The sequence below is a fragment of the Providencia sp. PROV156 genome (assembly GCF_028480905.1).
GTDB lineage: Bacteria > Pseudomonadota > Gammaproteobacteria > Enterobacterales > Enterobacteriaceae > Providencia > Providencia hangzhouensis.
In genome coordinates this window covers 173014-257784 of the sequence record NZ_JAMPPE010000003.1, presented here as the reverse complement: position 1 = coordinate 257784, position 84771 = coordinate 173014, and the positions used below count along the sequence as shown (strand labels likewise).

Here is an 84771-nt window from a genome sequence, read left to right as displayed (position 1 = left end):
ATGTATGCTCCCCGAGATACCCTCTTTTGTCGCCTTGCCTCAACTCGAATTATTTAGAAAAAATACTTGGTTTCTAATCAAATGAAAGTTCTTTAGGAAAAATACTTAATTTCTAATCAAATGAAAAATATGTATAAAACTAATGATTAAATAATCATCTTTTATTTCTTAAATTAAATTTAGATTAATTGAAAATAATTTGATGGATATATTTATAGAATAAAAAGGATAAGTAAAAATAAAGGTGCTTTCTTGGCTAAATAAAGCACAGAAATTTAAGTTAAATAAGTTTCTTTAATACTCAGTGATATAAATCACAGTTCTTTTTTTCCTACGAAAAATATTCACAACTCCTCAATGGAATAAGTTGAGTTAATTAAGGTGAATTTGTCATCATTAATTCATTTTTGTGAGCTATATAAAAATCAAGCCCAATAAAAAGATGAAAATCGTGATTTAGTCACAAAAAATGGTTACTGTTTGCAGTGTATTATCATTAAAAATTGACGTCATGCACATAGTGTAAAATTTTAACGCTAACTTTGTTGTTTATTTGTTCAATTTTACAGGGTAGGTACTCAGATTTGAGAGGCAATTTTCTCTCAATAATGGCAACTAAGGGGATTACATGAATAAAGTATTAAAACTTTCAACACTTGCTATGTTAGTCGCATTTAATGCGAACGCAGCAACAGTTGATTTACGCGTAATGGAAACATCGGATGTTCACAGCAACCTCATTGATTTTGACTATTATAGAGACAAGCCGACAGAGCAATTTGGTTACGTTCGTACCGCGACATTAATTAAAGCCGCTAAACAAGAAGCGACAAACTCAGTATTAGTGGACAACGGAGATTTAATCCAAGGTAGCCCATTAGCAGACTATATAGTAGGTGAAGGTTTAAAAGACGGTGAATCTCACCCTGCACATAAACTTTTAAATACTATGGGGTACACCGTAGGTAACTTCGGTAACCATGAGTTTAACTTTGGATTAGAATTCTTACATAAAGCTATTGATGGCGCAAAATTCCCATACATTAACGCTAATATTATTGATGCGAAAACGGGTAAAAACTACTTTAACCCATACATTATTGTAGATACACCGGTTAAAGATAGAGACGGTAAAACGCACACTATCAAGATTGGTTACATTGGTTTTGTTCCCCCACAAATTCTTATTTGGGATAAACCAAATTTAGAAGGCAAAGTTTTAGTTAATGACATTACTGAAACTGCGAAAAAATTTGTACCACAAATGAAAAAAGAAGGTGCGGATTTAGTTGTTGCTATTCCTCACTCTGGTTTTTCTCAAGAGCCATATAAAGCAATGGCTGAAAACTCAGTTTATTACCTCAGTGAAGTCCCAGGTATCGACGCTATCATGTTTGGCCACTCACATGGCGTGTTCCCTAGCAAAGATTTCAGCGATATCAAAGGTGTTGATATTGCAAAAGGAACAGTTAATGGTGTACCTGCGGTTATGCCAGGCCAGTGGGGGGATCATTTAGGTGTGGTTGATTTAGTGGTCAATAATGATGATGGTGCTTGGAAAGTGGTTGATGCAACCGCTCATGCACGTCCTGTCTATGACAAACCAAATAAGAAAGCCTTGGTTGAGCGCGATGGCGACCTCGCAAAAATTATTGAACAAGAACACCAAGATACTCGTAAGTTTGTCGGAAAACATATCGGTAAAGCATCCGAAAATATGTACAGCTACTTAGCATTGGTTCAAAGCGACCCAACTGTACAAATCGTGAATGATGCTCAAATTGATTACACCAAAAACTTTATTCAAGGTGACCCTGACCTCGCAGATTTACCAGTTCTTGCAGCCGCAGCGCCATTTAAAGCGGGTGGACGTAAAAATTCACCGACTGAATTTATTGAAGTCGAAAAAGGTGATTTAACTTTCCGTAATGCTGCTGACTTATATTTATATCCAAATACATTAGTTGTAGTTAAAGCCACAGGTGCGGATGTCGTCGAGTGGTTAGAATGTTCAGCCGGGATGTTCAATCAAATCAACCCACAATCAACAGCACCACAAAGCTTATTGAATTGGAATGGTTTCAGAACTTATAATTTCGATACAATTAGTGGTGTAAATTACCAAATCGACCTGACTCAGCCAGCGAAATACGATGTTGATTGCCAAACAGTCAACAAAGATGCTAACCGAATCAAAAACGTAACCTACCAAGGTAAACCGATTGATCCAAAAGCAACTTTCTTAGTGGCAACGAATAACTACCGTGGCTACGGCGGTAAATTTGCTGGAACAGGTGATAATAATGTTGCATTTGCATCACCGGATGAAAACCGTTCTATTTTAGCGGCTTATATTGCTAAAGAGTCTAAAAATAAAGGACAAATTGCGACTAAAGCGGCTAATAATTGGTCATTCACTCCAATTAAAACAGACAAAAAACTGGATATTCGCTTTGAAACTGCACCAAGTGAAAAAGCAGCAAAATTCATCAAAGAGAATGCGCAGTATCCGATGAAACAAGTCGGTACTGATGATATTGGTTTCGCTATTTATCAAATAGATTTAACCGAGAAGTAATCTGAACACATTGATATCATTCAAGCCTACCTACGGGTGGGCTTTTTAGTGGCTAAATAATGTGTTTAAGAGGTACTTTTTAGAGGGGAAAATAGTGCTCGGAATATTAAGACAATTTTTACATTAAATATTCCGAGCAGTTATGATTAAGGTAACCATTATGGAGCTACTCATAAAAGACATTTAACATAGGTAACTTAGTGTGTTTATCATACTCAACTTTCACATATTCAGATTCTACCTTTTGGCCATTTTTTAAAGAACCAGTTATTGAAACATCTTTACCTTTTCGGTAACACGTAATATTCACTCGCTCTTTATGTTCAACCTTAACTGAACATTGTGGCTCATAGATATAACCTGTAAATGTAATTGTACCTCCTGATGAATTATTACTTGCATAGGTGAAAGAACAACTTGAAATGATTATAGCAACAACAGATGTTAGTAAAGATAAACCTTTCATAGTCCACCCCCCCTTAATAACACTTACACGATGGAACGTGTTTTTGTGCTCTCACTTTTAGTGTAGTTCAAATATCTATAATGCAAAACTAAAAATGAAAATATACTTAGAGTTTAGTAGGGTGATTGGCTAATGAATTGATAAATATCAACTTATGTAGTTGTCAAATTTCGCATGTTCAATTAATAGTCAGACGGTAACACGAGTGTAATAATAATAGTATAATTGTAAATATTTCTTTTTATTTCGATAAACTATTTTGAATAAATATGTTTTATTGAGGGTGCGGATTAATTTAGAATAAGTTATAAGTTAAAACTATGATCATCATTGGTGATGACATTGAATTATTCACCTTGATTATATCAAATAAATAAAATCCTCTCGTAAATATATTACGAGAGGATTATTTAAATTCTTAGTATTCTAGTTTATTTGAAAACTTTGAAACGAACATCGTCGTCCATAAAGTCTTTATCACCAGCGGGTGCATTAATCGAACCAAATACCATTTGAGCGCGTAATATCCAGTTAGCTGGTACATTCCATGTTGTTTGAACGTCATTATCAATCAGTGGATTGTAATGTTGCAAAGATGCACCGATATTTTCTTGTGATAATGCTGTCCAGACTGCAAATTGTGCGATACCACTGGCTTGTTCAGACCAAATTGGGAAATTATCCGCATATAAAGGGAATTGTTCTTGTAAACCTTTTACGATGTTTTCGTCTTCAAAAAACAGAATAGAACCAGCCCCTGCAGCAAAGCTATCAATTTTTTGTTCTGTTGAAGCGAAGGCTTGCTCAGGAACAATTTTACGCAGTGCTTCTTTAGTCATATTCCACAATTTTTTGTGTTCAGCACCAAATAAAATTACCACACGAGACGTTTGCGAGTTAAATGATGATGGTGAATGTTTAACTGCTTCTTTAATTAGTTTCGTGACGTGTTCTTCTGATACTGGTAAAGCATCGCCGAGGTTATAAATAGTACGACGATTTTTAATCATTTCGATAAATGCGTTAGACATTTTAGTCTCCTAGCTTTTCATTAGCGCACGGCATTTTATTGAATAAATCTTAGAAGCCGTAGTGTGTTTCAATGGTTATTACTATAACTTGGCGAATGAAAAATCATAGAAAAAAAATTTAACGATAAGGTTCAAATTTTTGCACTAAGTTAAGTTTTGCTTTTAATTTGTTTAAAATCAATATACTAAATATATTTCTGGTGAGGTTTTATGATGGGAGATGACATTAATAGGCACAAATGAATAATATACATATAAAATAATTGAGCATAGAAAAAGAGAGAATAGATGGGTCATTAAAGAGCCTAGCAAGAGGCGTAATCCTGCTAGGCAAGAATGATAACTAGTTTTACTTAATTGAGTTCACTAACATTTTTGGTTATTTCGATTTTAGTTCCACCAAAATTATCAATGATGTACTTTCTTACCGCTTCAGTGTGGTACAGTTCTGCTAATTTGGCAAATTTAGGGTTATCCTTGTTATCTGTTTTAACAACTAATAAATTGATATTATTAATAATAGTCTCATCATTCTCTTCCCTAAATAACGAGTCAGTTAAAACGTTTAACCCGCCTTCTTGTGCAGCGGTATTACCTATGACTGCAATATCAACATCAGGCAATGCTCTTGGGCCATGAGCATATTTTATTTGCCTAAAAACTAAGTCCTTAGGGTTCGAGACAATATCATTAGTAGACCCTGTGGCTTGGTTAAAATTAGGTTTTAATGCAATTAACCCCGACTTTTCAAGTAATTTAAGTGCACGTATATGGTTGGCGGCATCATTGGGAATGGCAACGATAGATTGCTTAGGTAAATCAGCTAATTTTTTATGTTTTACCGAATATATGCCCATTGGCTCAAAGTAGGTGGTTGAGATCGCCGTTAATTGGTTATTATGATTTTTATTAAAATCTTTTAAAAAACCCCAAGATTGAAACGCATTCACATCAACATCTCCGTCAATAGTAGCGACGTTGAGTGTTATTCCATCGTCAATAATTTTGATATCAATATCGAGGTTGGCTTGTTTAGCTTCCGGTGATTGGGCAATAAATTTCCATATATCCGCATCACTACCGTGGCTGCCAATAATAATTTTTTGTGAAGTTGCTTTTTGTGGTGCTGTAATTTCATTGGTGTCTTCTTCTTGGGAGCAAGCCACTAAGGCTGATAACGACAAGGACAATAACACTGCAGGTAGTTTTTTCATTTGATGATCTCTAATTGGTTTTGTTCTCGGTATCTAACCAAATAAAAATAACGCTTTATAAATAATATTTTTTTCGTATTTCTTATTTTCAGTTATATAAGATGTGAACTGTTACAAAAAGTTATATCGATATAGTTTAAAATTATTTTTAGTAATATCAGATGTGGTATTTAATCGAGTGATAAATATATCTTGAATTTTATTCATTATTTAAATAAATATTTTAGAAGGTCGATTAATATGTCTATAACACAATTACCCATTATTGATTTACAAGAACTCGAAAACCCTGAAACACGAGAGAATTTCTACAAAAAATTACGGTTTATTGCTAGAGAAATTGGTTTTTTTTATCTCGTTGGGCACAATATTCCTGTTGGTACACGTGAGCAACTATTAGCCACAACTAAACAATTTTTTGCCTTACCTCAAAGCGAAAAAGAAAGCATTTCGATGGAGCACTCAAAGCATTTTCGTGGGTATACAGCATCCACGGAAGAGAGCACTCGTAGCCAGCCAGATTACCGTGAACAGATTGATATTGGTGAAGAATTACCTGCATTGCAACTTAATCAAGATGACCCTATCTGGTTTAATTTACACGGGCCAAACCAATGGCCGCAATCTTTACCTGAACTTAAATCTCAGGCACTTGCGTGGCAAAGTGAAATGCGAACCATTACAGTAAAATTAATTAAAGCGTTTTTAGTTGCACTAGAATTACCTGAAAATAGTTTTGATAAAATTATTGCCGAGCCGGCACAACATTTATTAAAACTTATTCATTACCCGGCAAGAGAAAATAATAATGAAGGAGAGCAAGGCGTTGGCGCACATAAAGATGCAGGGATTTTAACCTTATTATGGCAGGACAATAGTGGAGGCCTACAAGTTGAAACAGATGCAGGCTGGATAGATGTTGAACCTTTGGAAAATGCATTTGTGGTAAATATTGGAGAAGTATTTGAATTAGCCACTAATGGCTATTTACGTGCGAATGTTCATCAAGTTGTTAGGCGTAAAAATAGTCATTCTCGTTATTCCATTGCTTATTTTATTACGCCAAATATTTTTGCAGAAGAAGTCCCATTATTAAATTTACCCGATTATTTAGCGCAACAAGCGTTAGGGCCTGATAGCGATCCATTGAACCCATTATTTACCAACCTCGGAAAAAATGTCATTAAAGGGCGCTTGCGCTCCCATTTAACGGTCACACGTCGCTTTTATCCTAAGGAATATGAGCAAATAATAAGTAATAATAATATTATCTGAGCAGTCGAGTCGTTAGAGATATGATGATAAACCGTATTGGAGCTAAAAATGTCAGAACAGAGTTATAAAAAGGACTTACAAGGTAAAGAATTATCTCCAGAAACCTTAATGATGAGTTATGGCTATGAACCTAAGCTTTCAGAAGGGTCAATTAAGCCACCTGTTTTTCTGACATCCACATTTGTATTTAAAACCGCTCAGGAAGGGAAAGATTTTTTTAACTTAGTTAGTGGGCGCACACAAACGAGCGAAAACCATAAACAAGGATTGGTGTATTCACGTTTTAACCACCCAAATAGTGAGATTGTCGAAGACAGACTCGCCCTGTATGAGGGGGCAGAAAGCGCAGCGCTATTTTCTTCTGGTATGTCGGCAATTACAACGTGCTTAATGGCAGTATTGCAACCGGGTGATGTGTTACTCCATTCTCAGCCACTTTATGGTGGAACTGAAACCTTATTTTTAAACACGTTAGCCCGTTTTGGAATAACTTCGGTTCCTTTTCAAAATGGTTATGAGCAAGAATCTATTTTAGACGTTGCTAAACGTATCGAAAAAGGTAAAAAAGTCGCGGCTATCTATATTGAAACGCCGTCTAATCCATTGAATACACTTGTTGATATTGAATTAATTAGCCAAGTGGCAAAGCAGATATCGACGAACCAAAATGGACAAATTCCATTAGTCATTTGCGATAATACGTTGCTAGGGCCTGTATTTCAAAAGCCGTTGTCATTAGGCGCAGACTTAAGTGTGTACTCACTAACTAAATATGTGGGAGGGCATTCAGACCTAGTTGCGGGTGCTGTGGTTGGAAGTCAGGAGTTAGTCAAGAAAGTGAAGGCGCAACGTAATGCCATCGGTACACAGCTTGACCCCCATTCTAGCTGGATGTTAGGGCGGTCATTAGAAACATTACAGTTACGTATGGAAAGGGCAAATGAGAGTGCAAAAATATTGGCTGAATATCTCCATCAGCACCCTAAAGTCAGCAAAGTGCATTTTCCTGCTTTTTTTCCGGAAGGGAGTGTGGAGCATCAAGTTTATCAAAAACAATGCACTGGTGCAGGCTCAACCTTCTCTATCAATGTGGGGAGTAATGAAGCGGATGCATTTCGTTTTCTAGACAACTTAGCTATCTTTAAATTAGCAGTTAGCCTAGGAGGGACTGAGTCGCTCGCCAGCCATCCGGCGTCCACAACCCATTCAGGTGTTGCTCAAAAGGTCCGGGAACATATTGGTATTAGTGATAATTTAGTGCGCTTATCAATTGGTATTGAAAATGTGAATGATCTTAAATATGCATTGGAACTAGCATTAGAGGCGATTTAATCATCAGGGTGGGGCTTTCCCACCCTGAATAATCACAAAATTGCGTTAACTGATGCGGTATTGTGCGGGAAGTTCGCTAAAACCAAGTCCATTGCCTTTTTTCACTGCAATTTGTACGGGGATGCGTTCTTTCATTGCTTCCACATGGCTAATTACGCCAATAGTTTTGCCGGATGCATTCAAACTTTCTAATGCATCTAGGGCAATATCTAACGTTTCTGCATCTAAAGTACCAAAACCTTCGTCTAAAAAGAGCGATTCCAATTGTGTACGGTGACTCACCATATCGGATAGCGCTAGGGCCAATGCTAAGCTAACTAAAAAGCTTTCCCCGCCAGAAAGCGTTTTAATGTCTCTAATGCTATCTGCTTGCCAGCCATCAATAACTTGTAACTCAAGGTTTGCTTGGTGGCTACGCTGTAATAAATAACGGCCATGAAGTTTTTCAAGTTGTTGATTGGCTAAAGAAACTAAACAATCCAAAGTTAGACCTTGTGCATAACGTCGGAATTTATCCCCTTCAGCGGAGCCGATAAGTAAACTGAGATAGCTCCAATCGTCATAACTTAATTGGCTTTTCTCTATTTCTTGCAGTAAATCTTGTTGCTGATGGCGCAGTTGCTTATCTGCACTGAGTTGGTTAATTATCTGGCCTTGCTTTTGGTTTATTTGCTTAATTTCTTCATCGAGTTGAGTGACTACTGTTTGTAATTGCGCTTCAGTAAGCGCCGAAAAATCAGCAATACGCTGTTGATTCAGTGCTTCAATCGCCTGTAGCCCCTCTTTATAACGTGTTTCACACTGAATACGAGCTTGGTTTATGCGCTGTTTTAGCTCTTCTAATTGTTGCTTTTCTTCGTGGCTTATTAACGCATCAAGAAAGGCTTGTTGATGGCTAAATGGGCTATCTGTAAGTGATTGAGTGAACAGAATATTAGCTTGTTTTTGTGCCAGTTTTGTTTTTTCACTGGCGTCAATGAGCTCTTGATAGCTTCCATTCATTGAGGCGATAGCTTTATCAATCTCATTGAGTTGTTTACTTAATTGTTCCTGAGTTTGGAAAAGCATGGTTTGTTTATCATTCAATTGCTGAATGAATTGGCTGATAGCTAAACCAGAAAGCAGTGTTTTCCGTTGCGCTATTTTTTGCTCTAAACCTAACTCAATTTGTTTAAGTCGATTTTCTTCTTGTTCAGTTTGTTGAGTGAGAATACGGAGTTGTGCTGACTCAACTTTTAATGTGGCATTATTGACTTCAATTTGTTGGCTAAGTGTTTGCGCCGCCATTTTTTGGTTATTAAAGCGCTCACTTCGCTGAGTAACTTCGCGAAACCATTCATCAAACTTATCTTTATCTGGCGCGCTTAAGTTAAATGGATCTAGGGTGGATTGCCATTGCTCTATTTGTATCTGTTTACGCTGTTTGAGCTGATTATGTTCTTTTTGGAGCTCATCAAGTTGTTGCGTTTGGTTTTTTAAACGCTCTTCGACTAATAACAGTTCTGATTGCAGCTGTGTAAAGCTAGCTTGTTGTTCATGTAAATGATGTTTGGCTTGCTGATATTCACGTTCTAGAGCCGCCATATCCGCCACTATTCTCTGTTGCGTAGCTAATTGATCCGTTAATTGATTAACTAAGAGGGTGACGGCTTGCTCATTTTGGGCTAACTCAGGAGTGAGTGCTTGCTCACATGTCTTTTGCCACTGTTGGTTAAAAGCATCGAATTGTTCATTGGTTTGCTGTTGTTGCTGTAAGTTTTCGTTCTGACGTTGTTTTTGTGTGTGAAGTTGTGATTCTAACTGAGCTTGTTGCTGTTTTAATTGGTCGAGTTTATCTGTTAATTCAATGAGTTGTTGCTGCGTTTCACTGAGATGGATTGATTGATAATCGTTAACTGCAGGGTGCTCTGTTGCACCACATAATGGGCAGGGGTTACCTGCTATGAGTTGCTGGCGCTCATGCTCTAGGCTGACAATTTTTTGTTCTAATTGTAATTTATCATTGGTTAGTTTGACGCGTGGGGCTAACTCATTAATACGTGTCAGGGCAATGCTCAACTCTTTTTGCGTTGCAGTGATACTTTGTGCTAATTCAACATCTTTTTGAATTTCTTTCTGTTTTTGTGTTTGAGTATTAAGGCATTGAGATAATATTAGGGGTAATAACTTGGCATGCTGTAATCGAGCTTGTAGCTGTTCAATGTGTTGATTGATGGTGTTAACATCATGTTTTTCTTGATTTTGTTTGTAGGTTTCTTCTTGTTTTTTGAATGCGACGGTGCTGCGCTCTAACTCGAGACGTTTTTGGGCTAATTTTTCAGTTTGCAGCTGTTGTTGCCGTTGTAACTGTGCGACGCCATTTGAAAGTATTTGTTGTTTATTGTGTAAACTTGCCAGTTTGTCGGCTAATTCGAAAATAAAATGACCTTGTTGTTGCCAACTACCTATTTGGGAACTCAGTTCAGCGTCTTTTGGGTGCGCTTCTAGGAATAGGTTGTGTTTCTTTAACTCAATGTGAGCATTTTGGATCTGACTCTGTGTCTCATTAACTAAGTGTTGTTTTTGCTGAAGAGTTGTGTGTTGTTGTTCAATTTGCTGCGTAATTTCAGACTGTTGCTGTTTCAATTGTGCAATTTGGTTATCCAGAGGCCTGACAGTTTCATCAATCAATTGATGTTGTTGTTTAGCAAAATCAAGGTGTTGTTGATACTCGGATTGTGATTTCAACAACTTCTCTTGCAGTGGGGCACGTTCAGCTTGCTGAGTTTGCAAGCTAAGTTGCAAACGTTGTTGTTTATTCGTGTATTCAGTGAGTTGTAGTTGCTGGCGTTCAACTTCCTGCCACAACGGACGAAGGGATTCTGCCGGAGCGCTGTCCGCCAACCGTTTCAACTGAGGCTGAGCAGCTTGGAACTCAAGCTCGTTTTTTTTAAGCTCATCATCAAGTGATTGCATGCGCTGGGTGAGTTGGTGATATTGTTGCCACCAATTAACCCCTTGTTGGTGGCGAGCCCGCTGTTGCTTGGTTTGAGTCTCTTGTTCAAGTAAATGGCTTTGTTGTGCCAATAACTCTTGATGCTCTGCTTCAGTGAGTAAATTAATGCTTTGTGCTTTCGCTTTTAGCAAATCTAAGTCAATTTTGGCTTGCTTGTGTTGATTAAAAACATAAATTGAAATTTGGCTATAAATTTCAGTGCCTGTAATTTCTTCAAGTAAATCAGCGCGTTCTTTCTCTGAAGCATTTAAAAACGCAGCAAAATCACCTTGAGAGAGTAAAATTGATTTAGTAAAACGCTCATAATCAAGCCCAGTTATTTGTGCTACTAATTCCTTTATCTCTGTGATTTTTACGGTCAATATTTTACCATCAGTAACCGTTGCAAGTTCCGCCTTAGGCTGTTGTAAATTGCCGTCAGGTTTTCCTCCTGCTCGTCTTTGGCTCCAAAAGGCACGATAAGCTTTGCCTTTGACCTCAAACTCCACCTCCGCAAGGCATTCCCCAGTGTGGCGAGTCATCAGTTCATTTTGTGCGTTAGAAATGGTTTTTAAACGCGGTGTTCGGTGATAAAGCGCGAGGCAAATTGCATCCAATAAAGTGGTTTTTCCTGCACCTGTGGCACCTGTAATGGCAAATAGCCCATTGCTAGCAAATGGCTCTTCAGTGAAATCAATTTTCCATTCACCTCTAAGGGAGTTAATATTTTTTAAACGTAAACTTAAAATCTTCATATTAACTTTCCTTGCTCATTTGTAATGCATCATAAGATTGTTGAAATAGCTGCACTAGGCGCTGTTCACGCTCAGGATCTTCTAATGACTCTTGGGCAAGGCGACGTAAAAAAACGTCTTCTACGGTGAGTTCACTTAATGTTTCATTGGTCAAGGTTTGGTTTTGTCCCTGTATTTGCTTGCGTGCACGGCGTAGTATCACGACGTCGACAGGGAGCTCTTGTGTCAATGCTTCAATACGTTGTTGGATATCGGCGAGGTAATCTTGTGAAGCGACTTCAATGTCAAGCCAAACTGGTTTATCACCTTGGTAATCTTTCCATATCTCTAATTGCTGTTCTATTTGGCTTAAGGAACCTTTAATACTTTGTAATGGCTGAATAATGGGGATTTCCAAGGGGGTAATTTGAGTTAATTTACTTCCAGTGAATTCAATAAGGCAGACACTTTTTTGTTGCGCTGTTTCGTCAAAACTTAATGCAATAGGTGAACCGCAGTAGCGAATATTTTCTTGTCCTCCAATCACTTGGGGGCGGTGAATATGGCCAAGGGCAATATAGTCAGCAGGGGGAAAGGCCCCAGAAGGAAACGCATCTAACGTACCAATATAAATGTCTCTCACAGAGTCAGTTAAGGCTGCGCCGACAACGGTTAAATGGCCAGTTGCAATAATTGGAATATCCAACCCTAAAGCGGCTCGTTGTTCTAGTGCGAGTTGGTAGCTGGCTTGGTAATGTTCATGAATAGCGCTTTGTAGTGAGCGTTGTTTCTCTTCAATATCTTGCCCTGCGATACTCAGTTGAATATCCCGAGGACGTAAAAAAGGAATGGCACAAACTAAGCCGATAGGTTGCGCTTGTTTATTCACTAATGTAATAACATGCGGCTCACTTCCAGATGTAATGACTTGTGTATTCAAGTAACGAAGTAGAGCGCTTGACTCATCGAGTACAGAAACAGAGTCGTGATTACCGCTTAAAATAACCAGTTGGCAACCTGTTTTTTGTAAGTCGACAATAAATTTGTTGTACAGCTCACGTGCATAGCTCGGTGGTGAACCTGTATCAAATATATCACCTGCAACGATGACGGCATCAACATGGTGTAGTTCTACTTGCTCAACTAGCCAATTTAAGAAATGTTGGTGCTCAGGCGCACGGCTTTTGGTAAAAAAATACTGACCAAGGTGCCAGTCTGAGGTATGAATAATGCGCATGAGTTATCAATTCCTATCATCAATAATGAGCATGAACGTTCGATAATGAGAGTATACCTGATCCATATAATGGGTGAGGGGTGTTTGTGACTTTATTACCATGTTGCGGAAATATTTCACTTAAATGACATTTAACCGTTAAAATAAAGATTAATATGCGTTTTACCCATTGATATTCATAATTCTGTCATAAAAGTGACGCATAATGCTTTCACATTTTAAATGTCTTCTTAATTTTACAGGAACAATCATGGCAAGACGCATTCTAGTTGTTGAAGATGAAGCGCCCATCCGAGAAATGGTTTGTTTTGTATTAGAACAGAATGGTTTTCAGCCTATTGAAGCTGATGATTATGACAGTGCGATTGCACAACTCGTTGACCCGCTACCCGACCTCGTCCTACTGGATTGGATGATCCCAGGGGGCTCCGGTATTCAAGTAATTAAGCATATGAAGCGTGATAGCGCAACACGTGACGTTCCTGTCATGATGTTAACTGCACGAGGAGAAGAAGAAGACCGCGTAAAAGGTTTGGAAGTTGGCGCGGATGACTATCTTATCAAGCCATTTTCACCTAAGGAATTAATTGCTCGGGTAAAGGCAATTTTACGTCGTATTTCACCAATGGCGACGGAAGATATTATTGAAATGAATGGGTTAACATTAGACCCTACCTCTCATCGTGTGACCAGCAATGACATCCCTATTGATATGGGGCCAACTGAATATAAATTACTACATTTTTTCATGACTCACCCTGAACGCGTATATAGTAGAGAACAGCTACTAAATTATGTCTGGGGAGCCAATGTGTATGTTGAGGATAGAACCGTTGACGTGCATATTCGGCGGTTAAGAAAGGCACTAGAGACGGAAGGTCATGATAAAATGGTACAAACTGTACGTGGTACAGGTTATCGTTTTTCTATCCGTTATTAAAACCCACAAAGGGAGAGGCATGCGTGCTTGAACGTTTATCGATTAAGCAGCTGATTTGGGGGCTGTTTTTATTTATCTTACCCGCCCTTATTTTATCGGTTTTTATTGGCCACCTAGCGTGGCTATTAGTGATATCGCTACTTGCTGCACTGATATGGCATGGGTATAACCTGCTCAAGCTTTCTTACTGGTTATGGCTAGATAAAAGTATGTTGCCCCCTGAAGGGCGAGGTGGGTGGGAACCCATTTTTTATGGTATCTACCAGATGCAGCAACGTAATCGAAAACGCCGCCGTGAATTAGGCCAGTTAATTAAACGGTTTCGTAGTGGTGCAGAATCACTACCTGATGCAGTGGTAATGATGACAACCGAAGGGAATATCTTCTGGTGTAATCGCCATGCGCAGGCTTTACTCGGCTTTCGTTGGCCTGAAGATAATGGTCAACATATTTTTAATTTATTACGTTATCCTGATTTTAGCCGTTACTTCACCATCAAACGTTATGACCAAGCGCTGACTATCGAGCTCAATAGTGGTGAAATCGTTGAGTTTCGTATCTTGCCATATACCGAAGGGCAGTTATTGATGGTTGCGCGAGATGTGACAGAAAAACGTCGTTTGGAAAAGGCGCGTAGGGACTTTTTTGCGAATGTGAGCCATGAATTACGGACTCCCCTCACTGTCATTCAAGGTTACCTAGAGGTTATGGATGACCAAGAAAACGTGACTGCGGTCAATAAAAAAGCACTGCATGTTATGCAAGAGCAAACGCACCGCATGGATAACTTAGTTAAGCAGCTTTTGCAGCTATCACGCATCGAAATTGCCCCTCAAATTAACCTTGATGAGCAAGTGAATATCCCTGTCATTCTCAAAATGATTGAGCAAGAAGCGCTTAGTTTAAGCCAAGGGCGTCATCAATTTGAATTTCATGTTGATGAAAAATTGCGTGTTCATGGTAATGAAGAGCAATTACGTAGTGCAGTGGCGAACTTAGTCTATAACGCGATCAGCCATACGCCTGAAGGCACCAAAATTTGGGTTGATTGGCAGAGAAGCGGGCAAGGGGCGCGTTTTAGTGTGAGAGATAACGGGCAAGGGATACCCGCAGAGCATATCCCTCGTTTAACCGAACGTTTTTATCGAGTAGATAAAGCACGTTCCCGCCAAGGCGGTGGAGGTACTGGCCTTGGGTTAGCTATTGTTAAACATGCATTACAACATCATAGTAGTCAGTTGGTGGTGACGAGCCAGTTAGGTAAAGGGAGTGAGTTTTCATTTACGTTACCAACAGTACTAATTGTTGATGATAAAAAACTTAAAAATGGGTAAATAATTCCACTTTATTAATATAATCAAAATATTAATAAAGTGGATTATTTCTATTCACCAATCCATATGCATATTCAATTCAATATTCATATATTTAATGCTTATAATTGCTGTCACATTAATTATATATTCTGTTAAATAATCAATTCTAATCACTAGAAAAAGATGAGTTGTTCATTTTTCGAACAAAGCATATAACGAGTATTGGGATTTTGCTGAAAGTAATCACTAGTTCTGAAAATTAGTTTAGTTATTTATTCTTGTTTTTAGGTTTGCTATTGCCTTTTTGCCCTATAAAAGTTCTACTTGTTGTCAGTTATTGGCGAATTTTTCTGTTTTTTGACTTTTCATTTCGTGTGATACAGGCAAATATACTTTTTTATATTGTTAACAGTATGTTTATCAGAATTCTATCTCGCTATATATATTTCAAAGGGTTGCTAAGTGTAAACCCATAATTTTCTATTTTGTCACTTAAAAATAACATAATATGGCTCATCGTTTATCATCAAGAGATATCATCGCATTAGGCTTTATGACTTTTGCGTTATTCGTCGGGGCAGGAAACATTATCTTTCCCCCTATGGTTGGTTTGCAGGCAGGGGAACAAGTTTGGACTGCGGCACTAGGGTTTTTGGTTACTGGTGTGGGTTTACCTGTTTTGACGGTTATTGCGCTGGCTAAAGTGGGTGGGGGTATTGAAGCACTCAGTACGCCTGTTGGCAAAACTGCAGGGCTACTATTGGCGGTTGTTGCTTATTTGTCGGTAGGGCCTCTATTCGCAACGCCAAGAACGGCAACTGTATCTTATAAAGTCGGTATCGCACCATTATTCGGTGGTGAGTCCGATATGCTATTACTGATCTACAGCGTGGTTTACTTCGTTCTAGTTATTGGTATTTCATTGTATCCAGGAAAACTGCTCGATAGCGTTGGGCACATTTTAGCGCCTGTAAAAATGCTAGCTTTGGCTATTTTGGGTATTGCGGCTGTCATGTGGCCTGCGGGTGACCCGATTCCGTCAACAATAGAATATCGTGAGATGGCTTTCTCGAACGGCTTTATCAATGGTTATCTGACAATGGATACCCTCGGTGCGATGGTATTTGGTATCGTTATTGTTAATGCGGCGCGTTCAAGGGGTATCGAAAACTCGTCATTATTAACTCGTTATACTATGTGGGCAGGGTTAATTGCAGGGGTATTATTGACGCTGGTCTATTTGTCATTGTTTAAGCTTGGTGAGAATAGTGGTTCGTTAATTCCAAACCCTGCTGATGGCGCTGACATTTTACATACCTATGTCCAATATACTTTTGGTAATTACGGTAGCTTCTTCCTCGCGGTATTAATATTTGTTGCTTGTATGGTAACTGCCGTCGGCTTAACTTGTGCTTGTGCAGAGTTCTTCAGCCGGTATGTACCGATTTCTTACCGTAAACTGGTGTTGATCCTAGGTGTGTTCTCCATGGTGATCTCAAACTTAGGTTTGAGTAAGTTAATCGCCTTCTCATTACCCGTGCTAGTTTCAATTTATCCACCTTGTATTGTCTTAATTTTATTAAGCTTTACTTTGAAGTGGTGGAAAAACCCAACAATAGTGATTGCGCCGACAATGTTAGTCAGCTTTGTGGTCGGTCTAATTGGCGCCGTAAAAGCGTCAGATCATCTGAAAGGTTATATTCCTGAATGGATGACAGCAATGCCACTGTATAAGCAAGATTTAGTCTGGGTATTACCAACTGTTGTTGTGATGGTCGTGGCAATTTTATGCGATAAGTTTGTGTCACCTGCTGCACAGCATAAACAAGTATAGTAATTTCAATTATTGAATCGAAGGGCCGCTAATGTTAGTGGCCTTTTTTTTGTGTAACCAGAGCGGTTACATAACTCGTTTTGAATGGGGCTAATGATATTTTTTTGTTGAAGTTAGTACGGAGTACTAGTAGATTGGATAGGAAATGCGCAAGGAGGTGCAAATGAATTATTTAGAGTTTGTTGAAACTAGAATTTTTAGTCAGCAACGTAAACTAATTATGGAAGATAATGAATTTCAATTATTTCAGGCCTTCTTATTAGAAAACTATGAGTATGGTGACGTAATAAGCCGCTCTGGAGGATGTAGAAAAATACGTTGGAGAGCCTTAAATAAAGGAAAACGTGGTGGTGTTAGGGTTATCTATTATAACAGAACCATGAGCGGTAGGTTGTATTTGCTTACGATTTATACTAAGAACGCAAAGGAATATTTGAATGAACAAGAAAAAGCGATTTTACGAGCAATCATTCAAAAGCTTGCTTAATGGTTAAATATACTCGTAATCTTTCAAGTTGCAGCGGTGTTGATTACGCTCAGATAGCCGAGTCACATAGTTTATCTATGCTTTCCGTCTATCTTCCTTTATCACCTAACTGCCGCTCGAATTATTTAAAATATAGAATTGAATGAGTTATGTAATAAGGATAATGGTATGGGAAAAAAGCTTTTTGACGATTTAGTGAGTAGCTTAGAAGAGATGGTTGCTATCGAGAAAGGTGAATTAGTTCCTGCTAGTGAAAATATTCATCGCTTCGAACTACCAGATGTTAAAGCTATTCGTAAACACTCTGGTATGAAACAACAAGAGTTTGCAGAAGCGATAGGTTCTAGTGTTGATTTGGTCCGTAGCTGGGAACAACAACGTCGGTTTCCATCAGGAATGGCCCTCAAATTGTTGTATCTTTTAGAAAAGAAACCAAGCCTGATTAATGAGTTGAGGGCCATTCATATTTAATCCAACCCCATCAGTGAAGGGGTTGGATCCTTCGACAGCGATTAATCAACCCCAACTGCACTACCTGCTGGACGGCGTACATCGTTAGAGCCATAAATGAAGCCTTCACGAACTTTCCCCGAAACAGCGGAATCATTACCTGAAGATTTGGCACTAACACCAGCGCCTTCAGGGATCGCGACCATAATCAGCTCGGCGGCACCCCATGGTGTTTGTTCAACCATCTGGTAACCCATTTTATCGAGGAGCGCTAAGGTGTCTTTAGAAACGCCTCTTTGCTCATAATAAACCTCATCAGGGAGCCACTGGTGGTGAATACGCGGTGCATTAACGGCTTCTTGTGGCGGCATACCATGGTCGATGATATTTAAAGCGGTTTGCAGCGTAATTGAAATAATCCGTGAGCCTCCCGGTGAACCGAGAACTAAAAATACCTTGCCATTTTTCGTCACGATAGTCGGGCTCATGGATGATAATGGGCGTTTACCCGGTGCAATAGCGTTGCGTTCCCCTTGTACTAAGCCATATAAATTCTTCTCGCCGACTTTCGTGGTGAAATCATCCATTTCATCGTTTAAGAAGAACCCTGTCCCCGGAGGGATAACAACAGAACCGAATCGGCCATTAATCGTATAAGTCGTTGAAACCGCATTTCCTTTTTCATCTACTACAGAGTAATGTGTTGTCTCTGGTTTTTCGTGTGGCCCTATTCCCGGTTGAACTTGGGTTGATGGCGTTGCTTGGTTGGGTTTGATTTCTTTGCGTAACTCTTCTGCATAAGCTTTACTGAGTAATTTTTCGGTTGGATTATCGACAAATTCAGGGTCACCAAGGAAGGTGTTTCTATCCATGTAGGCATGGCGCATTGCTTCTGTAAGAGTATGAATATAGTCCGCAGAGTTAAAGCCCATTTCCTTGAGGTCATACCCTTCTAAGATATTAAGCGTTTGGCAGATAGTTACCCCGCCTGAACTAGGTGGTGGAGCAGAGATAAATTGATACCCTCTATAGGTACAACTGACAGGCGCTGTATCTGTAATTGTAAAATCCGCAAAATCTTTTGCTGTTAAGATACCACCATTTTTTTTCGATGCTTCTTCAACAATTTTGGGGATTTCACCTTCATAAAAAGCGGATGGGCCATTCTGGGCAATTTTTTCTAAGGTATTGGCTAAATCTGTTTGGACTAGTAAGTCTCCCGGTTGGAAGGCACTACCATCAGGCTTTAAGAAGATACGAGCCACTTCAGGGTCTTGTTTAAAACGTTCTGTCGTGGTGTCGAGAACATCGGTATCTGCACGGGTTAGAGTAAAGCCTTCTCTGGCTAATTTTATGGCAGGAGCCATCACCTGTTGGCGGCTCATTGTCCCGTATTTTTCTAAAGCATAGTCTAGGCCTTTAACGGTACCGGGTACACCTGACGCAAGATAGCCATAGAGGCTGGCATCTTTAATCAATTTACCGTCTTTATCTAAATACATATCTGCGCTAGCGGCAGCAGGGGCAGTTTCTCGAAAGTTAATGAATAAGTCTTTCCCATCGGCTAGGTGGATAGTCATAAAGCCGCCACCGCCAATATTACCGCAGCAAGGGTTAACCACGGCTTGTGCATACCCTACCGCAACAGCTGCATCAATGGCATTACCGCCTGATTTTAGAATATCAGCCCCAATTTGTGATGCTAAATGTTGGGAAGAAACGACCATGCCTTTTTTCGCTTCAACCGCAGGTTCGGAGGCGGCATATAGTTGACTGGAAACAAGTAAGGAAAGAAGTAGAACCGCAGGGCGTAATGATGTTTTTATCATTCGTATCTCCCAGTTAAGGTTAGGTGAGGTGTTTTATCGCACAAATATTCAATATGAATAATTTGTTAATTATTTGTGCTTTTAATGTATAGCACACAATAATACAAAACATTGAGTATTTGAGTTAAGAATTGTTAACTGAGTGGAATAATTGCTAGTAGGAAGAGAAAAGATAGACTAGGTTCATAAAAAGTAAAAAGCGGGCTTGATGCCCGCTTTTCTAAAACTCGCGTAACGAATTACAGTTTTGCAGAGTTTTTAGTCAGGTAGTCAGCAACGCCTTTTGGAGAAGCATTCATACCTTCTTGGCCTTTTTCCCACTGAGCTGGGCAAACATCACCGTGCTCTTCGTGGAATTGCAATGCGTCAACCATACGCAGCATTTCGTCAATGTTACGGCCTAATGGCAGGTCATTAACAACTTGGTGACGGACAACGCCGTTTTTGTCAACGAGGAAAGAACCACGCAGTGCAACGCCTGCATCTGGGTGTTCAATACCGTAAGCTTTGATGATTTCGCGTTTGATATCAGCAACCATTGGGTATTTAACTTCACCAATACCGCCGTTATCTACTGGTGTTTTACGCCATGCGTTATGAACAAACTCAGAGTCAAAAGAAACACCAACAACTTCTACGCCACGTTTTTTGAATTCTTCGTAGCGGTGGTCGAATGCGATCAGCTCTGAAGGACAAACGAAAGTAAAGTCCATTGGCCAGAAAAAGATCACAGCTGGACGGCCGTTCAGGTGGGTTTTCAGGTTGAAGTTATCAACGATTTCACCATTACCTAAAACAGCTGCAGCAGTAAAGTCAGGGGCTTGACGTGTTACCAGAACCATAATTTACTCCTATGAGTTTGAATTAAAGTTTTTTGTCCTGTCTATTTAATCACTGATAAATAGTGTGGACATAGACTGCCAAAAGAATAGAAAAATATCTTTTGATAATAAAGACATTTAAACCGATTATTGTGATAGGTTTTGACTATCAATCATACTAGTTTATTAAATTAATATCAATAAGATAGTTTTATTCCATTAAAGTGCAAGCTTTAATTTATTCCTTTGTGTTAATTGTGACATTTTGTACAAAAAAATGTTGCAGCGCATTAGCCATCATTTCTGGATAAAATTGAAAGAAAATATTTTCTAACGCATCATACTGTAATAAAAAGTCGTTAAATGAACCACTTAGCGCTCCAAGCTTGGGGCGCCTTCTCGCCATACCATTCAGTGATTTACCAATATAATTTTTATCCGCATAGCGTATCAGCCACTGCTGAGGCCAAAGGAATTCATTTAACTCCTGAAATTTTTCAGGAGTATGACAAAGTTGTGGCTCAATTATTGTTCGGCAGTCACGTACAAAGCCCGCTAGCGATATTGATGGCTCAATAGTCGACCAGTGCAGCGACAAAAAATGATCCCAGACTAAATCCAAGGTTATGGGCGCAACACGGCGATATTCATCACGAAACAACAACTTAGCTTCTTTGACTAAAGGGTGGGTATCCGTAATGCGGTCGACGGCTCGATGCATAAAGATACCAGAGACAACTTCTGATGAATAAAGGCCCGTAGGGTTTCCGCGGACGTAGTCAGCCATGATGTTGCCGAGTAAGGAGCTGTCAGCGAGGTGGGCCAGGTGGAGGTGCGCTAAATAATTCACTTTAAAATGTCCGTCGTCTTTCAAACCACAGGGGTGTTAGCTTCGTAAAGCCACCCGAATCACATACTCATGTATGCTCATCGGGATATCTTTACTTGCTGCCTACCTGTGATTCGAAATCCATAGGACATGCAGCGCAGCTTAGCTAGCTTTTTGATTGCTCAAACTATAGCAGTAATTATGTTGAATTCGAAACTCACAGGACATTACTTGGCAGAGGAATAAAGCATTCCTCTAATTCGAAATTCATGGGGTATCAGTACTGAGAGAAAAAAATAAAAAAGTCGAAATAAATTTGTCATGAAAGTTTATTGAAATTGAAATAATTCATTCTTTGAATGGACAAATAGCGTACAGAATTTTTTGCTAACAAAATATTTGTTAAATAATGGTGTTTTTCTGTACTATTTTACGCTTATTTCTTGCGCCAAAGTCAGCGCGGCACTAGACTAGTCGCCTGTTTTTTTAGATTGATGTCAATACAATGCGTGTTTCTGATTTTACTTTTGAATTACCTGAAGAACTGATTGCCCACTATCCGCAGGCTGAACGTAGTGCTTGCCGTTTATTAAGCCTCGATGGCGGTTCAGGGCAGCTCACGCATGGTGTTTTTACCGATATTCTAGAAAAATTGGAGCACGGTGACTTGCTAGTGTTCAATAACACTCGCGTGATCCCTGCACGGTTATTTGGGCGCAAAGTTAGCGGTGGTAAAATTGAAGTTCTGATTGAGCGTATGCTGGATGAACACCGCGTATTAGCCCATGTTAGGGCATCAAAAGCGCCAAAAGAAGGGGCTGAATTACTGTTAGGTGAAGATGAAAGCGTGAAGGCGACCATGGTCGCGCGTCATGGTGCATTGTTTGAACTGCGCTTTGATGATGAACGTGATGTATTAAGCATTCTAAACCAAATTGGTCATATGCCTCTGCCGCCTTATATTGATCGCCCTGATGAAGAGTCAGATAAAGAACTTTATCAAACCGTGTATAGTGAAAAACCAGGGGCTGTCGCAGCACCAACGGCAGGTTTACACTTTGATGAGCCGTTACTTGAAGCATTGCGCCAAAAAGGCGTAGAAATGGCGTTTGTGACATTACATGTGGGAGCCGGTACCTTTCAACCAGTACGTGTTGATACTATCGAAGATCACATTATGCATTCTGAATATGCAGAAGTGCCACAAGAGGTCGTGGATGCCGTTTTAGCCTGTAAAGCTCGAGGTAATCGCGTTATCGCTGTTGGAACAACGTCGGTTCGGTCACTAGAAAGTGCCGCAAAAGCAAGCCAAGACGCTTTAATTGCTCCATTTTTTGATGATACCCAAATCTTTATTTACCCTGGGTATGAATATCAGGTGATAGATGCACTAATCACCAACTTCCACTTACCTGAATCTACATTAATTATGTTGGTTTCTGCGTTTGCTGGATATAAAAACACCATGAATGCATACGAAGAAGCCGTTAAACAAAAATACCGTTTCTTTAGTTATGGTGATGCTATGTTTATTACCCCCAATACAAACGCTCGATTTGAGAAAATTGGAGAGTAATCAGTTTTATAAGCGGTGGCATCGGCTGCTTGCTTAGCAAATTAATATTATCGATAGCAACAGACTGTTTTTCTGCTGCTAGGAGGCAAATGTGAAATATGAATTACAAACGACTGACGGCAATGCACGCCGTGGTCGCTTAGTCTTTGAGCGCGGCGTGGTGGAAACCCCTGCATTTATGCCAGTAGGAACCTACGGTACAGTCAAGGGGATGACCCCTGAAGAAGTGAAAGAAACTGGCGCTCAAATCTTATTAGGGAATACTTTCCACCTGTGGTTACGTCCGGGTCAAGAAATCATGAAGTTACATGGTGACCTCCATGACTTTATGCAATGGCAAGGGCCAATTTTAACCGATTCAGGTGGCTTTCAGGTCTTTAGTCTTGGTGCGATGCGCAAAATTAAAGAAGAAGGTGTGCATTTTCGCAACCCTATCAACGGTGAAAAAGTTTTCCTAAGCCCTGAAAAATCGATGGAAATTCAGTATGACCTCGGCTCAGATATTGTCATGATTTTTGACGAGTGCACGCCGTATCCAGCAGATTGGGACTATGCAAAGACATCAATGGAAATGTCGTTGCGTTGGGCTGCACGTAGCCGCCAACGCTTTGACGAACTAAACAATAAAAATGCTTTGTTCGGTATTATTCAAGGTAGTGTTTACGAAGATTTACGTGATATTTCAGTTAAGGGACTGGTGGAAATCGGCTTTGATGGGTACGCTGTAGGCGGCTTAGCCGTAGGCGAACCGAAAGAAGATATGCACCGAATTTTAGAACATGTCTGCCCGCAAATTCCAGCTGACAAACCTCGTTATTTAATGGGAGTTGGCAAACCTGAAGATTTAGTTGAAGGGGTTCGCCGTGGTATCGATATGTTCGATTGTGTGATGCCAACACGAAATGCACGAAATGGGCATTTATTTGTGACAAATGGCGTGGTAAAAATTCGTAATGCTAAGTATAAATCAGACACATCAACACTGGATGCTGATTGTGACTGTTATACTTGTCGTCATTATAGCCGTGCTTATCTGCATCACCTTGATAGATGTAATGAAATCCTTGGTGCAAGGCTCAATACCATCCATAATTTACGTTATTACCAGCGTTTGATGGCCGGTATTCGCCAAGCCATAGAAAATGGGAATTTTGAAGAGTTTGCTAAAGATTTTTACCAAAAGATTGGTAAACCCGAACCTTCATTAAATATCGAGTGAATTTAAGTGCGAAATGCCACTAATCTGTGTAGCATATCAAACTTAGCTTTTTTGTATGTAAAATTGCTTTCAATAAAACAATGAGGAAAGTTGAATGAGTTTTTTTATTTCTGAAGCAGCGGCGTCAGCAGGTGCACCAGCGCAAGGTAGTCCATACACCATGGTTATCATGCTTGTTGTTTTCGCGCTGATCTTCTATTTCATGATTTTGCGTCCACAGCAAAAACGTGCGAAAGAACACCGTAAATTGATGGAATCTATCACTAAAGGTGATGAAGTTTTAACAACTGGCGGTTTAATCGGGCGTGTAACTAAAGTGTCTGAAACCGGTTATGTGGTTCTTGAGTTGAGTGAGAACACAGAAGTAACCATCAAACGTGATTTCGTTGCTGCTGTTTTACCTAAAGGCACAATGAAAGCAATTTAATTCTGATTCTCCCGAAGGGAACTGCCGTGCTAAACCGTTATCCTTTGTGGAAGTATCTGATGTTGATCTTTGCGATCCTCATCGGTTTGCTTTATGCACTTCCAAACCTATATGGTGAGGATCCGGCTGTTCAGATCACTGGCGTGCGGGGAACCGCCGCCAATGAACAAACGCTGATCCAAGTCCAAAAATCGTTAAAAGACGATAAAATTGAGAGTAAATCTATCTCTCTAGAAAATGGGGCAATTTTAGCCCGATTCAACAACTCTGATGTTCAGTTACGTGCGCGTGAAGTGATCATGAATGCACTGGGTGACCAGTATGTTGTTGCATTAAACCTTGCACCTGCAACGCCTAAGTGGCTCGAAGCGATCGGTGGTGAACCGATGAAGCTTGGTCTTGATCTGCGTGGTGGGGTTCACTTCCTGATGGAAGTTGATATGGACACTGCATTAGGTAAATTGCAGGAACAAAACATGGATGGTTTGCGTAATGACCTGCGTCAAGAAGGCATTGCGTACTCTTCTATTCGTAAAGGCAATGATTACAGCGTGGAAGTTCGCTTCCGTAACGCGGACGATCGTAGCCAAGCTGAAAAAGCATTGTCTCGTAAATACCCAGACTTAGTCTTTAGTGATGGCAGCGATAACACCATGATTGCTGTTATGACCGACGAGCGTTTACGTGAAGCACGTAACTATGCAGTTTCTCAGAACATTACTATTATTCGCAACCGTGTAAACCAATTAGGTGTTGCGGAGCCACTCGTTCAACGCCAAGGTGCTGACCGAATTGTGGTTGAATTACCCGGTATCCAAGATACTGCTCGCGCAAAAGAAATTTTAGGTGCGACTGCGACATTAGAATTCCGTTTGGTGAATACTTCAGTCGATTCTTCCGCAGCAGAAAGTGGCCGTGTACCAGGTGATTCAGAAGTTAAATATGACCGTGAAGGCATGCCTTACGTTTTATATAAGCGTGTGATCTTAACGGGTGACCATATTACGGATTCAACCTCTGAAGCGGATGAAAATGGCCAACCACAAGTGAGTATCAGTCTTGATAGTGCTGGTGGTTCTATCATGTCTGACTTTACACGTGATAACCAAGACAAGCTGATGGCAACGCTGTTTGTTGAATACAAAGACAGTGGTAAAAAAGATGCAACTGGCCGTTCAATTTTGGTGAAAGATGAAAAGGTCATCAATGCGGCACGTATTTCTGCGCGTTTTGGTAGCAAATTCCGTATTACGGGTATTACTAACGGTACTGAAGCTCGCCAGCTTTCATTACTGTTACGTGCTGGTGCGTTGATTGCGCCAATCCAAATTGTTGAAGAACGTACCATTGGTCCAACACTGGGTATGCAAAATATCGAGCAAGGGCTAAAAGCGTGTATCGCAGGTCTGTTAGCTTCTATCCTGTTTATGATTATTTATTATCGTAAATTTGGTCTGATTGCGAGTAGTGCGCTGTTAGCAAACTTGGTGTTAATTGTTGGTGTTATGTCCTTATTACCGGGGGCAACGCTGACCATGCCAGGTATTGCGGGTATTGTATTAACCCTTGCAGTTGCAGTCGATGCTAACGTTCTTATTAACGAACGGATTAAAGAAGAGCTCAAGAACGGTCGATCTGTTCAGCAAGCGATTCATGAAGGGTATAAAGGCGCCTTCTCAAGTATTACAGACGCAAACTTAACGACACTTATCACTGCGATTATTCTATATGCAGTGGGTACTGGGTCTATTAAAGGCTTTGCGATTACGACAGCGATTGGTGTCGCAACCTCTATGTTTACAGCTATCGTCGGTACACGTGCTATCGTGAACCTGCTTTACGGCGGTAAACGTATTAACAAGCTGTCAATTTAAGGAGCACGTTGTGGCACAGGATTATACTGTTGAACAATTGAACTATGGTCGTAAAGTTTATGACTTTATGCGCTGGGACAACGTTGCCTTTAGCATTTCTATCGTATTACTGATTGCTTCTTTTGTGATTATCGGCGTCAAGGGTTTTAACTGGGGCTTAGATTTCACAGGTGGTACGGTAATTGAAATCAACTTAAGTCAGCCAGCTGATTTGGATAAAATTCGTGATAGCTTGTCTAACTCGAACCATAAAGATCCACTAATCCAAAACTTTGGTAGCAGCCGCGACATCATGATCCGTATCCCGCCTATTGAAGGCACCGCGGGTCAAGAAGTCGGCAAAGAAATTATCACGATTATCAACCAAAGTGTGGATGATAAAGCAACCGTAAAACGCATTGAATTCGTGGGGCCAAGTGTTGGGGCTGAATTGGCGCAAACAGGGGCTTTGGCTCTGTTAACTGCGTTGATTTGTATCCTAATCTATGTTGGGTTCCGTTTTGAATGGCGCTTGGCTGCGGGTGCCGTGCTATCTCTTGCGCATGACGTGGTGATCACTTTAGGGATTCTGTCTTTGTTCCATATTGAGATAGATATGACTATCGTGGCGTCATTGATGTCGGTTATCGGTTACTCGCTGAACGACAGTATCGTTGTATCAGACCGTATCCGTGAAAACTTCCGTAAAATTCGTCGTGGGACACCGTACGAAATCATGAACGTCTCTTTGACGCAAACATTGAGCCGTACCATTATGACATCAGCAACCACATTATTAGTGGTTCTGATGCTATACCTGTTCGGTGGCGCAATGTTGGAAGGCTTCTCATTGGTTATGTTAATCGGTGTAACTATCGGTACTATCTCATCTATTTACGTGGCTTCTGCATTAGCACTGAAGATGGGTATGAAGCGTGAACACTTGATGCAAGCGAAAGTCGAAAAAGAAGGCGCAGACCAAGAGTCATTACTGCCTTAGTTCTTAAAATAGTTCGTGTGTGAGTAAGCAGCAAGTGAACGACATCCCTAGGAACCATAGTAAACTATGTGACTAGGGTATCGGAGTGCAGCTAATACTCTCACAACGCGAAATATGAAGAGCAACGAGAACACCCTAGGAGGCATCTTCTAGGGTGTTTTTTCTCGCATAGTAGGGTAAACTATCTCCCCCTAAATAGATTCAGGAAACGCTATGCACTGCCCATTCTGCTCAGCTGTAGATACGAAAGTTATTGACTCGCGTCTGGTCGGTGAAGGGTCCCAAGTCCGTAGACGCCGCCAATGCTTACTGTGCCATGAACGCTTCACAACCTTTGAAGTGGCTGAACTTGTCATGCCTAGAGTCATTAAAAGCGACGATATTCGTGAGCCTTTTGATGAAGAAAAGCTTAATCGTGGTATGCAAAAGGCATTAGAAAAACGGCCTGTAAGTTCTGATGATATTGAACAAGCTATTATTTCTATTAAATCCCAGCTTAGGGCTACCGGGGAACGTGAAGTCCCGTCGAAATTAATTGGCAGTTTGGTTATGGATGAGCTGAAAAAGCTCGATAAAGTTGCCTATATCCGTTTTGCTTCTGTTTACCGCAGCTTTGAAGATGTGCGTGAATTTGGCGAAGAAATCGCTAAATTACAGGATTAACGCCAATGATTGAACAAGACAACATGTATATGGCTCGTGCTTTTGAGTTGGCACGAAAAGGGCGTTTTACCACATCACCTAATCCAAATGTCGGGTGTGTGATTGTGCGTGATGGTACTATTGTCGGTGAAGGGTATCATCAAAAAGCGGGGGAACCCCACGCAGAAGTCCATGCACTAAGGATGGCAGGAGATAAAGCGCAAGGGGCAACGGCTTATGTCACCCTTGAGCCTTGCAGTCATCACGGTCGTACCCCACCTTGTGCAGAGGCGCTGATCAAAGCGGGTGTAAGCCGCGTTGTTGCTGCCATGCAAGACCCAAACCCTCAAGTTGCGGGCCGTGGCCTGTATATGTTGTCGCAAGCAGGGATTGAAACGCGCAGTAATGTTTTATTAAACGATGCTGAAGCGGCAAACCGCGGCTTTTTAAAACGTATGCGTACCGGGTTTCCTTATATCCAGTTGAAACTTGCCGCTTCACTCGATGGCAAAACCGCCCTTGAATCAGGGGAAAGTAAATGGATTACCAGCTCGGCAGCTCGCGAAGATGTACAAGCTCTTCGAGCCGAGGCTAGCGCTATCTTAAGTACGAGCAGCACGGTTGTTGCTGATGACCCTTCTTTAACGGTACGTTGGAACGAGCTCCCATCAGACATCCAACAAGTTTATCCAGAAAACCAAGTGCGCCAGCCCATTCGTATTGTGTTGGATAACCACAATCGTGTGACTTCTGGTCATAAAGTCACTCAATTAGATGGTGAATGCTGGTTAGTGCGTTCAAACCCAGATGAAAATGCAGTATGGCAAGGGCAAGTTGAGCAACTCGCTGTTCCTGCTGATGAAAACGGCACCGATCTCGTTATTTTGATGATGCAATTGGCTAAACGTAATGTGAATAGCATTTGGGTTGAGGCAGGGGCAAAACTTGCAGGCTCATTGCTTAAGTTAGGTTTAGTGGATGAGCTGATTGTCTATATTGCGCCTAAATTATTAGGAAATAGCGCTCGAGGCCTGGTGGACTTCCCACCGCTTAATGCCCTTATTGATGCGCCAAAATTTGAATTTACAGAAGTGAAGCAAGTCGGGCCAGACCTACGCGTCAGGCTTCGTCCCGTATGGTAAGTGGTTTTTTTGAAAATCATACGTACGATACACGAAAGAATGTGATAAAATCCGCGCCCCGCGGGTTATAATTAATATTAGAGGAAGGCTATGAACGTAATTAAAGGTGTTGTTGCTGCTCCACAAGCGCGTGTTGCTATCGCTATCGCTCGTTTTAACAACTTTATTAATGATAGTCTGCTGGAAGGTGCTGTTGATGCGTTAGAGCGCATTGGTCAGGTTTCAAATGACAACATCACAATTGTGTGGGTTCCAGGCGCTTATGAGCTACCGTTGACCACAAAAGCATTAGTTGAAACTAATAAATATGATGCAGTAATTGCATTAGGTACCGTTATTCGTGGTGGTACAGCTCACTTTGAATATGTTGCAGGTGAATGTAGCTCCGGCCTATCTCATGTCGCGATGAACAGTGAAGTGCCAGTGACTTTTGGTGTGTTAACCACTGAAAATATCGAACAAGCCATTGAACGTGCGGGTACAAAAGCTGGTAATAAAGGTGCTGAAGCTGCACTGACAGCACTTGAAATGATTAATGTAATTAAGGCCATCAAAGGCAAATAATACACAATTAGCTCTATGTTGCCGTTTTTTCGCCACAATGGTGTAGATAACGCAATGTAACAAGTGTTTTTTGTGTACAGTTTTTAAATTTAAGGGGAATCTTGTGAAACCTGCTGCTCGTCGCCGCGCTCGTGAGTGTGCTGTACAGGCCATTTATTCATGGCAATTATCTGGCAATCCAATTGCTGAAGTGGAATATGAGTTTATTGCTGAACAGGACATGTCAGACGTTGACGTAAACTATTTTCGTGAACTGTTATCAGGTGTTGCGACCAACGCGACAAAACTTGATCAACTGATGGCGCCTTATTTATCTCGTCAGCTCGAAGAGTTAGGGCAGGTAGAAAAAGCGATTTTACGTGTCTCTATGTTTGAATTAAGTTTCCGTGAAGACGTACCTTATAAAGTCGCAATCAACGAAGGTATTGAATTAGCGAAAGTTTTTGGCGCAGAAGATAGCCATAAATTCGTTAACGGTGTATTAGACAAAGCGGCACCTGTGGTTCGTCGTAAAAAATAATAATATCAGGGTTCCCTCCTGTAGCACTACGGTAATAAATAGGTAGGCTGGGTTCCAGTCTACCTTTGTGTTTATATGCTCGCGATATTTCAATGACAGGTGAGCGAAGAATAATTGTAGCCAATTAGATACGCCGTTTAGGTTAGCAATTGTGCGCTATTTACCTATTATTGAATTATTAGGATGTAAATTATTTGCTTCGTCTCAAACGAAAATAGATATAGCGAAAACGGAAAATCTACCATGTCATATGGCGAATTTGACCTCATCGCGCGTTATTTTAACCGTCAAACCACTAACCGACGTGATGTTAATATCGGTATTGGCGATGATTGTGCGTTGATGACCATTCCAGAAAAACAGCAGCTTGCAGTAAGTACTGACACTCTCGTTTCTGGTATTCATTTCTTACCTACCATTTCACCGGCTGACCTTGCTTATAAATCATTAGCATCTAATTTAAGTGACCTTGCAGCGATGGGCGCAGACCCTGCATGGGTTTCCTTAGCTATTACATTGCCTTGTGTTGATTGCGATTGGTTGCAATCTTTCAGTGATAGCTTGTTTGAACAGCTTAATTATTATGGAATGCAATTGATTGGTGGTGATACAACTCGTGGGCCAATGAGTTTAACGTATACGGTTCATGGTTTAGTACCAAATGGTAAGGCGATGTCTCGCGCAGGAGCGCGTAATGGCGATTGGATTTATGTCACTGGCACTCTCGGTGATAGCGCGGCAGGCTTAGCTATTTTGCAAGACAAACTGAATGTTGAAAATGTAGAATATCAAGAATGGCTAATTACGCGCCATTTACGTCCGCAGCCACGGATTTTACAAGGCCAAGCGTTGAGAAACCTAGCTTCTTCTGCAATTGATATTTCGGATGGTTTAGTTTCCGATCTTAACCATATCTTGAAAGCGAGTGGTTGTGGCGCTCGGATTAATTTAGATGCATTGCCTCAATCAGAAGCGTTGAAACAAAGTTGTAGTATTGAGCAAGGGCGTTTATGGTCTTTGAGTGGTGGTGAAGATTACGAACTTTGCTTTACCGTTCCTGAAATTAATCGTGGGGCGTTAGAGATGGCATTAGCGCATACGGGATCAGGCTTTACGTGTATCGGGCAAATTAAGCCGCAGTCTGAAGGGATTAGCTACTTTTGCAATAACCAAGAAGTTGATGTAAACCTAAAAGGTTTCGATCATTTTGTTTCGGAAGGTGCATAGAATGGCAAGTCGCCAAGAAAAAGCAGAAGCAAAAAAACGGCTGAATATGCGTAACCCTTGGCACTTATTGGCCACAGGATTTGGGAGTGGTCTTTCGCCTATTGTGCCTGGCACAATGGGCTCTCTTGCTGCGATACCTTTCTGGTTATTAATGGCAAACATGCCAATTTGGAGTGTGTGGGTACTCATTATCGTGGGTTTTTGGATTGGTTGCCTAATTTGCCAGCGCACTTCCGACGATATGAAAATTCATGACCATGGCAGTATTGTTTGGGATGAATTTATTGGGATGTGGATTACGCTAATGGCGATCCCAGTTGTGGATTATGAGTGGGTTATCACCGCCTTCTTTATTTTCCGCATTTACGACATGTGGAAGCCATGGCCAATACGGTTTTTTGACCGAAAAGTTAGCGGCGGTTTTGGTATTATGATTGATGATATTATTGCCGCCATTTTTTCGTATTTCACTATCTGGTTGTTGGTTTGGTATAATCTCATGCCATTCTCCACCAACTAAATACGCGTCATATTTCAAATTGTAGGGGTGTTGGCTTCGCTCATTCGCCCTAGTCACATACTTTTGTATGCTCCTAGGGTCTTATTCACTTGCCGCCTACCTACAATCCGAACTATTTAGCGTATAAATACGCGTCATATTTTGCGCTGTGGCGTTGTTGGCTGCGTTCGGTTACCCGAATCACATACTTGTGTATGCTCATCGGGATAACCTCGATTGCCGCCTAGCCTCAACCCAAACTATTTAGCGTATTGGTATTTATCGTATTTCAAACTAAATACGCGTCATATTTCAAATTGTAGGGGTGTTGGCTTCGCTTATTCGCCCTAGTCACATACTTGTGTATGCTCCTAGGGTCTTATTCGCTTGCCGCCTAGCCACAACCCAAACTATTAAGCGTATAAATACGTGTATATTTGATGTGATTGCTTATCGTAGTAACTTCTTTTACTTCTTGTTGCGCCGAATACCCATCACTGAGGTTTGTGCTAAGGTTAACCCTTTTGTTTCTGGTGCAAATAGAATCGAAACAATTAGCCCGAGCAAAGAAACACCTGCCCCCATTAACACCACCGAACTGACCCCATATTTAGTGATAAACAGCGGTAAAGCCCACGTTGAAAAAATGGTTCCAATACGGCTGATGGACATTATTACCCCAACGGCAGAGGCTCGAATATCTGTTGGGAACAGTTCATTCGGGTAGAGCCATTGTAAAATACCCGGCCCGCCGGAGAAGAAAGCGTAAATGCCAAACATAATAATCACAAGGCAAATACCGAGGTTTGAGAATAACCCAAGTATGGCAAGAGCAAGGGTCATAATCGCAAAGCTACCAATCAATAGTGGTCGCCGGCCCATTTTATTTAGCCAATACATCGCAGGTAAGCAGCCTAACATAAAGAATAAGCTGATAACCACGTTACCTAGTGCGGCATTTTTCCCTTGATCCCATCCGAGCTGACCAACAATTTGTGGGCCAAAGGTGTAAATTGCAAACATCGGGATCACTTGGCAGGTCCAAATAATGGCAGTGAATAGAACAAAAGAAAAATGGCGCTTAGTAAATAATTGGATAAAATGCGTTTTTTGTTGTTCTTCGGCTTCAAATACCACGGGCTGACCAAACAGCTTTTCCATCATTTTTTCGCATTCTTTAATGCGCCCTTTGCGGATCAGCCAAAGAGGTGATTCAGGTAAATCAAAACGACCAATCAAAATGATAATACAAGGAATCACTGCACTACCAAGCATCCAGCGCCAGCCATCTTCTACGTCATACAACATATAACCGACGAGATTGGCACAGGTTGCACCCACATACCACATTGCCGCAATAAACCCGACAGCAAATGCGCGCTGTTTAGTATTGGAAAATTCAGTGATCATTGACGTTGCAATTGGGTAGTCTGCACCTATTACTATCCCGATTAAGAACCGCATGATAAGCAGCTCCATCGGTGTTGAGACAAACATGGTCGCCACTGAAATAGCACCAATGGCAACAATATCAATTAAAAACATTTTACGACGACCGACTTGGTCGCAAATATAGCCGAATAGAGAGGTACCGATGAATAGACCCGCTAATGTTGCAGCGCCTAATAAGCCAATCCATTCACTACTTAAGCTTAATACGGGTGTGAGTTGTTCTAAGGCAACGCCGATCAGGACTAATACATAACCATCCAGAAAAGGCCCTCCACTGCCCCAAAGCATAATCCGCCGATGAACGGAGGAAAATTGGATATCATCAAAACTTTTTGGTTTCATTATGCATCCCAGTGTCAGCGTAAATAAGCGCTTGAAAACTCTCGAAGTTATTAGCTCCGAGAGTTATGCTAAATAAATCAGCCGTAACGAAATTCAATACCGAAAGTGCCGCGTGGGTATTCCCATTTTTCTAATGCACTATCTAAGCCAAGAATGCGGCAGGTTCCACATTCAAGACAACCGGCATAATCGAAACGTACTGAGCCGTCCTCTTGTTTTTTATATAATCCCGCTGGGCAAGCTTTAGTTAATGTTTCGAGTACATTCATATCTGGATGCTCTTTTATCACAATATGCGGGTTTTCTTCATCGACATTAAATTTATTAATGCCGAGTTTGACATCAACGTTGACTGGATTACTCATATTGCTCTGACTCCTTTAATTCCATCTTTGAGCAAATTCATAAAGCCCACTTTCTTCGCGTGTTGTAACATGGTCTTACGTAAAGGCACAGGCGCTTCATCTGAAATAGTGAAGAGTTTTTTGGCAATACCAACCGCCATTTCTGGGTAAGCAGAAAACATACGAGGGTTATCCAAAAACTCAGGCATTTTTTGGTACATTTTCATGTCCCGTAGTGGGCCTTCATTGAGTAGTGTGAGGTATTGATTTAAATTTTGTTTGCTGAAATCGTCGGTTTTCATTGCGCTAAGTACGGCTTTTGCTGCCGCTTCACCGGAGGCAACAGCTAAGTCCATACCACGAATAGTAAAACCTAAATTCATACACATACCTGCCGCATCACCAGCAATTAATACGCCATCACGTACTAATTCTGACTGCATTTTTAAACCGGCTTCAGGAACAACGTGCGCGGCATATTCGACCATTTTTCCGCCTTCAATCAACGGTGCAACGGCGGGGTGCTGTTTAAAGTCTTCAAGCATTTGTGGAATAGATTTCTTAGCGTCTTTGATGTGGTGTAAGCCGCAGACTAAACCTAAAGAAATAGTATCTTCATTGGTATAAAGGAAGCCTCCGCCCATCAAGCCATCGGTCGGTGAGCCTGCAAATAGCCAAGCAACGCCCTCGTTCTCATTTAAATTAAAGCGGTTGCACAACACATCTTTTGGTAGTTCAATTAATTCTTTAACCCCTACGGCAACATGTTCTGCATTGACGCGTTTTGTCATACCAAGTTGTTCTGCCAGTAGTGAATTGACACCATCTGCTAAAATGACCACTTTAGCTTCAAGTACATCACCATCAGCTTCCACACCGACGACCTTGCCATCGCGTTCAACTAACTTATCAACTCGAATCCCTGTAATACACTGTGCGCCTGCATTTTCGGCTTGTTCAACCAACCATGGGTCCAGTTTTCCCCTAAGTACAGACCAAGAGGTTTCATCTGGGCTTTGTGCTGCACCATTTTGGAAATCAACAGTGACAGCACCGGTTTCGGTCATAAATGACAATTTTTCGCGTGTGATCATGCGCTCAATAGGCGCTTCTTGGGTAAAGCCAGGAATAATTCGTTCTAAGCTATGGGCATACATTCGCCCACCTGTTACGTTTTTACCGCCCGCGTAGTTTCCTCTTTCGATTAGGAGAACTTGCGCACCTTCACGGGCAAGCACCAATGCAGCCACAGAGCCGGCTAGGCCTGCACCTACAATGATTGCATCAAAAATATCATCGGACATAGTTTCTCCAAAGGTCACTAAAACAGTGAGGAAAATGCCTCACTGTTATTGAGTTTATTTCGCCAGTTGTTGCGTTAAAGCAGGTAAGATTTTGAACAGATCGCCTACTATCCCGTAGTCAGCAAATTGGAAAATAGGGGCATTTTTATCTTTGTTGATAGCGACGATAGTTTGTGCGCCATTCGCACCGACCATATGTTGAATCTGCCCTGAAATGCCGACAGCAAGGTAAAGCTCTGGTTTGAGCATTAAGTTGGAAATACCAACGTAGCGCTCATGTTCCATCCATTTTTCATTTTCTGCGACTGGGCGGGAACAAGCGATTTCAGCACCTATTGTGTCGGCAAGCGTTTTGGCAATAGCAATGTTTTCTTGGCTACCAATACCTCGCCCGACACTGACAACTAAGCGTGCTTTATCTAATTCAACTGAGCTACCTGCTTTTTTCTGAATCGAGGTACGTACAATAGATTGTTTTGGTTCGACCCATTGTGTAGCTTGAGCCGTGCCGCTACGTGATGTATCACTTGGGGCTGCTTCAAATGTACCAGAGGTAAGTGTTGCAATTGAAAATGCGCTATCTAGAGTCTCTTGACCGAAGGCAAGGCCACCGTAAACCATATGCTTAATAGCAGGTTTTCCAGACTCGATTGTAACTGCTGTTGCATCGTTAGAGACGACTGCTTGTAGTCTAGCCCCTAAACGTGCTGCGAGTAATTTACCTCTACGGGTATTCGGTAACAGTAATAAGCCTTTATCACCATGCTGTTTGATGGTTGAAACGATAGTGTCTGCATAATCTTCAATAATACGGTCGTCGGGCTTACCTGCTAATTGAAAAACTTGGGTCGCACCAAGTTGGAAAGCTTGTGAGCTTTGCGCTTCATCTAGGGCGAAAACATTGACTTGCTCACCCAGGGTGAGAGCACCGCTGATAAGTTCAGGTAAGCGGGAAGTCATGTCACTAAATACCCAAACGGTTGATAATTTGCTCATAACTCCTCCGATTAAATGATTTTTCTTAAATGTTCTGCAAATTGCGCAATTTGGTCATCTCCATCACCTTCAATAATGATCCGCTGGCGAACTTTTTGTTTCGGTGCGGCGATAGATTGAGACGATAATGCGGCAACGTTATCTAAGCCAATATCTGCCATCGTCCAAGCTTGGACGGGTTTTTTAGCAGCACCTAAAATGGCTTTCATGGATGGAATAACGGGAACGTTAATGTCGGAGGTAACAGCGATAATGGCTGGTAATGGAAGGGATAACGTTTCAATTTCGTCTTCCAGTTCACGCTCTACAATCACTGTATCGGCTGTGATAGAAACAATTTTCTTCACACCATTGATGGCAGGAACTTGCAGGGTTTCACCCAATAAAATACTCACTTGTTGTGCATTGAGATCTGCGGAACCATCACCGCAAATAATCAAATCAAAGCCCACTTTTTGTGCCGCGGCACCAAGGGTAATCGCAGTTTGATGGGGCAGAGCATGCTCAAGTTGGTCATCAATAACAACAACCAGCTCATCTGGGCCACGTGATAGCACATCTTTACGTGCTTTCATATTAGTTAGTGCTTTACCACCAATGCTTAATGCAATCACTTTGCTGTCTGCTTGCTGCGCTTTTATTTGGTTGGCAGTTTCAATTGCATTTAAATCATATTGACTGATTTTGGTATCGGCACGTGAAAAATCTAAAGAACCATCTGAGCTATTTACAATAATATCTTGTTCATCAGGAACAGATTTATAGCATGTAATAATATTCATTACATCTCCTAAAATAATATTAATAAATATGATCCGTTTCGGTTTCGGATTATATAATTATCATGAACTGGATATTTAAAAATAAAACCTAAGTCACCAATATTGAAAACGTTAAATTAAAGAGGGTTTAAATGCTCATACTGATACACTACTCACCAATATTATAAAAATCACCTAGTTATCAATGAAATGTTCAATATTGCTACCTGAATCACCAATACTGAAGGTATTTAATAACATTAACGTTACACAATATTTTATCTCTATGTATTTATTGATATTTAAAGTTATTTTAAATGGAAAAAACAATAACAATTATTTATCACGAATAATATTGTGACCTTAATAACAGAATTGTTAATGGGGACTAGACATGATTTGGATAGGATTTGAATTAATACTTAATTAGGTTTGTTGGGATTTAATAATAAATATAAGTTTTAAATAAATGTAAGTATGAGGTTATTTAGGTATTGAGAATAATATCTATTTTAAAACTTATGTATTAAATAATAAATTGGGATCGAACTATGAGCAAAGAAAATAAAAAAGGTGGAATAGAACCTAAGGTTTTTTTTCCGCCGTTGATCATTGTTGGACTATTGTGTTGGTTAACTGTCCGTGACCTTGATGCTTCAAATGAAGTTATCAACCAAGTTTTCAGCTATGTCACCAATGTGTGGGGCTGGGCATTTGAGTGGTATATGGTCGTCATGTTTGGTGGCTGGTTTTGGTTGATTTTAGGACCATACGCTAAAAAACGTCTAGGGGAAGAGAAGCCTGAATTTAGCCGAGCAAGCTGGATTTTTATGATGTTCGCATCTTGTACTTCAGCCGCCGTGCTGTTTTGGGGGTCGATTGAAATCTATTATTACGTTTCTGCACCGCCTTTTGGCTTTGAACCTTACTCAAATGAGGCTAAAAATATTGGGCTCGCATACAGCCTGTTCCACTGGGGACCTCTCCCATGGGCGACCTATAGCTTCTTATCTGTCGCATTCGGTTATTTCTTCTTTGTTCGCAAAATGGATGTTATTCGTCCAAGTAGTACGCTAGTTCCTCTGGTAGGGGAAAAACGAGTAAACGGGTGGTTTGGTACGCTTGTTGATAACTTCTATCTCGTAGCTTTGATATTAGCAATGGGAACTAGCCTAGGGTTAGCAACACCGTTAGTCACTGAATGTATTCAATATTTATTTGGTATTCCTCATACCTTACAACTTGATGCCATCATTATCTTCTGTTGGATCATCCTAAATGCAATTTGTGTGGCTTTCGGCCTGCAAAAAGGGGTGAAAATTGCGAGTGACGTCCGTAGCTACCTGAGTTTCTTAATGTTGGGATGGGTATTCATTGTTGGTGGCGCTAGCTTCATTGTGAACTATTTCACCGATTCTATCGGTGTCCTAATGATGTATATGCCTCGCATGCTGTTTTATACCGATGCGGTAGGTAAAAGTGGCTTCCCACAAGGCTGGACAGTGTTTTACTGGGCATGGTGGGTTATCTATGCCATTCAAATGTGTATCTTCCTCGCACGTATTTCTAAAGGCCGTACCGTCCGTGAGTTGTGTATCGGGATGGTGGCAGGCTTGACGGCGGGAACAACGTTAATTTGGACTATTTTAGGGAGTAATACACTCCAACTTGTTGACCAAAATATTATTAATGTTCCCAAACTAATTGAAGAGTTCGGCGTTGCGCGCGCCATCATTGAAACATGGGCTGCCTTACCTTTGAGCACTGTAACAATTTGGGGCTTCTTCATCCTCTGCTTTATCGCCACTGTGACACTAATTAATGCCTGTTCCTACACCCTCGCTATGTCGACTTGTCGCGCAGTGAAAGATGGTGATGAGCCGCCATTGTTAGTGCGCATCGGTTGGTCTGTCTTAGTCGGTGTTATCGGCATTGTTTTGCTGGCGCTAGGCGGATTAAAACCTATTCAAACAGCGATAATTGCCGGAGGATGCCCACTTTTTTTCGTCAACATCATGGTAACGCTCTCCTTTATTAAAGATGCCAAAGTGCATTGGAAAAATGACTAATTTACTCAGAAACAACATTTAAGAGGTTATTGATATGGATTTTAGATTGAATGATGAGCAGGAGCTGTTTGTCGCAGGGATCCGTGAACTGATGGCCAGTGAAAACTGGGAAAGCTATTTCGCTGAATGTGACCGCGACAGTAAGTATCCTGAACGCTTTGTAAAAGCCTTAGCGGATATGGAAATCGATAACCTGCTGATCCCAGAAGAACATGGTGGCTTAGATGCAGGGTTTATCACCGTTGCCGCGGTATGGATGGAGCTGGGTCGCCTTGGTGCACCAACTTATGTGCTGTACCAACTACCGGGCGGTTTTAATACAGTGCTAAGAGAAGGAACCCAAGAGCAGATTGATAAAATCATGGCGTTCCGCGGTACGGGTAAACAAATGTGGAACTCGGCGATCACTGAACCAGGGGCGGGCTCTGACGTAGGTAGCCTACAAACCACTTACCAACGCCGTAATGGCAAAGTGTATTTGAACGGTAGCAAATGTTTTATCACCAGTAGTGCTTACACCCCATACATTGTGGTGATGAGCCGTGATGCGGATTCACCAGATAAACCTGTTTTCACCGAATGGTTCTTAGATATGAGCAAACCAGGAATCAAGGTGAACAAACTTGAAAAATTGGGTTTACGTATGGATAGCTGTTGTGAAATCACTTTTGATAATGTCGAACTCGATGAAAAGGACATGTTTGGTCGAGAAGGTAATGGTTTTAACCGTGTAAAAGAAGAGTTCGATCATGAACGTTTCTTAGTGGCTTTAACTAACTATGGTACTGCGATGTGCGCGTTCGAAGATGCGGCTCGTTATGCTAACCAGCGTGTTCAATTTGGTGAAGCCATTGGCCGTTTTCAGTTAATTCAAGAAAAATTTGCACATATGGCGATCAAGCTCAATTCAATGCGCAACATGTTATATGAAACTGCATGGAAGAGTGACAACGGATTGATCACCTCTGGAGATGCAGCAATGTGTAAATACTTCTGTGCAAATGCGGCATTTGAAGTCGTGGACTCTGCGATGCAAGTACTCGGTGGTGTAGGAATTGCAGGTGAGCACCGGATCGCCCGTTTCTGGCGTGATCTGCGTGTGGATCGCGTATCAGGCGGTTCAGATGAAATGCAAATACTGACATTAGGCCGTAGCGTACTAAAACAATACCGCTAATAACTGAACGTAATGGGATGGCTTTCATGAGAAGGCCAACCCTGCTTCACAGGAGATAACAACATGGCAGAGCATCTACCTATGCCAGAATTTGGCCCTCTAGCTGGGGTTAGAGTGGTATTTTCAGGAATTGAAATTGCTGGCCCATTTGCAGGGCAAATGTTTGCAGAATGGGGCGCTGAAGTGATCTGGATAGAAAATGTCGCTTGGGCAGACACTATTCGCGTTCAACCCAATTACCCACAGCTGTCACGACGTAATTTACGTGCGTTATCATTGAATATTTTCAAGGATGAAGGGCGTGACGCATTTTTAAAACTGATGGAAACCACGGATATATTCATTGAAGCGAGTAAAGGCCCCGCATTTGCTCGCCGTGGTATCACGGATGAAGTACTTTGGGAACATAACCCTAAACTAGTTATTGCACATTTATCCGGTTTTGGGCAGTACGGTGACCCACAATATACCAACCTCGCAGCTTATAACACCATCGCTCAAGCTTTCAGCGGCTATCTGATCCAAAACGGTGATAAAGACCAGCCAATGCCTGCTTTCCCGTATACCGCAGATTATTTTTCTGGCATGACCGCCACAACAGCGGCTCTCGCGGCATTGTATAAAGCGCGTGAAACCGGAAAAGGTGAAAGTATTGACGTTGCTATGTATGAAGTGATGTTGCGCATGGGGCAATACTTCATGATGGACTACTTTAATGGCGGAGAAATCTGCCCACGCATGACAAAAGGGAAAGACCCCTATTACGCAGGTTGTGGTCTTTATAGCTGTAAAGATGGTTATATCGTGATGGAAATTGTCGGCATCACGCAAATTCAGGAAATTTTTAAAGATATTGGGTTGGCGCATCTGTTAGGCACACCAGAAATACCGGAAGGCACACAGCTAATTCACCGTGTGGAATGCCCTTATGGGCCTTTAGTGGAAGAAAAACTCGATGAATGGCTTGGCTCTCGTTCGATTGATGAGGTGTTAGCAAGACTCGCGGAATTGAATATTGCGAGTGCCAAAGTCCTGACGATTCCTGAGCTAGAAACCAATCCTCAATACATTGCGCGCGAATCTATTACCAGTTGGCAAACAATGGAAGGAAAAACCTGCCGCGGTCCTAATGTCATGCCTAAATTCAAAAATAATCCCGGACAAATTTGGCGAGGCATGCCATCACACGGTATGGACACGACAGATATCTTAAAAAATATTGGATACAGCGAAACTGATATTCGGGGGTTAGTCGATAAAGGGCTAGCCAAAATAGTTGATTAATTGAATGGGTGCTCAGGGCAATGATGACTATTGAACTGAGTATTCATCAGGGAAATGATGGGTAACAATTAATGGATGTAATCGGTAAACAAAATTTGCGTCAAATGTGGGATGACTTAGCGGTCACCCACGGTAACAGTCAGGCGCTTATCTTTGAATCCTGCGATGGAAAGGTTAGCAAGTTCAGCTATTTAGAAATGAACCAGCAAATTAATCGCACCGCCAATCTCTTTTTAGCTTATGGCATTCAAAAAGGCGATAAAGTGGCTTTACATTTAGATAATTGCCCTGAATTTTTCTTTTGCTGGTTTGGCTTGGCTAAAATTGGGGCGATTATGGTCCCAATTAATGCACGTTATAAATACAGTGAAAGTGCTTGGATCATGCAGAATTGCCAACCCAAAATGGTGGTAACTTGCTCCTCTTTCTTAGATATTTATCAACAAGTATTCGCTGATGAAGCGACCAGCTTAGAACATATTTTTTTGATTACAGAAACGCAAATTGAACCCGTAGAGCATATTTCTGACTTTTGGCTTGAGCAGTCACAACAACATACGCAGTTGACCCAGGTGGTTGAATTGCATGTCGAGGATACGGCCGAAATTTTATTTACTTCTGGTACCACCTCGAAACCTAAAGGGGTGATTATTACTCACTATAACCTCCGCTTTGCAGGTTATTACTCTTCTTGGCAAAACAGCTTACGCTCCGATGATATCTATTTAACGGTCATGCCTGCTTTTCATATTGATTGCCAATGTACGGCTTCTATGGCTGCATTTTCTGTCGGTGCAACGTTTGTTTTATTAGAGAAATACAGCGCACGCCGTTTTTGGCAACAAGTGGTGAAATACAAAGCGACTGTCGTCGAACTTATCCCAATGATGATCCGCACATTATTAAGCCAGCCGCTGGCGGATAACGAAAAAGATCATTGTTTACGAGAAGCCATGTTTTACCTCAATTTAAGTGAAGAAGAACGCGACCAGTTTATGGCCCGTTTTGGGGTGAAGCGGTTTTTAACTTCGTATGGAATGACGGAGACGATTGTTGGTTTGATTGGTGATAGGCCTGGTGACATGCGTCGTTGGCCATCCATTGGTCGCCCTGGTTTTTGTTATCAAGCGCAAATTCGGGATAGAAATAACCAACCCGTAAAAACGGGAGTTATTGGTGAGCTTTGTGTAAAAGGTGAACGTGGTAAAACCCTTTTTAAAGAGTATTACAATAACCCTGAAGCGACAGCAAAAACCTTTGACGAAGCGGGATGGATGCATACGGGTGACTTTGCTTACCAAGACAAAGATGGCTTTTTCTATTTTGTCGATAGAAGTAGCAATATGATCAAGCGCGGTGGAGAAAATGTCTCTTGTAGTGAAATCGAAAATATTATCGCCTCACACCCTGCCATTGTGGATGTGGCGGTGATCGGTGTTGCGGATGATATTCGAGATGAAGCGATTAAAGCCTTTATTGTGCTTGAAGAGGGTGAAACCTTAACTCAGGAAGAATTTTTTGCTTTTTGTGAAAAACAAATGGCGAAATTTAAGGTGCCAACGTGTGTTGAGGTACGTAAAGATTTACCGCGTAACTGTTCTGGAAAAGTATTGAAAAAATATCTGCAATAATCGAAAGATTTGATTAATTTTGCATACATTTTCGGGCTGCACACGTGCAACCTGAAGCGTCACTGCACGACGAAGAAAGGATCATATTATGAGCGAATCATTAAAAATCACTCGAAATGGCGCTATTTTAGAAATCATACTCGATAGACCTAAAGCAAATGCAATAGATGCAAAAACTAGTTTCAAAATGGGAGAAGTTTTCCTTAATTTTCGCGATGACCCTTCGCTGCGTGTCGCTATTATTACTGGGGCAGGAGAGCGATTTTTCTCTGCGGGTTGGGATTTAAAATCTGCGGCGGAAGGTGAAGCACCTGATGCTGATTTTGGTCCAGGAGGCTTTGCCGGTTTGACTGAAATTTTTAATCTAAACAAACCTGTTATTGCTGCGGTGAATGGATATGCGTTTGGCGGTGGTTTTGAACTGGCTTTAGCGGCAGATATGATTATTTGTTCTGAAAATGCCAGTTTCGCATTACCTGAAGCCCAACTTGGGATTGTTCCGGATAGCGGTGGTGTTTTACGTTTACCTAAAATTTTACCTGCGCCAATCGTGAATGAAATGGTGATGACTGGTAGGCGAATGGATGCACAAGAAGCTTTACGTTGGGGAATTGCTAACGATGTGGTTCCTGTTGAGAGCCTGATGGATAAAGCCCGTGAACTTGCAGAACAAATCACCCAAAGTGCGCCACTTGCTGTCGCTGCACTGAAAGAAATTTTCCGCGCTACAGGTGAACTTACTGTTGAAGAGGGGTATAAACTTATGCGTAGTGGCGTGCTGAAAAACTACCCTGCGGTTTTACACTCAGAAGATGCAACAGAAGGCCCGCTGGCGTTTTCCGAAAAACGTTCACCAAGTTGGAAAGGGCGCTAGTAAGCTAACAGTGAGGTGAATTTTGAGTTTTTACGCTTTTGAAGGGGTGATCCCGGTTGTTCATCCCACCGCATATGTACATCCATCAGCGGTAGTGATTGGTGATGTGATTATCGGTGAAGGAGTGTTTGTTGGGCCTAACGCCTCTTTGAGAGGGGACTATGGTCGTTTGATCATAGAAAAAGGTGCGAATATTCAGGACTGTTGCATTATGCATGGCTATAGTGATGTTGAAACGATTGTCCATGAGTGCGGACACATAGGTCACGGTGCTATTTTGCATGGATGTATTATTGGTCGTGATGCTTTAGTCGGTATGAATAGTGTAATCATGGACGGTGCTGTCATTGGCGAACAAAGCATTGTTGCTGCGATGAGCTTTGTTAAAGCTGGGTTTCTAGGAGAAAACCGGCAGATGTTAGTCGGAAGCCCTGCCCGATTTTTACGCTTAGTAACTGATGAAGAATTGCATTGGAAGCAGTTAAATACTAAGGAATATCAAGACTTAGCGTGCCGGTATCAGCAACACTTACAGGAAACCCAGCCGCTAACAGAGCTTGAAGTTAATCGACCCCAATTATTTGGTACAACGGATGTAAAACCTAAGGGACAATGATTCACAAAAAGGCCGTAAAATAAAAAACGCAGGCGGGTGAAGTCTGCGTTTTTTATTGGTGTGAAGCTAAGAAATAGGTTTAACGACGTTGTGCCTTTGATAGCATCCATTGCCATTTTTGCTCTCGATTTAATTCACTTGGTGGCATAGAGGCCGCTTTTATAGGGGAATCGATAGTGACTTTTTCAGCTTGATGACTTCTTAAACGTGCATAAAGCTGGTTATCAATTTTCTTAACTTTAATAAGCCGCTGGCATTGGCAGCCTCGTCCCGATAATTTATTTGGGATCATTTTTACTTCACACTGAATTTCAGCAACATCAGATAAAATATAAGAAACAATATTGACTGCATTAGGATGCGGGATATCAAAGTTGTTAGATATCTCTCTAGCTGTAGTCCAGCGCCCTTGTTTCATTACCCAGTTTGCAATAGATAAATACAAGGGTTCATTAATATATTGTCCACACATAAGCGCTCCCAAATCTATTTATTAAAATCGACTAAATAAAAATAAACTATATGAAAATTGTAGTTGGAATAGCGTTTATTTGTTTCCTGGTTTGTTAATTAAGAAAACAAAATAATTACTTATTAATTTCTGGTTAAAATTGTTAAAATAATATATTCGTTATAAAAATAAATTATCATTTCTTACATATAAAAAATAATATTTCATAATAATATGTGACGAATATAATTCAGAGACTAAATTACGCTGTCATACAGTGACAAAGTTCATATTAATAGATTTTAAAATAATTTGCATGCCTTTATTGTGAAAATTTACATTCAAGATAAAAGCTTTGTTTGTATTCTTATTTCAGGTAAATAGCTGAATATCTTTGTAGATAAACTGATTATATTTGGTTTTATATTTTATTTTAATGATCTTGAAATATAATAAAAATGTGACATAGGTGATTTTTTTAAATGAACATTAGTGAGTCAGTAATAATAGGGAGCTAAACACTTTTTTAGCGTATTAAGAAAAGGAATAAGAGTGATTGGCTTTGTGATTGAATAGGGCATTGTATTGTTAATGCAATGCCCTGAAGATAAAAACTATTTGGCTAAATAGTTATTAATAGAATTAACAATACCTGTGGAATCTAAGCCCAATTCAGCAATAAGTTCCTCTTGGGTACCCTGAGAAATAAAATAGTCAGGTAAACCAAGGTTTAAGATTGGAATGATTTTTTTCTCATGCATTAGGAACTCATTCACACTGCTACCAGCACCACCCATGATGGCATTTTCTTCGAGAGTGACAAGTACATCATGGGTATTGGCCATTTCAAGGACCAGAGCTTCGTCTAAAGGCTTCACAAAACGCATATCTACAACAGTTGCATTGAGTTGTTCAGCAGCAACTAATGCGTGGCTTAATAATGTGCCAAAACATAAGATAGCGACTTTTTCGCCTTGGCGACGAACAATACCTTTACCAATAGGCAGTGGCGATAACGGCTGTAATTCAGCGCCTGTTCCTGTACCTCGAGGGTAACGAACCGCACATGGGCCATCTTGGTAATGGTAGCCAGTATGCAGCATTTGGCGGCACTCATTTTCATCACTTGGAGCCATAATAACCATGGTTGGTATACAGCGCAGGAATGAAATATCAAAAGAACCTTGGTGAGTTTGTCCATCAGCCCCAACAATGCCTGCCCGGTCAATTGCAAACATGACAGGTACCTTTTGGATAGCCACATCATGAATGACTTGATCATAACCGCGTTGCAAGAAAGTGGAATAGATAGCAACAATAGGCTTATAGCCACCAATGGCGAGGCCTGCCGCAAAGGTGACAGCATGTTGCTCCGCGATCGCGACATCGAAGTATTGCTCTGGGAATTCTTTAGAAAACCGAACCATACCAGACCCTTCACGCATCGCAGGGGTGATAGCCATCAGCTTGCTATCGTCTTTGGCCTCTTCACACAGCCAATCCCCAAAGATTTTAGAGAATGTTGGCCCCGTCTCTTTGCTTTTAGGTAAAGTGAAGGTACTTGGGTCAAATTTAGGAACAGCATGCCAGCTAATAGGGTCTTTTTCTGCTGGCTCATAACCCCGGCCTTTCTTGGTCATGATATGTAAAAATTGCGGGCCTTTTAAATCACGCATATTTTTTAACGTTTGAACTAAGGCAACAACATCATGGCCGTCAACAGGGCCAATATAGTTAAAACCTAATTCTTCAAACATGGTCCCCGGTACGACCATGCCTTTAATGTGTTCTTCTGTCTTTTTCAGTAGCTCTTTAATAGGCGGCATGTTAGAAAAAACTTTTTTTCCACCTTCACGCAATGTTGTGTAGAGCTTTCCAGAAAGCAAGTGAGCTAAGTGGTTGTTTAGTGCGCCAACATTTTCTGAAATAGACATTTCGTTATCATTTAAGATAACCAACATGTCAGGTGCAGCATCCCCAGCATGGTTCATCGCCTCAAATGCCATTCCTGCGGTAATGGCGCCATCACCAATCACACAAACCGTTTTACGGTTTTGTTTTTCTTTTTCTGCGGCAATGGCCATGCCTAAACCGGCACTAATGGATGTTGAGGAATGGCCAACGCTTAAAATGTCATATTCACTTTCTTCACGCCATGGAAAGGGATGTAAACCATTTTTTTGACGAATGGTATCAATACGGTCACGGCGCCCCGTTAATATTTTATGTGGGTAGGCTTGGTGGCCGACATCCCACACAAGGTTATCAAACGGCGTTTTATAGACATAATGTAGTGCGACGGTGAGCTCAACAGCGCCAAGACCAGAAGCAAAGTGACCGCTAGAGCGACCCACGCTACTCAGTAAAAATTGTCTGAGTTCATCACAAAGCTTGGGCAAACTCTCTTTAGGCAACAGACGAAGCTCATCTGGTGTCTCTGCCAAGGCTAGCGTTGGATATTTAGCGATATCAATACTCATTAGTTGCTCACTTATAATTAATAAAAAACCCAACTTACTTAGCCATAACAAAATGACTATTTTCAGTATTTAGCTGCATAAAGCCTCTATGTGCTGTTGGGTTGCCTTCGTTTATCGTCTGCCTATAACTCGAGTGATTAAGAAGTCATCCATCTATTTTGTTGTGTTATAGGAATGATTCGAAGATACATTAGGGTAATAAATTGCCGTAATTATCGATCTTCTTGTAGCCAAAAGGCAAAGCATATTGTCAGCTTTTACGTTCAATAATGAAATTAGCTAAAGCGCTTAACATTTCTATATTATATCCATGGGACTGGAGTGTCTCTAAAGCATCTATTGCATCATGATATAGCTCACGTGCTTTTTTCTGCGCCGCTTCAAGCCCTAATAGCGATGGATAGGTACTTTTTTCATGTTCGGCATCAGTTCCTTGGCGTTTACCCGTGACTTCACTATCACCGATAACATCTAGGATATCGTCCTGTACTTGAAAGGCAAGACCGATGGATTGTGCATATTTATCTAAAACAGGTAACAATTGTTGACCTTTTTCACCTGCTGCAAAAGCACCAAGACGGATTGCAGCACGAATCAATGCCCCTGTTTTATGTTGATGAATGCGCTCGAGAGATTCAAGGTCAATTTGCTTCCCTTCTGCATCTAAATCAAGTGCTTGTCCGCCACACATACCTGCTAAGCCACTTGCGTATGATAACTCTGCAATCATCGCTATGCGGTCTTTGTCTGTTACATCTGGCATTGGTGCAGATGACAGCAATTGGAAAGCCAATGTTTGCAATGCATCTCCAGCAAGCACCGCATTGCCTTCACCGTATTTAATATGGCAAGTCGGTTGGCCACGACGTAAATCATCATCATCCATTGCAGGTAAATCATCATGGATTAATGAATAAGCATGAATACATTCGACTGCAGCAGCAGGGGCATCAAGGTTTTCTTGGCTAACACCAAACATCGAGCCGATGGCATAAGTTAAAAATGGACGTAAGCGTTTTCCACCTAATAATGTGCCATAGCGCATAGCTTGCGCTAGAGGGAGGTTTGCAAACGGCAGCGCATTTAAGGCATCTAATAGGTATTGATTGACTCTGTCGTAAGCTTGCTTTTGTTGCTGCGTAAAGCTATCTAAATGTTGTTCAGACATAATTTATTCTGTATCAGGTGAAAAATCGGCTAGAGGTTTATTTTCGTCATCGCTTAGCAAAATTTGTACACGTTGCTCTGCTTGCTGTAATACTTTTTGACCTTGTTTAGCAATTTGAACACCACGTTCAAACTCATTAAGGGCATCTTCTAAGGGAAGTTCACCGGATTCTAGGCGAGCGACGATCTGTTCTAGCTCTTGAAGTGAGTTTTCAAAACTAACAGTCGGAACTTGCTGAGTTTTTTCTTTAGCCATAGTCTTTAGCCACTAATGTGAAATCAGTTAATTCGAGGGATTTTAAATATTCAGCAGACTAACGCAGTCTTGCTACGGTTACAATTTATTATTGGGGTTTTTAGATTCAACCCGCAAGATAGTGTTATAATACGCCTCTTTATTGACAATTGGTAACGTGTCATGTGTCTCTGTTAAGGCACATTCGTTTGCCCCCAACCACCATGAACATGCAGCTATTATGAAGTTTATCATTAAGTTATTCCCAGAAATTACCATTAAAAGCCAAACTGTTAGGCTACGTTTTATTAAAATTTTGACCAGTAATATCCGTAACGTGCTTAAACCACTTGGCGAAGAGATTTCGGTTGTCCGTAATTGGGATAACATTGAAGTGCGTGTGAAGGGGGAAACAAAACACGATGAAATTTGTGACATGCTAGGGCGTATCCCAGGTATTCACCATATTCTCGAAGTGGAAGAAAAACCGTTTACCAGTCTGCATCATATTTACGAAATGACACACGAAGCCTATGGCGAGTCATTAGAAAATAAAACATTTTGTGTGCGGGTGAAACGTCGTGGTAAACATGAGTTTTCATCCATCGATGCTGAACGCTATATCGGTGGTGGGTTAAACCAGCACATTGCATCTGCAAAAGTTAAGCTTAAAGACCCTGACACCACGATTCACTTAGAAATCGAAGATGATAAACTTATCTTAGTTAAAGCACGTATTGAAGGCATTGGTGGTTTCCCTATAGGGACCCAAGAAGATGTGTTGTCACTCATTTCCGGTGGTTTTGATTCAGGTGTATCGAGCTATATGCTGATGCGCCGTGGCTGTCGTGTTCACTACTGCTTCTTTAATTTAGGCGGAGCTGCGCATGAAATTGGTGTGAAGCAAATTGCACATTATCTGTGGAACCGTTTTGGTAGCTCCCATAAAGTCCGTTTTATTGCTGTAAATTTTGAGCCAGTTGTGGCTGAAATTTTAGAAAAAGTGGATGATGGCCAAATGGGCGTTGTGCTCAAACGTATGATGGTAAGAGCAGCATCGAAAGTTGCTGAGCGTTATGGTGTGCAGGCGATTGTCACAGGTGAAGCTCTGGGGCAGGTATCAAGCCAGACTTTAACAAACTTGCGTTTAATTGATAATGCTTCTGATACCCTCGTATTAAGGCCGCTAATTTCCCATGATAAAGAACATATTATTAAGTTAGCTCGCCAAATTGGTACTGAAGATTTCGCAAAAACCATGCCTGAATATTGTGGTGTAATCTCAAAAAGCCCAACAGTTAAAGCGGTGAAAGCGCGGATTGAAGCGGAAGAGGCCAATTTTGATTTTAGTATTTTAGAGTCTGTTGTTGAGCAAGCTCAAAATATAGATATTCGACAAATTGCACAAGAAAGTCTTGAAAAAGTTCCTGAAATTGAAATGGTGAGTGAGCTTTCAATTGAAAATGAAGTGATTTTAGATATTCGTTCAATTGATGAATTCGAAGACAAACCACTGAATGTAGATGGAATGGAAATTAAGCACATTCCATTCTATAAGTTGAGTACGCAATTTGGTGACTTACCAAAAGATAAAACCTATTTATTATATTGTGACCGTGGGGTAATGAGCCGCTTGCAAGCGCTATACCTAAAAGAACAAGGTTATGAAAATATAAAGGTTTATCGCCCATAACTTAAAACAGGGTGCTTGTATCACCAACTCACAATCAGAGAGAAATGTGGGGGAAATTTCCCCCACAAGACTAGTTATCGCAGGATAACGTAGCTTGAACCAGCGTGTTTCCGCTGCTGATACTGAAAGAGCACAGTCTTTCTTGCATCAATAATGAAAAACACAATACCGTCAGACACACGGTAACTAGCCCCAGAAGGGCAATTTTGGCCATTCCTCTTGACTCCTTTTCTAAAAGGAGACAGAATCCAATTGTTGAGAGTTGGAGACTGCCTCGGATTAAGATTAACATCTAAATTCGGGGCTTTCGTCTTTTTGGCTCTCACTAATGCTTGAACCAAATGATCCAAGCACCCGCGGCAATCATAGCAAAAAATCACTCTAAACAAATGTTTTTATCGTTCATTATTGAAAATAAAATATTTAAATTCAGTTGGTTATAATGGTTTCGATATCATTGATATTAATATGATTACTGATGCAATTGAAATAGAAATGACAAAGTGAGCTGAATAAAAATAAGTAGAGAATAAAAACGGGGTGCTTGTATCACCAACTCACAATCAGAGAGAAATGTGGGGGAATTTCCCCCACAAGACTAGTTATCGCAGGATAACGTAGCTTGAACCAGCGTGTTTCCGCTGCTGATACTGAAAGAGCACAGTCTTTCTTGCATCAATAACGAAAAACACAATACCGTCAGACACACGGTAACTAGCCCCAGAAGGGCAATTTTGGCCATTCCTCTTGACTCCTTTTCTAAAAGGAGACAGAATCAAATTGTTGAGTGTTTGAGACTGCCTCGGATTAAGATTAACATCTAATTCGGGGCTTTCGTCTTTTTGGCTCTCACAAATGCTTGAACCAAAATGATCCAAGCACCCGCGGCAATCATAGCAAAAAAGTACTCTAAACACAGATTTTTTTTGCTATTTAATTTTTATTATTCAATAAGTTAAGTTGTATTTCTAATTCGTTTTTTATAATGAGTTTTATATTTAATCTTCTAAATAATCGTTAATACCATTAGGTAAAACGAGTTGAGTGGCAACTTGGGCTGCAGTCTTTCGGCCTACCAATAATTCAATTAACTTTAATGCAAAGTCAAAAGAAGTGGCGGGTCCTTGGCTAGTTAATAGATTGACACGTTCATCAAAGTAAACTCGGCGATCGACCCATTTATGAGCTGGAATTTTATCTTTCATTGATGGAAAACAGGTCATATTACCTAGTGGAAACAATTGGTGATATTCAAGTACAAGCGCTGGTGCTGCACAAATAGCTGCTACAATTTTACCATCAAGATGCATACGGCGAACTTTTTCAACAACCAGTGGGCTATCGCGGAGCGTTTCTGCGCCCGCTATACCACCGGGCAGCACAATGGCATCAAAAGGCTCATCAGCGACTTTAATCAATGGGGTATCGGCAATAATTTTTAGGCCTCGTGAAGCGGTAATGGTTAAAGAACCGTCTTCCGTCACACTCGCTAAGGTCACATTAATGCCTGCTCTAACTAATAAATCAGCAGTAATGGTAAATTCAATTTCTTCACTCCCATGAGCGATGCAAATTAGAGCGGAAGTCGTCATATTGTTGTTCTCTATTTTTGACTAAATGATAAAGGCGATCGTTTTCAGGTGTACTGATCCCATGAGTTCGTGCTTGTTTGATTAAAAAGCCAGTGATGTAATCAATCTCTGTACGGCGATTATTTCGCATATCTTGTAACATAGAGGAATAGTTATCAGTGGTATTATTGATAATGCCGTAAATATACTCAGTCAGTTCTGCTTTATCCGTATGCAGCCCTTCTGCCGCCATAACATGACATATTTCATCAATGATCCGAGATATCTGTGTGGAATGTTGGATTAATTCACCATTTTTACAGTCATGTTCGACGGTAAGGGGGTTAATGACACAGTTTACAATCAATTTACGCCAGCAAGTGGTTAAAATATTATTATGCCAAGCCACATCAGGTAAGGCTTCATGCAAGATATCTGCTATTGGGTAGTAAGCTTGTGCTTGGGAATTGATAGCGCCGATATGTGTGATGCCATTTGCGACATGAAATACTTGGTTATTTTCTTGCCAAGCTGCATGGGTTGTGACGCCCGCTAAGATAGGATGACGTAAAGGCGCCAGCTCTTCAATCGTCCCCATGCCATTATGCAGTAATAGAATAGGCGTATTTTCTGGGATAGTATTAATCAAAGGCAATAAAGCGTCAGAAACTTGCCATGCTTTTAAACAAACAATGATCAACTCACTGGTTTGCAAGTGGTTAATATTATTACAAGGAATCAGCTCTCGGAAACTACGCCCATCAGGTTCATTAACATCGACGAATAAATCAGACTGTGCAACACGTAGCCAACCTTGTATGTCATGCCCTTGTATTGCAAGTGAAGCAAGCCACAGTTTACCTATCGCACCACAACCAATTAGAGTTATTTTCATTGTTTCCCCTTTGAAAATGGGACTTTAACGTCTTATAAGGTAAGGCGGAAGTGATCTCTTATCATTATAACCTTTTACGATACGAAGTTGTAGTTAACGAAGTATCACAGACCCTGATAACTTGAAGTGATGTGAATAAAAACGTTATCATGCGCACAGTCTAAAAATTATCAGTGAGGTTCTAGCTATGCCATCATTTGACATTGTATCTGAAGTGGAAATGAATGAAGTACGTAATGCGGTGGAAAATGCGCAGCGTGAGTTAACCAGCCGTTGGGATTTTAAAAATGTCGAAGCTAGTTTTGAGCTAAATGACAAAAATGAATCAGTTAAAATCACTAGCGAGTCTGATTTCCAAGTACTCCAGTTAGTTGATATCTTAAGAGAAAAAATGGCAAAACGCGGTATTGATGGTGCTGTATTGAATGTGCCAGAAGATATTGTTCATAGTGGAAAAACCTATAGCGTTGAAGTTACGTTCAAGCAAGGTATTGATGCTGCAACTGCTAAAAAAATCGTTAAATTAATTAAAGACAGTAAACTGAAAGTTCAAGCACAAGTTCAAGGTGACCAAGTACGTGTGACGGGCAAAGCCCGTGATGATTTACAATCGGTTATGGCATTAGTACGTGGCGGGAACTTAGGCCAACCTTTTCAATTTAATAACTTCCGCGATTAGTTATTTTTCAAGTGTTCGTTTAAAGCCCTCGATAGCGGGCTCAGACTGCTGACAAACATATTATGTTTGGCGGCAAGTCTAATAGGTTTTGAAAATAAACTAGGAAAATCAATTTATTGATTTTCGGCTGATAACACAAAGCGGGAAAAACCACGCTTTTATCCTGTTTTGTCAACAACCTCAGCCCGCGATAGCGGGCTAATTTTTACTGATTTATTAATGCTTCAAGTTGTTCTCGATTGATGATTTTTCTATCAACTTTAACATAAGCACTAAATTCCTCGTCAACGACAAGCGCTTCCATCACCCCTTCTTGAGCTTGTAATTTTTTCTCAAGGGCTCTTGTATCTCCAATATGGTTGGGTAATTCAATACGAATACTGCTGACATAAGGAGGCTGCTGCATTGTCAGGCTAATGATAAACCAGATAATGGTCAAAATTAAACCACCAATAAAAACGGTACTAGCTCCTTCAAAACTGTATAACCATCCACCAACAATACCCCCGATGGCAACGCCTAAAAACTGGCTAGTGGAGTAAACGCCCATGGCAGTTCCTTTATAGCCCGCAGGTGCCTCTTTGCTTATGAGTGACGGTAAAATGGCTTCCATGATATTGAAAGCGATAAAAAACAGTTGAATACCTAAGAAAATCACCCATAAGTGACTACCAGAAAACCATAAGGTAATTTCGGACAATGCTAAAACGGCAATACAGAATAAGAAGACTTGTTTCATTTTGCGGTATTTTTCCGCATAAATAATGAACGGAAGTACGGTGACAAAAGCAATTAACATCGTGACTAAATAGGCTTTCCAATGGTCTTTCGCTAAAAAGCCAGAGTCAGTCATGATAAGAGGCAGAGCAACAAAACTGGACATCAGTAGGGTGTGTAAGCTGAGGAACCCTATATTTAATTTGAGTAATTGAGGGTGCATTAAAACCGCTTTTAAATTACCTTGTACAAATGCAGACTCACGATTTAAGACATGAGTATTAGTATTAGGAACAACAAAAACAGTCACTGCAATAGCACCAACTGCAAGTAGCGCTATCCCCCAAAATAAGCCACTTAAACCAACCCAATTAGCGATAATTGGGCCAAGTACGAGGGCGATAGCAAAAGTTAAACCGAAACTAATACCTAAAAATGCCATGGCTTTAGTGCGATTTTGCTCTCGAGTTAGGTCAGAAAGTAATGCCATGACGGCAGCAGAAATTGCTCCGGCGCCTTGTAAAGCCCGACCAATAATAATTCCCCAAATAGAATCGCTTAATGCTGCAACGATACTTCCGATAATAAAAATAACTAACCCAATAATAATTAAAGGTTTCCTACCAATCTTATCTGACATTAAACCAAAAGGGATTTGAAAAACGGCTTGGCTAAGGCCATAGATACCAATAGCGACACCCACTAAGAACTCGCTAGCACCTTGTAAATGCATCCCATAGCTGGTCAAAATAGGTAATACCATAAACATTCCAAGCATTCGCAAGGAGAAAACGGAGCCTAATCCCCAAGTGGATCTAAGCTCTGCGGATGTCATTTTGTTATCATTCATTTTTATTCTTCATATTTCGTGCTGTAGCGGTGTTGACTTCTCTCAGCTAGTTGGGTCACACATTAATAAATACAACAAGTTGAATAAATACGTATATGTTGTGGCAATATGTTTTTAATCTCAACCTATTAGCATTTTTAATAGTGCATTTGATATCTAGCTTATCAATAGCAAGCGGCTATTTAACCATAAAATAGATTCATAAGGATAGGCAGAATAAGTAAAAGTGAGTTGTAAAAGCAGTTAGAGACAAATAAAAACGGCGGGGAAGGCCCGCCGTTTAGACATCGTTATCATCAGTAAACAGATAAGTTATCTGACGAGAGCTATAACAGTATCGCTTGAAACTATAGGGTCAACTGACATCATTACGCTCAATGAAGTAATCGCTACGATTGAGAAAATGAACAGTTTTCTTGCCCAGACCCGGTCGTCATTTTCGGTTTTGAAGCCCGAAATTGCCATACCTAGCCACCATAAGCTGACTGCTGCACCTACGATAAGGTACTTATAGCCCGCGTATCCACTGATAGCTAACATTAATGTTGCGACCATAAACGCTAGGATATACAGGAAGATGTGCGTTTTCGCGACGGATATTCCTTTAATAACCGGTAACACAGGAATGTTTGCGGCTTTGTAATCCTTAAAGCGGAAGATAGCAATGGCATAAGAATGAGGCATTTGCCACAAACTGAATATCAATAATAGGATAAGTGCACCCATATCGAATTCATTTGTAACAGCGCAGTAACCGATAACTGGTGGTGCCGCGCCTGAAAGACTGCCAATCAGTGTGCCATAAACGGATTTACGTTTCATATATAGGCTATAAATACCTACATAAACAATGAAACCGATAACTGCAAGCAGCATTGCCAGAGCATTGGCTGCTACAAGTAGCAGCACCATACCAGCAATACCTAATGCAGCAGCGTAAATCAGGCTAACTTTCGGATCAATCAACCCTTTAACTAAAGGGCGATTCTTCGTTCTTTCCATGATACGGTCGATATCACGGTCGATGTAGTTGTTAAAAACACAACCAGAAGCCACGACCAGTGATACACCCAGCAAAGTCGCAACGAACAGTGGGTAATCAATTGATCCTTTTGAAGCCAATAAAAAACCACCGATCACAGAAATCAAGTTTCCGAATATAATTCCTGGTTTGGTCACTTGCAGGTATTGCTTAAACATATCGGCAACTCTTTAGTCGAGCATCATATTGATGTTCAGGTTGTACATAATCCACAGTGAGCCAATGACCACAATGCCAACAATAAGCATGGTGAACAGGAAGGCAACTAAATTCCAACGCTCATCTGATGATGTATTCATATGTAAGAAACAAACCAAATGAACCAGAATTTGCACAACCGCCATGCCTACAACAGTCCAAAGGATTGCTGAAGTTGACGCTGTACCTTCCATCACCATCCAGAAAGGGATCACTGTCAGGATAACTGATAGGATAAAGCCAATCAGGTATGTTTTAACGCTACCGTGGCTTGCTCCAGTGTGAGCATCTTTTGCATGACTCATTTAAATAGCCCCCAGAAGATAAACAACGGTAAATACACAAATCCACACAACGTCTAAGAAGTGCCAGAACAAACTTAGGCAGTTTAAACGTGTTTTGTTGACATCAGTCAGGCCACGGCGAGTGACTTGGATCATCATGATAATAATCCAGATCAGGCCCGCAGTTACGTGTAGACCGTGAGTCGCAACGAGTGCGAAGAAGCCAGATAAGAAACCGCTACGGTCAGGACCAAAGCCTTCTGCAATCAATTCATGGAACTCATAGATTTCCATAATGACGAAGCCAAGACCTAACAGGAACGTTGCAAACAGCCATAAGTTAACAGCAGCTATCTTACCTTTGTGCATCGCTATCATTGCGAAGCCGTAAGTGATACTACTCACTAACAGTAAGAAGGTTTCGCCTAATACGAACTTCAGACTGAAGATATCTTTACCAGCAGGACCGCCAGCAGTTCCATCGGCCAAAACAACATAGGTAGCAAACAAACAAGCAAACAGGATCAAGTCGCTCATAATATAGAGCCAGAAACCGAATACTTTTGTTCCACCTGCATCGTGGTGCCCATGCTCAGCATGGGCGATATTTTGGTTAGTCATTGTATTAGTTGACATCGTTCACACCTGCCTTACGCAATTCTTCAAAGTGCTTATTCTCGATTTCTTCGATTTCAGCCACAGGTACGTAGTAATCAACATCTTCGTCGAAGCTTTTTGCAATCCAAGTTACGATCATTCCACCGAAACCAATGATTGCGAGCCACCAGATGTGCCAGATCATTGCGAAACCTAAAACTAAGCTAAATGCAGCGATAATAACGCCTGCGCCTGTGTTTTTAGGCATATGAATTTCTTCATATGAAGTTGGTTTCTTATGAGCAAGGCCTTTCTCTTTCAGATCCCACCATGCATCGCGGGTTTGAACGTGTGGTTCAATCGCAAAGTTATAGAAAGGTGGTGGAGAAGATGTCGCCCACTCAAGTGTACGTCCACCCCATGGGTCACCGGTTAAATCACGGTTTTCATGACGATCACGGATACTCACAATGATTTGGATAACTTGGCATGCAATACCGATTGCGATTAACGCAGCACCGCCTGCAGCAACAACTAACATTGTGTGGTAAGTCGGGTCAATATTCTGACTTAAACGGCGGGTCATACCCATAAAGCCAAGAATATACAGTGGCATAAAGGCTAAGAAGAAACCGATGATCCAGAACCAGAAGGCACGAACACCCCATTTCTCATTTAGCGTGAAGCCATATGCTTTCGGGAACCAGTAAGTCATACCCGCGAAGCATCCGAATACAACACCACCAATGATAACGTTATGGAAGTGAGCAATCAGGAATAGACTGTTATGCAGAACGAAGTTTGCACCTGGAACAGCAAGCAGAACACCAGTCATACCACCAACAGAGAAGGTGATGATGAAACCGATAGTCCACAGCATAGGTGATTTAAACTCGATACGGCCTTGGTACATGGTAAACAACCAGTTGAAGATCTTAACCCCTGTAGGGATTGCGATAATCATTGTGGCGATACCGAAGAAGGCGTTAACGTTAGCTCCTGAACCCATCGTAAAGAAGTGGTGCAACCAAACGATGAAGGACATAACGGTAATAACGATTGTCGCCCAAACTAATGAGGTATAACCGAATAAACGTTTTTTCGAGAAGGTTGCTGCAACTTCAGAGAATACACCGAACACTGGCAGAACAAGGATATACACCTCAGGGTGACCCCATGCCCAAATCAGGTTGATGTACATCATCATGTTGCCGCCCATATCATTAGTGAAGAAATGGGTGCCTAAATAACGGTCTAACGTCAGAAGCGTTAATGTAACAGTTAAGATAGGGAAAGCAGCAACAATCAATACGTTAGTACATAACGCAGCCCAGCTGAATACAGGCATTTTCATCATCGACATACCCGGCGTACGCATACGGATAATAGTCGCGATAAAGTTAACCCCTGTTAATAGTGTACCAATACCGGATATCTGGAGACTCCAGAGCCAGTAATCGACCCCGACCCCAGGGTTGTACTCCAAGCCGGATAATGGCGGATAAGCCAACCAACCAGTTTGTGCGAATTCACCTACCCCTAGAGAGATGTTGATTAACACAACACCAACAACAAAGAACCAGAAGCTCAATGAGTTAAGGAATGGGAACGCAACATCACGTGCACCAATTTGCAGAGGCACAACTAAGTTCATCAGACCGACAACGAATGGAGTTGCCATGAAGAAAATCATGATAACGCCGTGTGCGGTGAAGATTTGGTCATAGTGATGAGGATTCAAGAAACCCTCTTGGCCAGCAGAAGCAAGAACTTGCTGCCCACGCATCATGATAGCATCCGCGAAGCCACGGAATAACATAACCATTGCGACAATGATGTACATGACACCAATTTTCTTATGGTCAACAGAGGTTAACCATTCTTTCCACAACCACTTCCATTTACCAAAGTAAGAAATCACACCTACTAAGCCAAGTCCACCTAGGACAATAGCAATCAGGGTGACAACGATAATCGGCTCATGGAGCGGAATTGCATCTAGTGTTAATTTTCCGAACATGCCCTTATTCCTCAGCGCCAGCAGCATGAGCACTATGGCTCATTTGCATTGAATTGCCTGTAGCATCGTTATGGTCAGTCATTGAATGACTTTGATTTTCTACAGGAGCGTGACCTTTATGGTGCTCATGACCAAACTTCAGAACGATATCTTCATAAAGTTTAGGCTTCACGCTAGAGAAGTAGGTAACAGGAACGTTCATGCTTGGCTTAGCGACTTCGTCGAATGCCTGCATGGTATCCATTGTTTTAGGAGAAGCTTTTACCTTTTGTACCCACTCATCAAAACCTTGACGGTCTGGAGTTGCAATAGCATTGAACTTCATATCAGAGAAGCCATGGCCACTGTAACTTGCTGAGAAGCCTTTGTAGGTACCTGGTTCATTAGCGATTAAATGAAGTTTAGTTTGCATACCTGCCATCGCGTAGATTTGGCCACCTAAAGATGGAATGAAGAATGAGTTCATCACCGAATCTGACGTGATTTTGAAGTTAACTGGCACACCTGTAGGGAATGCGATTTCATTAACTGTTGCAATGCCTTGCTCTGGATAAATAAATATCCATTTCCAGTCAGCAGAAATAACTTCAATAGTGACAGGTTCCTGATCACTCACTAATGGCTGATACGGGTCCAGCTCATGTGTCGTCTTCCAAGTGATAGCACCTAGAATAATGATAATGATGATAGGAACGGTCCAGCAGACTAACTCAATTTTATTTGAGTGAGCCCAATTAGGACGGTAGGTTGCTGACGTGTTGGATTCACGGTATTTTCTTGCGAAGATAATCGTCATGAAAATAACAGGAATAACAACAAGTAGCATTAAGCCAATTGCAATAAGAATTAGCTCTTTTTGTTTAACGCCAACGGCGCCTTTTGGATCCATCAACACCATATCGCAACCACCTAGTAGTAAGGCAGCTACAACGAGTGAGATTGCTCCGATGCTTTTTTTGTAGTTCATAAGTCTCATCCACGACCCCAAATGACAAAGATTCTAATTGTCGTTTCATCAGTGCGGGCATTTTACGGTAAGGTTATGCGAGTGTAAATGATTGTAAGGCAAAGAAACTGAATTGTTAGCTCTTTATGTTAATATGATCACATGTAAAGAACTTATAAACAAAAAGTTAAAATTGATACGGATTATAAGTATGTATTGATAAAACTCTATTAATACTAAATTATCTTGGTAATTTTTCAAAGAAAAATATATACAAAAGAAATGAAAAAATAGTGAAACTGATATAAATGATTAGCAATTTGCTAAGGGAAATTACAGTTTTTATTGCCGATAAAGCTATTTTGGTTGCTTTATCGGCTAAATCATAAAGAAAAATTCTTATTTTACTGATAAAAATAAGAAAATAGTTAACTTCTGATGCAATGTTCTATAGTGCGCTAAAAGGTATACTTTAATGTATAAATGATTGCATCTTGATAGAAAGTATCTCCTAATTTATTATCAGCATAGCGGTATTGTACCCCTGCAGAAACATGGTTTGTTGCATTCCACCAAAAAGCGAGGGCGCCATTTATGCCATTACGCTTATCCCCGTTATAGCGTTTATTCCTCGCGAATTCCATTTCATGCCAGTTTGTTATCATGAAATTTTCTTCGAATACGCTGAAATTATAGCCAGCCACCCAACCTGCTACATATCCATTATTACCTGAATAGAATGTCTGGTCGGTGTAATTAAGAGCAATAAAAGGTTTAAACCATAAATCACCGAATGCAGTGTTATAACCAATACCATATAAAGTATTCACATCGTGGAAATTACCACCATACTTGGCTCCAGGTAATGACCAAGTGCCATAAACGTGCCCGTATAGGTTGAAACCAGTATCACCTAAATAAAAGCGGCCTGTTGTTTTAATGGTATAGCGTTTATTTCGTCCTGAATCGGTGTGTTGGCTATGGAATGGGTTTTCGAGATCAAAAAAGCCATATAACTCACCCCAATTAAAATCGGCACCGCCTTCAAGCTCAATATAGGCAAAATCTTTCTTACGTGTCGTGTTTTCTGTTTTGGTTTCAGTACGATGTGACCAATCTAAATAGTTTACATTGACATCAGCAAAGCCATTTTTATAGCCAATAATATTGTCAGAATATGCCGTACCTGCTAGAGAAATTAAGGCGGTCATGTAAATGATTTTTTTCATATATAGATTATTTTCACTTATTGATTAATGGAATTTAGTAGTGCGTTAGTTATTAACACTTTAGCTAACCAATTTGTAACTTGTGATATATTAGACTTGAAAATTGTAATTAAGAAATATTTTACACGAATGAAGTGATCGAAATCACGATATTTAGATGTTATTGCTTTGTTTTGCTATTTAGATCTAATTTATACAAAAGATCAAATTCCCTAAACAAATAAGCTTTGCTTAGGGAATTATGAAAAGAATGAGAAAGAGTATTGGGAGGGTTATTGCTGTACTGTTTTGCGAACGGCGAGGAAATCTAAACTACCACCAATAACTAAGCTGATAGCACCAATGCTAATACCAGTATTAAAAATAAGGTTTTGGTAGTGGGGTAAACTCAGCCAAAATTCAATGTGTGTCGTAAACAGATAAACTTTCATATCACTAAATGAAAATATAAGTAATGAAAGTAGCCAAATAGCAAGGAAGCTAACGGCAGTAATAAGAGCATAAACGGCAATGCGATACCCTTTCGCATACAGCTGACGCCGTTGAAACAACCCTGTTGTTTGTGTGTAGATTAAGGATGTCCGACAAGCTAATAAAAGCAAAACACCAGGGACTGCAACTGCGATCGAAATAAGGTAGAACAGTGGCCAGCCATAATTACTGACAAAAATACTTGCGACTGGGCCAATATAAACACGACCAACGGCGGAAAGAGCAGAAAGAAGTGCAAACTGCGTTGCGGATAGCGACTTATTACATAGTGTCATTAATAGGGCGACAAAAGCGGCGGTTCCCATACCAGAGAAGATATTTTCTAGAAAGATAATCGACCCCATGGTTAAGATATGGGGCGGTGTTATCGCTAAGAACCAATAGCCTATATTAGAGCCGCCTTGTAGAAGTCCAAAAATAAATAGAGCTTTAAATAAGCTCATATTTTTCATGAGGTAACCACCAAGTAACGCTCCAACAATAGTTGCAGCCATACCAACAGTTTTATTGACGGTACCCACTTCGCTTAAACTAAAACCAAGAGCATTTAATAGAAAGTTGGTATTAAGCGCCATGACAAAGGCATCACCGAGCTTGTAAAAAACTAACAGTAGTAAGATTAGCCAAGCATTGTTTCGGCTAAAGAATTCAGCGAGTGGTTCGTATATTGCTTTTTTTAGTGATGTTGGTGCAGCGCAGCTTTCTTCGGGTTCTTTCGCGAGTAATGTTGCGATAACGCCGATAATCATCAGCCCTGCCATGACTAAATATAGTTGTTTCCACGTTAAAAACTTATCCGCTAACCAAAGAGCAAGGCCGCCTGAAACTAACATGCTGATCCGGTAACCCATAACTGAGGTTGCAGCACCAATCCCGCGTTCTTCCGCACTCAGTAAATCAGTTTTATAGGCATCAAAAACAATGTCTTGTGATGCTGAACAAAATGCAACAGTAACCGCCAGCGCAGCAAGGTACCACAAATGCTCTGAGGGGTTCATAAAGCCCATAGCGGCAATGCTGATAATCAACAGAATTTGCGTAGTTAATAGCCATCCTCTTCGACGACCAAGAAAGGGCGGAGTATAGCGGTCCATCATTGGGGACCAAAGAAATTTCAACACATAAGCCTGTCCGACTAATGAAAAGAAACCAATAGTTTTAATATCGACATTTTCAACAGTTAGCCAAGCTTGTAATGTACCTGCAGTTAAAGCTAAAGGTAGACCAGAAACAAAGCCTAAAAGGATTAAAGTGATGTTATTTGGTAGAGTAAAACGAGGCATTATTTCCCTCTAAGCCAGTGTGATATTGCTGCAATACATTGCGCTGCAGAGGTATTGGCTGCGCTATGCTACCCAAGCTCAATCAGTGAGAGCTTAGGTAGCTTAATACTTAATGATAATGATTGCTCAGTTAATAGCGTGAATTTTGTCTGATAAAATCGGTGATTTCTTGGTCTGTTGCCATATCTGCAATTAAATCAGTGAGTGCGCTATTGATAGCTGTTGCAATCTTGTCATTATTGGCTGCTAATAACTCTTGTGTATTAAAATTGCGGGTAAATGAACGTGTTTTTGTCGAACCATTTGGGGCTGTTGCAATAATACTCACACTGGAGTTTACGGTAATATTATGGCGCAAGCTGCCTTCACTGACTTTGGTATCGAGTTTATTCAATTGAACGACTAGATTCACATTTGCCGGTGATGTCACCATAAAGCCACGTGCAGCCATTTGTTTTTCGACGGCTTCTTGCATCAGATAACGAGGATCGCGTGAAGGGTTCAGTACGACTAAACTGCCATTGCGGTTGACTTCCGCTAAGGATTTATTCGTACGATTGTCTACACTGCTAACACTGATTGAAGTTGCATTCAGTGTGGGGTTTTTTGCAGGTAAAGCTATCTTAGGCTCAAGTGATAATGTATTGCTGCTGGTTGCACAGCCCGCAAGAAGAAATAACCCTAAAAGTGGAAAACACAGTTTTCTTAACATAATTTTTTCCAGTTCATCTTTCCTAATTGAAAATGTTTCGTTATGGTGCGGGTATCCGTCGTTCAATATAAAGCTTAGCGGCTTATTTATCCTGAACTATTAGACAACAATTTTTGAAAAAATTCGCATCAATGTGCCGCTATCATAACATTGGCAAGTTATTATCGGATATTTCTATAATAAGAAGATAGCAATAATCAACACGTACAATAAAAGATAATTGCCTCTGAGCATAATTTTTAATTAAGGAGCATTTTATGGTCGCTAATGCAGCTCAAAGTATGCAATCTCTTGTGAGCCAAAAATTACAAGCTGCTTTCGAACCTACACATTTGGAGGTAATTAATGAAAGCCACCAACACAATGTGTTACCGGGCTCTGAAAGCCATTTCAAAGTTATTTTAGTGAGTGATAAATTTGAAAATAAACGAATGCTTGCCCGCCACCGCGAAATTTATGCTATTTTAGCCAGCGAATTATCGGGAGGGATCCATGCCCTTGCTTTGCATACATATACGCAACAAGAGTGGAATGAGCTTGCTGACACTGCGTTAAAATCACCTGCTTGTCGTGGTGTCGGCGGTGTTAATCGGTAATTTTTCGTTTCAGTTAATACACTGAGACTATGCTGTACTTAATCAGCCATGCTCGATGATGAGCTTGGTGAATGTTTTTTCTTCAAATTAGGTGAAAAAACAAAAAATTTAGTCAGAAAAGTCACAAATAATGAGGAAAAAACGCTTCTTTTCTCAGCTTTTCTCGACTCAGGGCGCATGCATCGGTATAATGCTGCGTCTAATTTTCAGTAAGGTTTCGGGACGCTTCTGATATCAGGGATTGACCGTTACGAAAGTAACGCCCCCGGTTCTGGAAGGGAGACAGCCGTTATGATTTAATGGCATAACTCTGGAGTAGACCGATCACTAAGATTTATTTTGAGGTAAGAAGATGCAAGTTTCTGTTGAAACGACTCAAGGCCTTGGGCGTCGTGTAACAATCACCGTTCCTGCCACTGATATTGAAAAAGCAGTAAATAGCGAATTAGTTAGTGTTGCTAAAAAAGTACGTGTTGATGGTTTCCGTAAAGGGAAAGTACCAATGAACATCGTTAAACAGCGTTACGGCGCGTCTGTTATGCAAGACGTTCTGGGCGATGTAATGCAACGTAACTTCATCAACGCAATTATTGAACAAAAAATCAATCCAGCGGGTGCGCCTAGCTACAAACCTGAGCAACTCGAAGACGGTAAAGATTTTGTTTATTCAGTTGAATTCGAAGTTTACCCAGAAATCGAATTAACAGGTTTAGAAACGATTGAAGTTGAAAAACCAGCTGTATCTGTAAAAGATGAAGATCTGGAAAACATGTTAGAAACTCTGCGTAAGCAACAAGCGCAGTGGAAAGAAGTTGAAGCGGCAGCAGAAGCTGACTCTCGCATCACTATCAACTTTACCGGTTCTATCGATGGTGAAGAATTCGAAGGCGGAAAAGCAGAAGATTTCGCACTCGTTATGGGCGAAGGTCGTATGATCCCAGGCTTCGAAGAAGGTGTTGTTGGTCATAAAGCGGGTGAAGAATTCGATATCGAAGTTAACTTCCCAGAAGACTACCATGCTGAAAACCTGAAAGGTAAAGCGGCGAAATTTGCTATTGTTCTGAAGAAAGTAGAACAACGTGAACTGCCTGAATTCACTGAAGAATTCATCAAGCGTTTTGGTATCGCTGATGGTTCTTTAGATGGCCTGCGTGCAGAAGTACGTAAAAACATGGAGCGTGAGCTGAAAAATGCCGTGCGTAACCGTGTTAAAGCACAAGTTCTTGATGGCTTAATCAAAGCTAACGACATCGAAGTTCCAGCAGCAGTTGTTGATGGTGAAATTGATGTTCTGCGTCGTCAAGCGGCACAGCGTTTTGGTGGCGACGAAAAACAAGCGATGGAATTACCTCGTGAACTGTTTGAAGAACAAGCAAAACGTCGCGTAGTGATCGGTCTGCTGTTAGGCGAAGTGATCAACAAAAACGAACTGAAAGCTGACGAAGAGCGCGTTAAAGCGCTGATCGAGGAAATGGCTTCTGCGTATGAAGATCCAGCTGAAGTTATCGAATACTACAGCAAAAATGAAGAGCTGATGAATAGCGTTCGTAACTTAGCTTTAGAAGAACAAGCTGTTGAAACTGTATTGGCTGTTGCTAAAGTGACAGAAAAAGAAACTAACTTCACTGAACTGATGAACCAAGTTCAAGCAGGTTAATTCTTTCTTGCTGTACAAAATAATGAAACCCGTGGTGTAATACTACGGGTTTTTTGTCAATTAAAGCCTTTAAATTATCACTTTAGCGAATTTAATTAGGATCCCCTTGAAAAACACATTTAAACCCTAATTATATTATCTATACTTCAAGTAGTCTAAGTGGGGCTTTAATTGCAATTTGAACTATTTTGAATAGCTTAATATTGTAGAAATAGTGATATTAACCAATCGAGTTATTTCGTCATTTTTGAAAATCAAGTATGGTTTTCTAATGGTATAATTCCGTGTAACCCAATAGACTTGTGTTAAACTCTTTTACAGAGCGTCTTGTTTACTGCAGCATACTTAGCTGCATTTTCTTCTTATTTCGCCAGTTGCTTGGTTAAATATTAGCTAAACTAGAAAATAAGAGAATTGAAAGAGCCTGCAGACACAGGAATTTTTTAAAACCGTTGTTTGTGGCATGATCTCTGCTCAAAATAGCAGGCAGACAGCAAATTAGGCGCAAGCACCGGAACGTTTTTAATAGGAGATTTCGATGTCACATTTTGGCAGTCAGGAACAATTAGCATCTCAAATGGCCCTTGTGCCTATGGTCATAGAGCAAACTTCTCGTGGTGAGCGCTCGTATGATATTTACTCACGTCTATTAAAAGAACGTATTATCTTCCTGACTGGTCAAGTGGAAGACCATATGGCGAATTTAATCGTCGCTCAGATGTTATTCCTTGAAGCAGAAAACCCTGAAAAAGATATTCATTTGTATATTAATTCACCGGGTGGCGTTATTACCGCAGGAATGTCAATTTACGATACGATGCAGTTTATCAAGCCTGATGTAAGTACTATTTGTATGGGACAAGCTTGTTCCATGGGGGCTTTTTTATTGACGGCGGGTACCAAAGGTAAACGTTTCTGCTTACCAAATTCACGCGTGATGATCCACCAACCATTAGGGGGTTATCAAGGTCAAGCGTCAGATATCGAAATTCATGCTCAAGAAATTCTTAAAGTGAAATCTCGAATGAACGAGCTAATGGCTCTACATACTGGTAAATCCATTGAAGAAATTACTCGAGACACAGAGCGTGACCGCTTCTTATCTGCAAATGAAGCAAAAGAGTATGGTTTAGTCGACCAAATTTATAGTAGCCGTTAATGGGTTAACTTTTGGTATAATTAGTTCATACCATAAACTATTTTAAAGAAAATCGTTGTTTTGTTTTTTAATTGAATGAAAACAAAACAATATGGATAAAAGTGAGGTCAACTGATGACAGATAAACGCAAAGAGGGGACAGGAAAACTGCTTTACTGCTCTTTCTGCGGAAAAAGTCAGCATGAAGTTCGTAAGCTGATTGCCGGTCCGTCAGTCTATATTTGTGATGAATGCGTAGATTTATGTCTCGATATCATCCGTGAAGAAATAAAAGAACTTACGCCGCATCGCGAGCGTAGTGAGCTGCCTACGCCACATGAAATCCGACAGCATCTTGACGACTATGTCATCGGCCAAGAAAAAGCGAAGAAAGTCTTAGCGGTTGCGGTATATAACCATTACAAGCGCTTGCGTAATGGTGATAAAACCAGTGATGGTGTTGAATTAGGCAAAAGTAATATTTTGCTAATTGGCCCAACCGGTAGTGGTAAAACGCTTTTAGCTGAAACTTTAGCACGTTATTTGGATGTACCATTTACAATGGCTGATGCAACGACATTAACTGAAGCTGGTTATGTCGGTGAAGACGTTGAAAATATTATTCAAAAATTACTACAAAAGTGCGATTACGATGTTGAAAAAGCTCAGCGTGGTATCGTATATATTGATGAAATTGATAAAATTTCACGTAAATCAGATAACCCATCAATTACCCGTGACGTTTCTGGTGAAGGTGTGCAACAAGCCCTTCTGAAACTAATCGAGGGAACGGTTGCAGCAGTACCGCCACAAGGGGGACGTAAACACCCTCAGCAAGAGTTCTTGCAGGTTGATACCTCAAAGATTCTCTTTATCTGTGGTGGGGCATTTGCAGGGCTCGACAAAGTAATTGGCCAGCGTTTAAATACCCGTTCAGGTATCGGTTTTGCTGCCGAAGTGAAAGGTGAATCAGATAAAGCAACGGAAGGTGAGTTATTAACTCAGGCAGAGCCAGAAGATTTAATTAAATTTGGTTTAATTCCTGAATTTATTGGCCGTTTACCTGTTGTTGCAACATTAACTGAATTAAGTGAAGAAGCATTAATTCAGATTCTGCAAGAGCCTAAAAACGCTTTAACTAAACAATATCAAGCTTTATTTAGCCTTGAAAATACTGAACTCGAATTCCGTGAAGAAGCACTAAAAGCAATAGCTAAGAAAGCTATGGCACGTAAAACCGGAGCTCGTGGTTTACGCTCTATTGTTGAAGCTGCATTGTTAAATACGATGTATGACCTTCCTTCAATGAGTGATGTTGAAAAAGTTGTCGTTGATGAAAACGTCATTAACGAACAATCAGAACCGCTATTGATATATAGCAAACCTGATGCTCAAGCTTCTGGCGATAACTAATCCCATATAAAACGTTCAATAGTTAATCAAACGAAATGAGGGGTTTCCCTCATTTTGTTTTTTATGTTCAACTAGCCATTGAATGCTAAAATCTTGTCCCCATATAGTTTATATTCTGAGGTGTGGTTTCCTTGTTCTAGAAAGTAATTTTAAAACAAGAGATAGAAACCCTTAAACTAGCGTGAGCTAAACGAAGAGAGAGCTTTATGAATCCTGAGCGTTCCGAACGCATTGAAATACCAGTATTGCCTCTGCGTGATGTAGTGGTATACCCACATATGGTGATCCCACTGTTTGTTGGACGTGAAAAATCCATTCACAGTCTGGAAGCAGCGATGGATCATGACAAGCAGGTAATGCTGGTTGCGCAAAAAGAAGCCTCGACTGATGAGCCAGGGGTGAATGATTTATTTGCTGTCGGTACAGTCGCATCGGTTATTCAGATGCTAAAACTGCCTGATGGTACCGTTAAAGTCCTCGTTGAAGGTCTACGACGTGCACGTATTACCAGTTTGACAGATAATGGCGAATATTTCTTAGCGCAAGCAGAATATTTAGCTGCAGAGCAAAATAATGAATCTGAGCACGCAGCGTATGATGAAGCGACAGCGGGTTCTCAATCATCAGACGCACTTGATGAAAAAGAAAACGAAGTGTTGTACCGCACTATCGTTAGTCAGTTCGAAAGTTATATAAAACTGAATAAAAAGATTCCACCTGAAGTATTAACCGCGTTACATGCGATTGAACAAGATCAGCTAGACAAACTGGCAGATACCATTGCCTCTCACATGCCACTAAAATTAGCGGATAAACAACGCGTTTTAGAAATGGCAAATATCGCAGAGCGTGTAGAGTTTTTGATGGCCATGATGGAGTCAGAAACTGAGCTGCTGCAAGTGGAAAAACGCATCCGCAATCGTGTTAAAAAACAGATGGAAAAAAGCCAGCGTGAGTATTATCTGAATGAGCAAATGAAAGCCATTCAGAAAGAGCTGGGTGAAATGGACGATGCGCCAGACGAATATGAATCGCTAAAACGTAAAATCGAAGAAGCGAAAATGCCAAAAGAGGCACAAGAGAAAGCAGAAGCAGAATTGCAGAAGCTGAAAATGATGTCGCCAATGTCAGCAGAAGCTACTGTTGTCCGTAGCTATATTGATTGGATGGTGCAGGTACCATGGCATAAACGTAGTAAAGTCAAAAAAGACTTAGTTAAAGCTCAAGAAGTGTTAGATACCGATCACTACGGTTTAGAGCGTGTGAAAGACCGTATTTTAGAGTATCTGGCAGTGCAAAGCCGCGTCAGTAAAATTAAAGGGCCAATCCTTTGTCTGGTTGGGCCTCCGGGCGTGGGTAAAACCTCTTTGGGGCAATCTATTGCCAAGGCTACTGGTCGTCAATACACTCGTATGGCATTAGGTGGGGTGCGTGATGAAGCTGAAATTCGCGGTCACCGTCGTACCTATATCGGTTCAATGCCAGGTAAGCTGATTCAAAAGATGGCAAAAGTAGGGGTCAAAAACCCACTATTTTTATTGGATGAAATTGATAAAATGTCATCTGATATGCGTGGTGACCCAGCCTCTGCATTATTAGAGGTGCTTGATCCAGAACAAAATATTGCCTTTAACGATCACTACTTGGAAGTGGATTACGATTTGTCTGATGTGATGTTTGTTGCAACATCCAACTCGATGAATATTCCAGCACCATTGTTAGATCGTATGGAAGTCATTCGTCTTTCTGGTTATACAGAAGATGAAAAACTGAATATTGCGAAAAAACATTTGCTGTCTAAGCAGATTGAACGTAACGCATTGAAAAAGAATGAGTTAACTATCGATGATAGTGCTTTAATGAGCATTATTCGTTATTACACTCGTGAAGCTGGAGTTCGTGGTTTAGAGCGTGAAATCTCTAAATTGTGTCGTAAAGCGGTTAAAGCGCTGCTCATGGACAAAAAGCTTAAGCACATTGAAATCAACGCTGATAACCTGAAAGATTATCTGGGTGTTCGCCGTTTTGATTATGGCCAAGCAGACACAGAAAACCGTGTTGGGCAAGTTACAGGCCTTGCTTGGACTGAAGTTGGTGGTGACTTACTGACTATTGAAACTGCATGTGTGCCAGGCAAAGGCAAACTAACTTATACCGGTTCTTTAGGTGAAGTCATGCAGGAGTCTATCCAAACGGCATTAACGGTTGTTAGAGCTCGAGCAGAAAAACTGGGTATAAATAGTGATTTCTATGAAAAACGTGATATTCATGTTCACGTACCAGAAGGCGCTACACCAAAAGATGGTCCGAGTGCGGGTATTGCGATGTCAACCGCTTTAGTCTCTTGCTTAACGGGTAACCCAGTTAGAGCTGACGTAGCAATGACAGGTGAAATTACTTTAAGAGGTTTAGTTTTCCCGATAGGCGGCCTGAAAGAAAAATTATTGGCTGCACACCGCGGAGGGATTAAAACCGTATTAATCCCTAAAGAAAACGAACGTGATTTAGAGGAAATTCCTCAAAATGTGATCGCGGATCTCGAAATTCATCCGGTGAAAACAATTGAAGAAGTTCTTTCTTTAGCTTTAGTTAACCCTCCTTTTGGGGCAGAAGTAGTTAAAAAGAAAGCTAAAAGAGTGAGCTGAATCAAGAAGTTTGTATAAAATTAAGACTGACAGCTAATTTAGGGCTTGTCAGTCTTTTTTTTCATCGCTAATTTAACGATGATTCTGATAATTGTTTGTATGCAATCTGTTCTCTTGCCATTGGTAATCAGGATTGATATAACGGCTGCATCATTAATTAACTATACTAATAACTGCTATAGTTAATTAAGAGATTTATAGTCCAACTAATATGGGGATGATAAGAGTGAATAAAGCTCAACTGATTGATCAAATCGCTTCTGATGCGAATATTTCTAAAGCTGCAGCAGGTCGTGTTGTTGACGCGTTCGTTGCTACTGTAACAGGTTCTCTGAGTAAAGGGGATGATGTTGCTCTAGTTGGCTTTGGGACTTTCTCTGTTCGTGAGCGTGCAGCACGTACAGGCCGTAACCCTCAAACGGGTAAAGAAATTAAAATCGCTGCGGCGAAAGTTCCTGCTTTCCGTCCAGGCAAGGGTCTTAAAGACGCTGTAAATAGCTAATTAAGTATTTAAGTTTGTCTTTCTCGTAATTTTGCGAAAACTCAAACTGACGGAATGTCTTTAATCAGCTAATATATAAGCGCACCATTGAAATGGTGCGCTTTTTTTTCTTTCTGAGTTAAGATTAGCGTATTATCAGGAAATTGAATTCAACAAAGCGGAGTTAAGCCTTTTTATGATGGAAAATTTACGCACAAAGGCGAATAGTCCTTTGCTCAAAATAATACTGGCGCTGATTATCCTTTCATTCGTGTTGGGTGGCGTTATGATGGGGGGCCTCGGTGGCAACAGTGCAAATAATGCAGCTGAAGTTAACGGGCAATCAATAAGCCGCGAACAGCTACAGCAGGCTTTTCAACAAGAACGCCAATCATTACAAGAGTACCTAGGGGATAAATTCTCAGAAGTCGCTAGTAATGAAGAAAGTATGAATTTACTGCGTCGTCAAGCTCTTGATAACTTGATTAACAATGAACTGATTAATCAGTATGCTAATGAATTACAGCTCTCAGCAAGTGACCAGCAAATTGAGCAATATATTTTCTCAATGCCTGTTTTCCAGACAGATGGCCGGTTTGATAGCGAAAAATATCGTGAGATCTTAAGTCGTAACAACATTAACGCGGATAGCCTTGCGGCTCAAATTCGCCAAGACCTTACACGAGCTCAGTTAGGAAAAACCTTTACTGGAACGGATTTCGCTTTACCATCAGAAGTTAAAGCATATGCTGAATTATTTATGCAAGAACGTGAAATTCGTACTGCAATCTTAGATTTAGCAGAGGTTCAAGCAAAACAAACAGCTTCTGAAGAAGAATTAAAAGCCTACTATGATGCCAACCAAAATAGCTTTATCTCACCTGAGAAAGTACAAGTAAGCTATGTTGAAATGGATGCAGCATCAATGCCGCCAGCGACAGTGTCAGCTGAGGAAGTAAAAGCGTATTATGATCAAAACCTGAAAAATTATACTCAGGCAGAGCAAAAACAGTACAGCATGATTCAGGTAGCTTCAGAAAAAGAAGCAAATGATATTCTGAACGAATTAAAACAAGGTGCGGACTTTGCAACACTGGCAACTGAAAAATCAACGGATAAATTCAGTGCAGGGCAAAAAGGCTTGATTGGTTGGATGGAAGCGGCATCAACGCCAAGCGAAATTGTGGACGCAAAATTAACAGAAAAAGGGCAACTTTCGGCACCTGTTAAATCACAAAATAGTTATGTTATCTTTCGCTTAGATGATATTAAACCTGAATCTATTAAACCGTTTGAGCAAGTTGAAGAAAGTATTAAAACTAGCTTACTTCAAGATAAAAACATTAAACAATTCTATGACTTACAGCAGAAGGTTAGTGAGGCTGCCACGAGTGATATGGAATCATTAGTTTCAGTTGAATCTGTATCTGGTTTGAAAGCCGTGACAACGGATTGGTTTGATAGAACAAACCCACCTGCCGCACTTAATTTCCCTAAAGTGGTCAGTGAAGTATTTAGCGACCGTTTAGTGGATAAAAATGGTTCTAAAGGGATCAACTCAGATGTTATTAACGTTGAAGGGGACCGTGCATTTGTTGTGCGTGTAACAGAGTACAAACCTGAAAGCGTTGAACCTTTTGATAAGGTTAAGTCCGAAATTGAAACTCTGGTTAAGCGCCAAAAAGCGGATGTAGAGTTGAAAGCTACGAGTGATAAACTTCTTGCTGAGTTAAATGCGGGTAAAGGAACTGAAGCTCTAAATGCGGCGGGTGTTAAATTTTCCGATACTCAAACTGTTTCTCGTTTAATGCCACAAACAGCGGTTATTAATGCAACGATGGAAATGCCGCAACCTGCTGATGGTAAACCAAGTTATGCACTTGCGCGTGATGAGTCCGATAACTATGTGGTTATTCAACTAGATAAAGTTACGCTAGGCCAACCGACGGATGATGAGTTAAAGCAACTGACTCGTGAATACCAAGGTGCTATGAGTTCTGCGGTCAATGAAGCTCTGATGCTTAATTTGCGTGAGAATGCAAAAATTGAAGTGCTGAATATTGAGTAATTGCGAGCAGCTTCGCAAGTAAAATTGTAACTTCATGAATAGAAGGCCACCTTTGGGTGGCCTTTCGTATTTTCAGTATTATTGAAAAGTGTTCCGTATTTTTCTATGGCATCGTTGTGTCTCAACATACACAGGAGAACAAATATGTTATGGAATTCAGTCAATAAATGCAGATTAGGTATTGTTCTGCTCCTTTCTTTATTATGCTCACTCTCTTCTTTTTCTTTGGCTAAGAAAATTGAGCCAGAAAAAGCCACTGCGGCTGTCATTCAAGAAAAACAAGTAAGTAATAACTCACCATCAACGAGTCATGGCCCGTCTGACAAAGTGAATATCAACTTAGCGGGTGAAGAAGAACTTGCAGAAAAACTTACTGGTATAGGTAGGCAAAAAGCGAAAGCAATCGTTGAATATAGGCAAAAATATGGTGCTTTTAATTCCATTGAAAATATTTTAGAAGTTCAGGGGATAGGTCCTGCATTTTTAGAAAAGAATAAAGATAAGTTAACTTTGTAACTAAAATCCCCCATACAGAGTATGGGGGTAATATATTAAAGGTTAATAATTAAGCAGAAAACTAAGCTTTTTATAAATAATTTGCGAGCTAAGTCTTATTATTGATAATCATTCAGCACATTTTCCGTACATTTGTTATTTTTATGTTATTAAAAAATAAACTGGTCGGAGTAGTTATGACAACACACATTAAAGTTCATGGTTATCATATAGATATTTTTCAACATGTTAATAATGCACGTTACTTAGAATTCTACGAAGCGGACCGCTGGGAATGGATGAATAAGCGTAATTTCATTAGTTGGGCGATAAAAAACAATTTAACAATGGCTGCGGTGAATATTAATGTAAATTATATCCAAGGCGTCTTGCTTGGTGATGAGCTGACAGTAGTGACTCGAATGGATAAAATCGGTACTAAAAGCGCAGTCTGTTATCAACAAATAATTCGCAATAAAGCAGGGGCTCAAGAGGTAGTTTCTGATGCTTATGTGACATTTGTATTTATCGATAACATAGAGAATAAAGCGATTGTTATTGATGAACAATTGCGTGAGAAACTAGAGTCATTCAAAGTAGGTTCTGAAGACTTTATTCAAAATTAGCCTACCTAGCTTGAATCGTTATGAATAAGCTAATGGCAGGCTATGTGTTTGACTAATTAATTATAACTTTTGCTTTAGTGAGAGCATGATAGCTTCTTTATCACTTAAATATTCATTTAAGCCCTTGCTCCTTAAATGGCAGGCAGCACATTCACCGCAACCATCACCTTGAATACCATTATAACAAGTCAGTGTTTGCTGCCTGATCGTTTCAAGGTGACCATAGCTGTCGGCAAGTGCCCAGGTTTGGGCTTTATTCAGCCACATTAACGGGGTTTCAAAGCGAATATTTTTGGCAAGACCGAGGTCTACAGCATGGTTGAGAGCTTTGACAAACTCATCTCGGCAGTCCGGGTAACCTGAAAAGTCGGTTTCACAAACCCCCGTTATCACTGCTTCTGCCTGTACTTGGTAAGCATAAATTGCAGCTAATGTGAGGAATAAAATGTTACGCCCTGGAACAAAAGTACTAGGTAACGCACTTGACTCACTTTCAGCGAAATCAGGGACTGGTATGTTGTCTCGGGTTAAGCTGCTGATTGCCAATTCATTGAGTAATGTGACATCTAACACTTTATGTGCTGCAGCACCTAAAGATACGCTTAATTTCTGTGCGACTTCGATTTCAAAACGGTGGCGCTGGCCGTAATCAAAAGTAACACAGTGAACTTCATCATAGTTTTGCAAAGCTTGAATAAGACAGGTTGTTGAGTCTTGGCCCCCGCTAAAAACCACAACTGCGCGTTTCATAGGTACTCCTTGGTGATATATCATTTTCAATATGTAATAAGAAGAGAGCGAAACATGTTAGCGATACTAGGATGCAATTAATAGTTCTATTTTTATCAAGCGAGTTTGATTGAGGTACTATTTATATGTCAATTTGGTTATTTGTGTAAAAATATTCTATAATCGTGGTGTTTGGTAACATTTTTATTGTTTTTTAATTATTCAATTTTGCATAATATGTTTATGCAGCTAATAAAATAACGACAAAAGTACTTACACCTAGATCAAGAGAGCATTCATGTTAGATAAAATAGACAAAAAACTGCTTTGTTTATTGCAAAATGACAGTAGCCTATCCTTAAATACCCTTGCTGAAGCTGTTAATTTAACATCTACTCCGTGCTGGAAAAGATTAAAAAGGCTTGAAGATGAAGGCTATATTCGAGGGCGAGTGACCTTACTCGATGGTGAGAAGCTAGGTTTAGGTTTAACGGTAATTGTGACAATTAAAACACAGCATCATAATAGTGAGTGGTATGAGCAATTTGTTTCTTTTGTTAGTCAACTTCCTGAGGTGCTGATGTTTTATCGCATGGCTGGTGAGTATGATTATCTTATGCAAGTCGAAGTGCATGATATGAAATCATATGATTTGTTTTATAAAAAGCTAGTCAATGGTGTCCATGGTCTAATAGATGTAACCTCAAGCTTTGCAATGGAAAAAATCAAATATACGACAGTATTGCCTATCCCTGACTAACCTCGTAATAACTTAGATAATTACGGTCTCTCATTCTTAGGCATCAATAAATCAATATATTCAAGGCAGTATTACGTGCGATTATTTTCACAACTAGGTTGGTATTTTTTGAGTGAATGGCGGCGCTATCTCGGCGCTGTTTGCTTTTTAATTATCATTGCTATTTTACAATTAGTTCCTCCACGCATTGTTGGTGTTGTCGTTGATGGAATAAGTAAAGGAGCAATGCCGACAAAGCAATTAATCACTTATGTTTTAATCATGCTGTTGATTGCATTGGTTGTGTATGGGTTGCGGTATATTTGGCGTTTATGGTTATTTGGTGCTTCTTATAAGTTAGCTGTACAGCTACGACAAAAGTTTTATCGGCAATTAAGTCTGCAGAATCAAGCGTTTTACCATAAGTATCGAACGGGAGACCTAATTGCACGTACAACGAATGATGTTGACCGAGTCGTGTTCGCAGCTGGTGAAGGTGTTTTAACATTAGTTGACTCATTGGTGATGGGGTGTGCGGTGCTCATCATGATGAGTGTTGAAATTAGTTGGCAGCTTACTTTACTAGCACTCATTCCAATGCCAATTATGGCATTAATCATTAAACGGTATGGAGACCAGCTTCATCAGCGTTTCAAGCATGCTCAAGGGGCATTTTCGTCTTTAAATAATCATGCGCAAGAAAGTTTAACAAGTATTCGTATGATTAAAGCTTTTGGCCTTGAAGATCATCAATCAAATCAATTTGAACAGGTAGCTACTGAGGCAGGGCGTCGCAATATGCATGTTGCTAAAGTTGATGCGCGTTTTGACCCCACCATTTTTATGGCGATTGGTATGGCAAATTTACTCGCTATTGCAGGTGGAAGCTGGATGGTATTAAACGATACATTGACGTTAGGTGAATTAACGAGCTTTGTAATGTATCTAGGGTTAATGATTTGGCCGATGTTAGCGCTTGCTTGGATGTTTAATATCGTTGAACGAGGTAGTGCGGCTTATAGCCGTATTCTAAGTTTACTCAATGAACCGCTAGTCATTCAGGATGGTTCGCATTCATTACAGCCTGAAAAGGGAAACTTGAATGTGAATATTATCAACTTTAGTTATCCAGAAACTAAGCGAATAGCATTACATGATATTAAGTTTGATTTAAAACCTGGACAATTTTTGGGGCTTTGTGGACCGACGGGGTCTGGAAAATCAACGTTGTTGACGTTATTACAGCGTCAATTTGATGTGACGGAAGGGGCGGTTTGCTATCAAGGCTTATCACTACCCGAAATCCGTTTAGATGAATGGCGTGCTCGGTTATCTATCGTAAATCAGTCCCCATTTTTATTTTCAGATACAGTTGCTGGCAATATCGCGCTTGGGCGGCCTAATGCCACTCAAGATGAAATTGAACAGGCTGCGCGTATAGCTTGTGTACATGATGATATTTTACGTTTACCTGAAGGCTATTCCACTCAGGTTGGTGAGCGCGGTGTCATGTTATCTGGCGGGCAGAAACAACGAATTTCTATTGCAAGGGCCATCTTGCAAAATGCAGAAATCTTGGTGTTAGATGATGCGCTTTCTGCCGTTGATGGGCAGACCGAGTTTACAATTTTACAAAATTTAAGCCATTGGCGGCAGGGTAGGACTATGATAATTAGCGCCCATCGTCTATCTGCATTGGTAGAGGCAGACAATATTATTGTGTTATCTCAAGGTGCTATTGTTAGTCGAGGTAAACATGAAGCGCTTATTGAGCAATCGGGTTGGTATAAAGATATGTATCAGTATCAACAGATTGAAGCTGCTCTGGATGGTGAGCTATGAGCCAAAAGAAACCGCTATGGCCAGCACTCAAGCGTTTGCTTGGTTATGGAAAAGCATACCGAGGAACTATGGGTATTGCCATTGCAATGCTATGGTTAGCCGCTATTGCAGAAGTTAGTGGGCCTCTGCTAATCAGTTATTTTATTGATAACATGATAGCGAAAAAACAAATCATCATGCCACTTGCTTTATATATGGCCGTTGGTTTTATATTGCTCCAAGTTATTGCAGCGTTATTACATTACTATCAAATTATTTTATTTAATAAAGCCTCTGTGGGGGTAGTGCAAACATTACGCACAGATGTGATGAATGCAGCCCTTAGACAGCCCCTAAGTGCATTCGATAAGCAACCTGTTGGCCAATTAATTTCACGAGTTACAAATGATACTGAAGTTATTAAAGATCTATTTGTGATGGTTGTGCCGACAGTATTTCGTAGTTTAGCCCTGATTTGTGCCATGTTAGTTGCTATGTTTTCATTGGAATGGCGTATGGCATCAATTGCAGTGATGATTTTTCCTGCAGTATTTGTGGTAATGCTTGTTTATCAGCGTTTAAGTACGCCCATTGTGCGCCGTGTGAGATCTTATCTTGCAGATATTAATAACGGTTTTAACGAAGTCATTAATGGAATGACAGTTATTCAGCAATTTATCCAACAGGCTAGGTTTGGCGAAAAAATGCAAAGTATTAGCCAAGACCATTATTTTGCAAGAATGAAAGCATTAAAACTTGATGGCTTACTATTAAGGCCATTACTAAGTTTACTTTCAGCTTCAGTATTGTGTGGCTTGCTATTGCTATTTGGGTTCGAAGGAACGACTACCATTGGTGTTGGTGTCTTATATGCATTTATTAACTATTTAGGTCGCTTGAATGAGCCGCTTATTGAGTTAACTTCTCAGCAATCAATGCTTCAACAAGCTGTTGTTTCTGGTGAGCGTGTATTTGAATTAATGGATAGTCCGCAGCAAGGTTATGGTGAAAGTATTGAGCCATTACAAGGGGGTTCAATCTCAATTAACCATTTATCTTTCGCTTACCGTGATAACAAAATGGTACTTAAAGATATTAATTTACAAGTGCCTGATAATAACTTCGTTGCATTAGTCGGTCATACAGGCAGCGGTAAAAGTACCATAGCAAATTTAATAATGGGGTATTACCCGTGGCAGGAGGGAGATATTTTATTAGATGGACGTAATTTGAGTTCACTATCCCACCAAGTATTACGTAATGGTATTGCAATGGTACAACAAGACCCTGTTGTCCTCGCTGCTTCTTTTTTTGACAACGTCGCATTAGGACGTGAGATTAGCCAAGACAAAGTTTGGGAAGTTCTTGAAACTGTTCAGCTTGCTGGGTTGGTTAGTGGTTTACCTGATGGGCTAGATACCGTGCTTGGTGAACAGGGAAATACCTTGTCTGTAGGGCAAAGACAGTTATTAGCGATGGCCCGAGTTCTTGTGGTGACACCCAAAATTTTAATTTTGGATGAAGCAACCGCGAATATTGACTCAGGGACAGAGCAAGCGATACAAAAAGCATTACGAGTGATCCGCCAACATACTACGTTAGTTGTGATCGCCCACCGTTTATCGACAATTGTCGACGCTGACCAAGTTGTTGTGTTACATCGTGGTGCAATTGTTGAGCAAGGTAAACATTTACAGCTTTTGCAACAAAAAGGACGTTATTATCAAATGTACCAGTTGCAGCAAGTTGGAGAATCATTAAATGCCCATAGTGATGCTGAAATTGAGGCTATACCTAGTTAATTATTCTGCACTCTTATAATGCATACCTTAAAGCCACTCATTCGAGTGGTTTTTTATTTTGTTCTTTCCTCTTGAATTTTATGGATAAATATATTTTGGCACACGGTTTGCTATAAAGTCAGTGCTGTCCGAAGTATTAAGCAGCTTATTCATATGACTTATAGGAGTGAACATGAAATATATCATCGCGATCATTAAGCCATTTAAATTAGATGAAGTTCGAGAGGCACTATCAGATATTGGGGTTCAAGGGCTTACGATTACTGAAGTTCGAGGGTTTGGGCGGCAAAAAGGACATGCCGAATTATATAGAGGAGCTGAATATACCGTCGATTTTTTACCTAAAGTACGTATGGAAATAGCGGTTTCTGATGAGTTGGTAGAGCAGGTGATTGAAACAATTGAAAAAAAAGCTTATACGGGCCAAGTCGGGGATGGAAAAATATTTATTTTGTCATTAGAGCAAGCAGTACGTATTCGTACAGGTGAAAAACAAGACGAAGCACTGTAGGAGAGCAAATATGAGCAAAGGGTTCCAATACTTATTTTTATTGATATCAATGGGTGGTTTTCCAATAACCGTGTTTGCAGCAGAGGAAACCCTAGATAAAGCTGATAACGCATTTATGATGATAGCGACTGCTTTAGTTATTTTTATGATACTGCCAGGTATCGCATTATTTTATGGTGGGTTACTAAGAAGTAAAAATGTTCTTTCTTTAATGGCTCAAACTGCGGTTATTTTCGCTTTAGTGTCTGTTATTTGGATTGTTTATGGATACAGTTTAGCTTTTAGTGAGGGGAATGATTTTATAGGTGGTTTTAGCCAGATTATGTTGAAAAACATCACTGTAGATAGCTTATCTGGGCCGATCCCTCAATTTATTCATGTTGTATTCCAAGGTGCATTTGCATGCTTAACAGTTGCATTAGTGATAGGTGCACTAGGGGAGCGCATTAAATTTTCTGCAATTTTAATATTTACCGTTATCTGGACTACATTTGCTTATTTACCAATGGCACACATGGTATGGGGCGGCGGTATTTTATCCCAAGATGGTGCACTAGATTTTGCAGGGGGGACGGTTGTTCATATTAATGCGGCTGTTGCAGGTTTAGTTGGTGCTTACTTACTTGGACATCGTACCGGATTAGGGAAAGAAGCCATTAAACCTCATAACTTACCTATGGTATTTATGGGAACCTCTATATTATTTATTGGCTGGTTTGGTTTCAATGCAGGTTCGGCAGGAAGTGCAAATAGTATTGCAGCCTTAGCGTTTGTGAACACTATTGCAGCGGCGGCTGGCGCTATTTTATCATGGACTTTAGCAGAGTGGATTTTCAGGGAAAAACCTTCATTATTAGGTGCTTGCTCTGGGTGCTTGGCCGGATTAGTCGGTGTTACGCCAGCGGCGGGCACTGTGGGTGTCGGCGGGGCATTAATCATCGGGCTGCTTTCTGGGCTAGCGGGTTTATGGGGGGTTGTGATTTTAAAACGCCGGTTAAAAGTTGATGATGTGTGCGATGTTTTTGGGGTTCATGGTGTCTGCGGAATTTTAGGTTGTTTACTAACGGGGGTGTTCACCTCAACTGCATTAGGTGGAAGTGGCTATGCAGAAGGTATTACGATGATGAAACAAGTGGGAATTCAAGCTATTAGTATTCTAGTTTGTGTTGTTTGGACTGCAATTGTTGCTTATATTGCATTTAAAATCGCAGCGAAAACGTCTGGCTTACGCATTAATGTTGAAAAAGAAAGGGAAGGTTTAGATATTACTTCTCATGGTGAAAGTGCCTACAATTAACCTTAATGTAATGATAATGACAGGATAATACTGTGTTTTATGTAAATTGATAATGGCAGCTTATTGCTGGCTGCCATTACCTTTTTAAACTGACAATTTTATTTTTCTAAGTAAGTAATCACTTACTTGAAGTCCCTTCTATTTTTGAGGTTGCCTATGGCGGATTACGCCCTCTTGGACAGCCGTTGCAACAAGATCACCTTGTAAATTATAGATTTGTCCTTTCACAAAACCCCTCCCTCCTGATGCTGAAGGGCTTTCTACGGCATACAGTAACCAATCATCAATTTTAAATGGACGATGGAACCACATTGAATGGTCAATCGTTGCAACCTGTAAGTCGCGTTCCATAAAACCTCTACCATGCGGTTGTAATGCGGCTGGAAGGAAATTGTAATCAGAAGCATAACCTAATAAATAGTGATGAAGTGAAGGTAGGTCAGGTAGCTGCCCTTTTGCTTTGAACCAAATATAGCGAAATGGTTCTTGAGGGGCGGAATCGAATGGGCTGTAAAACTCAACAGGGCGAAACTCAAAGGGAGTTGGCCTAAGAGCGTATTTTTTAACTGCTTCCGGTAATTTATCAGCCAAGCTTTGAACAATATCATCTTGAGAAATTAATTTTGTCGGTGGTGGCACATCCGGCATTAAGTTTTGATGGCTATAACCTTCTTCTTGAGATTGAAATGATGCGGTCATAAAGAAGATAGGCTTGCCATTTTGAATGGCACTTACTCGGCGTGCACTAAAACTTCCACCATCGCGCAAAATTTCAACGTCATAAACAATAGGACGAGAGCTGTCACCGGGGCGCAAAAAATAACTATGAAAAGAATTAATCGCTCTTTCTTCAGGTATGGTTTGTTTCGCAGCATACATGGCTTGCCCAACAACCTGCCCGCCAAAAACTTGAGGTAATCCAAGGTCTTCACTTTGTCCTCGAAAAATCCCTTCTTCAATTTTTTCGAGTTTAATTAGGCTAATTAAATTCTGTAATTCTGGGCTCATAGTCATCTTAGTTCTGTTATATGTAAATGAGATACAGGTATTTTCCCATTATTTACCCTGAATAGGTAGATTAATTGCTATCGAATAAATTGGGGTTACGTATTGTTACATTTAGAAATATAAATGTATTATTCTACCAATATTAGTTATACTTTTTATCATTTCTTGTCAGAAAATGATTTGTCTATTCCGATTATTTAAAAATGTTTTAGTAAACATTGTATTATAGGTAATAACTATGAAGTTTTTTCGCTACATTGTTAGCTTATTAGTGCTTTTAACGTTGGTTGGCTGTGAAGGGAATAGCACAAAGCCCAGTGAAAAAACACTTAATGCTAAAAATAGCAATAATAACCAGACGGTAGATTCAGGGAAAATTGAGGGCCGTGTGGTAATCTTACAGGATACTGTTTTACCCGAAGGTGCGGTTGTTACAATCACTTTGGCAGATACAACAGTTGCGGACTTACCTGCTCTAATATTATCTCAAAAATATTATAATTCGGTGAACAATCGGCCGACAATTCCTTTTGAACTAACTTACCAAAAAAGTGAAGTTAGGCAAGAAGGCACGCTAGTTGTGAATGCAACTATAAGCGCAAACGGAAAACTATTGTATATCAGTGATAGTGTTGTAGAGGTTATCAACAACGGTATTACAAAAAATGTTGAATTATTGATGGTCTCTGCGAATTAGCTAATGTACTGGCTCTTAGTTGGGTCTCTATTTTTATAGGTGTTTGTGTGATAAATCGCCACTTAGCCATGGGTTTCTTGCTATTTCAATGACTATCAAGCATAATGCCCCTGCTTTGAAAGAAGCAATCAATGGGGGCTCTGTTGGTTCTCCCGCAACGCTAACTTGTTAACTTGGTCAGGTCCGGAAGGAAGCAGCCATAGCAGGGGTTGTGTGTGCCGGGATGTCGCTGGCAGGGCTCCCACCCAATTCTAAGACCTTTCCTTGTATATCAGCCTCCCTATTCCAATTTATTATAAATATAATTTTTAATTGTTTTTTCTGTTTATTCTTTTTTATTTTTATAAATGTAAATTAAACTTTAAGGTTTAAATGAATTCAAAAGTTAAAAAGAAAAGTTAAGAATACAACATTAATTGTTGAGTATTGTGATAAGAAAAAAGTTGGCAGGCTAAAATTTAAAGTAAGAAAATGCTATTAGCATAATAATTATGCCAATAATAAAATGATAAATACATTGCGTTCAGCCGATAAGTGGATTTACCGGCTATAACCATTCACTATCTGTGCGTGTTAATAAGATATTATCTAACAAACTTCCAAACAGACGCTGGGATTTTATCATAAAGCTTATTCATTGT

At 40.5% G+C, this 84771-nt stretch carries 75 protein-coding genes and 1 other RNA gene (1 of these 76 only partly in view); 43 read left to right on the top strand and 33 right to left on the bottom strand.

Annotation, left to right across the window (positions count from 1 at the left end):
* Window positions 1-628: 628 nt before the first annotated feature.
* Window positions 629-2578, top strand: a complete 1950-nt coding sequence (locus PSF31_RS03580) for a bifunctional 2',3'-cyclic-nucleotide 2'-phosphodiesterase/3'-nucleotidase (protein WP_094961943.1) — start codon at window positions 629-631, stop codon at window positions 2576-2578.
* A gap of 166 nt (window positions 2579-2744) precedes the next feature.
* Here the strand turns inward: PSF31_RS03580 and PSF31_RS03575 are convergent, their stop codons facing one another.
* The 3 genes from PSF31_RS03575 to PSF31_RS03565 form a co-directional block, all read right to left on the bottom strand.
* The gene (locus tag PSF31_RS03575) at window positions 2745-3044 is read right to left on the bottom strand and encodes a type 1 fimbrial protein (RefSeq protein ID WP_094961944.1); all 300 of its coding nucleotides are present in this window, start codon (window positions 3042-3044) and stop codon (window positions 2745-2747) included.
* A gap of 431 nt (window positions 3045-3475) precedes the next feature.
* Window positions 3476-4075, bottom strand: coding sequence for a nitroreductase family protein (locus PSF31_RS03570; RefSeq protein ID WP_004905586.1), 600 nt, complete (start codon window positions 4073-4075; stop codon window positions 3476-3478).
* A gap of 353 nt (window positions 4076-4428) precedes the next feature.
* Complete coding sequence (locus PSF31_RS03565) at window positions 4429-5289, bottom strand: MetQ/NlpA family ABC transporter substrate-binding protein (RefSeq protein ID WP_096864525.1); 861 nt, start codon at window positions 5287-5289, stop codon at window positions 4429-4431.
* A 240-nt stretch (window positions 5290-5529) separates the two neighbouring features.
* On the opposite strand from PSF31_RS03565, the gene PSF31_RS03560 reads away from it, so the two are divergent.
* Together PSF31_RS03560 and PSF31_RS03555 are read left to right on the top strand one after the other, a co-directional pair.
* Window positions 5530-6564: an isopenicillin N synthase family dioxygenase gene (locus PSF31_RS03560; protein ID WP_164561219.1), complete on the top strand. Its 1035-nt coding sequence runs from the start codon at window positions 5530-5532 to the stop codon at window positions 6562-6564.
* 48 nt (window positions 6565-6612) lie between these two features.
* A complete protein-coding gene (locus PSF31_RS03555; protein WP_096864524.1) occupies window positions 6613-7896 on the top strand; it encodes a cystathionine gamma-synthase family protein in 1284 nt (427 codons plus the stop codon).
* Window positions 7897-7941: 45 nt separating this feature from the next.
* Here the strand turns inward: PSF31_RS03555 and PSF31_RS03550 are convergent, their stop codons facing one another.
* The gene (locus PSF31_RS03550) at window positions 7942-11625 is read right to left on the bottom strand and encodes an AAA family ATPase (protein ID WP_096864523.1); all 3684 of its coding nucleotides are present in this window, start codon (window positions 11623-11625) and stop codon (window positions 7942-7944) included.
* A 1-nt stretch (window position 11626) separates the two neighbouring features.
* Window positions 11627-12841 carry an exonuclease subunit SbcD gene (gene sbcD / locus PSF31_RS03545; RefSeq protein WP_096864522.1) on the bottom strand — a complete coding sequence of 405 codons (1215 nt, stop codon included), beginning with the start codon at window positions 12839-12841 and terminating at the stop codon, window positions 11627-11629.
* A gap of 250 nt (window positions 12842-13091) precedes the next feature.
* On the opposite strand from sbcD, the gene phoB reads away from it, so the two are divergent.
* The 5 genes from phoB (at window position 13092) to nadS (ending at window position 17889) form a co-directional block, all read left to right on the top strand.
* Window positions 13092-13781 carry a phosphate regulon transcriptional regulator PhoB gene (gene phoB, locus PSF31_RS03540; RefSeq protein ID WP_036958559.1) on the top strand — a complete coding sequence of 230 codons (690 nt, stop codon included), beginning with the start codon at window positions 13092-13094 and terminating at the stop codon, window positions 13779-13781.
* Window positions 13782-13804: 23 nt separating this feature from the next.
* On the top strand, window positions 13805-15115 hold the full coding sequence (phoR, locus tag PSF31_RS03535; protein ID WP_004905567.1) for a phosphate regulon sensor histidine kinase PhoR: 1311 nt from the start codon (window positions 13805-13807) through the stop codon (window positions 15113-15115).
* A 490-nt stretch (window positions 15116-15605) separates the two neighbouring features.
* Window positions 15606-16931 carry a branched-chain amino acid transport system II carrier protein gene (brnQ, locus tag PSF31_RS03530; protein ID WP_004914636.1) on the top strand — a complete coding sequence of 442 codons (1326 nt, stop codon included), beginning with the start codon at window positions 15606-15608 and terminating at the stop codon, window positions 16929-16931.
* Between the two features lie 163 nt (window positions 16932-17094).
* Complete coding sequence (locus tag PSF31_RS03525) at window positions 17095-17418, top strand: type II toxin-antitoxin system RelE/ParE family toxin (protein ID WP_164561218.1); 324 nt, start codon at window positions 17095-17097, stop codon at window positions 17416-17418.
* Window positions 17419-17586: 168 nt separating this feature from the next.
* Window positions 17587-17889 (top strand): NadS family protein, encoded by a 303-nt coding sequence (gene nadS, locus PSF31_RS03520; RefSeq protein ID WP_096864520.1) that lies wholly within the window; start codon window positions 17587-17589, stop codon window positions 17887-17889.
* A 41-nt stretch (window positions 17890-17930) separates the two neighbouring features.
* Here the strand turns inward: nadS and ggt are convergent, their stop codons facing one another.
* From ggt to PSF31_RS03505, 3 genes are all read right to left on the bottom strand, one after another.
* A complete protein-coding gene (gene ggt, locus PSF31_RS03515) occupies window positions 17931-19697 on the bottom strand; it encodes a gamma-glutamyltransferase (protein WP_004905560.1) in 1767 nt (588 codons plus the stop codon).
* Between the two features lie 239 nt (window positions 19698-19936).
* Window positions 19937-20539 carry a peroxiredoxin C gene (locus PSF31_RS03510; RefSeq protein ID WP_004905550.1) on the bottom strand — a complete coding sequence of 201 codons (603 nt, stop codon included), beginning with the start codon at window positions 20537-20539 and terminating at the stop codon, window positions 19937-19939.
* 217 nt (window positions 20540-20756) lie between these two features.
* Window positions 20757-21368, bottom strand: a complete 612-nt coding sequence (locus tag PSF31_RS03505) for an acyl carrier protein phosphodiesterase (protein ID WP_096864519.1) — start codon at window positions 21366-21368, stop codon at window positions 20757-20759.
* A 484-nt stretch (window positions 21369-21852) separates the two neighbouring features.
* On the opposite strand from PSF31_RS03505, the gene queA reads away from it, so the two are divergent.
* The 11 genes from queA (at window position 21853) to pgpA (ending at window position 32037) form a co-directional block, all read left to right on the top strand.
* Window positions 21853-22923: a tRNA preQ1(34) S-adenosylmethionine ribosyltransferase-isomerase QueA gene (gene queA, locus PSF31_RS03500; protein ID WP_004905546.1), complete on the top strand. Its 1071-nt coding sequence runs from the start codon at window positions 21853-21855 to the stop codon at window positions 22921-22923.
* A 91-nt stretch (window positions 22924-23014) separates the two neighbouring features.
* A complete protein-coding gene (tgt, locus tag PSF31_RS03495; RefSeq protein WP_004905543.1) occupies window positions 23015-24142 on the top strand; it encodes a tRNA guanosine(34) transglycosylase Tgt in 1128 nt (375 codons plus the stop codon).
* A gap of 94 nt (window positions 24143-24236) precedes the next feature.
* Window positions 24237-24569 carry a preprotein translocase subunit YajC gene (yajC, locus tag PSF31_RS03490; protein ID WP_004905542.1) on the top strand — a complete coding sequence of 111 codons (333 nt, stop codon included), beginning with the start codon at window positions 24237-24239 and terminating at the stop codon, window positions 24567-24569.
* Window positions 24570-24595: 26 nt separating this feature from the next.
* Complete coding sequence (gene secD, locus PSF31_RS03485) at window positions 24596-26443, top strand: protein translocase subunit SecD (protein ID WP_071585895.1); 1848 nt, start codon at window positions 24596-24598, stop codon at window positions 26441-26443.
* Window positions 26444-26453: 10 nt separating this feature from the next.
* Complete coding sequence (gene secF, locus PSF31_RS03480; protein WP_004905538.1) at window positions 26454-27422, top strand: protein translocase subunit SecF; 969 nt, start codon at window positions 26454-26456, stop codon at window positions 27420-27422.
* A gap of 213 nt (window positions 27423-27635) precedes the next feature.
* Window positions 27636-28085 carry a transcriptional regulator NrdR gene (gene nrdR, locus PSF31_RS03475; RefSeq protein WP_004914623.1) on the top strand — a complete coding sequence of 150 codons (450 nt, stop codon included), beginning with the start codon at window positions 27636-27638 and terminating at the stop codon, window positions 28083-28085.
* A gap of 5 nt (window positions 28086-28090) precedes the next feature.
* Window positions 28091-29206, top strand: a complete 1116-nt coding sequence (ribD, locus tag PSF31_RS03470) for a bifunctional diaminohydroxyphosphoribosylaminopyrimidine deaminase/5-amino-6-(5-phosphoribosylamino)uracil reductase RibD (RefSeq protein ID WP_096864517.1) — start codon at window positions 28091-28093, stop codon at window positions 29204-29206.
* A gap of 90 nt (window positions 29207-29296) precedes the next feature.
* On the top strand, window positions 29297-29770 hold the full coding sequence (gene ribH / locus PSF31_RS03465; RefSeq protein WP_004905531.1) for a 6,7-dimethyl-8-ribityllumazine synthase: 474 nt from the start codon (window positions 29297-29299) through the stop codon (window positions 29768-29770).
* A 103-nt stretch (window positions 29771-29873) separates the two neighbouring features.
* The gene (nusB, locus tag PSF31_RS03460; RefSeq protein ID WP_096864516.1) at window positions 29874-30290 is read left to right on the top strand and encodes a transcription antitermination factor NusB; all 417 of its coding nucleotides are present in this window, start codon (window positions 29874-29876) and stop codon (window positions 30288-30290) included.
* A 243-nt stretch (window positions 30291-30533) separates the two neighbouring features.
* Window positions 30534-31517 carry a thiamine-phosphate kinase gene (gene thiL, locus PSF31_RS03455; RefSeq protein WP_096864515.1) on the top strand — a complete coding sequence of 328 codons (984 nt, stop codon included), beginning with the start codon at window positions 30534-30536 and terminating at the stop codon, window positions 31515-31517.
* A 1-nt stretch (window position 31518) separates the two neighbouring features.
* The gene (gene pgpA / locus PSF31_RS03450; RefSeq protein ID WP_096864514.1) at window positions 31519-32037 is read left to right on the top strand and encodes a phosphatidylglycerophosphatase A; all 519 of its coding nucleotides are present in this window, start codon (window positions 31519-31521) and stop codon (window positions 32035-32037) included.
* A gap of 447 nt (window positions 32038-32484) precedes the next feature.
* On the opposite strand, the gene PSF31_RS03445 is transcribed toward pgpA, so the two are convergent.
* The 5 genes from PSF31_RS03445 to fixA form a co-directional block, all read right to left on the bottom strand.
* The gene (locus tag PSF31_RS03445; RefSeq protein WP_096864513.1) at window positions 32485-33810 is read right to left on the bottom strand and encodes an MFS transporter; all 1326 of its coding nucleotides are present in this window, start codon (window positions 33808-33810) and stop codon (window positions 32485-32487) included.
* Between the two features lie 77 nt (window positions 33811-33887).
* Window positions 33888-34175 (bottom strand): ferredoxin-like protein FixX, encoded by a 288-nt coding sequence (gene fixX, locus PSF31_RS03440; protein WP_096864512.1) that lies wholly within the window; start codon window positions 34173-34175, stop codon window positions 33888-33890.
* On the bottom strand, window positions 34172-35458 hold the full coding sequence (fixC, locus tag PSF31_RS03435; RefSeq protein ID WP_096864511.1) for an FAD-dependent oxidoreductase FixC: 1287 nt from the start codon (window positions 35456-35458) through the stop codon (window positions 34172-34174). Before fixC ends, fixX begins: the two co-directional genes overlap by 4 nt.
* A 54-nt stretch (window positions 35459-35512) precedes the next feature.
* Window positions 35513-36454, bottom strand: coding sequence for an FAD-binding protein (locus tag PSF31_RS03430; protein WP_096864510.1), 942 nt, complete (start codon window positions 36452-36454; stop codon window positions 35513-35515).
* An 11-nt stretch (window positions 36455-36465) separates the two neighbouring features.
* Window positions 36466-37236 (bottom strand): putative electron transfer flavoprotein FixA, encoded by a 771-nt coding sequence (gene fixA, locus PSF31_RS03425; RefSeq protein ID WP_096864509.1) that lies wholly within the window; start codon window positions 37234-37236, stop codon window positions 36466-36468.
* 530 nt (window positions 37237-37766) lie between these two features.
* Here fixA and caiT point away from each other — a divergent pair.
* The 6 genes from caiT (at window position 37767) to caiE (ending at window position 44866) form a co-directional block, all read left to right on the top strand.
* Window positions 37767-39284, top strand: coding sequence for an L-carnitine/gamma-butyrobetaine antiporter (caiT, locus tag PSF31_RS03420; protein WP_004905502.1), 1518 nt, complete (start codon window positions 37767-37769; stop codon window positions 39282-39284).
* Window positions 39285-39318: 34 nt separating this feature from the next.
* A complete protein-coding gene (gene caiA / locus PSF31_RS03415) occupies window positions 39319-40461 on the top strand; it encodes a crotonobetainyl-CoA dehydrogenase (RefSeq protein ID WP_004905499.1) in 1143 nt (380 codons plus the stop codon).
* 63 nt (window positions 40462-40524) lie between these two features.
* Window positions 40525-41745 carry an L-carnitine CoA-transferase gene (caiB, locus tag PSF31_RS03410; RefSeq protein WP_094961956.1) on the top strand — a complete coding sequence of 407 codons (1221 nt, stop codon included), beginning with the start codon at window positions 40525-40527 and terminating at the stop codon, window positions 41743-41745.
* Between the two features lie 71 nt (window positions 41746-41816).
* Window positions 41817-43376 (top strand): crotonobetaine/carnitine-CoA ligase, encoded by a 1560-nt coding sequence (gene caiC, locus PSF31_RS03405; RefSeq protein WP_096864508.1) that lies wholly within the window; start codon window positions 41817-41819, stop codon window positions 43374-43376.
* A gap of 88 nt (window positions 43377-43464) precedes the next feature.
* A complete protein-coding gene (gene caiD / locus PSF31_RS03400) occupies window positions 43465-44250 on the top strand; it encodes a crotonobetainyl-CoA hydratase (protein ID WP_096864507.1) in 786 nt (261 codons plus the stop codon).
* Between the two features lie 22 nt (window positions 44251-44272).
* Window positions 44273-44866 (top strand): carnitine operon protein CaiE, encoded by a 594-nt coding sequence (gene caiE / locus PSF31_RS03395; protein ID WP_096864506.1) that lies wholly within the window; start codon window positions 44273-44275, stop codon window positions 44864-44866.
* A gap of 79 nt (window positions 44867-44945) precedes the next feature.
* Here caiE and caiF read toward each other — a convergent pair whose 3' ends face one another.
* The 4 genes from caiF to xseB form a co-directional block, all read right to left on the bottom strand.
* A complete protein-coding gene (caiF, locus tag PSF31_RS03390) occupies window positions 44946-45338 on the bottom strand; it encodes a carnitine metabolism transcriptional regulator CaiF (protein WP_004905481.1) in 393 nt (130 codons plus the stop codon).
* 593 nt (window positions 45339-45931) lie between these two features.
* A complete protein-coding gene (gene dxs, locus PSF31_RS03385) occupies window positions 45932-47797 on the bottom strand; it encodes a 1-deoxy-D-xylulose-5-phosphate synthase (protein ID WP_096864558.1) in 1866 nt (621 codons plus the stop codon).
* Window positions 47798-48047: 250 nt separating this feature from the next.
* Window positions 48048-48965: a (2E,6E)-farnesyl diphosphate synthase gene (gene ispA, locus PSF31_RS03380; RefSeq protein WP_272683176.1), complete on the bottom strand. Its 918-nt coding sequence runs from the start codon at window positions 48963-48965 to the stop codon at window positions 48048-48050.
* Window positions 48966-48968: 3 nt separating this feature from the next.
* On the bottom strand, window positions 48969-49220 hold the full coding sequence (xseB, locus tag PSF31_RS03375; protein WP_004914571.1) for an exodeoxyribonuclease VII small subunit: 252 nt from the start codon (window positions 49218-49220) through the stop codon (window positions 48969-48971).
* A gap of 220 nt (window positions 49221-49440) precedes the next feature.
* On the opposite strand from xseB, the gene thiI reads away from it, so the two are divergent.
* The gene (gene thiI / locus PSF31_RS03370) at window positions 49441-50892 is read left to right on the top strand and encodes a tRNA uracil 4-sulfurtransferase ThiI (protein ID WP_004905472.1); all 1452 of its coding nucleotides are present in this window, start codon (window positions 49441-49443) and stop codon (window positions 50890-50892) included.
* A 70-nt stretch (window positions 50893-50962) separates the two neighbouring features.
* On the opposite strand, the gene PSF31_RS03365 is transcribed toward thiI, so the two are convergent.
* From PSF31_RS03365 to panE, 4 genes are all read right to left on the bottom strand, one after another.
* Window positions 50963-51106: a Hok/Gef family protein gene (locus PSF31_RS03365; protein WP_004905468.1), complete on the bottom strand. Its 144-nt coding sequence runs from the start codon at window positions 51104-51106 to the stop codon at window positions 50963-50965.
* 384 nt (window positions 51107-51490) lie between these two features.
* On the bottom strand, window positions 51491-51634 hold the full coding sequence (locus PSF31_RS03360; protein ID WP_004905468.1) for a Hok/Gef family protein: 144 nt from the start codon (window positions 51632-51634) through the stop codon (window positions 51491-51493).
* Between the two features lie 256 nt (window positions 51635-51890).
* Entirely contained in the window at window positions 51891-52484 is a 594-nt protein-coding gene (gene yajL, locus PSF31_RS03355) for a protein deglycase YajL (protein ID WP_096864783.1), read from the bottom strand.
* Window positions 52444-53358, bottom strand: a complete 915-nt coding sequence (gene panE / locus PSF31_RS03350) for a 2-dehydropantoate 2-reductase (protein WP_096864784.1) — start codon at window positions 53356-53358, stop codon at window positions 52444-52446. The genes yajL and panE overlap by 41 nt, the downstream gene beginning before the upstream one ends.
* Before the next feature lie 187 nt (window positions 53359-53545).
* Here panE and PSF31_RS03345 point away from each other — a divergent pair, with 187 nt between their 5' ends.
* Window positions 53546-54037: a YajQ family cyclic di-GMP-binding protein gene (locus PSF31_RS03345; protein ID WP_004905465.1), complete on the top strand. Its 492-nt coding sequence runs from the start codon at window positions 53546-53548 to the stop codon at window positions 54035-54037.
* Between the two features lie 205 nt (window positions 54038-54242).
* Here the strand turns inward: PSF31_RS03345 and PSF31_RS03340 are convergent, their stop codons facing one another.
* The 9 genes from PSF31_RS03340 to PSF31_RS03300 all read right to left on the bottom strand — a co-directional run bounded on the left by PSF31_RS03340 (window position 54243) and on the right by PSF31_RS03300 (window position 64407).
* The gene (locus tag PSF31_RS03340; RefSeq protein ID WP_272683175.1) at window positions 54243-55604 is read right to left on the bottom strand and encodes an MFS transporter; all 1362 of its coding nucleotides are present in this window, start codon (window positions 55602-55604) and stop codon (window positions 54243-54245) included.
* A gap of 312 nt (window positions 55605-55916) precedes the next feature.
* Window positions 55917-56804, bottom strand: coding sequence for a heme o synthase (cyoE, locus tag PSF31_RS03335; protein ID WP_004905461.1), 888 nt, complete (start codon window positions 56802-56804; stop codon window positions 55917-55919).
* A 12-nt stretch (window positions 56805-56816) separates the two neighbouring features.
* Window positions 56817-57149, bottom strand: a complete 333-nt coding sequence (locus PSF31_RS03330) for a cytochrome o ubiquinol oxidase subunit IV (protein WP_004905459.1) — start codon at window positions 57147-57149, stop codon at window positions 56817-56819.
* Window positions 57150-57764, bottom strand: a complete 615-nt coding sequence (locus tag PSF31_RS03325; protein ID WP_004905456.1) for a cytochrome o ubiquinol oxidase subunit III — start codon at window positions 57762-57764, stop codon at window positions 57150-57152.
* Complete coding sequence (gene cyoB / locus PSF31_RS03320) at window positions 57754-59745, bottom strand: cytochrome o ubiquinol oxidase subunit I (RefSeq protein ID WP_036958554.1); 1992 nt, start codon at window positions 59743-59745, stop codon at window positions 57754-57756. The genes PSF31_RS03325 and cyoB overlap by 11 nt, the downstream gene beginning before the upstream one ends.
* A gap of 4 nt (window positions 59746-59749) precedes the next feature.
* Complete coding sequence (gene cyoA / locus PSF31_RS03315) at window positions 59750-60721, bottom strand: cytochrome o ubiquinol oxidase subunit II (RefSeq protein WP_004905454.1); 972 nt, start codon at window positions 60719-60721, stop codon at window positions 59750-59752.
* A gap of 428 nt (window positions 60722-61149) precedes the next feature.
* A complete protein-coding gene (locus PSF31_RS03310) occupies window positions 61150-61920 on the bottom strand; it encodes a nucleoside-specific channel-forming Tsx family protein (RefSeq protein WP_096864786.1) in 771 nt (256 codons plus the stop codon).
* A gap of 272 nt (window positions 61921-62192) precedes the next feature.
* Entirely contained in the window at window positions 62193-63695 is a 1503-nt protein-coding gene (gene ampG, locus PSF31_RS03305) for a muropeptide MFS transporter AmpG (RefSeq protein WP_004905450.1), read from the bottom strand.
* 130 nt (window positions 63696-63825) lie between these two features.
* The gene (locus tag PSF31_RS03300) at window positions 63826-64407 is read right to left on the bottom strand and encodes a YajG family lipoprotein (protein WP_036958553.1); all 582 of its coding nucleotides are present in this window, start codon (window positions 64405-64407) and stop codon (window positions 63826-63828) included.
* A gap of 257 nt (window positions 64408-64664) precedes the next feature.
* Here PSF31_RS03300 and bolA point away from each other — a divergent pair, with 257 nt between their 5' ends.
* From bolA to PSF31_RS03255, 9 genes are all read left to right on the top strand, one after another.
* Window positions 64665-65003, top strand: coding sequence for a transcriptional regulator BolA (bolA, locus tag PSF31_RS03295; RefSeq protein ID WP_004905448.1), 339 nt, complete (start codon window positions 64665-64667; stop codon window positions 65001-65003).
* Window positions 65004-65355: 352 nt separating this feature from the next.
* Window positions 65356-66660, top strand: coding sequence for a trigger factor (gene tig, locus PSF31_RS03290; protein ID WP_096864787.1), 1305 nt, complete (start codon window positions 65356-65358; stop codon window positions 66658-66660).
* A gap of 538 nt (window positions 66661-67198) precedes the next feature.
* Window positions 67199-67819 (top strand): ATP-dependent Clp endopeptidase proteolytic subunit ClpP, encoded by a 621-nt coding sequence (gene clpP / locus PSF31_RS03285; protein ID WP_004905443.1) that lies wholly within the window; start codon window positions 67199-67201, stop codon window positions 67817-67819.
* A 114-nt stretch (window positions 67820-67933) separates the two neighbouring features.
* Window positions 67934-69211 (top strand): ATP-dependent protease ATP-binding subunit ClpX, encoded by a 1278-nt coding sequence (gene clpX / locus PSF31_RS03280; protein ID WP_094962144.1) that lies wholly within the window; start codon window positions 67934-67936, stop codon window positions 69209-69211.
* Between the two features lie 206 nt (window positions 69212-69417).
* Window positions 69418-71856 carry an endopeptidase La gene (lon, locus tag PSF31_RS03275; RefSeq protein WP_004905440.1) on the top strand — a complete coding sequence of 813 codons (2439 nt, stop codon included), beginning with the start codon at window positions 69418-69420 and terminating at the stop codon, window positions 71854-71856.
* Window positions 71857-72082: 226 nt separating this feature from the next.
* Window positions 72083-72358 carry a nucleoid-associated protein HU-beta gene (hupB, locus tag PSF31_RS03270; RefSeq protein ID WP_004914513.1) on the top strand — a complete coding sequence of 92 codons (276 nt, stop codon included), beginning with the start codon at window positions 72083-72085 and terminating at the stop codon, window positions 72356-72358.
* 175 nt (window positions 72359-72533) lie between these two features.
* Entirely contained in the window at window positions 72534-74405 is a 1872-nt protein-coding gene (ppiD, locus tag PSF31_RS03265) for a peptidylprolyl isomerase (protein WP_096864788.1), read from the top strand.
* Between the two features lie 144 nt (window positions 74406-74549).
* Window positions 74550-74921, top strand: coding sequence for a ComEA family DNA-binding protein (locus PSF31_RS03260; protein WP_096864789.1), 372 nt, complete (start codon window positions 74550-74552; stop codon window positions 74919-74921).
* Between the two features lie 176 nt (window positions 74922-75097).
* Complete coding sequence (locus tag PSF31_RS03255) at window positions 75098-75526, top strand: acyl-CoA thioesterase (RefSeq protein WP_036958551.1); 429 nt, start codon at window positions 75098-75100, stop codon at window positions 75524-75526.
* A gap of 60 nt (window positions 75527-75586) precedes the next feature.
* Here the strand turns inward: PSF31_RS03255 and queC are convergent, their stop codons facing one another.
* Complete coding sequence (gene queC, locus PSF31_RS03250; protein ID WP_036958550.1) at window positions 75587-76276, bottom strand: 7-cyano-7-deazaguanine synthase QueC; 690 nt, start codon at window positions 76274-76276, stop codon at window positions 75587-75589.
* Between the two features lie 277 nt (window positions 76277-76553).
* Between queC and PSF31_RS03245 the strand changes: the two genes are divergently transcribed.
* The 5 genes from PSF31_RS03245 (at window position 76554) to amtB (ending at window position 82425) form a co-directional block, all read left to right on the top strand.
* On the top strand, window positions 76554-77015 hold the full coding sequence (locus PSF31_RS03245; RefSeq protein WP_004905429.1) for an Lrp/AsnC family transcriptional regulator: 462 nt from the start codon (window positions 76554-76556) through the stop codon (window positions 77013-77015).
* 75 nt (window positions 77016-77090) lie between these two features.
* Window positions 77091-78836, top strand: a complete 1746-nt coding sequence (locus tag PSF31_RS03240) for a SmdA family multidrug ABC transporter permease/ATP-binding protein (RefSeq protein ID WP_094962146.1) — start codon at window positions 77091-77093, stop codon at window positions 78834-78836.
* Window positions 78833-80617, top strand: coding sequence for a SmdB family multidrug efflux ABC transporter permease/ATP-binding protein (locus PSF31_RS03235; RefSeq protein WP_096864790.1), 1785 nt, complete (start codon window positions 78833-78835; stop codon window positions 80615-80617). Before PSF31_RS03240 ends, PSF31_RS03235 begins: the two co-directional genes overlap by 4 nt.
* 172 nt (window positions 80618-80789) lie before the next feature.
* Window positions 80790-81128 carry a P-II family nitrogen regulator gene (gene glnK / locus PSF31_RS03230; RefSeq protein ID WP_004905421.1) on the top strand — a complete coding sequence of 113 codons (339 nt, stop codon included), beginning with the start codon at window positions 80790-80792 and terminating at the stop codon, window positions 81126-81128.
* A gap of 10 nt (window positions 81129-81138) precedes the next feature.
* Complete coding sequence (gene amtB / locus PSF31_RS03225; RefSeq protein ID WP_096864791.1) at window positions 81139-82425, top strand: ammonium transporter AmtB; 1287 nt, start codon at window positions 81139-81141, stop codon at window positions 82423-82425.
* Between the two features lie 138 nt (window positions 82426-82563).
* Here the strand turns inward: amtB and tesB are convergent, their stop codons facing one another.
* On the bottom strand, window positions 82564-83433 hold the full coding sequence (gene tesB / locus PSF31_RS03220) for an acyl-CoA thioesterase II (protein ID WP_096864792.1): 870 nt from the start codon (window positions 83431-83433) through the stop codon (window positions 82564-82566).
* A 238-nt stretch (window positions 83434-83671) separates the two neighbouring features.
* Between tesB and PSF31_RS03215 the strand changes: the two genes are divergently transcribed.
* Together PSF31_RS03215 and ffs are read left to right on the top strand one after the other, a co-directional pair.
* Complete coding sequence (locus PSF31_RS03215) at window positions 83672-84130, top strand: YbaY family lipoprotein (RefSeq protein ID WP_004905418.1); 459 nt, start codon at window positions 83672-83674, stop codon at window positions 84128-84130.
* Window positions 84131-84271: 141 nt separating this feature from the next.
* Window positions 84272-84368, top strand: an RNA gene (gene ffs, locus PSF31_RS03210) — signal recognition particle sRNA small type.
* A 346-nt stretch (window positions 84369-84714) separates the two neighbouring features.
* Here the strand turns inward: ffs and PSF31_RS03205 are convergent.
* Window positions 84715-84771, bottom strand: the final stretch of a protein-coding gene (locus PSF31_RS03205) for an HHA domain-containing protein (RefSeq protein WP_004905417.1). Its footprint extends 147 nt past the window's final position; 57 of the gene's 204 nt are visible here — the last part of the coding sequence; its start codon lies beyond the right edge, outside the window; its stop codon occupies window positions 84715-84717.

Coding starts and splice junctions, on each gene's coding strand:
- caiF (WP_004905481.1), bottom strand. CDS start 45,338: ATGTGTGGACAATATATTAATGAACCCTTGTATTTATCTATTGCAAAC.
- PSF31_RS03345 (WP_004905465.1), top strand. CDS start 53,546: ATGCCATCATTTGACATTGTATCTGAAGTGGAAATGAATGAAGTACGT.
- ribH (WP_004905531.1), top strand. CDS start 29,297: ATGAACGTAATTAAAGGTGTTGTTGCTGCTCCACAAGCGCGTGTTGCT.
- ppiD (WP_096864788.1), top strand. CDS start 72,534: ATGATGGAAAATTTACGCACAAAGGCGAATAGTCCTTTGCTCAAAATA.
- PSF31_RS03360 (WP_004905468.1), bottom strand. CDS start 51,634: ATGGCCAAAATTGCCCTTCTGGGGCTAGTTACCGTGTGTCTGACGGTA.
- queC (WP_036958550.1), bottom strand. CDS start 76,276: ATGAAACGCGCAGTTGTGGTTTTTAGCGGGGGCCAAGACTCAACAACC.
- fixC (WP_096864511.1), bottom strand. CDS start 35,458: ATGTCCGATGATATTTTTGATGCAATCATTGTAGGTGCAGGCCTAGCC.
- cyoE (WP_004905461.1), bottom strand. CDS start 56,804: ATGTTTAAGCAATACCTGCAAGTGACCAAACCAGGAATTATATTCGGA.
- fixX (WP_096864512.1), bottom strand. CDS start 34,175: ATGAGTAATCCAGTCAACGTTGATGTCAAACTCGGCATTAATAAATTT.
- PSF31_RS03525 (WP_164561218.1), top strand. CDS start 17,095: ATGAATTATTTAGAGTTTGTTGAAACTAGAATTTTTAGTCAGCAACGT.
- phoB (WP_036958559.1), top strand. CDS start 13,092: ATGGCAAGACGCATTCTAGTTGTTGAAGATGAAGCGCCCATCCGAGAA.
- PSF31_RS03575 (WP_094961944.1), bottom strand. CDS start 3,044: ATGAAAGGTTTATCTTTACTAACATCTGTTGTTGCTATAATCATTTCA.
- PSF31_RS03580 (WP_094961943.1), top strand. CDS start 629: ATGAATAAAGTATTAAAACTTTCAACACTTGCTATGTTAGTCGCATTT.
- ribD (WP_096864517.1), top strand. CDS start 28,091: ATGATTGAACAAGACAACATGTATATGGCTCGTGCTTTTGAGTTGGCA.
- caiB (WP_094961956.1), top strand. CDS start 40,525: ATGGCAGAGCATCTACCTATGCCAGAATTTGGCCCTCTAGCTGGGGTT.
- PSF31_RS03255 (WP_036958551.1), top strand. CDS start 75,098: ATGACAACACACATTAAAGTTCATGGTTATCATATAGATATTTTTCAA.
- PSF31_RS03235 (WP_096864790.1), top strand. CDS start 78,833: ATGAGCCAAAAGAAACCGCTATGGCCAGCACTCAAGCGTTTGCTTGGT.
- sbcD (WP_096864522.1), bottom strand. CDS start 12,841: ATGCGCATTATTCATACCTCAGACTGGCACCTTGGTCAGTATTTTTTT.
- PSF31_RS03570 (WP_004905586.1), bottom strand. CDS start 4,075: ATGTCTAACGCATTTATCGAAATGATTAAAAATCGTCGTACTATTTAT.
- ispA (WP_272683176.1), bottom strand. CDS start 48,965: ATGTCTGAACAACATTTAGATAGCTTTACGCAGCAACAAAAGCAAGCT.
- PSF31_RS03365 (WP_004905468.1), bottom strand. CDS start 51,106: ATGGCCAAAATTGCCCTTCTGGGGCTAGTTACCGTGTGTCTGACGGTA.
- caiD (WP_096864507.1), top strand. CDS start 43,465: ATGAGCGAATCATTAAAAATCACTCGAAATGGCGCTATTTTAGAAATC.
- amtB (WP_096864791.1), top strand. CDS start 81,139: ATGAGCAAAGGGTTCCAATACTTATTTTTATTGATATCAATGGGTGGT.
- cyoA (WP_004905454.1), bottom strand. CDS start 60,721: ATGAGACTTATGAACTACAAAAAAAGCATCGGAGCAATCTCACTCGTT.
- ampG (WP_004905450.1), bottom strand. CDS start 63,695: ATGCCTCGTTTTACTCTACCAAATAACATCACTTTAATCCTTTTAGGC.
- bolA (WP_004905448.1), top strand. CDS start 64,665: ATGGTCGCTAATGCAGCTCAAAGTATGCAATCTCTTGTGAGCCAAAAA.
- caiT (WP_004905502.1), top strand. CDS start 37,767: ATGAGCAAAGAAAATAAAAAAGGTGGAATAGAACCTAAGGTTTTTTTT.
- PSF31_RS03555 (WP_096864524.1), top strand. CDS start 6,613: ATGTCAGAACAGAGTTATAAAAAGGACTTACAAGGTAAAGAATTATCT.
- caiA (WP_004905499.1), top strand. CDS start 39,319: ATGGATTTTAGATTGAATGATGAGCAGGAGCTGTTTGTCGCAGGGATC.
- cyoB (WP_036958554.1), bottom strand. CDS start 59,745: ATGTTCGGAAAATTAACACTAGATGCAATTCCGCTCCATGAGCCGATT.
- yajC (WP_004905542.1), top strand. CDS start 24,237: ATGAGTTTTTTTATTTCTGAAGCAGCGGCGTCAGCAGGTGCACCAGCG.
- clpP (WP_004905443.1), top strand. CDS start 67,199: ATGTCACATTTTGGCAGTCAGGAACAATTAGCATCTCAAATGGCCCTT.
- lon (WP_004905440.1), top strand. CDS start 69,418: ATGAATCCTGAGCGTTCCGAACGCATTGAAATACCAGTATTGCCTCTG.
- yajL (WP_096864783.1), bottom strand. CDS start 52,484: ATGACGACTTCCGCTCTAATTTGCATCGCTCATGGGAGTGAAGAAATT.
- PSF31_RS03330 (WP_004905459.1), bottom strand. CDS start 57,149: ATGAGTCATGCAAAAGATGCTCACACTGGAGCAAGCCACGGTAGCGTT.
- pgpA (WP_096864514.1), top strand. CDS start 31,519: ATGGCAAGTCGCCAAGAAAAAGCAGAAGCAAAAAAACGGCTGAATATG.
- PSF31_RS03310 (WP_096864786.1), bottom strand. CDS start 61,920: ATGAAAAAAATCATTTACATGACCGCCTTAATTTCTCTAGCAGGTACG.
- brnQ (WP_004914636.1), top strand. CDS start 15,606: ATGGCTCATCGTTTATCATCAAGAGATATCATCGCATTAGGCTTTATG.
- xseB (WP_004914571.1), bottom strand. CDS start 49,220: ATGGCTAAAGAAAAAACTCAGCAAGTTCCGACTGTTAGTTTTGAAAAC.
- PSF31_RS03245 (WP_004905429.1), top strand. CDS start 76,554: ATGTTAGATAAAATAGACAAAAAACTGCTTTGTTTATTGCAAAATGAC.
- nadS (WP_096864520.1), top strand. CDS start 17,587: ATGGGAAAAAAGCTTTTTGACGATTTAGTGAGTAGCTTAGAAGAGATG.
- PSF31_RS03550 (WP_096864523.1), bottom strand. CDS start 11,625: ATGAAGATTTTAAGTTTACGTTTAAAAAATATTAACTCCCTTAGAGGT.
- PSF31_RS03565 (WP_096864525.1), bottom strand. CDS start 5,289: ATGAAAAAACTACCTGCAGTGTTATTGTCCTTGTCGTTATCAGCCTTA.
- PSF31_RS03430 (WP_096864510.1), bottom strand. CDS start 36,454: ATGAGCAAATTATCAACCGTTTGGGTATTTAGTGACATGACTTCCCGC.
- tesB (WP_096864792.1), bottom strand. CDS start 83,433: ATGAGCCCAGAATTACAGAATTTAATTAGCCTAATTAAACTCGAAAAA.
- glnK (WP_004905421.1), top strand. CDS start 80,790: ATGAAATATATCATCGCGATCATTAAGCCATTTAAATTAGATGAAGTT.
- PSF31_RS03215 (WP_004905418.1), top strand. CDS start 83,672: ATGAAGTTTTTTCGCTACATTGTTAGCTTATTAGTGCTTTTAACGTTG.
- queA (WP_004905546.1), top strand. CDS start 21,853: ATGCGTGTTTCTGATTTTACTTTTGAATTACCTGAAGAACTGATTGCC.
- panE (WP_096864784.1), bottom strand. CDS start 53,358: ATGAAAATAACTCTAATTGGTTGTGGTGCGATAGGTAAACTGTGGCTT.
- PSF31_RS03300 (WP_036958553.1), bottom strand. CDS start 64,407: ATGTTAAGAAAACTGTGTTTTCCACTTTTAGGGTTATTTCTTCTTGCG.
- PSF31_RS03510 (WP_004905550.1), bottom strand. CDS start 20,539: ATGGTTCTGGTAACACGTCAAGCCCCTGACTTTACTGCTGCAGCTGTT.
- nrdR (WP_004914623.1), top strand. CDS start 27,636: ATGCACTGCCCATTCTGCTCAGCTGTAGATACGAAAGTTATTGACTCG.
- tig (WP_096864787.1), top strand. CDS start 65,356: ATGCAAGTTTCTGTTGAAACGACTCAAGGCCTTGGGCGTCGTGTAACA.
- PSF31_RS03325 (WP_004905456.1), bottom strand. CDS start 57,764: ATGTCAACTAATACAATGACTAACCAAAATATCGCCCATGCTGAGCAT.
- thiL (WP_096864515.1), top strand. CDS start 30,534: ATGTCATATGGCGAATTTGACCTCATCGCGCGTTATTTTAACCGTCAA.
- clpX (WP_094962144.1), top strand. CDS start 67,934: ATGACAGATAAACGCAAAGAGGGGACAGGAAAACTGCTTTACTGCTCT.
- dxs (WP_096864558.1), bottom strand. CDS start 47,797: ATGAGTATTGATATCGCTAAATATCCAACGCTAGCCTTGGCAGAGACA.
- caiC (WP_096864508.1), top strand. CDS start 41,817: ATGGATGTAATCGGTAAACAAAATTTGCGTCAAATGTGGGATGACTTA.
- PSF31_RS03260 (WP_096864789.1), top strand. CDS start 74,550: ATGTTATGGAATTCAGTCAATAAATGCAGATTAGGTATTGTTCTGCTC.
- fixA (WP_096864509.1), bottom strand. CDS start 37,236: ATGAATATTATTACATGCTATAAATCTGTTCCTGATGAACAAGATATT.
- thiI (WP_004905472.1), top strand. CDS start 49,441: ATGAAGTTTATCATTAAGTTATTCCCAGAAATTACCATTAAAAGCCAA.
- ggt (WP_004905560.1), bottom strand. CDS start 19,697: ATGATAAAAACATCATTACGCCCTGCGGTTCTACTTCTTTCCTTACTT.
- PSF31_RS03560 (WP_164561219.1), top strand. CDS start 5,530: ATGTCTATAACACAATTACCCATTATTGATTTACAAGAACTCGAAAAC.
- PSF31_RS03445 (WP_096864513.1), bottom strand. CDS start 33,810: ATGAAACCAAAAAGTTTTGATGATATCCAATTTTCCTCCGTTCATCGG.
- PSF31_RS03340 (WP_272683175.1), bottom strand. CDS start 55,604: ATGAATGATAACAAAATGACATCCGCAGAGCTTAGATCCACTTGGGGA.